Source organism: Serratia sp. YWN4 (assembly GCF_055790845.1).
The window spans coordinates 4,714,517-4,829,859 of record NZ_CM147696.1 but is presented as its reverse complement, the minus strand read 5'-3'; the positions used below and the strand labels follow the sequence as shown (position 1 = coordinate 4,829,859).

The 115,343-nt window shown below is 53.9% G+C and carries 101 protein-coding genes and 4 tRNA genes (1 of these 105 cut by a window edge); 53 read left to right on the top strand and 52 right to left on the bottom strand.

The window, feature by feature from the left end:
• Window positions 1–123: 123 nt before the first annotated feature.
• The 14 genes from ACX9GT_RS22270 to argF all read right to left on the bottom strand — a co-directional run bounded on the left by ACX9GT_RS22270 (window position 124) and on the right by argF (window position 14,838).
• Window positions 124–1,272 (bottom strand): fimbrial protein, encoded by a 1,149-nt coding sequence (locus tag ACX9GT_RS22270; protein ID WP_473188760.1) that lies wholly within the window; start codon window positions 1,270–1,272, stop codon window positions 124–126.
• Between the two features lie 25 nt (window positions 1,273–1,297).
• A complete protein-coding gene (locus ACX9GT_RS22265) occupies window positions 1,298–2,017 on the bottom strand; it encodes a fimbrial biogenesis chaperone (RefSeq protein ID WP_473188759.1) in 720 nt (239 codons plus the stop codon).
• Window positions 2,018–2,029: 12 nt separating this feature from the next.
• Window positions 2,030–4,510: a fimbria/pilus outer membrane usher protein gene (locus ACX9GT_RS22260; protein WP_473188758.1), complete on the bottom strand. Its 2,481-nt coding sequence runs from the start codon at window positions 4,508–4,510 to the stop codon at window positions 2,030–2,032.
• 71 nt (window positions 4,511–4,581) lie between these two features.
• Window positions 4,582–5,025: a fimbrial protein gene (locus ACX9GT_RS22255; protein WP_473188757.1), complete on the bottom strand. Its 444-nt coding sequence runs from the start codon at window positions 5,023–5,025 to the stop codon at window positions 4,582–4,584.
• A 152-nt stretch (window positions 5,026–5,177) separates the two neighbouring features.
• Entirely contained in the window at window positions 5,178–5,699 is a 522-nt protein-coding gene (locus ACX9GT_RS22250) for a fimbrial protein (protein ID WP_473188756.1), read from the bottom strand.
• A 587-nt stretch (window positions 5,700–6,286) separates the two neighbouring features.
• Window positions 6,287–6,673, bottom strand: coding sequence for a 2-iminobutanoate/2-iminopropanoate deaminase (gene ridA / locus ACX9GT_RS22245; RefSeq protein WP_473188755.1), 387 nt, complete (start codon window positions 6,671–6,673; stop codon window positions 6,287–6,289).
• A gap of 85 nt (window positions 6,674–6,758) precedes the next feature.
• The gene (gene pyrI / locus ACX9GT_RS22240; RefSeq protein WP_473188754.1) at window positions 6,759–7,223 is read right to left on the bottom strand and encodes an aspartate carbamoyltransferase regulatory subunit; all 465 of its coding nucleotides are present in this window, start codon (window positions 7,221–7,223) and stop codon (window positions 6,759–6,761) included.
• A 12-nt stretch (window positions 7,224–7,235) separates the two neighbouring features.
• Complete coding sequence (gene pyrB, locus ACX9GT_RS22235; protein ID WP_473188753.1) at window positions 7,236–8,171, bottom strand: aspartate carbamoyltransferase; 936 nt, start codon at window positions 8,169–8,171, stop codon at window positions 7,236–7,238.
• A gap of 428 nt (window positions 8,172–8,599) precedes the next feature.
• Window positions 8,600–9,322 carry an ABC transporter ATP-binding protein gene (locus ACX9GT_RS22230; RefSeq protein WP_473188752.1) on the bottom strand — a complete coding sequence of 241 codons (723 nt, stop codon included), beginning with the start codon at window positions 9,320–9,322 and terminating at the stop codon, window positions 8,600–8,602.
• Window positions 9,309–10,145 carry an ABC transporter ATP-binding protein gene (locus ACX9GT_RS22225; RefSeq protein WP_473188751.1) on the bottom strand — a complete coding sequence of 279 codons (837 nt, stop codon included), beginning with the start codon at window positions 10,143–10,145 and terminating at the stop codon, window positions 9,309–9,311. Before ACX9GT_RS22225 ends, ACX9GT_RS22230 begins: the two co-directional genes overlap by 14 nt.
• The gene (locus ACX9GT_RS22220) at window positions 10,138–10,947 is read right to left on the bottom strand and encodes an ABC transporter permease (protein WP_473191667.1); all 810 of its coding nucleotides are present in this window, start codon (window positions 10,945–10,947) and stop codon (window positions 10,138–10,140) included. The genes ACX9GT_RS22225 and ACX9GT_RS22220 overlap by 8 nt, the downstream gene beginning before the upstream one ends.
• Window positions 10,948–10,955: 8 nt before the next feature.
• A complete protein-coding gene (locus ACX9GT_RS22215; RefSeq protein ID WP_473188750.1) occupies window positions 10,956–12,011 on the bottom strand; it encodes an ABC transporter permease in 1,056 nt (351 codons plus the stop codon).
• 11 nt (window positions 12,012–12,022) lie between these two features.
• Window positions 12,023–13,591, bottom strand: a complete 1,569-nt coding sequence (locus ACX9GT_RS22210; protein WP_473188749.1) for an ABC transporter substrate-binding protein — start codon at window positions 13,589–13,591, stop codon at window positions 12,023–12,025.
• 227 nt (window positions 13,592–13,818) lie between these two features.
• Window positions 13,819–14,838 carry an ornithine carbamoyltransferase gene (gene argF, locus ACX9GT_RS22205; RefSeq protein ID WP_473188748.1) on the bottom strand — a complete coding sequence of 340 codons (1,020 nt, stop codon included), beginning with the start codon at window positions 14,836–14,838 and terminating at the stop codon, window positions 13,819–13,821.
• 162 nt (window positions 14,839–15,000) lie between these two features.
• On the opposite strand from argF, the gene rraB reads away from it, so the two are divergent.
• Complete coding sequence (gene rraB, locus ACX9GT_RS22200; protein WP_473188747.1) at window positions 15,001–15,429, top strand: ribonuclease E inhibitor RraB; 429 nt, start codon at window positions 15,001–15,003, stop codon at window positions 15,427–15,429.
• 47 nt (window positions 15,430–15,476) lie between these two features.
• On the top strand, window positions 15,477–16,238 hold the full coding sequence (gene miaE / locus ACX9GT_RS22195) for a tRNA isopentenyl-2-thiomethyl-A-37 hydroxylase MiaE (RefSeq protein WP_473188746.1): 762 nt from the start codon (window positions 15,477–15,479) through the stop codon (window positions 16,236–16,238).
• 69 nt (window positions 16,239–16,307) lie between these two features.
• Here the strand turns inward: miaE and ACX9GT_RS22190 are convergent, their stop codons facing one another.
• From ACX9GT_RS22190 to pepA, 5 genes are all read right to left on the bottom strand, one after another.
• The gene (locus tag ACX9GT_RS22190) at window positions 16,308–17,915 is read right to left on the bottom strand and encodes a GMC family oxidoreductase (protein WP_473188745.1); all 1,608 of its coding nucleotides are present in this window, start codon (window positions 17,913–17,915) and stop codon (window positions 16,308–16,310) included.
• 224 nt (window positions 17,916–18,139) lie between these two features.
• Window positions 18,140–18,643, bottom strand: coding sequence for a GNAT family N-acetyltransferase (locus tag ACX9GT_RS22185; protein ID WP_473188744.1), 504 nt, complete (start codon window positions 18,641–18,643; stop codon window positions 18,140–18,142).
• A gap of 183 nt (window positions 18,644–18,826) precedes the next feature.
• Window positions 18,827–21,703 (bottom strand): valine--tRNA ligase, encoded by a 2,877-nt coding sequence (locus ACX9GT_RS22180; RefSeq protein ID WP_473188743.1) that lies wholly within the window; start codon window positions 21,701–21,703, stop codon window positions 18,827–18,829.
• 13 nt (window positions 21,704–21,716) lie between these two features.
• Window positions 21,717–22,166 carry a DNA polymerase III subunit chi gene (locus ACX9GT_RS22175; RefSeq protein WP_473188742.1) on the bottom strand — a complete coding sequence of 150 codons (450 nt, stop codon included), beginning with the start codon at window positions 22,164–22,166 and terminating at the stop codon, window positions 21,717–21,719.
• A 202-nt stretch (window positions 22,167–22,368) separates the two neighbouring features.
• Window positions 22,369–23,880 carry a leucyl aminopeptidase gene (gene pepA / locus ACX9GT_RS22170; protein ID WP_473188741.1) on the bottom strand — a complete coding sequence of 504 codons (1,512 nt, stop codon included), beginning with the start codon at window positions 23,878–23,880 and terminating at the stop codon, window positions 22,369–22,371.
• Window positions 23,881–24,160: 280 nt separating this feature from the next.
• On the opposite strand from pepA, the gene lptF reads away from it, so the two are divergent.
• Together lptF and lptG are read left to right on the top strand one after the other, a co-directional pair.
• Window positions 24,161–25,255, top strand: coding sequence for an LPS export ABC transporter permease LptF (lptF, locus tag ACX9GT_RS22165; protein ID WP_473188740.1), 1,095 nt, complete (start codon window positions 24,161–24,163; stop codon window positions 25,253–25,255).
• Window positions 25,255–26,325 carry an LPS export ABC transporter permease LptG gene (lptG, locus tag ACX9GT_RS22160; protein ID WP_473188739.1) on the top strand — a complete coding sequence of 357 codons (1,071 nt, stop codon included), beginning with the start codon at window positions 25,255–25,257 and terminating at the stop codon, window positions 26,323–26,325. The genes lptF and lptG overlap by 1 nt, the downstream gene beginning before the upstream one ends.
• A gap of 65 nt (window positions 26,326–26,390) precedes the next feature.
• Here the strand turns inward: lptG and ACX9GT_RS22155 are convergent, their stop codons facing one another.
• Genes ACX9GT_RS22155 through ACX9GT_RS22145 form a run of 3 tightly spaced genes read right to left on the bottom strand, consistent with a single transcriptional unit; the run spans window position 26,391 to window position 29,532 of the window.
• Window positions 26,391–27,767: a GntP family permease gene (locus tag ACX9GT_RS22155; protein ID WP_473191666.1), complete on the bottom strand. Its 1,377-nt coding sequence runs from the start codon at window positions 27,765–27,767 to the stop codon at window positions 26,391–26,393.
• On the bottom strand, window positions 27,767–28,729 hold the full coding sequence (gene denD / locus ACX9GT_RS22150; RefSeq protein WP_473188738.1) for a D-erythronate dehydrogenase: 963 nt from the start codon (window positions 28,727–28,729) through the stop codon (window positions 27,767–27,769). Before denD ends, ACX9GT_RS22155 begins: the two co-directional genes overlap by 1 nt.
• A gap of 35 nt (window positions 28,730–28,764) precedes the next feature.
• Window positions 28,765–29,532, bottom strand: a complete 768-nt coding sequence (locus tag ACX9GT_RS22145; protein ID WP_473188737.1) for a DeoR/GlpR family DNA-binding transcription regulator — start codon at window positions 29,530–29,532, stop codon at window positions 28,765–28,767.
• Window positions 29,533–29,997: 465 nt separating this feature from the next.
• Here ACX9GT_RS22145 and ACX9GT_RS22140 point away from each other — a divergent pair.
• Window positions 29,998–30,082, top strand: a tRNA-Leu gene (locus ACX9GT_RS22140).
• An 803-nt stretch (window positions 30,083–30,885) separates the two neighbouring features.
• Here the strand turns inward: ACX9GT_RS22140 and ACX9GT_RS22135 are convergent.
• From ACX9GT_RS22135 to ACX9GT_RS22090, 10 genes are all read right to left on the bottom strand, one after another.
• On the bottom strand, window positions 30,886–31,794 hold the full coding sequence (locus ACX9GT_RS22135; RefSeq protein ID WP_473188736.1) for a LysR substrate-binding domain-containing protein: 909 nt from the start codon (window positions 31,792–31,794) through the stop codon (window positions 30,886–30,888).
• Between the two features lie 218 nt (window positions 31,795–32,012).
• Window positions 32,013–32,621 carry a LuxR C-terminal-related transcriptional regulator gene (locus ACX9GT_RS22130; protein WP_473188735.1) on the bottom strand — a complete coding sequence of 203 codons (609 nt, stop codon included), beginning with the start codon at window positions 32,619–32,621 and terminating at the stop codon, window positions 32,013–32,015.
• Window positions 32,622–33,388: 767 nt separating this feature from the next.
• Entirely contained in the window at window positions 33,389–34,312 is a 924-nt protein-coding gene (locus tag ACX9GT_RS22125) for a LysR substrate-binding domain-containing protein (protein ID WP_473188734.1), read from the bottom strand.
• Window positions 34,313–34,449: 137 nt separating this feature from the next.
• The gene (gene yjiA, locus ACX9GT_RS22120; RefSeq protein ID WP_473188733.1) at window positions 34,450–35,427 is read right to left on the bottom strand and encodes a GTPase; all 978 of its coding nucleotides are present in this window, start codon (window positions 35,425–35,427) and stop codon (window positions 34,450–34,452) included.
• Window positions 35,428–35,449: 22 nt separating this feature from the next.
• Window positions 35,450–35,653 carry a YbdD/YjiX family protein gene (locus tag ACX9GT_RS22115; RefSeq protein WP_473188732.1) on the bottom strand — a complete coding sequence of 68 codons (204 nt, stop codon included), beginning with the start codon at window positions 35,651–35,653 and terminating at the stop codon, window positions 35,450–35,452.
• A 191-nt stretch (window positions 35,654–35,844) separates the two neighbouring features.
• Window positions 35,845–37,998 carry a carbon starvation CstA family protein gene (locus ACX9GT_RS22110; RefSeq protein WP_473188731.1) on the bottom strand — a complete coding sequence of 718 codons (2,154 nt, stop codon included), beginning with the start codon at window positions 37,996–37,998 and terminating at the stop codon, window positions 35,845–35,847.
• A gap of 371 nt (window positions 37,999–38,369) precedes the next feature.
• Window positions 38,370–39,152, bottom strand: a complete 783-nt coding sequence (locus ACX9GT_RS22105; RefSeq protein ID WP_473188730.1) for a helix-turn-helix domain-containing protein — start codon at window positions 39,150–39,152, stop codon at window positions 38,370–38,372.
• A gap of 347 nt (window positions 39,153–39,499) precedes the next feature.
• Entirely contained in the window at window positions 39,500–42,520 is a 3,021-nt protein-coding gene (locus ACX9GT_RS22100; RefSeq protein ID WP_473188729.1) for an autotransporter outer membrane beta-barrel domain-containing protein, read from the bottom strand.
• Between the two features lie 123 nt (window positions 42,521–42,643).
• Window positions 42,644–43,645, bottom strand: coding sequence for a 7-bladed beta-propeller protein YncE (gene yncE / locus ACX9GT_RS22095; RefSeq protein ID WP_473191665.1), 1,002 nt, complete (start codon window positions 43,643–43,645; stop codon window positions 42,644–42,646).
• Between the two features lie 263 nt (window positions 43,646–43,908).
• On the bottom strand, window positions 43,909–44,796 hold the full coding sequence (locus ACX9GT_RS22090) for a LysR family transcriptional regulator (protein WP_473188728.1): 888 nt from the start codon (window positions 44,794–44,796) through the stop codon (window positions 43,909–43,911).
• A 168-nt stretch (window positions 44,797–44,964) separates the two neighbouring features.
• Here ACX9GT_RS22090 and ACX9GT_RS22085 point away from each other — a divergent pair, with 168 nt between their 5' ends.
• The 6 genes from ACX9GT_RS22085 to ACX9GT_RS22060 all read left to right on the top strand — a co-directional run bounded on the left by ACX9GT_RS22085 (window position 44,965) and on the right by ACX9GT_RS22060 (window position 50,869).
• A complete protein-coding gene (locus tag ACX9GT_RS22085) occupies window positions 44,965–45,663 on the top strand; it encodes a CoA transferase subunit A (protein ID WP_473188727.1) in 699 nt (232 codons plus the stop codon).
• A 10-nt stretch (window positions 45,664–45,673) separates the two neighbouring features.
• Entirely contained in the window at window positions 45,674–46,327 is a 654-nt protein-coding gene (locus tag ACX9GT_RS22080; protein WP_473188726.1) for a CoA transferase subunit B, read from the top strand.
• Window positions 46,328–46,341: 14 nt separating this feature from the next.
• Entirely contained in the window at window positions 46,342–47,523 is a 1,182-nt protein-coding gene (locus ACX9GT_RS22075; protein ID WP_473188725.1) for an acetyl-CoA C-acetyltransferase, read from the top strand.
• 39 nt (window positions 47,524–47,562) lie between these two features.
• Complete coding sequence (locus tag ACX9GT_RS22070; protein ID WP_473188724.1) at window positions 47,563–48,957, top strand: GntP family permease; 1,395 nt, start codon at window positions 47,563–47,565, stop codon at window positions 48,955–48,957.
• Between the two features lie 12 nt (window positions 48,958–48,969).
• Window positions 48,970–49,740 carry a 3-hydroxybutyrate dehydrogenase gene (locus ACX9GT_RS22065; protein ID WP_473188723.1) on the top strand — a complete coding sequence of 257 codons (771 nt, stop codon included), beginning with the start codon at window positions 48,970–48,972 and terminating at the stop codon, window positions 49,738–49,740.
• Window positions 49,741–49,948: 208 nt separating this feature from the next.
• On the top strand, window positions 49,949–50,869 hold the full coding sequence (locus ACX9GT_RS22060) for a L,D-transpeptidase family protein (protein WP_473188722.1): 921 nt from the start codon (window positions 49,949–49,951) through the stop codon (window positions 50,867–50,869).
• Window positions 50,870–50,934: 65 nt separating this feature from the next.
• Here the strand turns inward: ACX9GT_RS22060 and ACX9GT_RS22055 are convergent, their stop codons facing one another.
• Entirely contained in the window at window positions 50,935–51,651 is a 717-nt protein-coding gene (locus ACX9GT_RS22055; protein ID WP_473188721.1) for a GntR family transcriptional regulator, read from the bottom strand.
• A gap of 259 nt (window positions 51,652–51,910) precedes the next feature.
• On the opposite strand from ACX9GT_RS22055, the gene mngA reads away from it, so the two are divergent.
• Window positions 51,911–53,836: a PTS 2-O-a-mannosyl-D-glycerate transporter subunit IIABC gene (gene mngA / locus ACX9GT_RS22050; RefSeq protein ID WP_473188720.1), complete on the top strand. Its 1,926-nt coding sequence runs from the start codon at window positions 51,911–51,913 to the stop codon at window positions 53,834–53,836.
• A gap of 43 nt (window positions 53,837–53,879) precedes the next feature.
• Entirely contained in the window at window positions 53,880–56,516 is a 2,637-nt protein-coding gene (gene mngB / locus ACX9GT_RS22045) for a mannosylglycerate hydrolase (protein WP_473188719.1), read from the top strand.
• A gap of 74 nt (window positions 56,517–56,590) precedes the next feature.
• On the opposite strand, the gene ACX9GT_RS22040 is transcribed toward mngB, so the two are convergent.
• Window positions 56,591–57,181: a hypothetical protein gene (locus tag ACX9GT_RS22040; RefSeq protein ID WP_473188718.1), complete on the bottom strand. Its 591-nt coding sequence runs from the start codon at window positions 57,179–57,181 to the stop codon at window positions 56,591–56,593.
• Window positions 57,182–57,556: 375 nt separating this feature from the next.
• Window positions 57,557–58,582: a type IV toxin-antitoxin system AbiEi family antitoxin gene (locus ACX9GT_RS22035; protein WP_473188717.1), complete on the bottom strand. Its 1,026-nt coding sequence runs from the start codon at window positions 58,580–58,582 to the stop codon at window positions 57,557–57,559.
• Window positions 58,583–58,691: 109 nt separating this feature from the next.
• On the opposite strand from ACX9GT_RS22035, the gene ACX9GT_RS22030 reads away from it, so the two are divergent.
• Entirely contained in the window at window positions 58,692–59,423 is a 732-nt protein-coding gene (locus ACX9GT_RS22030; RefSeq protein ID WP_473188716.1) for a metallophosphoesterase, read from the top strand.
• A gap of 63 nt (window positions 59,424–59,486) precedes the next feature.
• On the opposite strand, the gene ACX9GT_RS22025 is transcribed toward ACX9GT_RS22030, so the two are convergent.
• The 4 genes from ACX9GT_RS22025 to ACX9GT_RS22010 form a co-directional block, all read right to left on the bottom strand.
• Window positions 59,487–60,599: a class II histone deacetylase gene (locus ACX9GT_RS22025; protein ID WP_473188715.1), complete on the bottom strand. Its 1,113-nt coding sequence runs from the start codon at window positions 60,597–60,599 to the stop codon at window positions 59,487–59,489.
• On the bottom strand, window positions 60,596–61,786 hold the full coding sequence (locus ACX9GT_RS22020) for an MFS transporter (protein WP_473191664.1): 1,191 nt from the start codon (window positions 61,784–61,786) through the stop codon (window positions 60,596–60,598). Before ACX9GT_RS22020 ends, ACX9GT_RS22025 begins: the two co-directional genes overlap by 4 nt.
• 110 nt (window positions 61,787–61,896) lie before the next feature.
• On the bottom strand, window positions 61,897–62,556 hold the full coding sequence (locus ACX9GT_RS22015; RefSeq protein ID WP_473188714.1) for a helix-turn-helix transcriptional regulator: 660 nt from the start codon (window positions 62,554–62,556) through the stop codon (window positions 61,897–61,899).
• Window positions 62,557–62,937: 381 nt separating this feature from the next.
• Entirely contained in the window at window positions 62,938–64,572 is a 1,635-nt protein-coding gene (locus tag ACX9GT_RS22010; protein WP_473188713.1) for a DUF4139 domain-containing protein, read from the bottom strand.
• 211 nt (window positions 64,573–64,783) lie between these two features.
• On the opposite strand from ACX9GT_RS22010, the gene ACX9GT_RS22005 reads away from it, so the two are divergent.
• From ACX9GT_RS22005 to ACX9GT_RS21990, 4 genes are read left to right on the top strand one after another with little or no spacing between them, the layout of a single operon-like run.
• Entirely contained in the window at window positions 64,784–66,277 is a 1,494-nt protein-coding gene (locus ACX9GT_RS22005; protein WP_473188712.1) for an APC family permease, read from the top strand.
• Window positions 66,252–66,839, top strand: a complete 588-nt coding sequence (locus ACX9GT_RS22000) for a DUF3156 family protein (RefSeq protein ID WP_473188711.1) — start codon at window positions 66,252–66,254, stop codon at window positions 66,837–66,839. The genes ACX9GT_RS22005 and ACX9GT_RS22000 overlap by 26 nt, the downstream gene beginning before the upstream one ends.
• The gene (locus ACX9GT_RS21995) at window positions 66,832–67,614 is read left to right on the top strand and encodes an SDR family NAD(P)-dependent oxidoreductase (RefSeq protein WP_473188710.1); all 783 of its coding nucleotides are present in this window, start codon (window positions 66,832–66,834) and stop codon (window positions 67,612–67,614) included. The genes ACX9GT_RS22000 and ACX9GT_RS21995 overlap by 8 nt, the downstream gene beginning before the upstream one ends.
• A 10-nt stretch (window positions 67,615–67,624) precedes the next feature.
• Window positions 67,625–68,416 carry a MoaF C-terminal domain-containing protein gene (locus ACX9GT_RS21990; RefSeq protein WP_473188709.1) on the top strand — a complete coding sequence of 264 codons (792 nt, stop codon included), beginning with the start codon at window positions 67,625–67,627 and terminating at the stop codon, window positions 68,414–68,416.
• Between the two features lie 43 nt (window positions 68,417–68,459).
• Here ACX9GT_RS21990 and hpaR read toward each other — a convergent pair whose 3' ends face one another.
• Entirely contained in the window at window positions 68,460–68,912 is a 453-nt protein-coding gene (hpaR, locus tag ACX9GT_RS21985) for a homoprotocatechuate degradation operon regulator HpaR (protein ID WP_473188708.1), read from the bottom strand.
• Between the two features lie 296 nt (window positions 68,913–69,208).
• Here hpaR and ACX9GT_RS21980 point away from each other — a divergent pair, with 296 nt between their 5' ends.
• From ACX9GT_RS21980 to hpaA, 9 genes are all read left to right on the top strand, one after another.
• Window positions 69,209–69,841: a fumarylacetoacetate hydrolase family protein gene (locus ACX9GT_RS21980; protein WP_473188707.1), complete on the top strand. Its 633-nt coding sequence runs from the start codon at window positions 69,209–69,211 to the stop codon at window positions 69,839–69,841.
• Window positions 69,838–70,602, top strand: coding sequence for a fumarylacetoacetate hydrolase family protein (locus tag ACX9GT_RS21975; RefSeq protein ID WP_473188706.1), 765 nt, complete (start codon window positions 69,838–69,840; stop codon window positions 70,600–70,602). The genes ACX9GT_RS21980 and ACX9GT_RS21975 overlap by 4 nt, the downstream gene beginning before the upstream one ends.
• Window positions 70,599–72,053, top strand: coding sequence for a 5-carboxymethyl-2-hydroxymuconate semialdehyde dehydrogenase (gene hpaE, locus ACX9GT_RS21970; protein WP_473188705.1), 1,455 nt, complete (start codon window positions 70,599–70,601; stop codon window positions 72,051–72,053). The genes ACX9GT_RS21975 and hpaE overlap by 4 nt, the downstream gene beginning before the upstream one ends.
• A gap of 135 nt (window positions 72,054–72,188) precedes the next feature.
• Window positions 72,189–73,046 carry a 3,4-dihydroxyphenylacetate 2,3-dioxygenase gene (hpaD, locus tag ACX9GT_RS21965; protein WP_473188704.1) on the top strand — a complete coding sequence of 286 codons (858 nt, stop codon included), beginning with the start codon at window positions 72,189–72,191 and terminating at the stop codon, window positions 73,044–73,046.
• 9 nt (window positions 73,047–73,055) lie between these two features.
• Window positions 73,056–73,442: a 5-carboxymethyl-2-hydroxymuconate Delta-isomerase gene (locus ACX9GT_RS21960; RefSeq protein WP_076942638.1), complete on the top strand. Its 387-nt coding sequence runs from the start codon at window positions 73,056–73,058 to the stop codon at window positions 73,440–73,442.
• A 19-nt stretch (window positions 73,443–73,461) separates the two neighbouring features.
• Window positions 73,462–74,265 (top strand): 2-oxo-hept-4-ene-1,7-dioate hydratase, encoded by an 804-nt coding sequence (gene hpaH / locus ACX9GT_RS21955; protein ID WP_473188703.1) that lies wholly within the window; start codon window positions 73,462–73,464, stop codon window positions 74,263–74,265.
• A 267-nt stretch (window positions 74,266–74,532) separates the two neighbouring features.
• Window positions 74,533–75,327: a 4-hydroxy-2-oxoheptanedioate aldolase gene (hpaI, locus tag ACX9GT_RS21950; protein ID WP_473188702.1), complete on the top strand. Its 795-nt coding sequence runs from the start codon at window positions 74,533–74,535 to the stop codon at window positions 75,325–75,327.
• An 11-nt stretch (window positions 75,328–75,338) separates the two neighbouring features.
• Complete coding sequence (gene hpaX / locus ACX9GT_RS21945; protein ID WP_473188701.1) at window positions 75,339–76,709, top strand: 4-hydroxyphenylacetate permease; 1,371 nt, start codon at window positions 75,339–75,341, stop codon at window positions 76,707–76,709.
• Between the two features lie 62 nt (window positions 76,710–76,771).
• Entirely contained in the window at window positions 76,772–77,659 is an 888-nt protein-coding gene (gene hpaA / locus ACX9GT_RS21940; protein ID WP_473188700.1) for a 4-hydroxyphenylacetate catabolism regulatory protein HpaA, read from the top strand.
• A gap of 41 nt (window positions 77,660–77,700) precedes the next feature.
• Here the strand turns inward: hpaA and ampH are convergent, their stop codons facing one another.
• Entirely contained in the window at window positions 77,701–78,840 is a 1,140-nt protein-coding gene (gene ampH, locus ACX9GT_RS21935) for a D-alanyl-D-alanine-carboxypeptidase/endopeptidase AmpH (RefSeq protein ID WP_473188699.1), read from the bottom strand.
• Window positions 78,841–79,080: 240 nt separating this feature from the next.
• Here ampH and ACX9GT_RS21930 point away from each other — a divergent pair, with 240 nt between their 5' ends.
• Complete coding sequence (locus ACX9GT_RS21930; protein WP_473188698.1) at window positions 79,081–79,365, top strand: DUF1435 domain-containing protein; 285 nt, start codon at window positions 79,081–79,083, stop codon at window positions 79,363–79,365.
• 78 nt (window positions 79,366–79,443) lie between these two features.
• Here ACX9GT_RS21930 and ACX9GT_RS21925 read toward each other — a convergent pair.
• From ACX9GT_RS21925 to ACX9GT_RS21910, 4 genes are all read right to left on the bottom strand, one after another.
• Window positions 79,444–79,530 (bottom strand) — tRNA-Leu (locus ACX9GT_RS21925).
• A gap of 43 nt (window positions 79,531–79,573) precedes the next feature.
• Window positions 79,574–79,660: transfer RNA gene (locus ACX9GT_RS21920), tRNA-Leu, on the bottom strand.
• A 33-nt stretch (window positions 79,661–79,693) separates the two neighbouring features.
• Window positions 79,694–79,780 (bottom strand) — tRNA-Leu (locus ACX9GT_RS21915).
• Between the two features lie 243 nt (window positions 79,781–80,023).
• A complete protein-coding gene (locus ACX9GT_RS21910; protein WP_473188697.1) occupies window positions 80,024–80,917 on the bottom strand; it encodes a LysR family transcriptional regulator in 894 nt (297 codons plus the stop codon).
• A gap of 120 nt (window positions 80,918–81,037) precedes the next feature.
• Here ACX9GT_RS21910 and ACX9GT_RS21905 point away from each other — a divergent pair, with 120 nt between their 5' ends.
• Entirely contained in the window at window positions 81,038–82,030 is a 993-nt protein-coding gene (locus tag ACX9GT_RS21905) for an aldo/keto reductase (RefSeq protein WP_473188696.1), read from the top strand.
• Between the two features lie 360 nt (window positions 82,031–82,390).
• Here ACX9GT_RS21905 and rsmC read toward each other — a convergent pair whose 3' ends face one another.
• Window positions 82,391–83,434 (bottom strand): 16S rRNA (guanine(1207)-N(2))-methyltransferase RsmC, encoded by a 1,044-nt coding sequence (rsmC, locus tag ACX9GT_RS21900; RefSeq protein ID WP_473188695.1) that lies wholly within the window; start codon window positions 83,432–83,434, stop codon window positions 82,391–82,393.
• 143 nt (window positions 83,435–83,577) lie between these two features.
• Between rsmC and ACX9GT_RS21895 the strand changes: the two genes are divergently transcribed.
• Together ACX9GT_RS21895 and rimI are read left to right on the top strand one after the other, a co-directional pair.
• Window positions 83,578–84,015: a DNA polymerase III subunit psi gene (locus ACX9GT_RS21895; RefSeq protein ID WP_459401196.1), complete on the top strand. Its 438-nt coding sequence runs from the start codon at window positions 83,578–83,580 to the stop codon at window positions 84,013–84,015.
• On the top strand, window positions 83,960–84,403 hold the full coding sequence (rimI, locus tag ACX9GT_RS21890; protein ID WP_473188694.1) for a ribosomal protein S18-alanine N-acetyltransferase: 444 nt from the start codon (window positions 83,960–83,962) through the stop codon (window positions 84,401–84,403). The genes ACX9GT_RS21895 and rimI overlap by 56 nt, the downstream gene beginning before the upstream one ends.
• A gap of 196 nt (window positions 84,404–84,599) precedes the next feature.
• On the opposite strand, the gene ACX9GT_RS21885 is transcribed toward rimI, so the two are convergent.
• Window positions 84,600–85,940, bottom strand: a complete 1,341-nt coding sequence (locus ACX9GT_RS21885; RefSeq protein ID WP_473188693.1) for a class-II fumarase/aspartase family protein — start codon at window positions 85,938–85,940, stop codon at window positions 84,600–84,602.
• Window positions 85,941–86,203: 263 nt separating this feature from the next.
• On the opposite strand from ACX9GT_RS21885, the gene dcuC reads away from it, so the two are divergent.
• On the top strand, window positions 86,204–87,688 hold the full coding sequence (dcuC, locus tag ACX9GT_RS21880; RefSeq protein WP_473188692.1) for a C4-dicarboxylate transporter DcuC: 1,485 nt from the start codon (window positions 86,204–86,206) through the stop codon (window positions 87,686–87,688).
• 64 nt (window positions 87,689–87,752) lie between these two features.
• On the opposite strand, the gene ACX9GT_RS21875 is transcribed toward dcuC, so the two are convergent.
• On the bottom strand, window positions 87,753–88,688 hold the full coding sequence (locus ACX9GT_RS21875; RefSeq protein WP_473188691.1) for a LysR family transcriptional regulator: 936 nt from the start codon (window positions 88,686–88,688) through the stop codon (window positions 87,753–87,755).
• A gap of 504 nt (window positions 88,689–89,192) precedes the next feature.
• Between ACX9GT_RS21875 and prfC the strand changes: the two genes are divergently transcribed.
• The 18 genes from prfC (at window position 89,193) to ACX9GT_RS21785 (ending at window position 107,046) form a co-directional block, all read left to right on the top strand.
• Window positions 89,193–90,782 carry a peptide chain release factor 3 gene (gene prfC, locus ACX9GT_RS21870; protein ID WP_473188690.1) on the top strand — a complete coding sequence of 530 codons (1,590 nt, stop codon included), beginning with the start codon at window positions 89,193–89,195 and terminating at the stop codon, window positions 90,780–90,782.
• 514 nt (window positions 90,783–91,296) lie between these two features.
• Complete coding sequence (osmY, locus tag ACX9GT_RS21865) at window positions 91,297–91,911, top strand: molecular chaperone OsmY (RefSeq protein ID WP_473188689.1); 615 nt, start codon at window positions 91,297–91,299, stop codon at window positions 91,909–91,911.
• Between the two features lie 66 nt (window positions 91,912–91,977).
• Window positions 91,978–92,139, top strand: a complete 162-nt coding sequence (locus ACX9GT_RS21860; RefSeq protein ID WP_473188688.1) for a DUF1328 domain-containing protein — start codon at window positions 91,978–91,980, stop codon at window positions 92,137–92,139.
• A 60-nt stretch (window positions 92,140–92,199) separates the two neighbouring features.
• Window positions 92,200–92,385, top strand: a complete 186-nt coding sequence (locus ACX9GT_RS21855) for a CsbD family protein (RefSeq protein WP_473188687.1) — start codon at window positions 92,200–92,202, stop codon at window positions 92,383–92,385.
• 89 nt (window positions 92,386–92,474) lie between these two features.
• The gene (locus tag ACX9GT_RS21850; protein WP_473188686.1) at window positions 92,475–93,266 is read left to right on the top strand and encodes a TatD family hydrolase; all 792 of its coding nucleotides are present in this window, start codon (window positions 92,475–92,477) and stop codon (window positions 93,264–93,266) included.
• Window positions 93,267–93,446: 180 nt separating this feature from the next.
• Complete coding sequence (locus tag ACX9GT_RS21845) at window positions 93,447–94,724, top strand: NupC/NupG family nucleoside CNT transporter (RefSeq protein WP_459401206.1); 1,278 nt, start codon at window positions 93,447–93,449, stop codon at window positions 94,722–94,724.
• A 473-nt stretch (window positions 94,725–95,197) separates the two neighbouring features.
• Window positions 95,198–95,977, top strand: coding sequence for a deoxyribose-phosphate aldolase (gene deoC / locus ACX9GT_RS21840; RefSeq protein WP_473188685.1), 780 nt, complete (start codon window positions 95,198–95,200; stop codon window positions 95,975–95,977).
• Window positions 95,978–96,024: 47 nt separating this feature from the next.
• Window positions 96,025–97,347, top strand: a complete 1,323-nt coding sequence (deoA, locus tag ACX9GT_RS21835) for a thymidine phosphorylase (RefSeq protein ID WP_473188684.1) — start codon at window positions 96,025–96,027, stop codon at window positions 97,345–97,347.
• Window positions 97,348–97,413: 66 nt separating this feature from the next.
• On the top strand, window positions 97,414–98,637 hold the full coding sequence (deoB, locus tag ACX9GT_RS21830; RefSeq protein WP_473188683.1) for a phosphopentomutase: 1,224 nt from the start codon (window positions 97,414–97,416) through the stop codon (window positions 98,635–98,637).
• Window positions 98,638–98,668: 31 nt separating this feature from the next.
• Window positions 98,669–99,400, top strand: a complete 732-nt coding sequence (gene deoD / locus ACX9GT_RS21825; RefSeq protein ID WP_473188682.1) for a purine-nucleoside phosphorylase — start codon at window positions 98,669–98,671, stop codon at window positions 99,398–99,400.
• A 138-nt stretch (window positions 99,401–99,538) separates the two neighbouring features.
• Window positions 99,539–100,882 carry a type II toxin-antitoxin system HipA family toxin YjjJ gene (gene yjjJ, locus ACX9GT_RS21820; protein WP_473188681.1) on the top strand — a complete coding sequence of 448 codons (1,344 nt, stop codon included), beginning with the start codon at window positions 99,539–99,541 and terminating at the stop codon, window positions 100,880–100,882.
• A gap of 414 nt (window positions 100,883–101,296) precedes the next feature.
• Window positions 101,297–102,424, top strand: coding sequence for a tail fiber domain-containing protein (locus ACX9GT_RS21815; RefSeq protein WP_473188680.1), 1,128 nt, complete (start codon window positions 101,297–101,299; stop codon window positions 102,422–102,424).
• Window positions 102,425–102,528: 104 nt separating this feature from the next.
• A complete protein-coding gene (locus ACX9GT_RS21810; RefSeq protein ID WP_473188679.1) occupies window positions 102,529–104,619 on the top strand; it encodes an S-type pyocin domain-containing protein in 2,091 nt (696 codons plus the stop codon).
• Between the two features lie 16 nt (window positions 104,620–104,635).
• Window positions 104,636–104,926, top strand: a complete 291-nt coding sequence (locus ACX9GT_RS21805; protein WP_473188678.1) for a hypothetical protein — start codon at window positions 104,636–104,638, stop codon at window positions 104,924–104,926.
• A 126-nt stretch (window positions 104,927–105,052) separates the two neighbouring features.
• On the top strand, window positions 105,053–105,763 hold the full coding sequence (locus tag ACX9GT_RS21800) for an S-type pyocin domain-containing protein (protein ID WP_473188677.1): 711 nt from the start codon (window positions 105,053–105,055) through the stop codon (window positions 105,761–105,763).
• A gap of 15 nt (window positions 105,764–105,778) precedes the next feature.
• Complete coding sequence (locus ACX9GT_RS21795; RefSeq protein WP_473188676.1) at window positions 105,779–106,054, top strand: hypothetical protein; 276 nt, start codon at window positions 105,779–105,781, stop codon at window positions 106,052–106,054.
• 126 nt (window positions 106,055–106,180) lie between these two features.
• Window positions 106,181–106,783 carry an S-type pyocin domain-containing protein gene (locus ACX9GT_RS21790; RefSeq protein WP_473188675.1) on the top strand — a complete coding sequence of 201 codons (603 nt, stop codon included), beginning with the start codon at window positions 106,181–106,183 and terminating at the stop codon, window positions 106,781–106,783.
• Window positions 106,780–107,046, top strand: a complete 267-nt coding sequence (locus tag ACX9GT_RS21785; protein ID WP_473188674.1) for a colicin immunity domain-containing protein — start codon at window positions 106,780–106,782, stop codon at window positions 107,044–107,046. Before ACX9GT_RS21790 ends, ACX9GT_RS21785 begins: the two co-directional genes overlap by 4 nt.
• Window positions 107,047–107,242: 196 nt before the next feature.
• Here ACX9GT_RS21785 and ACX9GT_RS21780 read toward each other — a convergent pair whose 3' ends face one another.
• Complete coding sequence (locus ACX9GT_RS21780; RefSeq protein WP_459401211.1) at window positions 107,243–107,911, bottom strand: YtjB family periplasmic protein; 669 nt, start codon at window positions 107,909–107,911, stop codon at window positions 107,243–107,245.
• 102 nt (window positions 107,912–108,013) lie between these two features.
• Between ACX9GT_RS21780 and serB the strand changes: the two genes are divergently transcribed.
• Genes serB through nadR form a run of 3 tightly spaced genes read left to right on the top strand, consistent with a single transcriptional unit; the run spans window position 108,014 to window position 111,704 of the window.
• Window positions 108,014–108,991 carry a phosphoserine phosphatase gene (gene serB / locus ACX9GT_RS21775; protein ID WP_459402713.1) on the top strand — a complete coding sequence of 326 codons (978 nt, stop codon included), beginning with the start codon at window positions 108,014–108,016 and terminating at the stop codon, window positions 108,989–108,991.
• Between the two features lie 2 nt (window positions 108,992–108,993).
• On the top strand, window positions 108,994–110,379 hold the full coding sequence (radA, locus tag ACX9GT_RS21770) for a DNA repair protein RadA (RefSeq protein ID WP_473188673.1): 1,386 nt from the start codon (window positions 108,994–108,996) through the stop codon (window positions 110,377–110,379).
• Window positions 110,380–110,438: 59 nt separating this feature from the next.
• Window positions 110,439–111,704 carry a multifunctional transcriptional regulator/nicotinamide-nucleotide adenylyltransferase/ribosylnicotinamide kinase NadR gene (nadR, locus tag ACX9GT_RS21765; RefSeq protein ID WP_473188672.1) on the top strand — a complete coding sequence of 422 codons (1,266 nt, stop codon included), beginning with the start codon at window positions 110,439–110,441 and terminating at the stop codon, window positions 111,702–111,704.
• Window positions 111,705–111,739: 35 nt separating this feature from the next.
• Here the strand turns inward: nadR and ACX9GT_RS21760 are convergent, their stop codons facing one another.
• The 3 genes from ACX9GT_RS21760 to ACX9GT_RS21750 all read right to left on the bottom strand — a co-directional run.
• Window positions 111,740–112,741: a zinc-binding alcohol dehydrogenase family protein gene (locus ACX9GT_RS21760; protein ID WP_473188671.1), complete on the bottom strand. Its 1,002-nt coding sequence runs from the start codon at window positions 112,739–112,741 to the stop codon at window positions 111,740–111,742.
• Between the two features lie 72 nt (window positions 112,742–112,813).
• The gene (gene ettA / locus ACX9GT_RS21755) at window positions 112,814–114,481 is read right to left on the bottom strand and encodes an energy-dependent translational throttle protein EttA (protein WP_473188670.1); all 1,668 of its coding nucleotides are present in this window, start codon (window positions 114,479–114,481) and stop codon (window positions 112,814–112,816) included.
• A gap of 194 nt (window positions 114,482–114,675) precedes the next feature.
• Window positions 114,676–115,343, bottom strand: partial view of a cation-transporting P-type ATPase gene (locus ACX9GT_RS21750; protein ID WP_473188669.1) — the 3' end only. It continues 2,062 nt past the right edge of the window; the window shows 668 of its 2,730 coding nt (coding positions 2,063–2,730); its start codon lies off the right edge, out of view — the gene reads right to left on this strand; it ends in the stop codon at window positions 114,676–114,678.

Below are 115,343 nucleotides of genomic sequence, written 5' to 3'. Positions count from 1 at the left end.
CGCTTTACTGCAACGCGAGTGATTGAGGATATATTCAGGTATTCTACGATCGTTAATGACGAATACCTGCCTTTATTATTGAGTTAGAGCGCCTTGATTATGTTCAAGCATACCGCCGAAACTTCAAGGGTAAGCGATGGTGAAAATAGCATCCGCTTTTACCTCGCCCGCTTTCAGCGCGGCATTGGTACGAATATATTTAGCCGTTAAATTCAGTGGAATTGAACTGCCGTCTGCCGATGAGGTGCCGACTAAGAACTGCCCGACGTTGCTGCCGCTGACACTGGTGTTCTGTGCGCCAAACTGCACTAAATTGCCGCCACTTCTTTCAATCACGATCCCTACGCCGGTGGCGGTACTTGCCGCCGCTAATCCCAACGTTGTAGAACGATTGGCTTTGTTATTGCTGTCGGTAAACGTGATATAGGGTTTGGCATCTTTCCCGCAGTTACCCAACGGGATTGAAAACGACTTGCTGCCACTCATATCGCCGCTGTTTTTGAGGGTGGAGCTGTCCACATCCGGTAAAGGCACAACGATATTGGTGCCGCCTAAATCGCAGGTCGGGTTTTTGGGCACAGGTAATGGAGGAATAACCGCGGCTCCCCCGCCTTCTGGCGCTAAGGCGCTTGTTCCTATAAATGCTTGATAGTTAATACAACGACTGGCACCTGCGGAGAGATTTTGGTCATCCCAGGCTTTTTGGTTACCAAAGGCTATGGAGACGCCCGCGGTGCCGAGGCTGTTGATCTGCCCTCCCGCGTAGGTTGCAGCATTAGTCACCACCAGTTCCTGTAGCCAGTAATCTGTGGCAGTAAGATTGTTGCCTGCGGTTGAGACCGTTCGTATGTTGAGTTTGTTGAAGATAGTGGTATTAGTAAACCCACCTGGCGAACTGCCGATATTAGACATACGGAAACCAACGCCTGGCAGGAGATTCGTCGCGCTACTCGTACTACTCACGGGCACGGTATTATAGGTACTGTTGTAGTTCCCTTGTTGATACCAGCTCCCGGTGATCAAGGTATCTGCCGTGTTACCGGTTTTGTTATATTTAAAGGTGGTGGTTAAAACGCGGTAAGCCAGTACGGTCCCGTTGGTTAACGTAGTAGGCAACGGTTGCACTACGTAAGGGCCAGCGCTCATGGTTCCTGCGGCGCAACTATTCGCAACGATAACTGCCATACCTGGCAGGCTATACGACGCTACGCATACAGCTCCCGCCATCAGGGCTATTTTCCGCAGGCTATGGATAAACCTATCCCTTTTCATGTCTCTTCTCCCTGGCAATCGCCATTTATGCCGGTTTTACTACGTGGCAATTACCTGCGTTACAGCTGAAATTCAGCACCGGTCGGCCACCGTAATCATTAACGTAAGTCAAGGTGGGCTGGCTGAAATGGTTCGATTTCAATTCACCGCTGGATTTAGGGGCGATCATCAATGGCTGAAAATTGTCATCAGCTTTGGTGCTATTTTTCTCTGCCAACCCAATAACGGTCAGGTAATAAGGGGTTGGGTTTTCAATCTGGTAACCTTGCGCCGTTTTTTGCAGTTTCACTTGTTCCTGCCAGATTTCACCTTTTTTAGGGGCAATCGCCTGCGGCCGGTAAAACAGTTTGATTTGTGTTTGCAACGCGATCTGCATCACGTTGCCTTTCTCGCTGCGAGGAGGAATTTCACGCAGGTTGAAATAGAACAGCGACTCACGATCCTGAGGCAGAGCCATGGCTTCCGGTGAGGCAGCGATGCGCACGGCACTTTTACCGCCGGGCTCCAGTCGTTGTACCGGCGGAGTGACGACCAGCGGCGTAGTGACTTTCTGATGCTGGGCATTCTCAATCCAGGCCTGAGCCAGATAAGGCAACTCTTTATTCTCATTACTGATATTCAGGCTGACCGACTTACTCTGCCCGTCATAAATCACCCGGGTGCGATCCAGGGCGATAGCCGCATTGGCTGCCTGGCTCCCCAGGAACAGCACGGTTAACAAGGCGATTTTCTGTGTGATTTTCATACTCTTACTTACCTATTTCATTGGGTGGCAGGGCAGTAGCAACTGCGACTGCGACGGTATTCTTTCTGGTATATTGACCTGGCACTGTTTGCTGCCATTCCAGGTGATATCCAGCGTCTCTCCAGCTGAAATACCACTCAGGTAAGCGAAACCATCATCACTGACGATCGCCAGTTCCTGGCCCTTACTGTTTGTCACACTGCTGCCGAAGGGCGGATAACTGCCATCAGCCTGGCGCAGTGTTGCGATGGCTTTGAAGCCTTTAACGACGCTAAAGTGACGATAACCGATGGCCCCTTCCGTCAAGGCCGACTCAACAACCGGCTGACGGGCTTCAACATCTTCAGCCAGTTGGTTGATATCGATCCGCGTGTCGGTGCGGTAATAGCTGGGGACATCGTTGAGCACCGCGATACCAAATGCATTGGAGCGGAGGCTGCGCCCTTCAATTGGCACTCCGGCTATGCCGTCGGTATTGACCATCAGGCGAGTGCCGCCATTCATATTGTTGCTATGCAGCGCAGCGCCTTTGGCCGTCAGCGTGGCTCCGCCTTTCAGCGCCAGGCCATACGAGGTGAAATTATCCTGGGCATAGCTGCTGTTCAGGCTGAGTTCAGCAATGCTGCTCCGCTGGTTATAAAAGCCGCTGAACTGACCTTTGGCACCGCCCTGTTGCTGGTTATTCAACCCCGCGCTCAGACGATAATTGCTGTCCTGACCGCTGTTGTTGATATAGCTGACGGTCTGGTTATAACCTCTCCGGTTATGTTGCCCGCTGTAAGTCATATTTTGTTGGCCCCCGAGTGGGATCGAAAAGCTCAGAAATATGCTGTCGTCATTCACGCCATTATTTTTGCTACGGCCAGCGGACAGGTTGGCTGCCACATCTTTCATATCAAACACATCAAAATAATGGTTGAGAGAGAGGCTGTAATTGTCTGTAGCCTGTTGATCCCAATACGTCTGATGGCTGTAAGAGAGATACAGGCTGAGCCGGGCATCAGAAAAGTTTTTATTGGCCGTAATGGTGTACATCTCTTTGTCATTGCCACGGTGATTGCCGTGGTAACGGGTATCGAGATATTGGTCCATCGTCATAAACTGGCGTTGCGAGAAGCGGTAACCCGCAAAGGCTATTTCACTGTCCAACTGGTCAAAGCGTTTGGCATAGTTAAGGCGGAACGATTTCCCCTGTAGTGACGCTTGTTGCGGCAAATGCGTCGCCCAGGATTGGGTAACATCGGCGGAAAGGGCTCCCAGTGCGAACAGATCGCGGCCAATCCCCATGGACAGCGAGTTGTAATCACCGGCAACAATACCGCCGCCGTACAGTGACCAACTGTTGCTCATGCCCCAGGAGAGTTCGCCGCTGGCAAACGATGGCCCTTCCAGGTTACGGCCAGAATTTGATGGCCGCCCGATGGCGGTTTTGTAACGTATTGCTCCTGGCCGGGTCAGGTAGGGAATGGTGGCGGTGTTGACCTGGAAGGTCTGCACGCTGCCATCCTGTTCTTCTACCCGAACATCCAGCAAACCGTTCACTGAACTGCTCAAATCCTGAATGCGAAACGGCCCGGAAGGCACCGTGGTCTGGTACAGCAACCGCCCTTGCTGGCTGACCGTGACTTTGGCATTGGTACGGGCAATACCACTGACCTCTGGTGCATAACCACGTAGATTGGGTGGCAACATACGCTCGTCACTGGCCAGACTCAGGCCGGTATAGCGGAAAGTGTTAAAAATATCCGAGGTGAAATAATTTTCCCCTAACGTTAACGTTGCCGCCAGCGAGCGTATAGCACGGAACAGATAGACCCGGTTCCAGTCAAAGTTGTGTTGGGATTGGCTATTGCTGCCGCCAATGTCGGTGTAATTACCTTGATAATCGCCGCGCAAGCGCCATGGGCCCAGGTTTGCTCCCGCCGTGCCGTTCAGGCTGGCACTGTTGATCGATGCGCCATGCTGGGGTCTGCTGGCCAAGCTGTTCAGGTTATAGTCCAGCAACAGACCGGGGATACCATCATCCCAGCGCGAGGGGGGCAACCAGTTTTGATCGCTGTATTCCAGCCACGCCTGAGGGATGGTGATATATAAGATACCGGCCCCGAGATCGGTCCTTGTGGTGATGCCATCAAGCGCTTTCAAGTCTGCACAGGTATTGTTATGCCAATAGCTGACTTTTTCCGCGATATTGGGTTTCATCCCAAACAAAGTCACCACATTTTCCGTCAGGCAAGGTTCGCTGCTGTCTGGCTTACCATCATGAGGAAGAAAAGTGACAGTCTGTTCAGGTAAACCATGCTGATTAATGTTGATGACCAAGGGGTATTGCCCTGGCATCACGTAACCAGAAGTGGCAAATCGTGATAAGTCGATATTCTGCTTATCTTCGATATCCAAGACATCGGTGTTGAATTCTATGGCATGCGTAGCGCCACTGAGTCCCATCAATGATGTCGCAAATGTAACGCAGAGTGTTTTGACACAATCCATTGTATGGCTCATATAAATGGCTCGATTAGCTCTTTCACGAACCGATAGTCAATATCCATTCATGAAGGTATTTATTGATACACCAGTGTGAAATGCACGGCTGTTTGAAATGTTCCAGGTTTGACCTGTCGCGATGTTTTAACTAAATGTAGTGAGTAATTTAGTTTTTTATTTTCTGCAGCCTGCTCATTGATCTTCATCATTGCGCCTGGAATAACCGCGCGACCCTGTTCATCGTGGATTTCGAACGCTAATCCTTGGCTCGCTTCACCCAGAATGAATAAGGTGTTATCTGGCTCGCTTGGCCCATCAAACTTCAGGCTGAACGTATGCTGTGCGCCCCCTTCTGATTGCGCGGTTGCTAAAATGCAGCTGACTAAATTAATGGTAAAGGGGTATATGATTGGGGTGTCAGCCTGTTCAATTTTTTCTTGAGTAATAACACCTAAATCTACGGTTTGCTCAGCATTATCAGAGGTGATGCTACAAGCCGGATTAACAATGACCCCATTCATATTCACCCGGCCATGTTGTTCCCGTACTGCTAACGTTGTAGAGGAAGATATCAGGCAGAATAGTAATAACAGAGGTCTCAACATACTTGTCTTTAACACCATTATTGTTTAGTGATAAAGCATACGGCCGAAACCGTATGCTTTGGCAACAATTACTGATAAGCCAGAGTAAAGTTGGCGATGCTGGTGAATGAACCCGGCTTCACGCTGTCTGGAGTTGCGCTTTTACCTTTCAGGTAAGCAGAGAACAGCAGAGTGTTGTTACCATCGCTCAGCAGGCGTGCAGTAGAAGCCTGGCCAAGCTTGATTGTAGTACCGCTACCGTCGGTGATCACGATACCTGCGCCTTGTGCATCACCAACGATGCCAAGCAGGTCACCATCTGCGGTGCCATTAAAGGTGATGGACACGTTCTTCAGCGTGGTGGCATCGCATTTTTCCAGATCGATAGTGAAGGTCTGCGGTGTAGAAGTACCCTGGTTAGCCAGCAGTGCAGCAGAGACTTGACCCAATGGAACAACCTGATCTGAACTTTGTGGAGTAATTGAACATGGCGCATCAATAATGGAACCGGTAAAGGTGACGGTACCTGAACCTTGATCGGCAGCATGTACAGCAAATGCTGAAGCTGAAATCAATGCGGCGGCCAGTACGTTCATTTTGAAATTAGACATAAATAATCCTTTATTTTCTTTAGGTTGAAACAATGTAAAATAATGCAACGATCCATGGTGATTAATGGCACATTGACATCATAATTCTTGGGTGTGAATTATCTCGTTGGAACTAGAGCTATCGTCAGAGTTAAAATCTATTTTAATTAGGATTCTTCCTTGTAATCTTTACTGCGTTGTTAATGGCAGTGTGTGGTGATTAACATTAAAATAAAATCTATATATACTCTTTTTAATATGCGGTGATTTCCGTTCGTTTAATTCAGGATTTGAAGATTACGTGGTTTTTAATTGGCAGTCAATGCGGTAACGCCTGCCAAACAGGCTGCTATTGATTGTTTTTATGGTGTTTTGTGCTTATGTAATGCCGAATAGATAAACTATATTATCTGTGTTGTTAGAATTATCCGAACTAAATGTTTGTTCTTGGGGTTTTAGATGGATTTAAATATTAAATTTATCTGTCGTTGATATAAAATGGAAAATATATTCACAGCGCATTGAGGGGAATGAAAACATCAAATGATGCAAGGCCTACAAAATAAAACGGCCAGCCAAGGCTAGCCGTATCAACTATCGCGCGGGGCTTAGCGACGAACGGCGATGGCTTCGATCTCGATTTTCACGTCTTTTGGCAAACGCGCCACTTCCACGCAGGAACGGGCCGGGAATGACGCCTGATGTTCGGTGAAGAAGGCTTCATAGGTAGCGTTAACGGTGGCGAAATCGTTCAGATCTTTCATGAAAACGGTGGTTTTAACGATATCGCCCACTTTCAGACCGGCAGCTTCAACGATCGCTTTGACGTTTTCCAGTGACTGGCGGGCCTGAGCGGCAACGTCATCGGCGACTGCACCGGTTTTCGGATCCACCGGGATCTGGCCGGAGGTGATGATCATACTGCCCAGGTCAACGCCCTGTACGTAAGGCCCAATGGCGGCTGGCGCGAGTTCAGTGCTGATATTACGTGACATTTTCTCTCCTGATCTTAGAGGGTTTCTTTTCAGAACCCCCATTATAGGGAGTGGCCGCCAGATTAACAGCGCCACTCCTGGGGAATCAATCCGCCTGCAACACGACCTGATGCTCGAACTCTTTCTCGCAGTAACGGCACTTCAGATACACTTCGCCTGCGCGGGACTTCACGCCGAAGCTGGACGCCACCGGCTCGCTGCGGCTGATACAGTTGCTGTTCGGGCAGGTCAGCACGCCGTCGATATGATCCGGCAGGCTGAGGTTCAGCTTCAACACCACCTCGTAATTGTCGATGCGGTTGACCGTGGCCTTTGGCGCATACATCGCCAACTGGTTGGCTTGCTGCTCGGTCAGGAAAGTATTCTCGATCTTGATCAGATCTTTGCGGCCCAATTCGCGCGAAGGCAGATTCAGCCCGATGGTGATGCGCTGATCGGTATCGGTCAGTTTGAACAGCGACAGCAGCTTAAAGCCGATACGCGCTGGAATGTGGTCGATCACCGTGCCGCATTTGATCGCTTCAACCTGGAGTTTGTTATCGTGAGTCATGACGGTTCCCCCTTAAAGAGCCAAATCTGCGTTTAATACCAGAGCCAACAGCGCCTGCCGGGCGAAAATACCGTTGCCCGCCTGCTGGAAATAGTGCGCGTACGGCGTTTTATCCACATCGGTGGTGATCTCATCAATTCTTGGCAGCGGGTGCAGCACTTTCATATTGTCGCGAGCGCCTTCCAAGTCTGTTGCCCGCAGCACAAACTGTGCCTTCACGTTGGCGTATTCGGAAGGATCAAGACGCTCTTTCTGCACGCGGGTCATGTACAGAATGTCCAGCTCCGGCACCACTTCCTCAATGCTGTTGTGGTGGCTGTAGGTGATGCCTTTTTCTTCCAGCATCTTCAGCAGGTAGCCCGGCATGGCCAGCGCCTCCGGGGCGATAAAGAAGAAGTGGTTGCCGTCGTATTTGGCCAACGCCTGGGCCAGCGAATGGACGGTGCGACCATATTTCAGATCGCCCACCATGGCGATGTTGATGTTGCTCAGGCGGCCCTGGGTTTCTTGAATGGTGAACAGATCCAGCAGGGTTTGGGTAGGGTGCTGGTTGGAGCCGTCACCGGCATTCAATACCGGGATACCGCCAGCGAATTCTGCCGCCAGGCGCGCAGCGCCTTCCTGTGGATGGCGCATCACAATGGCATCCACGTAGGTGCTGATCACCGAGATGGTATCGGCCAGCGTTTCGCCTTTCTTGCCGAGGGAAGTGTTGGTGCTGTCAGAAAAGCCGACCACCGACGCCCCCAGGCGCTGCATGGCGCTTTCAAACGACAGGCGGGTGCGCGTTGACGCTTCAAAGAAGCAACTGGCGATCACCTTGTGTTTCAGCAACTCCGGTTGCGGATTGGCTTTCAGGCTGGCGGCGGTGCGCAGCACCAGTTCCAGATCCTCGCGGCTGAGATCGTTAATAGAGATGATGTTTTTGCGATATAGCGGGTTGGCCATGTTCACTCTCCTCGACTCGTGCCCTTGGCGTGGGGCAGTTCTTAAAGCAAAAAAAAGCCCCTCAATGAGGGGCTTGAATAATGGGATCATGCAACAGGAGAAACAACGGCTGCTGGCTGCCGATGGGCAGTCGGTTTTGTCGATGGTCGCGAACAAAACAAGCGGCGTTTTTCATGCTTTCTCCTGGCAAATTGTCGCGCATTATACTCGCGCTTTTCGTCACTGCAAGCGCTAAAACACCACTTTTTGCCATTTCGCAAACGATTGGCTGCTGAGCGTAAACGCGAAGAATAGCTGCGGCAGAATCAGGAAGGGATCCTGCTTTGTAACGAAGTCGCCGAGGAGTGTGGACTTTTTTCGGATGAATATAGCAAAAATACTTGGAGTTGCAGGTAGGCAGGAACCCCAAGTAATAAGGAGATAAGCGTTTAATTCTGCACGCTATGATGCTTGCCCGCCTGCAAATCCCCCCGGTTGAAATGGCGCACAATATGGCCGTTTTCCATCAGCGCGGCGCGTTCAGACATATGGGCGATCACCTCGCCATCGTGGCTGACCAGCAGATAGGTCATGCCATGCTCGTGCTTCAGGTGATTGAGCAGGTTAAGGATCTCCGCCTGCACCGACATATCCAGCGCCGAAGTGGGTTCATCCAGCAGTAACAGCTTGGGCCGCAGCAGCAAGGCGCGGGCGATCGCCACCCGCTGGCGCTGGCCGCCGGAAAGCTGGTGCGGATAGCGTTCGGCCATCGCTGCGTTCAAACCGACCTGCTGTAAGGCCTCATTGATGCGCGCCGGGATGTGTTTCTCACCGTGGATTTTTAGCGGTTCCCCCAGAGTGCGGCCAATCTTGTGTTGTGGATGCAGCGAAGCGTAAGGATCCTGAAACACCATCTGTACCTCGCGGCGCAGCTGGCCGGTAAAGCGCTGCAATGGCTGAATGGCTTGGCCGAGCAGCCGCACTTCGCCACGCCATTCGCGTTGCAGCCCAGCCAGCACGCGCAGCACGGTGGATTTGCCGCAGCCGGAGGCACCAATCAGGCTGAAGGTTTCCCCGGCCTCGACGGCAAAACTCACCGATTCCACAGCGATTTTTTGGCCGTTACCCTGCGGGAAACTGACCTGTAGGTTTTCAATTTCAATCAGCGCCATGTTCGCTCCGGGTAAAATCGATGCGGCGATCCAGCACCGGCAATTCCGTGCCATAGGTGGCGGCGCTCGGGCGGCAGGCCCACAGCGTGCGGGTATAAGGGTGGGTGGCTAACGGCAAGTCGGCGGCGATGCCCTGATCCACCAGTTTGCCCTGATACATCACCAACACCCGATCGCAGCGCGCGGCCACCAGCGGCAGATCGTGGCTGATCAGCAGCAGGCCCATATTGCGCCGCTCGGTTTGCTCGACGATCAGATCGAGGATCTGATTACGCAGCCGGGCATCCAGCGCCGAGGTGGGTTCATCGGCAATCAGCAGTTGCGGATCGTTAACCAACGCAATCGCCAGCATGGCACGCTGGCCCATGCCGCCGGAAAGCTGGCCGGGATAGCTGTGGTAAATGTTCTCCGGCAAACCGACGGCGGCTAGGGAATTCAACACCCGCTCATGGCGATCGGCGCGGGTCAGAGAATGATGCAGCGTCAGGGATTCTTCGATCTGCTTGCCGATGCTGCGTACCGGGTTCAACGCATAGCGCGGATCTTGCAACACCATGGCGATTTTGGCACCGCGTATCTCGTTCCACTGGCGCGGTTTCAGCGTCAGCAGATCGGTTTGGCGATAGCGCAAGGTATCGGCGCTGACGATGCCCGGTTTACGCACCAGCCCCATCAGCGCCCGGGCGGTCATCGATTTGCCGGAGCCGGATTCCCCCACCAATGCCACCTTTTCGCGGCCAATCGTCAGAGAAAGGTTATCCACCACCTTGTGGCCGTTAAAGTTGATGCAGAGATTGCGTGCTACCAAGAGTGGCTCAGTCATGATGCGGGTCCAGTAAGTCGCGCAGGCCATCGCCCAGCAGGTTAAACGCCAGGCTGCTGATCAGGATCGCACAGCCGGGGATCGCGGCGATCCACCATTGATCGAAGATCACCTGCATCCCGTCGGCCACCATCGAGCCCCATTCGGCCATCGGTGGCCGCGCACCCAAACCGAGAAAACCCAGCCCGGCAGCAGCGAGAATAATTCCGGCCAGATCGAGCGCCAGCCGCACCACCGCCGAAGGCAGGCACATTGGCAGAATATGGCCCCACAGCAGGCGTGGCCCCTGAATGCCCATCATTTCGGCGGCGGCCAGATAGTCGCTTTTACGCAGCAACTGGATTTCGGCTCGCGCCTGACGCGCATAGGCTGGCCAGGTGGTGAGCGCCAGCGCCAATGCGCCGTTGACCAACCCTGGCCCGAGCATCGCTACAAAGGCGAAGGCCAGGATCAGCCGTGGCATCGACATCACCACGTCGGTAAAGCGCATCAATATGCGCTCCAGCCAGCCGCCGTAATAGCCGGAAAGCACGCCGATCAGCAGGCCGAGCGGCAGGGTAATCACCGTCACCAGCAGCACTAGCCCGAGCGTGGGCCGGGTGCCGTATATCAGGCGGGAAAGCACATCGCGGCCATAGCCATCGGTGCCGAGCCAGTGATCTGCGCCCGGTGGCAACAGGCGGTTGGCGGCGTTCTGCCAGTTAGGGTCAACCGGGGCCAGCCAAGGGGCGAACAGGGCGATCAGCACCAGCGCTAGCAGGATCAGCGCGCCGCTGGTGGCGGAAGGGGAACGTTTGAGCATGGCGATCGTCATCTTGGCCGCGTCCTTGGGTCGATCGCACGTACCAGCAGATCGGTAAAGGTGTTGATCAGCACAAAGCACAGGCCGATCAGCAGGGTGCCACCCATGATGGCAGTGGTATCACCGGCAAACAGCGCTGTGGTGAGGTAACGGCCGATGCCGGGCCAGGAGAACACCGTTTCGGTCAGCACCGCGCCTTCCAGCATGCTGGTGTAAGACAGAGCGATCACCGTCAGCAGCGTACCGCCGATATTCGGCAGCACGTGGCACAGCATGATGCGCATCTCGCTGGCACCTTTGGCGCGCGCCAGCGTGACGTATTCTTTGTTCAGTTCACTCAGGCAGGCCGAGCGCGTCAGGCGGGTGATGCTGGCCAACGAGTAATAAGCCAGCAGGCAGACCGGCAGCACCAGATGCGCCAGCGCATTGCGCACCGCGCCAACATCGCCAGAAAGCCAGGTGTCGATCAGCGCAAAGCCGGTTTTGCTCTCTACGCTGTATTGGTAGATATCGTCCAGCCGCCCCGGCCCGGCGCTCCACTGCAATTTGGCGTAGAACAGCAGCAACATCAGCAGCCCCAGCCAGAAGATCGGCACCGAGTTGCCGAGCAGGGTGATAAAACGCACGAAGATATCCAGCTTGCTACCGGCAAAACGGGCACAGAGCACGCCGAACAGCACGCCGAGCGTCGCGCCAATCATCAACGACAACGTGGCCAGTTCCAAGGTAGCCGGGAAGGCGTGCAGCAAATCCTGCAACACCGGTTGGCCGGTGGCGCTGGCGGTGCCGAGATCGCCGTGCGCCAGCCGCTCCAGATAGTGCCAGAACTGCACCGGCAGTGAGCGATCCAGCCCGAGCTGATGCTTTACCTGTTCATAAGTGGCGTCGCTGGCGTGATCGCCGACGATCTGCAACACCCGATCCACCGGCGACAGCGCCGAAAGCAGAAAGGTGATCAACAGCAGGCCGAACAGGGTCAGCGCCAGCGTAAGCAGGCTCTGGGCCAACCCCCAAATATGACGCCGGGAAAAGCTCCCCGGCGTGGTTTTTATTGCTACCGACATGACAATCCTGATTATTTGCTGACGCGATCGTAGTAAACCATATCCGCATTCAGGCCCTGTTGATAGCCCTTCACGTTATCGCGCAGCACCACCTGCGTTTTGGCCTGATCGATAAACACATAAGGCGAACTGCGTTGCAGCTCCTGCTGCATGGCGGTATACAGCGCGCTGCGCTTGGCTGGATCGGCTTCTGCCACCGCCGCCAGAGTTTCTTTCGTCAACTGAGGGATTTGCCAGCCATTAAACCAGGCCACCGTGCTGCTTTTACCGTCGTTATAGGCAAAGGCGCTGGCATTGGAGTGCGCATCGAAATAATCCGGGATCCACAGGCGGATCGCCGCCTGATGCTGCTTGGCACGCACGCGGGCATACACCTGGCTGCCCGCCGCGGGCAGCAGATCGAGCTTCACGCCGCCCTGGGCAAAGCTGGCCTGCAACGATTGGGCAATGGTGATAAACGGTGGTTTGTTTTCTACGTCCAGCGTCAGGCTGGCGTTAGCGATCCCGGCTTTTTGCAGGATCGCCTTGGCTTTGGCCGGATCGAAACTGAACGGGTTATCCTCTAGCGCGCCCGGCAAGCCGACCGGCAGGAAGCTTTGGTGCACGAAGTATTGCCCTTTCAGCAGATCTTTAGTGATGCCCTGATAATCCACCAGATAGCGTGCGGCCTCCCAGAACGCCGGGTTATTCAGCAGTGGATTAGCCTGATTACCGGCATTAAACACCAGGTAGTTTTGCTCGGCAGAGGGGATTTCCAGCACTTTTACGCCCTGCTGGTTTTTCAGCGCGGCGGTCTGATCCGGGCCCAACTCACGTGCCACGTCGGCATCGCCTTGCTGGATCAGCAGGCGGCGCGCACTTGGGTCTGGCACGTTTTTGATGATGATATTGCTGAGCAGCGGCTTATCGCCCGGCGAGGTGGGGTTGGCGTCCAGCACGATCGCCTGATGCGGCTGATAAACCCGCATCTTGAACGGGCCGCTACCGGCGGAATGCATTTTCAGCCAGGCATTGCCGAAGTCGTCGCCTTTCACGTTGGATTGCACCGCTTTGCTGTCGACGATCGACGCGATCGGCGTTGAGAGAATATTCAGTGCTACCGCCGGGCTGACGTCTGCCGTCCAGCTCAGTTGCACGGTATGATCGTCGATCTTCTTCAACTGCGTCGCGATATTGTCCGGCTGCCAGCCGAGCACGTTAAGGATAAACGCCGGTGATTTATTCATCTTCACCGCGCGCTGATAGGAGAAAATCACGTCGTCGGCGGTCAGCGGGTTACCAGAGGAGAACACCGCCTGCGGGCGTAGTTTAACCGTCAGGGTTTTGGCGGCGGCGTCATCCTGCCAGCTTTCTGCTAGCACCGGGATCACCTTGGCCGGGTTGTCGCGATCGGCCTGCACCAGCCGTTGATACAGGCTTGGCACGGTCTGGATGCTGGAAAGCTCGTTGGCTTCTGCCGGATCGAGGCTGACGATATCATCCAGCGACTGGACGACCACCAGCGTATTGGGCGGCGTGGCGGCGAATGCGGCTCCGGAAAGTGCGGCGAGAATAAACAACGGTAAGGCTTTGGCTTTCATAGACGTATCCCTTGATTGTACTGGTCAACCAGAACGGAGAAGAGGTTGTTATCGTTGATTTTTTTACGGCATTTCCGCCGCCGAGATGCCACGGTAGAACGTTCGTAAAAAGCAGGCAAAGGCCAATCGGTTATTTGATATGACGAAAAAGACTATATGACGCGTGGGGAGGGTTTACCAGATAAACCCCCTCTATTTGAAGGGGTTTTAGAGCGTGTTGCTCTGGGCTATAGCGCTTTGCTCAGCGTGGCGACCATCACCGCTTTAATGGTGTGCAGGCGGTTTTCTGCCTGATCGAACACCACGCTGTGTGCGGATTCGAATACCTCGTTGGTGACTTCCATACCGCCATGCAGGCCGTACTGCTCTGCCATCTGCTTGCCCAACGTCGTTTGATCGTCGTGGAACGCGGGCAGGCAGTGCAGGAATTTCACCTGCGGGTTGCCGGTCAGCTTGACCATCGCCATGTTCACTTGGTAAGGCTTCAACAGGGCGATACGTTCCTGCCACACCTCTTTCGGCTCGCCCATTGAGACCCAAACGTCGGTATACAAGAAGTCAGCGCCTTTCACTCCTTCGGCGATATCTTCCGTCAACGTGATTTTACCGCCGGTCTGCTGCGCCAGTGCCTGGCATTCTGCTACCAGTTCCGCGTGCGGCCAGCAGGCTTTTGGCGCCACCAGGCGCAGATCCATCCCCACCAACGCGGCAGCTTCCAGCAGGGTATTGCCCATATTGTTATGCGCGTCGCCAATGTAGGCGAACTTCACTTCGCTCAGCGGTTTGCTCGGCAAGTGTTCACGCACGGTGAGCAAGTCTGCCAGCAGTTGGGTGGGGTGGAATTCGTTGGTCAAACCGTTCCACACCGGCACCCCGGCATGGTTTGCCAGCGTTTCCACCAGGTGCTGACCAAAACCGCGATACTGAATACCGTCGTACATGCGGCCCAGCACGCGGGCGGTGTCTTTCATCGATTCTTTATGGCCGATCTGGCTGCCACTGGGGCCAAGATAGGTGACCTGCGCCCCCTGATCGAATGCGGCAACTTCGAAAGAGCATCGGGTACGGGTTGAGTCTTTTTCGAAGATGAGCGCGATGTTTTTGCCTTGCAGGTAGCGGGTTTCCTGGCCTTGCTTTTTGGCCTGTTTTAAATCGGCAGCCAGTTGCAGCAGAGACTGGATCTCGGCAGGGGTAAAATCCATTAACCTCAAAAAGTGACGACTATAAAAGGGGTTCATCTGTCTCATCTCCGTATATCCCTAACGTTTCAATTGAATTAAAATTCACTTTATATGTATGAATATTCAATTTCAACCCCGAGGGAGAAATCTTTCACGTTTATCATGGCAGCTGTGACATTGGTGTGTGAAAATAGAAGTATTGAAAGCCATTTTATTGAGGATAGAGGCATGGCAAACCGCGAATTGCTGGAAGAACAACGTGAAGAAACCCGCCTGATCATCGAAGAACTGCTGGATGACGGCAGCGATCCGGATGCGCTCTACACCATTGAGCACCATTTCTCTGCCGAAAAGTTTGAAGTGCTGGAGAAGGCCGCGGTTGAAGCCTTTAAGCTGGGCTACGAAGTGACCGATGCCGAAGAGCTGGAAGTGGAAGATGGTTCACTGGTGATGTGCTGTGACGTGATCAGCGAAGTGGCGCTGAATGCTGAACTGATCGACAGCCAGGTGGAGCAACTGGTGGCGCTGGCAGAAAAATGCGGCGTTAACTACGACGGTTGGGGCACTTACTATGAAGATCCGAACGGTGAAGACGGTGAGGATGACGACGAAGACGGCGAGTTTATCGATGAAGACGACGACGGTAAGCGCCACTAATTAATCCGAGGGCCGGATCCCCGGCCCTTGTTCTTGTATAAGCTCAAATGACATACCATTCTCTATTAACCCCAATTCTGAACTTCCTGCACTGTGAAACCCCAGATGGCTGGATTGACGCTGCGCGCCGCCCGGAAAACCTGCCGCTGTTGCTGACCGACCATATGGTTTGCGAACTGAAAGCCGCACAAACCGGTATGTGGCTGATCCGCCGCTATGTAGCGGACAAAGAGAGCGGTGATGCGTTACTGGCACTGCTGAAGCCTTACGAAGCCTTTGTGCACGAGGAGCAGGGCGTGCCGGAGGCGTTATTCCGCCAGAGCGCTTTCACCAAGAAGATCCTGCCAAAAAACGGTTCGGCCTACGGGCAGGATCTGGTGGATAAAATGGTGCTGCTGATTAAGGAAGAGCTGCATCACTTCTCGCAGGTGCTGGAGATCATGCAGACGCGGCAGATCCCGTATAAAAAGATCACCGCCAGCCGCTATGCCAAAGGCATGATCCGTGAAGTGCGCACTCACGATCCGGCTACCTTGATCGACAAGCTGATCTGCGGCGCTTATATTGAGGCCCGTTCCTGTGAACGCTTCGCCAAGCTGGCACCATTTCTGGACGATGAACTCAACCGGTTCTACGTTTCATTGCTGCGTTCCGAGGCGCGCCATTATCAGGATTACCTGACGCTGGCGCAGCAGATTGCCGAGGGTGATATCAGCGAGCGCGTGGCGCATTTTGGCCGCATTGAAGCCGAGTTGATCCAGTCGCCTGATAACGAGTTCCGCTTTCATAGCGGTGTGCCGGTGGGGTGATGTTTTCTCCAAATTAACCCTCTCCGGTAGGTAAGGAGAGGGAGCTGTCCATACTACAGATCTACGTTTTTACTCTGCGGTGCCCAAAATCAAATCCACCGCCCTTTCCGCCAGCATAATGGTCGGGGCGTTGGTGTTGCCGCTGGTGACCTGCGGCATCACCGAGCTGTCCACCACCCGCAGGCGTTCAAAGCCATGTACCCGCAGTTGCAGATCGGTCACCGAGTCTGCGCTGTGCTGGCCCATGCGGCAACTGCCTACCGGGTGATAGACCGTCTTGCAGAAGTTACGCACAAATTCTTCCATCTGCGCTTCGTCGTTGGTCCACTGTGGTTGCGGCATCAGCAAATCTTTAATCAGCGGTTTAAGGGCGGCGGTTTCTAAGAAACGCAGGCCAAATTTCACCGCACGTAGGCTGCCAGCCAGATCGTCCGGGTGACCGAGGTAGTTGGCCTGTAGTTTGACCGGGTCGCTTGGGTTGCGGCTGCGCAGTTGCACTTGGCCGCGGGCTTTGGGCTGTAGATAGCCGACTTTCAGCGTCATGCCGTGGATCGCGGGCAGCGGTTCACCGGGTACGTCGTCCCAACTGTCCAGCAGCGGCAGAAAGTGGATCTGCACGTCTGGCCGACCATCGCCGAGGCTGTCGGTGAAGGCGGCACCTTCGAGCACGTTAGAACTCAGCACGCCACTGCGAAACGCCATCCACTCGGCACCGTGGCGCAGTGCCTGCAAACCGCGATCGGCACCGAACAAACTGACAGGCTCGCGCATGCTGACGTTGATCGACATATGCAGATGATCGTGGAAGTTCTTGCCCACCGGCAGATCCGCCAAGGGCGTAATCCCCAACTGTTCCAGATGCGCACGCGGGCCGATGCCGGACAGCATCAGGATCTTCGGTGAGCCGACCGCGCCAGCGCTGAGGATCACTTCTTGACTCGCCCGCGCAGTGATTTCACTGCCGCCGTTCTGGCTGTAAATCACGCCGGTCGCTACGTTGTTTTCGAGAGTGACGCGGTGTACCAGCGCATTGAGCTTCACCACCAGCCGTGAGTTATCACGCACCGCTTTCAGGTAGGTGCGTGCGGTGCTGGCGCGCTCGCCCTTGTGGGTGGTGGTCTGGTAGAAACCGACGCCGTGCTGGCTTTCGCCGTTGAAGTCGTTGCGGTAGGGCAGATTTAGCTCCTGGCCTGCGCGGATAAACGCCATGCTGAGCGGGTGCCGATAGCGGTTTTCGCTGACCTGCAGCAACCCGTCACTGCCGTGATAGCCATCAGATAGGCTTTCGTTGGCCTCGGCACGTTTAAAATAGGGCAACACATCCTGATAACCCCAGCCGGTGCAGCCGAACTTTTTGGCCCAATCGTCGTAATCCTGTTGTTGGCCACGGATGTAGATCATGCCGTTCACCGAGCTGCTGCCACCCAGCACTTTGCCCTGGGCGATCTGCATACGGCGGTTGTTGGCATGGGGTTCTGGCTCGGTTTCATACGGCCAGCTTTTTTTGGCGATGATCTTGGCGACACCGGCGGGCATCTTGATAAACAGATTATTGTCGTCGCCACCGGCTTCCAGCAGCAGAACACGCGCCTGAGTACGGCGAATCAACTGCGCTGCCAGCACGCAGCCCGCTGAGCCTGCGCCGACAATGATGTAATCAAAAGTATTTTCCGACATGACTGCTTCCTGTGCGTGATGGCTGGTTATTGCAGAGTAGCGCAGCAGGAATGGTGGTCAATTTGTGATCGTTAATTTATTAACGAATATCACAATAATTTTACATTATCGATTTAAGAGAAAATTTATCTGTTTGAAATATAAAAACGCCGGATAGGTCATTAAATAATGTTGATGTTAATAATCTGTGGGAAGGGGCTTTGCAAGCGCCAAGCCCCTGGGGATTAAAGCGTTTTCAGCATGGTGACTTCGCAGTCGCCGTGGCCGGTACAGCCCATGGCGTGATTGATATGCTCGAAACCGAGATGCTCATACAGGCCGATCGCCTGTTGCAGAGTGGCGGTGGTTTCTAAATAACAGCGGCGGAACCCCTGTTGGCGGCCAAACTCTAGCGCCTGTAACGCCAAACGTTTTGCCAAGCCTTTGCCGCGTAATTCCGGCAGGAAATACATTTTCTGCAATTCGCAAACGTCGGCTTCGCCGCCTTGCAGTGGCGCAATGCCGCCGCCGCCAGCAATCTGACCGTCTAGCTCAACCACCCAGTAGGCGCTGCGTGGCTGGCTGTAGATCGGGTATAACGCGTCCAGATTGGGGTCGGAAACGGTGTAGCCTTTATCCGCCGTCAAGCCGTGCTCGGCGGAGACTGCGCGAATGACGTGAGCAATAGCGGCATTATCTTCAGCCGTTATTGGGCGCACCAGAAGACGCACTGGGGTTGCTGTGGTCATATTTATACTCGCCATTGAGAGAAACCCTGGAAGGTGACGGAATTTTGTTGTTATTACGAAATGCACCGTATTAATCATACTTTGTAATAACACCTAAGGCCGACCCTTGGCAATGGTGATAAAAAAACAGCGGGGAGAACACCCGCTGTTTTTAATCGGTTTGCTTGGCTATGCAGGCGGCAGTTACAGCGCGGCGATGGTCGCCTGCTGTTCTTGCAGCTTCACTTTGCTTTCCTGACAGGCGGCCAGGCGCTCGCGCTCTTTGGCGACGACCGCTTCCGGTGCACGGGCCACAAAGCCTTCATTAGACAGCTTGCCTCCGATAGCAGCGATTTCTGCGTCCAGTTTGCCCATCTCTTTCGTCAGGCGCGCGATCTCTGCGTCTTTATCGATAAAGCCTGCCATCGGGATCAGCAGTTCTGCACCTTCCACCAGTTTGGTGACCGATACCGGGCCTTTATCGCCAGCAGGCAGCAGGGTGATGGATTCCAATCGCGCCAGTTTTTCGATAAAGCTCTGGTTTTCCTGCACGCGGCGCTGAGCATCGCCGTTGGCGTTACGCAGCAACACTTCCAGCATTTTGCTTGGCGCGATGTTCATCTCGGCACGGATGTTACGCACCGCAGTGATCGCCTGCTTGATCCACTCCAGATCGTTCAACGCCTGTTGATCTTCCAGCGCGGCGTCGTAAGCCGGGAAGGGTTGCAGCATGATAGTGTCTGCGGTTTCGCCGGTCAGGGTTTTCACGCGCTGCCAGATGGTTTCGGTGATAAACGGAATGATCGGATGCGCCAGGCGCAGCAAGGCTTCCAGCACCGTGATCAGCGTATGGCGCGTGCCGCGCTGTTCCGCTTCGCTGCCGTTGCTGACCACCGGCTTGGCCAGTTCCAGATACCAGTCGCAGAACTGGTTCCAGGTGAATTCATACAGGATGCCGGCAGCGATGTCGAAGCGATAGGTATCCAGCGCTTCGCGGTAGGCTTTCACCGTGCGGTTGAATTCTGCCAGGATCCAGCGATCGGCCAGCGAAAGCTGCATCTCGCCGCCGTTGAAGCCACAGTCGTGCTCTTCGGTGTTCATCAGCACAAAGCGGCTGGCGTTCCACAGCTTGTTACAGAAGTTGCGGTAGCCTTCCAGGCGCTTCATGTCCCAGTTGATATCACGGCCGGTAGAAGCCAGCGCCGCCAGGGTGAAGCGCAGGGCGTCGGTGCCGTGCGGCTCAATGCCGTTCGGGAACTGTTTCTCGGTACGTTTGCGGATCTTCTCTGCCAACTGCGGCTGCATCATGTTGCCGGTGCGTTTTTCCAGCAGATCTTCCAGCGAGATGCCGTCCACCATATCCAGCGGGTCGATCACGTTGCCTTTCGACTTGGACATCTTCTGCCCTTCGTCGTCGCGGATCAGGCCGGTCATATACACAGTTTTGAACGGTACCTGCGGTTTGCCGCTTTCATCTTTGATGAAGTGCATGGTCAGCATGATCATGCGGGCAATCCAGAAGAAAATGATGTCGAAGCCGCTGACCATCACGCTGGTGGGGTGGAAGGTTTTCAGCGCTGCGGTCTGCTCTGGCCAACCCAGGGTGGAGAAGGTCCACAGGCCGGAGGAGAACCAGGTATCCAGCACGTCTTCATCCTGGTTAAGCGCGATGTCTGCACCCAGGTGGTTTTCGCTGCGCACTTCTTCTTCGGTACGGCCCACGTAAACGTTGCCATTAGCATCGTACCAGGCCGGGATACGGTGGCCCCACCACAGTTGGCGCGAGATACACCAGTCCTGAATGTCGCGCATCCAGCTGAAGTACATGTTTTCGTACTGCTTCGGTACGAACTGGATTTCGCCCTGTTCAACCGCTTCTACCGCCACTTTCGCCAGCGGCGCGGTGCGCACGTACCATTGGTCGGTGAGCATCGGTTCGATCACCACGCCGCCACGGTCGCCGTAAGGCACGGTCAGATCGTGTGGTTTGATTTCGTCCAGCAGGCCGAGTTGATCAAAGGCGGCCACCACGGCTTTACGCGCGGCAAAACGCTCCAGGCCACGGAACTCGGCCGGGATTTCGCTGCTGTAGGCCGTGCTGGCTTCGCCTAGGGTATCGAACACTTCCGCTTCCTGGCGGATATCGCCGTCGAAAGTCAGAATGTTGATCATCGGCAGGCCGTGGCGTTTACCCACTTCATAGTCGTTGAAATCGTGCGCCGGGGTGATCTTCACGCAGCCGGTGCCTTTTTCCATATCGGCATGTTCGTCACCCAGAATACGGATGCGGCGGTTCACCAATGGCAGAATGAGCTCTTTGCCAATCAGGTCTTTGTAACGCGGATCTTCCGGGTTGACCGCCACGCCGGTATCACCCAGCACGGTTTCCGGACGGGTGGTAGCCACCACCAGGTAATCTTTACCTTCGGCGGTGGTTGCGCCGTCGGCCAGCGGGTAACGCAGGTGCCACATGGAGCCTTTGGATTCACGGTTTTCCACTTCCAGATCGGAAATGGCGGTGCGCAGCTTCGGATCCCAGTTCACCAGGCGCTTGCCACGGTAGATCAGGTCTTCTTTATACAGGCGGACAAACACCTCTTTCACCGCGTTGGACAGACCATCGTCCATGGTGAAGCGTTCGCGCTCCCAATCCACCGAGTTGCCGAGGCGGCGCATCTGGCGGGTGATGGTACCGCCGGACTCAGCCTTCCACTGCCAGATCTTGTCGATAAAGGCATCGCGGCCATAATCGTGGCGGGTTTTGCCTTCTTCTGCGGCGATCTTACGCTCAACCACCATCTGCGTGGCGATCCCAGCATGGTCGGTACCGGCCTGCCACAGGGTGTTTTTACCCTGCATACGCTGGTAGCGGATCATGGTGTCCATGATGGTCTGCTGGAACGCGTGGCCCATATGCAGGCTGCCGGTGACGTTCGGCGGTGGGATCATGATGCAGAAACTTTCCTGGCTGGTATCGCCATTCGGTTTGAAATAACCCTGACTTTCCCAGTGGTCGTAAAGCTTCTGTTCGATCTGTGTTGGGTCGTAGGCGGTATCGAGATGACTGTTTGTCTTTTCCATTGTGCTTCGTTGTTCAGTAAGTTGGCGGCGTAGCCGTGGTCAAATGGAAGCCGACGCTGCGATAGGCTTTGTAACGTTCGCGCGCCAACTGTTTCAAGGTGTCTTCGTAAGGAACGAAGTCTACCACTTCATGGAAAGCAGTAGCAAAATCTGCAAACTGCGGCAGCAGGGCGATCAGCAGATCGCGTGGGGCATTGCCGCGTTTGCCGGGCCAGCACAGCTCGACCGGTGCGCCGTAGTTCGGCCCTTCACCCGCGAGGTTGTGCGGCACAAATTGGTGCGGCTCGCGCTGCCACAGCGCTTCGTCCAGCCGCTGGGCCTGCTCTTGGCTTTCACAGGCGATCAGCACCCGCTTGCCTGTGCGCCAACGTTCAGCAGCAACGGCGCAGGCCACCGCCTCGTGTGCGCTAAGTGCGCCAGCGGGGTCTGGGTGTTCAAGGAGGTAGAACGTTGCCTGTTTCATATACCCTTCATCTTTCAAGCCGCAGCTGTGTTGGCTGCCCTCCCTCACCCCAGTCACTGACTCGTGTAAGCGCCTGGGGATTCCTTCGGTTGCCGCCTTGCTGCAACTCGAAAGCTATTGGGTATAAGTCGGGTGCCTGTAAAAAATGTAAGGGCACAGCGTGCTGTGCCCTTGATGATTATACCTGAATTATGACGGGTATTTAATCGTCGCCGTTCAGACCTGCCCGATTGAGCAAAAACTGCGCCAGCAGCGCCACCGGTCGACCGGTCGCCCCTTTGGTTTTGCCGGAGCGCCAGGCGGTGCCAGCAATATCCAGGTGTGCCCAACTGTATTTGCGGGTAAAGCGCGACAGGAAGCACGCTGCGGTGATAGCCCCGCCAGGACGGCCACCAATGTTTGCCATATCGGCAAAGTTGGAATCCAGTTGTTCGTAGTACTCGTCTGCCAGCGGCAAGCGCCACGCACGGTCGCCGGATTGCTCGGAAGCGCCGATCAGTTCGTGTGCCAGCGGATTATGGTTCGACATTAAACCGGTGAGGTGGTGGCCGAGCGCGATCACGCAGGCACCGGTCAGGGTGGCGATATCAATCACCAGCTCCGGTTCGAAACGCTCCACATAGGTGAGGGTATCGCACAGCACCAGGCGGCCTTCGGCGTCGGTGTTCAGCACTTCAACCGTTTGGCCGGACATGGTGGTCAACACATCACCCGGACGATAAGCGCGGCCACCCGGCATGTTTTCACAACCCGCCAGCACGCCGATCACGTTCAGCGGCAGATTCAGTTCCGCCACCACACGCATCACGCCATACACCGTGGCGGCGCCACACATGTCGTACTTCATCTCGTCCATGCCGTCGGCCGGTTTGATCGAGATACCGCCGGAATCAAAGGTCAGCCCTTTGCCCACCAGCACGATCGGCTTAGCGTCGGGGTTGGGATTACCTTTATATTCCATCACGGACATCAATGATTCGTTTTGCGAACCGGCCCCAACCGCCAGATAGGCGTTCATCCCCAGCTCTTTCATCTGCTGTTCGCCGATGACGCGGGTGGTGATGTGGGTGCTGAACGCATCCGCCAACTGACGCGCCTGCGATGCCAGATACCCGGCGTTACAGATATTCGGTGGCATATTGCCGAGATCTTTGGCAGCTTTGATGCCGGAAGCGACAGCCAGACCGTGCTGGATGGCACGTTCGCCGCTGGTGAGTTCGCGGCGCGTTGGCACGTTGAACACCATTTTACGCAGCGGGCGGCGCGGCTCCACTTTGTTGCTTTTCAGTTGATCGAAGGTGTAGAGCGTTTCTTTGGCAGTTTCTACCGCCTGGCGCACCTTCCAGTAGGTGTTACGGCCTTTGACGTGCAGTTCGGTCAGGAAGCAGACGGCCTCCATGGAACCGGTGTCGTTAAGGGTATTGATGGTTTTCTGAATCACCTGTTTGTATTGGCGTTCATCGAGCTCGCGCTCTTTGCCACAGCCGATTAACAGGATGCGTTCGGAGAGAATGTTCGGCACATGGTGCAGCAGTAACGTCTGCCCGACTTTGCCTTCCAGTTCGCCACGGCGCAGCAATGCGCTGATATAACCATCACTGATTTTGTCGAGTTGTTCTGCGATAGGTGACAGGCGGCGCGGTTCGAAAACACCGACGACAATACAGGCGCTACGCTGTTTTTCCGGGCTACCGCTTTTTACACTGAACTCCATGCACTCTCCTGAATCTTAAAGACAACGGCGGTAGCTACGGCTAGAATGACCCACTTCGTAACGCGCTGCCGTCATTGAGTTAACTGAGTATGTTAACCTGAACTGCGTAAATGTTCTGTTTTGGCGACTATAGGGTTGTTCCTATAAGGCACCCAAACGGCTTGATGTTCTAATACTATTTTAGCTGTGAAGGTTGCCACATGATGACAAAAAATGGCGGATTAGCGATGAAACTAGCGATTTTCCTGCAAAAAGACAAGTTTTCACAGGCGTAATAAGCGTGATCATCATTAGATATCTGGTACGGGAAACGCTGAAGAGCCAAATTGCCATCCTGTTTATCCTGCTCCTGATCTTTTTCTGTCAGAACCTGGTCAGGGTGTTAGGCGATGCGGTTAACGGTAATATCCCGACAAACTTAGTATTATCCCTGCTTGCATTGGGTGTGCCGAAGATGGCGCAGCTGATCCTGCCTTTAAGCCTGTTTCTTGGCATCTTGATGACGCTTGGGCGGTTGTATACCGAAAGTGAAATCACCGTTATGCATGCGTGCGGCCTGGGTAAACGGACCCTGATTATTGCCGCTATGGTGTTGGCGCTCTTCACTTCGGCTCTGGCTGCGGTGAACGTGTTCTGGTTGGGGCCATGGGCCTCGAGCCATCAGGATGAAGTGATTGCGGAAGCCAAAGCCAACCCGAGCATTGCCGGGCTGGCAGAGGGCCAGTTCCGCCCGTCACAGGATGGCAATGCCGTGCTGTTTGTCGGTGACGTAAAAGGGAACGCCTTCAATGATGTGTTCCTGGCGCAGTTGCGCCCGAGCGGTAATCAGCGGCCTTCGGTGGTGGTGGCGGAGCACGGTGTGATTAACCAGAACCGTGATGGTTCGCAGGTGGTTACGTTGGACAAAGGCACCCGCTTTGAGGGCACCGCGCTGCTGCGTGATTTCCGTATTACGGATTTCAATGATTACAAAGCGGTGATCGGCCACCGCCCGGTGACGCTGGATAATACCCAGACTGAGCAGTTGTCGATGCGTATGCTGTGGGAGTCTGACGATCCGGATGCCACCGCCGAGTTTCACTGGCGCCTGACGCTGGTGGTTTCTGTGATACTGATGGCGCTGCTGGTGGTGCCATTGAGCGTGGTGAATCCGCGTCAGGGCCGCGTGTTGAGCATGCTGCCAGCCATCCTGCTGTATCTGATTTTTTTCCTGGTGCAGACATCGCTGCGTTCCAACGCCGGTAAAGGCAAGCTGGATCCGATGCTGTGGACCTGGCTGGTAAACGTGGCCTACCTGGTGATAGCGCTGGTACTCAACCTGTGGGATACCGTCCCGATGCGCAGACTGCGTGAACGCCTGAAAGGAGCGGCCTGATGTTTGGTGTATTAGACCGTTATATCGGTAAAACGATTTTCAACACCATCATGATGACGCTGTTCATGCTGGTATCGCTTTCCGGCATTATCAAGTTCGTTGAACAGTTGCGTAAAGTGGGCCAGGGTGACTACACGGCGCTGGGGGCGGGGGTATTTACTCTGCTCAGCGTACCGACCGATATTGAGCTCTTTTTCCCGATGGCGGCGTTGCTGGGGGCCTTGCTTGGCTTGGGGACGCTGGCTACGCGCAGCGAACTGGTGGTCATGCAGGCGGCCGGTTTTACCCGCTTGCAGATCGCCGGTTCGGTGATGAAAACGGCGATCCCGCTGGTATTGCTGACCATGGCGATTGGCGAGTGGGTCGCACCGCAGGGTGAACAGATGGCGCGTAACTACCGTGCGCAGCAGATGTACGGCGGTTCTCTGCTTTCCACCAAAAGCGGCTTATGGGCAAAAGACGGCAATGATTTCATCTATATCGAACGGGTATCTGGTGAGACTGAGCTGTCTGGGGTGAATATCTATCACTTTAACGATCAGCGCAGGCTGGAGAAAGTACGCTATGCCGCCAGCGCCAACTTCGAAGATGGCGAGTGGAAACTGTCGCAGGTGGATACGTCCGATCTGACCAACGCGAAACAGGTGACGGGCACCCAGACGCTGACCGGCGTATGGAAAACCAACCTGACGCCGGACAAGCTGGGCGTGGTGGCATTAGATCCTGAATCACTCTCTATCAGCGGGTTGCACAATTATGTGAAGTACCTGAAACAGAGCGGCCAGGAAGCCAACCGTTATCAGTTGAATATGTGGAGCAAAATTTTCTCGCCGCTCTCCGTGGCGGTGATGATGCTGATGGCGCTATCGTTTATCTTCGGCCCGCTACGTAGCGTCCCTATGGGGATCCGCGTTGTGACCGGTATCAGCTTCGGCTTCCTGTTCTACGTGCTGGATCAGATCTTCGGCCCGCTGAGCCTGGTTTACAGTATGCCGCCGGTATTGGGCGCGCTGTTGCCGAGCCTGCTGTTCCTGCTGCTTAGCATATATATGCTGCTGAAACGCAGATAGCGTTATCCATATCGTTTTAATAATGCCAGTCAGTTAACCCACTGACTGGCATTGTTTATCAGAAATTACAGCAGCCAATCCAGTAGCAGGATACCGCCCAGGCTGATCGCCCAGGCGATGGTGGTGGGCACCGACCAGACCATCATCTGTAGCTTAACGTCTTTGATCCCCATCATACGGTTCACCACCCAGAACATGCTGTCGTTAAAGTAGCTGAAGAACAGCGCGCCCATGGTTGCCGCCTGCGCGGCAGCGAGCATATTCACATCGGGCAACTGGCTGACGATAGGGGCAGAGATCGATGCAGCGGTAATCATGGCCACCGTACCAGAACCTTGTATCAGCCTGACCAGCGTCGCGATGAAAAACGGGATTAATACCGGCGTCAGCGGCAGGTTGGCGACGTGCTGGGCCAGTAAGGTGCCGGTACCACTTTCACGTAACACCGCCCCTAATGCGCCGCCTGCGCCAGTGACCAGCAGGATAATCCCCGCGGTCTGCAACCCTTCTTCCAGCCGTTCCAGCGTTTCGTGTTTATCGACTTTTGGCATCAAGGTGTAGACCGCCAGCAACACGCTGATCGCCAGAGCAATAATTGGCGAGCCAAGAAAGGCAAACGCCTGCCCCCAGAGGCTCTCGCCCAGCCAGACCATACCTTCGGCCTTTGCCAGCATATTGTTCACCGCGTTGATAAATATCAGCACGATGGGTGCCACGATCGGCAGCAGTGATAACGTCAGGCTAGGCAGTGCCTTCGCTTCTTTTTCAGCCAGATAACGCTGGTGGGCGGCGTGCAGATCCTCCGGTTCTTCATCCCGATTTTCCGGCTCAAAATCCGGGTAGCGGGTGCCAAGCCAGCGCGCATAGATAACCACACCGATCACGCAAGGAATGGCCAACACCAGGCCCGCCATCATCATGGCACCGATATCAACCCCGAAGATCGCTGCCACACCTAACGGGCCCGGTGTGGGGGGCACGGCGTGGTGAGTGAGGATCAGGCCGCCAGCCAAGGAAACCCCGAGCGTTAACAGATTGCGTTTGCCTTTTTTAGCCAGCGCTTTCACCAGCGGATAAAGAATGACGAAGGCCGAATCGACAAAAATCGGGATACTGACGATATAACCGGTGATCGCCAATGCCCATTCTTCACGCTTTTTGCCCAGCCATTTGATGAAGCTGTAGGCGATCTGTTCCGCTGCGCCAGAGACTTCCAGCACGCGGCCCATCATCACGCCCAAGCCGATCACAATCCCGATGCTGCCGAACCCTTTGGTGATGATATCGACCGTTTGTACTGCCGTCAGCCCGCCAGAAATACCGGCGATTGAGGCGGCGGCCAGCATGGCGATCAGGGCGTGAACCCGGGTGCGCAACACCAGAAAAACCAGCACGAACACGGCCACTGCCAGGCCGATGATAGGGGTATAAAGTGCCATAATCAGCTCCCCGCTTGCAGCATTTCATCGCGCATAAAGGCACGGATGATCTGCTGGAAGTCTTCATCGACAGAGAACCCTAACGCCAGCGCACGCCGAACGTCGAAGTTACCCGGCCAACTGGCCACGATCCGGTTGATGGCTTCATCCGGTGTAAAGCTGACCCGTTCACGAGCCTGCTCCCCGGCCACCACGCTCAAGGCGTGCAACATCTGTTGGACGGTGACGCTGATGCCGGGCAGGTTGACGGTGCGAGAAGCGCCGAACTGCGTGGCAGAAAGCCGAGCGGCATGAATAAAGTTACGCACTACGGTGCCGGGGCTGGATAACCACAAGGCCAGATCGGGGGAAACCGGGCAAACCGACGATTCGCCATGCAGTGGTTCACGAATAATACCGCTGGCGAACGACGAGGCGGCTTTATTCGGCTTGCCGGGGCGCACGCTGATGGTGGGCAAGCGCAATACCCGCCCATCGACAAATCCTTTGCGCGAGTAGTCGTTGATCAGTAGCTCACACAGGGCTTTTTGCGTGCCATAGGAGGACTGCGGCTGCACGGCGCAATCATCGGTGACGATTGACGGGAGTTTGCCGCCAAACACCGCGAGCGAACTGGTGAAGATAAATTTCATTGCCGGAGCATTATGCCGCGCGGCTTCTACTAGCTGGCGAGTGGCGTCGAAGTTGACCTGCATACCGAGATCGAAATCGCTTTCCGCATGGCTACTGACGATAGCGGCCAGATGGAACAGCACGCTGCAATCACGGTCAATCAGCTGGTTGGCGGCACCGGGCTGCGCCAGATCAAGCGCCAGGCAGCGCACGCGCGGATCGTCCACTGGCGTGTTGGGCTGTTGAATATCCGCCAGAATCAATTCACTGAAGGGCAGCGTATTCTCCTGCAATAATGCGCTGGCTAAACGCTGACCCAGAAAACCTGCTCCACCGGTAATGATGACCTTCATGGTTTTGTCCTTTCCCTTCAGGGAGGTTGTTGTTATCAGAGGTTGATGTTGTGCAGCCGCAAACCGCGCTCTTTAAGCTGTTGCAGTGCATCGGTTGGCAGTGCGGCATCGCAGACGATGTCGTCGAGCGCCGTTAGGGGGCAGACGCGGAACATGCCGTACTTGCCGTATTTACTGCTGTCGGAGACCAGCACCTTGCGCCGTGCGACGTCCAGCAGTGCCTGTTTCACCAGGACTTTCTCTTCGTGTGGTGTGGAAAGGCCATGCTCCAGATCCCAGGAACTGGTGCTGATAAAGGCGATATCGATATTCAGGGTGCGCAGCAGCATGGCAGCGCTGCTGCCTGCACAGGAAAAGTTGCGTTGATCGACGCGCCCACCGGTATGAAACAGATTGAGCTGCGGGCGATTCATCAGGTGCTGAATGATGGAAAAATCGTTGGTGACGATGGTCAGATTGAAGCGTTCCGCCAGATGGCGGGCGATCTCGAAGCTGGTGGTGCCTGCATCCAGATAAACTACCTGGCCATCTTCCACCATCGCTGCGGCATATTTGCCGATGGCCCGTTTCTGCCGGTGATGCAACTGGGCTTTTTCTTTATAGGCCAGTTCCTGGCGTAGCGCGTCGCTCAGGCGCACGCCACCGCTGACGCTGATCACTTTGCCTTCTTCTTCCAGTTGATGAATATCGCGCCGAACAGTCATGTGTGAAACGCTCATCAACTCGGCCAAAGCCACAATGGTGACCAACTGATATTCATGCACATGGCGATAGATAAAATCACGGCGTTCCGATGGGATCATGCTCTCTCCTCGGCAGCTGCGGGTGGCTGGCGATGTTGCCGCGCAATGGCTGTTATTTTTTGTTATGGAAGTTAATGTTTAATCATCTGATTTAACAATTAAACGATGGGTGTCACAGAAGACTCGAACTGTATTTTTAATAAAATATTTTATATTCAATTGGTTAATTTTTTTTCTGGCGGTTTTACAGGTAACAGGAGACTGTGATGAATAATGTGATGTGTAACAACAAGAAGTGATGTTGCCTAGGGGATTACCCACCTTCAGGACTTGATAGCGTACCTTCTGCTTGGCCGTCATCTATGAACGTAGCAATCAAAGTGGGGCTGATAAATAAGCAAAGTGCGCAGGGAAAATAGCCGAGTGACGTTTTTTTCAACATTCAACTCATTGAATGCTTGATAAGTGTTGCACGAGAGAAGCGGGAAGGTATAATGCCCACGTTTTCCGCATACTGCTTCCAGTGCCGAAGTGGCGAAATCGGTAGACGCAGTTGATTCAAAATCAACCGTTGAAAGACGTGCCGGTTCGAGTCCGGCCTTCGGCACCAACAGTATGTAAATAGACCTCAACTGAGGTCTTTTTTTATGCCTGAAATCCAGTATTTACCTACCTTTCCCGCTATATTAATTCTCTCAGTTGTTACCCGGATCTCGCGCACTTTGGGGCGCTCTAGCGGCTTACGCCGCTATGACCCCTTCGGCACGCTCTCCCTAATAACCGGCTTTGTCAGCAGTCTGTTAAATAGCCTTTTAATTTTTTTTGGTTATTATCTGGCCGTATAGAATGAAAAGCGAGCAGGCAGGTTTTAATGAGCGGTTTATTAAACGAAATGCATGACAACCGATTCATGTTGTTTATGCTGCCACTCAATCAAAAGATGTGATCTACCTACAGGATAGAGAGACAGACGCTATGCGAATTCGGACTCAAATAAATACGTCTTATATAAATCCAGTTGGCGTCAGTTCGGAGCTAGACCCTGAATGACTGGCGGAATGTGACTGGTTGCCAACGTATCATTCAACCATGAATTCAAACGGTGTGAATGTCATAATCGCCCGCCAGAATAATGGCGGCATCGGATCGCGGTCATTGCAGGAGGCATGTTTCCCCTTCAGAAGATGCACATGGGGACATGGTGGGCCAATTCAAAGTGCCTGATTCAGGGGGTGTTTTTTTGACGAAAAATAAATAGCCAGCAACGGAGGTAGGTCCGGGAAATTCAGTGCAACACTTTAGTTAATTTTATGTTATAAAAAATCACATAAATAAAATTATCTCTCCCAACACTAAATAGGCATAAGTGCAAATTTGTAAATAAACCTTTGGTGTCCATCGAGTTGATGATAGTTATTGATAATCATCATATTCATATCTTAATTTGTTGATAAATTTTCTCGCTATTTGAGTTAGAGGGAAGCGCTGAGAGTAAATAAAACTATAGTCAATATCGGGTAATGCCTCTTTTATCGAGATAGGGTGTAAATCTTTATTGAAATAGGGAACTTTGAGCATTTCTTTTGCACCCACGGTAAGATAATCTTCATTTAATACCATTTGCAATGCCGTGAGCATGGTATTGGAACGTACCACGGTTGTAGCTCTTTCGTAATCATCAAGGAAAAGTTTCGAGTTTAGCATGTCATAATAACCAATTTTTGATGAGGGTAGGCACCAGTTGGCATATTTCAAATCCTCCAGTGAGGTGGAGTTTGCTAGTGGATGTTTCTTGTTTGTAAAAATATGAACCGATGTCTTAAAAAATGGCTCTATAGTGATATCACTAAGTGTAATATCTGAAGATATAGCATCGATAATAAAATCCAACTCGCCTTCACGCAAGGCAGGAAGCAGTTCGGATACCTGCCCCTCGGTGATATAGATTTTTACATTAGGATAACGCTGCTGAAACCTCTGTATTGAGGATGACAGGATCGTGAAAGGTAATAATGAGGAACATCCTAACGTTACAGCACCTTGCGATGCTCCATTGATGATTTCGATCTCATTAACGGCTCGTTCCAGTTCTTTCATGATGAGCTGCGCACGTCTTTCGAAAATTCGTCCCATCTCTGTGAGAACAATGCCACGGCTGCCCCGAATAAATAATGGGCTGCCTAATGTTTTCTCGAGTTCTTTTATCGCTCTCGTAACACCTGGCTGAGTTTGCTTGAGTTCAATCGCTGCCGCACGAATGCTGCCACATTCGATTATCTTTAGAAAAATATTAATCTGGTGAATTTTGGGTAAGCGTGTCATGAGAAATCTATCCATTTCTATTACATTCCATCTGCAACATAGTAAAATTAATAAGAAATTTTTCTGATGTTTTTATCGGTGCGAATTAACTTGGTTTTAACTGGGCTTTCTGGAGTGCTTTACTCCATGCTGATTAAAGTGAGTTGCATAAAAACATGATGGAATACACTATATTGATTAAAATGTTATCTCATGTAACCAAATAATTAGCTTTGCTTTCAAAAGGGAATAAATAGCGGGTGAAGCGTCCGAATTCCCAACTTACTCATTGCCGAGCGCTTATAATGACTGATGGTTTTATAATTAAGAGAAAGCTCTTTTGCAACTTGCGAAATGCTTTTACCATGTAATAATTTTTTGAGTATCGTTAATTCACGTGCAGAGAGCACGCAAGTTACGTTGGTTACCGGTTTGTTTAATGCTCTCTCTGGCCTGCTCACTTTTGATAGCTCACTCTGTATTTTTTCAATAGGTACGTTAGTTTCCAGAATAGTACCGATGTTATCCAATCCTTTCAGATGGCGTTTTAATGCACCGATGCATTTATCATCTGTTAAGATGATGATTTTACTCTCAGGGTGATGCAAAGGAATACGGCGGCTCAGCACATCCAATAGCTCAACAGCATTGTAATAAAGACTGCTTAATGTCAGGATGATAATGTCCAGGCTGGTATTCATGATTAACATATCTTCAGCTTGCTCAAGGCTGCTGACGTTAACGATCATGTTAATTTTTGAATCAGTATAATGGGATTTTAATAACCCGATGATCCCAATTCGAGTAAATTCACAGGGACACTGAAGTAATATTTTTATACTTTCCATGTTTATTATTCCTTATATTCACGAGTATATTGAGCTGTGAAATGGTGGTTTTCCCCACTGGTAATAGGTTGCCTCTTTGACGTGTGTCTAACCAATTTTTATTATGTATATATTTTTAGAGCAATAATGAAATTTACTGTGTCTGAGAGCATCCCTGTTTTTTGTATGGAAAAAAAACCTACGGAGGGAAAAAATTTCCCCCTCTAGTGACGTAAATGCACTATAGGATTTATCTCGGGTAGTGGGAAGATGATATTTTGTTTAGTGTGATGCTAAAAAAGCATTTGTTAGTTAAATGCATTATTAAACAGAATGATAAAAAAATAATTTCAATTAAAATTACTGGGATTTACATGAAATCACTAAATTTGGTAAAAAAACGGCATTTTTACGTGTGCTGTAAGCCCCGGTAGCGGAGAAACGTATTTATGCCGGTATTTAACGCTCTACCACGGTACTTCACCGATTAATGGCACACTGTAATGCAGACTATTTACTGGAAATACTCAGTCAGATAGTCTCCAGGCCTGTCAATAGAATAAATTAGCGGTGTTCGATGAGGTCAGCATATTTCCTCACTATTCATAAGTGTTGCTGGTGGCGACTTGGGGGCTATCATAGTTCCACGATCAATGGTGGAGCGCGGCTGCAACTGATAGGCGCATGTTTCATCCCTACCTAAGCAGGGCTCAAATTAAAGCCTGTACTTTCAGGCACGTTGTCGTGTAGATGTTTAATCTCTGCCGCAATAATCCTGAGTGTGCAGGTCAGCTTATTTTCTGAATCACCTGTTTACTGCATTCCAGGCGAATTTCGCTGATCAAATGTTTGGCTAACGGTGTCAAAGACGCATCTTGACGATAGAGTAGGCTGTATTGACCATCGGGAAATTTTTCTTTCACTGGAATGGTGCAAAATTGCTTGCTCATAAAGTCAATATCGAGCATCGCCAGCGGAGCAATGACCAGGTAATCTGCCTCCAGCACTAATCGTTCACCTACAGTAAAGGAATCCCCCTTCAATACCATGTTCTCAGGCCCCTTTCCTGAAGGAAAAAGGAGCGCTTCAAGATGGCTGTAATACCCGGCGTCCGCTACGGGTAAATACCACTTGGCATTGCGTAATTCTGCGAGGGAAGTACAGTGCGCTAAAGGATGTCCTTTCCTGGCGACCACGGCAAATGGGCAGGTCATCAAGGGTTCTTCAACAAACTCACCCAGGGAGATCTCTTCGGAAATGATGCCGATAAAAAAGTCCAGTCTACCGACTCGCAGCGACGGTAATAGCTCAGATTGTTGCCCTTCAAAAAGAGAGATTTGGGCTTTGGGATAAGTTTTATTAATACGCTGTATAACACTAGGAATAATCCTCAGTGTTTTGAGATGAGAGCAGCCGAATGCAACGGTTCCATGCTGTGATTGATTCATTTGTTTTATTTCGTCTACAGCACGTTCTAACTCATATAGCACCAACTTCATCCGTTTTTCGAAGATCCTTCCGGCATCAGTCAGGACGATACCGCGGGTTCCTCTCACCATTAACGTTGCGCCGAGCGTTGCTTCGAGCTCCTGGAGAGTGCGGGTTATACCAGGCTGTGTCTGGTTCAGGGCTTTTGCGGCGGCCCGGATGCTGCCATGCAGAATAATGGCTTCGAAGACTCTTAGATGATTTATTTTGGGTAAGTATGGCATAAGGCACCTTCCGCATCGTTTAAGAAGAAAACAATGAAGCATCCATGCGCCCACACCCCGCTAAGAACGGGGGAATATGCCAAAAAGTATAGCAGGGAGTTGTTTGATCGGAAGATCGGCCTGTGGCGAAAAAGCCCTTAATTCATAAGCTCCCCTTCCAACGCTGCAAATGCGCCGCGAATCTCGTCCTCGGGCAAGTCGATTCCAATAAACACCAGCGTGCTCTGGCGCTGTTCGTCCGGTAACCACTCGCGATCCCAATCGGCGTTATACAAACGTTGTACGCCTTGGAACAACAAGCGGCGCGATTCGTCTTTAATCGACAAAATACCTTTATAGCGCAACAGATTATCGGCGAATTTCAACAGCAAGCCTTCCATCACCGCAGAGATCTGCATCAGTTCCAACGGTTGATCGTGATACATCACAATCGACCGGATATTATTCTGTGGCTGCGGGATACGCCGAAACAGCGGGGCCGGAGGAACCACGTTCAGGCGATCGTTAAGCACAAACCCCTCAATATCGAACAAGACAGCCAGATCGATCTCACCATGGGTGACGTTATAAATCGGTGCGCGGGCGTTCATTAACTGCAAACGCTGGATCAGTGCTTCGTTGTTGGGTGCCACATCGGTTTTGGTCAGCAAAATACGGTCGGCATAACCGACCTGTGCCTGCGAGAGGGTGAACTGGCTCAGTTGCTGATCGGCATGCACTGCATCCACCAGCGTGATGATGCCGTCCAGCAGAAAACGTTCGCAGATGACGTCGTGCGAGAAGAAAGTCTGGGTAATCGGGCCGGGATCGGCCATGCCGGTGCATTCGATGATCAGCCGATCAAACTCCAGTTGGCCTTGATCACGCGCATCCAGCAAGTCGAGTAGCGCATCCGCCAGTTCGTTGGATTTGCTGCAACAGATACAGCCGTTGCTGAGGGTGGTGATGCGGCTGGCGCGATCGCCAATCAGGGCGTTGTCGAACGGCACTTCACCGAATTCGTTTTCAATGACGGCAATCTTGTAACCGTGGTTTTCGTTCAGAATGTGGCGCAGCAGGGTGGTTTTGCCCGCACCCAAAAAGCCCGTCAGGATGGTGACTGCGATGGGTTTCATCTCTTGTCCTTATTGATGTTCACTAACAGCAGCGCATGCCACCTTTGCCATTGCCACCGTAGCGGGCTTCCTGGCGTTCACGGAAGAACTCTTTATAGGTCATCATCGGTTTGTCCGGATGGTTATCTTTCATGTGCTGGACATAGGTATCGTAGTCAGGCACGCCCACTAACATGCGTGCTGCCTGCCCGAGATATTTACCTGCCTGGCCAAGGTTGCCGAACATGGTTCTTCTCCAAAGAAAAATACCCTCTACCCTTCGTCTTTCAAACCACAGCGTTGTTGACTGCGTTCGTGAACCCCAGTCACTGACCTGAGTCAGCTCCTGGGGATTAACGATCTTGTCGCCTAGCTGTGGCTTGAAATCCATTGGGTATTAATTAGCTTTCATTATGCAGGGTATCTATTAAATCACCATCAGTGGTGCGACGAAACTTTGACGCCACCCTCAGGAACCGGCACGTATGGCGTTTCCTGATCGGTTCGTTGCGGGTTTTTGTACGCTGCCATGGCGGTTTTGATGCCAAAGAAGATGATGCTGTACACCACCAGCAGGAACAGGATGCTCAAACCGGCGTTGGTGTAGTTGTTCACCACGATATGATTCATGTTGGCAATCTGCTGTGCGGTCAGTTCGGTACCGCCGTCGGCGATTTTGCGTTTGTACTCCTTGGCCAGGAACAGAAAACCTTCCAGTTGCGGATTATCGCTGAACAGCTTCAGGCCAAGTGCGTAGGTGGTACAAATCAGCAGCCAAATGGCCGGAACCACGGTCACCCAGATGTACTTGGCGCGTTTCATCTTAATCAGCACCACGGTTGCCAATACCAGCGCCACCGCAGCCAGCATCTGGTTGGAGATACCAAACAGCGGCCACAGGCTTTTCACGCCGCCGAGTGGATCAACCACACCCTGATACAGCAGGTAGCCCCACAGGCCAACGCAGCCCGCAGTGCCCACCATACCGGCAACCAGCGAATCGGTTTTCTTCAGGAACGGTACAAAGTTGCCCAGCAGATCCTGCAACATAAAGCGGCCGGAACGGGTGCCCGCATCCAGAGCGGTCAGGATGAACAGCGCTTCAAACAGGATGCCGAAGTGGTACCAGAAGCCCATATTCGCGCCAGGAATGATCTGGTGGAATACGTGAGCAATCCCCACCGCTAAGGTGGGTGCGCCACCGGCACGGTTCAGCACCGAAGGTTCGCCGATGTCTTTGGCGGTTTGCAGGATCTGTTCCGGGCTGATCACAAAGCCCCAGGAACTGACGGTTGCCGCGGCATGGGCGGTCACGTCACGCAGAGAGGCCATGATCATGGGGGCATCTTCGGTTCCCAAGCGGTGCAGGTCTGGCATGGTGATGCCGAGCGCCGCCGGTGGGGTGTTCATGGCAAAGTACAGGCCAGGCTCGATGATCGAAGCCGCTACCAGCGCCATAATCGCGACGAAGGATTCCATCAGCATCGCGCCGTAACCGATAAAGCGCGCATCGGTTTCGTTGGCCAGCAGTTTGGGTGTAGTACCGGAAGCGATCAGCGCGTGGAAGCCAGAAACGGCACCGCAGGCGATGGTAATAAACAGGAACGGGAACAGGGTGCCTTTCCACACCGGGCCGGTGCCATCCACAAACTGCGTCACCGCTGGCATTTTCAGGTCTGGGTTGAGGATCACGATACCGATCGCCAGCCCGACGATAACGCCGATTTTCAGGAAGGTCGCCAGATAATCGCGCGGTGCCAGGATCAGCCACACTGGCAGCAGGGCGGAAATAAAGGCATAGCCGATCAGGGTATAGGTGATGGTGGTGTCTTTAAAGGTCAGCGCCGGGCCCCAGTAAGGGTCATGGGCGATCACGCCGCCAAACCAAATGGAGGCCACCAGCAGCACGATACCAATCACTGACACTTCACCCACACGGCCAGGGCGCAGGAAGCGCATATAGATGCCCATAAACAGGGCGATTGGCACGGTAGAGCAGACGGTAAACACGCCCCACGGGCTTTCTGCCAGGGCTTTCACCACGATCAGCGCCAATACCGCCAGGATGATGATCATAATCAGGAAGCAGCCAAACAGCGCAATGGTGCCGGGTATCGGGCCCATTTCCTTTTTGATGATCTCGCCCAAAGAGGCACCGTTACGGCGCGAGGAGATAAACAGCACCATAAAGTCCTGTACCGCTCCTGCTAACACCACGCCGCCTAGCAGCCACAGCGTGCCGGGCAGGTAGCCGACCTGTGCCGCCAGCACCGGGCCAACCAGCGGGCCAGCACCGGCGATCGCCGCAAAGTGGTGGCCGAACAGCACGTTCTTGTTGGTTGGCACATAGTTCAGGCCATCATTATTCACCACCGCCGGTGTAGCGCGAGTGGCGTCCAACTGCATCACCTTGGTGGCGATATAAAGGCTGTAGTAGCGATACGCCACCAGATACACCGCCACCGAAGCCACGATGATCCACAGCGCACTGATGCTTTCGCCACGGCGTAATGCCACCACGCCCAGGCAGGAAGCACCCAGTATTCCTAATAATATCCATGGGATATGTTTTAAAATTCCCTCGCGTTTCATTGAGGTGTCCTTATTCCTATCTGCAAAAAATGAGTGATCAATCTGGTTATTTGTTATTGCAGGCAAACAGCGCCTGTTGTCGGACATTGGTGTTGTAGCGTCTTCCCCGGTGTTAAGGGGCAGGTAGAGGAACAGCTCATCATCACTAGCCTGGGGAGGGGAATACATCTGATTTTCAGTCAGCGGTTTCATACGCTGACGAACGGTTGGAATTGCAGGATGAGTGGTTTCTATCAATGAGGCAGAGGTGTTAAGCCAGTGGCTAAAAGAGAGACGCAGCTCACAAAAACCGCGTCCTTGCTCGGTTATTCGACGTCAGGTGGAAACGCCAATTATCCAGATCGCCCATTGTGAGCGCTGTGTATGGCGTATTACAGGGTGGCTTTTACCTGGCCATGAAAATATTCGCCATGCTCGGTAGCAACTTGATGCGCGCGAGGTTTCTTGAACAACACGCCAAATACAGTCTGTAAAGCAGAACTTTCTCTCTGTGGGGACAAGGTATTCAGCGATGGAGATAATTTTTTATCCATCTTTCTTTTATTATCATTATCCGTTAACAGAGGGGTCAAGGAGCGAACATTGAGCTTGGCGAGTGCTGAGCGCTTATGACAGCTCACCGTTTTTTCGCTAATGCCGAGTTCCTTGGTTATCTGAAGGATTGATTGCTCGTTCAATATCCGGTGCAGCACGATCAACTCACGTGGTGTGAGCGTGGTCGAGGTCGGTTGAGAATACTGATACATGTCAGTAGACATTAAAGCTGCATTTTGCAACTGTTGCTGTAACTGCTTTATTGACATTGAAATATCTATAAATGCCCAGGCGTTTTTTATATTGCCAAGGTAGGGTTGCAACTTATTTATATAGGCAATATCGCCGATGAATAATATCCTGCTTCTTAGCGCTACTTTGTGCAAACGCTCACAAACCAGATTGATCAACGAAACGGAATTATCGTTATTATCGCTTAATACGATGATGACGATATCTCCAGACGTCAAATTACTGACATTGGATTCGAAACCTTCTTGGGTATTGCCGCTGTCAATAAAATTAACACTTTCAGCGAAGGAGGTATTGTTAATTAACGTTCCTAAGCCAATGCGCGTGAAGTGGCAAGCGCATTGCAGCACAATCTTTTTTTGATTCATGACTTAATCCTAAAACTTTGAGCAAATCTGAAATGGTTTTTTATCAGGCCAGAGGGGTAATAATAAAGTTTAACCCGTAGTGTTCTGTTTTAACGAGGTGATTGCAGAGGATAAAGAGTATTACGTTCAATGCTAGCTCCACCGATAGGGCGCACTATAAGAGTTATCTTGTGCCCTGGGGAGATGATATTTTGTTGGGCGTTATACGTATATTTATTATTTGAAAATAAATTGATAAAAAACAATTTGATAGAGTTAATTTTGCAAGGTTGGAGTGCTGGTCGGTAATAAGCCATCATATTTATAAGGGTAATAGCCCATACCGCCGGTATGGGCTGGTGAAATAATCAGAAACGCCAGGTAAAGCCCGCATTAACGCGGTTATCCTGGTGATTTTGTGAGAGCAAACCACCATAGCCCAGCGACAGGGCTGCATTCTTGCCAACGGCGACTTCTGTGCTGGCTTTCAGCACCGCGCCATCGCGGGATACCGGCACGCTGTTGACCACAAACGATGAGTTGCTGCCGCTGAACATCAACCCGGTAGCGCGATCCAACTCGCCATACTGGTGTTGCCAGCCCAACTCGCCACGCAGCGTAACGGCTTGCAGCCGGGTGTCAGCACGTAACCCCAGCGTTGAAACCGTTGCGTCAGTGTGCTGCTTATCTCCGCGTAGTGCAGCGGCACCACCACTTTCAGCAATACCGTTGTTCTGGAAATTGCTGTAAGCCAAGTTGGCAAAGGGCTCAAGGTTAACCTCCGCAACCTTGCTGCTGTAACCTACCTCGGCGAACAGTTGCTGGGTGCGGGCACTGTACTTGGCCGCAGCGTTGTCAGACTGCGCGCCATAGTTGATGGTGCGGGCGGTATCAATGCGGTGCCAGGTGTAGGTACTGCCAGCCCGCAATGCCAACTCACCAAGCTGCTTACTGCCGTATGCCCCCAGGTGATAGTTGTCGCTGTTGGCGTTAGAACCGTAGCCGCCATCTAGCGAAGTCCGGGTGTAGCCTGTCGCCATACCTAACTGCCAGTCTTCGGCATAGACAGAGTCCAGCCCCATCAGAACCCCGTAGGTTGATGCCTGATAGCCGGTGGCGTGAACGTTACCGGAGGCGTGGTCCCAGGCTCCTAGCAGTTGCGCCCAGGCACCGCCTTCGCTCACTTTAATCTCCGGCGAACTGGCCAGCCCTGCGGCCTGGCGTAACCGTCCGTTCAATGCTTCGCGCAGGTAACGGCTGTCATTCATCTGGGCTGAAGCGATATCGGCATGGATTTGCCCCGACAGTTGGCGAAACGCCTGCCGAGCTTCCCAAGGTGTGCTGCTGGTCAGAAGGCTTTCGTACACCGGGTTGCCCGCTCCCAGCGTCTCGGCGGCGTGGGCAACGGCGCGTTCGTTCTGCGTTTGTGCCACATCGGCAAAGGCGGTGGCGTTGCGGCCCACGTTCAGGATCGCCTGATTAGCTTGATAGTTCAGCGTGCTGCCAAGGAACAGATAATCCGGTTGCACGCTGTCAAACTGCCCGCTGATGCCTTGCTGTGCGGTCAGGATGGTGTATTGCTGGCCCAGCAGGCTGCGTACTTCGCTTTGGCTGAGCAGGTTGCCCCGGTTCTCCAGCGAAACATCAACTTCACCGCCGTTCAGCACCGCAACCCCGGCGCTCTGGATCAGATCGCTACGCCCGTCGGCGGCGACTTCGACGGCATAGTGCGCGCCAGGCTGGAAGGTGACGTTATTAGCCACTTGCAAGGTGCCGATCGAGTTACCCGGAGCGATCACTGCCCCAGACCGCGCGCTCAACGCGCCAACCGTGCCGGAGCCGCCGAGCAAAGCGCCATCATCGATCGTGACGGCAGAGTTACCATGATAACCATTGACGATCAGCGCGCCACCGGCGATCTCTGTTGCACCTGAAAAGCTGTTGTTGCCAGTGAGTTCGAGGATCCCCGAACCGTTTTTCACGAAATTGCCGTTACCGGCGATATCATTGTTCCAGGCGTCATAGGCGCTAAAGCCGCCTTGGCTGGCGTCCATAGTGACGGCAACGTTGCCGTTGAAGGCACCATATCCGTCGGCGGCGGCATAGAGATTGAGGCGTGCCCATCCCGAGCCGTTATCCAGCGCGTGGCCGGATTCGATTTCCGTGGTGGCGAGCACCTCGCGCCGCTGTTCGGCGCTCAGATAAGGGAAACGGCTGGCGATCAGCACTTCGGCCCCTTCCGGCACCACGGGGGCGAGATCGGTGGGGCCGATCGGATCCAGGCCGTAAGTCAGGCGATAGGTGTAATCGGCCTTGTTACGCGCCGCCTGCTGCAAACGTTCCGCTTGGTCTGCGGCGGAACAGGCTGCCAGCGTGGTGCCGCACCCTTGTTCCAGCAACGCGCGCAGATCCGTTTGCGCCGCTGCCATCAAGGCTTGAAAATCGTTAGTGGTGGTGATTGGCCCACCCAAGATCCCCGAGATGCTTTTCCCCAAATAATCCGGGTTATTGTTGAGGATTTGCGCCATGGCGTAGGTGGTCATAATGCGCGCACCGATAACGTCCAGCGCATAGTGAGCGCCCAGCGTGACGCGGCTGTTGCCGTATTCAGAGCCACGCAGGAGGAACTCCTGAAAACGTTCCGGTACCATTTCTGCAAACAGATAGGTGCTAGCAAAGCCGAAAGCGGTATGGCCGCTGGGAAAAGAGGCGTTTCCTTTGAGGGTTGGCAGGATGGATACCGCGCTGTCGGTCTGGGCACCAAAGAAATCGAGCGCGCTGAAGCTGTCGATCCTGTCTGGCGCAACCTGCACCGGGCGCGAATTACCGACCGTATTACGGTTTTCTACCGAAGGGCCATAGGCTAGATCGTAGACGTTATACACCCCACCCTCCGGCAGGCTGATGCCGGTGGCTTGCATCGCCGGGTTACCGTTGGGGCTGCCATTGGCGAAATAGTTTTTGGCAAAGCTCGAATCTATTTGGATCAGCGCATTCACCTGCGAGAACAGTGCCGCGAAGCTCGGGGAAAATGTGCTGGCCTTATAGGTTGCCGCGTTGATGCTGTTATTCGCAGCAAAAATTTCATACATCTTCGGCCCCAGCGCATTGGCTACCAGCAGGCCGTTGTCCATGGAGCCAATCAGTGCCGCTATCGTATTGTCTGCAATGGCTCTGGCGCGCTGGGCGGCAGAAGAGTTGTTGTTGATGGCGATTGAGGTGTTGAGGTTTTCGGTCAGGGCATTACGCCCCTCCACGCCGTTGTTAAGCTGGCTGAAGCCTGCGATCAGCTCTGTTGCCTTGATCGTGCGGCTATCCACTGAATAGGCGGGTGCGACAGAAACAATCACGGCAATAGCGATTGCAGAGAGCGCTGCATTTTTTAGCATTACTAATCTTCCCTAATAAACCTATGAATTATCGAGGCAATTTATTAGCAGCTTTTAATGACAGTTTTATGAACAGGCGCTGGGGCGGGGTAAGAGAAAGGGGCGCTGCTGCGCCCCAAGGGATTACTTCAGCGCAATACGGATCACGTCGTCTGGCTCTGTGGCTTCTTTATCGCGGCTGGAGGCCTGCTTCACGCTCACATACAGGGTTTGCCCATCCGGTGACAGCACCAGGCTGTTTGGGTGAACCGGGGTTTTGAGGGTTTTCAGCAGCTTGTAGCTTTTAGCGTCAATCACGCTCACCGTGCCTTCTTTGCGATGAGTGACATACACTTCATCACGCGCCGGATTGAACAGCACCGCCAGCGATTCCGGCAGGTCGATTTTCTGCAAGATATTGCCGCTGCGGGTATCCACCACCAACACCTGCGGCTGCTTGGAGTCGGTGATAAATGCGCGGTGCGTGGCGGGATCCAGGCTGATATTCAGAAAGAAATGCTCTTTCGACTCATCCAGCTTTTTGCGTGACAGAATCTTGTCAGTTTTGGTGTCGATAGTCACCAACTCACCTTCGGCATTGGTCACGTACAGACGGCTTGCTGCCGCATCCAATGCCAGACCGGTGCCAAATTTGCCGGTATCGGTGATGGTGGTGCGCAGGGTCAGATCTTTGCCATCCACCACCCATACCACGCTGGATTCACCTAGGCCGGTGATATACAGGGTATCGGTGGTGACATCGGCCACCAGTTCACGCGGGGCCAGCGGTTTTACCGTATCAGAACGTTGACGGGCGTCCAGCAGCAGGCGGCCTTTCACCTCGCCGGTTTTACTGTCGATGGCGGTTACCGAGTTATTAACGGTATTGCCAAAGTACAGCGTACCGGTTTGGTGATTGATGGCGGCGCCAAAGGGTTTCAGGTCGTTATGAATAACTTGCGTGATATCCAGCGTTTGCGGATCGAGGCGATAAACGATCCCCCCTTTGTCCAGCTTGCGGCTTTGTGAGGTAGCCAGATACAGCGCATTTTCGCTTTGGCTGTACACCATCTCGTAAGCCCCTTTGCCGATCGGTTTGCGCAGCAATTCCGGTTCCGCCTGCGCCCGCAGCGGGGTGGTAAACATCAGAGTGGTGAGCAGCAACAGAGGATAAACCGCGCGTCCGCTAAACCGGCGGCCCATTGTCATTACAGCATTCATACAAGCTCCATTTCGTCAAAGTACAGATCGCCGCAGGGCACAGGCTCAGCGGCCAAATTCAGGCTCAGCATTGAATCAAAGATGAATTTCGATCGGTCACGGCGTTGCATGCCGATCTGTTTATTTGGTAATGATAATCATTATTGATAAAGAAAGGGAGCGTTTTTAATCTTGCAGCGGGATACAGCCTAATATTCGCCTTGTTCAATGGTATCCGCCAGCGCCTGTGCGGCGGCGGAAAGCTGGTGCTGTGCCAGCCGGATCAACCCTACTCGTTTTTCGATCTGCGGGGCGATCAACGGCACGCACTGGGCTCCTAATTCCCCCATCTGTTTCACACACAGGGCAGGAACCGCGCTGACCCCCAGGCCGCTGGCCACCATACGGCCCACGGTTACCAGTTGATGGCTTTCAAATGCCACCTCCAGCTTTTTGCCACTGCGCAATAACTCTTGTTCCAGCAATAATCGCACCGCCGAAGGGCGTTGCAGGGCAATGAAATCCAGGGTCAGCAATTCCCGCCAGGTGACGTGGTCTTTGCTGGCCAACGCCGAACCCTTGGGCACGATGGCGACAAAACGATCGGTACACAACGGGGTGAAATGCAGGGTATCGCTGGGTTCGGGTTCAAAGGCGATGCCCATCTCCACGCGCCCTTCGCGGATCATCTCGAAAACCTGCTCGTTAATCACGTCGTGAACGGCCACGTTGATACCGGCATAGCGATCGCGGAACACCTTAAGCAGTGGCGGGAGCTGGTTGGCGGCGAAAGAGGGCATGGCAGCGATCGCCACCTTACCCCGTTGCAGGGTAAAACGCTGCCGCAGCGTTTCTTCGGCGTTATCCCAGTCGGCCAGCAGTTGCCGAGCGATGGGGAACAGCATCGCGCCTTCTGGAGTTAACGTCACGCGCCGGGTGGTACGCAACAGCAGTGGCCCGCCTAGCGTCTCTTCCAGCGCGCGAATTGCCAGGCTTAACGCCGGTTGCGAAAGATTCAGTTGTTCGCTCGCTTGGGCAAAGTTAAGAGTGTGAGCTACCGCTAAAAACGCACGTAACTGCTTGACGCTCATTTTCATTCTCACGCTCATTAACTCATTGTTAAACATTAGTTAACATTATATTAATAATAATTTCAAATCAATGGCGCATAAAAACAAAATTAACAAATCATTGTTGTGCGCTGATGATGCCTGCGCACGGGGAAAGCACACCGCTTTCGCCACACCATTTTCAGAGGCAAGCGTATGGCAGGGCTGGATAAACGCGTCAGTAGCTATCAGGAAGCGCTGGATGGCCTGACGGACAACATGACGGTGCTGGCAGGGGGTTTTGGCCTGTGCGGCATTGCAGAAAACCTGATCAACGAAATCCGCCGCCGTGGGGTAAGCGGGTTGACGGTGGTATCGAATAATAGCGGTGTCGATGGTTTTGGCCTCGGCTTGCTGTTGGAGAACCGGCAGATCCGCAAAATCATTGCTTCCTACGTGGGTGAGAACGCGTTGTTCGAACAGTTGGCGATCAACGGTGAGCTGGCGGTGGAACTGACGCCACAAGGCACGCTGGCGGAGAAGATCCGCGCAGGCGGCGCAGGGATCCCGGCGTTCTTCACCGCCACCGGCTACGGCACCCCGATCGCCGAGGGCAAAGAAGTGCGTGAATTCAATCAGCGCCCCTACATTCTTGAACAGGCGATCACCGGTGATTTCGCCATCATCAAAGGCTGGAAGGCCGATCACTTCGGCAACGTCATCTATCGCCACACGGCGCAGAACTTCAATCCGCTGATGGCCACCGCCGCACGCATTACGGTGGTGGAAGTGGAAGAGATCGTGGCCCCCGGCGAGCTGGATCCGGCCGCGATCCACACCCCCGGTATTTATGTCGATCGCCTGATTCAGGGCACTTTCGAAAAGCGCATAGAACAGCGCACCCTTCGTTCCTGAGGAGAACCACATGCTTACCCGTGAACAAATGGCGCAACGCGTGGCGCAGGAACTGCGTGATGGTGACTACGTCAACCTGGGGATCGGCATCCCGACGCTGGTGGCCAACTATGTCCCGCAGGGGATGGATGTGATGTTGCAGTCCGAGAACGGGCTGTTGGGGATGGGGGGATTCCCCACCGAGGCACAGTTGGATGCCGACATGATCAACGCGGGCAAACAGACCGTTACGGCGCGACCGGGGGCGGCCATTTTCGACTCGGCGCAGTCTTTCGCCATGATCCGCGGCGGCCATGTGGATCTCACCGTATTGGGGGCGTTTGAAGTGGACGTGGCGGGCAATATCGCCTCATGGATGATCCCCGGCAAGCTGGTGAAAGGCATGGGCGGCGCGATGGATCTGGTGGCGGGGGCCGAAAATATCATCGTGGTGATGACTCATGCGGCAAAAAACGGTGAATCCAAACTGCTGCCGCGCTGCACCTTACCGCTGACCGGGGCCAATTGCATTCGCCGTGTGCTGACCGATCTGGCCTATCTGGAAATTGAAAGCGGGGCTTTTGTGCTGCGTGAACGGGCACCGGGCGTCAGCGTGGCCGAGATCGTTGCCAAAACGGCCGGTGAACTGATCGTACCGGATCAGGTTCCCGAAATGCGCTTCTGAGACAGGAGGTTAACATGCAGAACGTGGTGATTGTAGCGGCGACCCGCACGCCGGTAGGCCGTTTTCAAGGGGCGCTAGCGCCGCTCTCGGCGGTGGATCTTGGCACGGCGGTGGTGAAGGCTTTGCTGGCCAGCAGCGGTGTGGCGGCAGAAAGCGTGGATGAAGTGATCCTCGGGCAAGTATTGACGGCGGGCTGCGGCCAGAACCCGGCACGGCAAACGGCGCTCAACGCCGGTCTGCCTTTCGGCGTACCGGCTTTCACTCTCAATAAAGTGTGTGGTTCAGGGCTGAAGGCGGTGCATCTGGCGGCTCAGGCGATCCGCTGCGGTGACGCGCAGATCGTAATTGCAGGCGGGCAGGAAAGCATGAGCCAGGCACCTTATCTGATGGCCGGTGCGCGAACCGGGCTGCGGTTGGGCCATGCCCAGATGGTAGACAGCGTGATCCACGATGGCCTGTGGGACGCGTTCAATGATTACCACATGGGCGTTACCGCCGAGAATCTGGCACAGCGCTATGACATCAGCCGTGCGGAACAGGATCGCTTTGCCGTGCAGTCGCAACAAAAAGCGCATGCCGCACAGCTGGCTGGGCGTTTTATACCGGAAATCACTCCGGTTCTGGTGCCGCGTGGCAAGCAGGAGCCCTTACTCATAGCGCAAGACGAGCAACCACGGGCAGACACCACCGAAGATCTGCTGGCCCGTTTGCGCCCGGCGTTCCATCCACAAGGCTCGGTCACCGCAGGTAATGCCTCATCGCTCAATGATGGTGCGGCGGCGGTGCTGCTGATGAGTGCGCAAAAGGCGGCCGAACTGCGGTTGCCGGTGCTGGCACGCATTACCGCTTATGCCTCTGCGGGGGTTGATCCGGCGATCATGGGGATCGGCCCGGTCGATGCCGCATGCCGCACATTAGCCAAAGCCGGTTGGGTACTGGATGAGGTCGATCTGATCGAAGCCAACGAGGCCTTTGCCGCGCAGGCGCTGGCCGTGGGTAAAGCATTGGCTTGGAACAGCGAACGGGTGAACGTCAACGGTGGGGCGATCGCGCTCGGTCACCCGATCGGCGCTTCCGGCTGCCGCATTCTGGTGACGTTATTGCATGAGATGCAGCGCCGCGAAGCCAAAAAAGGGCTGGCGATGCTGTGTATCGGCGGCGGGCAAGGGGTGGCACTGGCCGTGGAGCGTGCTTAAGCAATCTGTACTCGAAAATAATAATTAGATAAGGAGTCATTGATGAGCGTTTTAATAGCCCTGGCCGCACTGGCCGTTCTGATGCTGGCGGCCTATCGCGGCTACAGCGTGATCCTGTTTGCGCCGATCGCCGCACTGGGGGCGGTATTATTGACCGACCCTAGCGCGGTAGCCCCCACCTTTACCGGGCTGTTTATGGAGAAAATGGTCGGCTTCATCAAACTCTACTTTCCGGTATTCCTGCTGGGGGCGGTGTTTGGCAAGCTGATCGAACTCTCCGGTTTCTCCCGCTCCATTGTGGCGGCGGCGATTGGCATCCTGGGCCGTCGCCACGCCATTCCGGTGATCGTCCTGGTCTGTGCGTTGCTGACCTATGGCGGGGTTTCTCTGTTCGTGGTGGCGTTTGCGGTGTATCCGTTTGCGGCTGAACTGTTCCGCCAGAGCGGCATCCCGAAACGCCTGATCCCAGCAACGGTGGCGTTGGGGGCTTTTTCGTTCACTATGGACGCGCTACCCGGCACCCCGCAGATCCAGAACATCATTCCCACCAGCTTTTTTGGCACCACCGCCTGGGCAGCGCCCTGGCTTGGGCTGATTGGCTCGCTGTTTATTATCGTGGTCGGCCTGGCCTACCTTGAGCGGCAGCGCCATAAGGCGCAGCTGCGCGGTGAAGGTTATGGTACTGCGTTGCTGAATGAGCCGGAAACGCCAGAAGATATCAATCTGCCCAATCCGTGGATTGCCATTATGCCGCTGATCCTGGTGGGGTTGCTGAATCTTGGTTTCACCAGATGGATCCCGCAATGGTACGGCCCTAGCCATGAGCTGCTGCTGGCCGGTCTGGCCAAGCCGATCGTCGTCGAAGTGAGCAAACTCACGGCCATCTGGGCGGTGCAGGCGGCGTTGTTGAGTGGCATTGTGGTGGTACTGCTGTTTGGCTTTAGTAATATCCGTGGTCGTTTGGCCGAAGGCAGTAAAAACGCGGTAGGGGGCGCGATGCTGGCGGCGATGAATACCGCGTCGGAATACGGTTTTGGTGCGGTGATTGCGGCGCTGCCGGGGTTTTTGGTGTTATCCAAGGCGCTGGCGACCATCCCCAACCCGCTGCTGAACGAAGCCATCAGCGTTACGCTGTTGGCCGGTATTACCGGTTCGGCGTCCGGCGGCATGAGTATTGCGCTGGCGGCGATGTCGGATTCATTTATTGCTGCCGCCCATGCGGCGGATATTCCGTTAGAAGTCTTGCATCGCGTGGCCTCAATGGCCAGCGGCGGGATGGACACTCTGCCGCACAACGGGGCGGTTATCACCCTGTTGGCGATTACCGGTTTGAGTCACCGGCAGGCTTATGGCGGCATCTTTGCAATCACCCTGATCAAGAGCGCCGCGGTGCTGTTTGTCATCGGAGTGTTCTACCTGACCGGCATTGTATAAAGGAGAATTAACATGAAATTACAGGGCAAAACGGCACTGATCACCGGTTCAACCAGCGGTATTGGCCTTGGGCTGGCCTCTGCGCTGGCAGCGGCCGGGGCGCGGGTGATACTGAACGGTTTTGGTGATGTCGAACGGGCGAAAGATCACATCGCCAGCCTGGGTAAAGCGCCGGGCTATCACGCGGCGGATCTCAGCGATCCTCAACAGATCGGCGAGATGATGGACTATGTTAACCGTGAGTTTGGCGGGGCGGATATTCTGGTTAACAACGCCGGGATCCAGCACGTTGCCAAGGTGGAGGAGTTTTCTCCACAGAAATGGGATGCGATCCTCGCGATTAATCTTTCCTCGGTGTTCCATACCAGCCGCCTGGCCTTGCCCGGCATGCAGGCGCGGGGCTGGGGGCGCATTATCAATGTGGCATCGGTACATGGCCTGGTGGCATCCAAAGAGAAAGCGGCCTATGTGGCGGCCAAACACGGCGTGATTGGCTTGACCAAGACCATTGCGCTGGAAACTGCGCGCACCGCAATCACCTGTAATGCCATCTGCCCTGGCTGGGTGCTGACCCCCTTGGTGCAGCAGCAGATTGATCAACGCATTGCTGCCGGGATCGATCCACAACGGGCGCGGGATGATCTGCTGGCCGAAAAGCAGCCTTCGCAGGAGTTTGTCACCCCAGAGCAGTTGGGGGAACTGGCGCTGTTCCTGTGTAGCGAGGCGGCCATACAGGTGCGCGGTGCGGCGTGGAATATGGACGGTGGCTGGCTGGCACAGTGATTAATATCTGGCTCAGATTTGGCGTTTCTGGGCCGATATCTGCACAAAGTTTACCGTGCAGCACATCTGGCTACAAAAAAGTGTGATATTTGCTCCAGTAATGTTTCACTCTTGGGGGAAAGTGCACATATAATGCGCATCCGGTCACACTTGGCCGGATTTAACACATATTAATCATAGCCAGTGCGGCCACCACTCTAATACGAAGATGAAAATGAGCATTCGCGCGTTATTAACCCTGTTTACGGCACTGGCTGCGTTTAGCCAGGCTGCCCTCGCCGTTGTATACCCTTTACCCGCTAAAGAGAGTCGCTTAGTCGGGGAAAATATCCAGATTACCGTGCCAGCAGACAGCAAACTGCCATTGGAGAGCTTTGCGGCTCAGTACCAAATGGGCTTGAGCAACCTGCTGGAAGCCAACCCGGGCGTGGATCCGTTCCTGCCGTTACCGGGCAGCACGATGACTATTCCGCAGCAGTTGATCCTGCCGGATGCACCGCGTGAAGGCATCATCATCAACAGTGCTGAAATGCGTCTGTACTATTATCCGAAAGGCACCAAGACCGTAGTGGTGCTGCCGATCGGGATCGGCCAGTTGGGTAAAGACACCCCGCTGGACTGGATCACCAGCGTACAGCGCAAGAAAGATGGCCCAACCTGGACGCCAACCGCCAAAATGCGTGAAGAATATGCTGCTGACGGTGAAATCCTGCCAGCGGTCTATCCAGCAGGCCCGGACAACCCGATGGGGCTGTACGCGCTGTACGTCGGCCGCCTGTATGCCATTCACGGTACCAATGCCAACTTTGGTATCGGCCTGCGTGTCAGCCATGGTTGCGTGCGCCTGCGTGCTGACGATATCAAATACCTGTTCGACAGCGTGCCGGTTGGCACCCGCGTGCAGTTTATCAACGAGCCGGTGAAAGCCACCGTTGAGCCAGACGGTTCCCGTTACCTGGAAGTGCATAACCCGTTGTCTTCCAGCGAAGAAGAGCTGAAGTCCAAAGAGCCAGTGCCAATTCTGTTCTCTGAAGCCGTTGGCAAAGCGCTGATGGATCCAAGCGTTGATCAGAATGAAGTGAAATCAGCGGTTGATGCGCGTTTAGGGTTCCCTGTCCGCGTAGGCTGAAGGTTTTGATACATGAAAAGCGCCTGCGGGCGCTTTTTTTACGACACCTGGCATAGCATTTGGGATCAGCGCCCGCGTTTTGCCACCAGCGTGAACTTGTAGTCTTCGCTTTTAAAGAAATTACGGCTGAATTCAAACACCGTGCCATCGCTCAGAAAGCCGGTGGAGACTTTTTCCAGAATCGGCTTCTGTGCATCAATCCCCAGCGCGTTTACCGCATCTTCGGAAGGCATCACCGGAATGATCTCCTGCTCGCTGCGGTCGATCACCAGCTTTTTCACCTGTTCGATATAGTGATACTTGGATTTTTGCATCACCTCGTAGCTGAGATCGGGGAACAGCGCCAGCGGCATCCAGGTTTCTTCCAGCGTGACCGGCTTCTGTTTGATGTAACGCACCCGCTTAACGTAATACACCCTGTCGTCAGTGGTCAGACGCAGCGCTGCGGCGATCTCCGGGCTGGCTTTGGCCACCTGAAAGATCAGCACGTCGCTGTGGGTTTCCACATTGCGATCCGCCAGTTTTTCATAAAAGCTGGTCAATTGATAAATATCGTAATTAACCCGCTCTTCTTTCACATACCAGCCGCTGCCCTGAAGGCTTTCGATCACCCGTTCTTCGGTCAGCAACTTGAGTGCCTGACGCACCGTTACCCGGCTGACACCGTACTGTTCACGTAACAGGGCTTCTGTCGGCAGCGCATCCCCCGGTTTTAGTTCGCCGCTGGCAACCTGTTGGCGCAGAGTATCCGCGATCTGGCGATAAATAGGCTTCTTGCTCAAGATGTTGGCATCCCCGATGGTGTATGGCTTTCTGCCCGCATTCTAGCCTTGATACCTTAATAATAAAACCAATAACCCCTCCTTTCGTTGATTTACCGTTTTATTGTTTTAAAATTGAATTAATACAAATTAAATACAAAAATTGTGGTGATTTGAAATTGATCACAAAATGGTATGGTCTTGCTTGTTATCATCGCCGCCTGTCTGGTGATGGAGCCGCGTTGGCTCCGCAGCGAAAGCAGTTAAACCGAGGATAGCGATGAACCTGAGCAGCCTGACCCACCCCAGCCTGATCAACCTGCAAGCGGAATTTGCGGGGCGCGATCGGGCCATTCATCTGCTGGCCGACCAACTGGCCGAGCAAGGCAAATTGCACGACAAACAGGCTTTTTTGCAGGCGGTATTCACCCGCGAAGCGCAGGGCCCTACCGCGTTGGGTGAAGGGCTGGCGGTGCCGCATGGCAAAAGCGATGCGGTTAAAGAGGCGGCATTTGCCGTCGCTACGCTGAAAACCCCGATTGAGTGGGAAGGCATTGATGGCCCGGAAAGCGTCAACCTGATTTTCCTGCTGGCGATCCCGCAAGATCAGGCCGGTTCCACCCATATGCAATTACTCACCACGCTGACTACCGCGCTGGTGGATGACGATATTCGCGCCGCGGTATTGCAGGCCACCACGGCGGAACAACTGCTGGCCCTGTTGTCCCAAGGTGCGACGGAACCGGTACCGCCGCAGCAAGATGCCGCTCGGCCAACGATCGTGTGCGTGACCGCCTGCCCAGCGGGGATCGCCCATACCTATATGGCGGCGGAATATTTGGAGAAAGCGGGGCGCAAGCTCGGCATTAACGTTTATGTGGAAAAACAGGGGGCGAACGGCATCGAAGGCCGCTTGACGGCCGAGCAACTGAATCAGGCCAGCGCCTGCGTGTTTGCCGCAGAGGTGGCGATCAAAGAGGTTGAACGTTTCAACGGCATCCCGCGTATCGAAACGCCGGTGGCGGAGCCGATCAAACATGCTGAACGTATTCTCAATCAGGCGCTGGCAGCGGGCAAATCCGGCAGCGGCACTGAACGCATCAGGCAACAGGATGCACCAACGCAGAAACCGAGCGTGAAAACCGAGCTAAAGCAGGCGCTGCTGAGCGGGATCTCTTTTGCCGTGCCGTTGATTGTTGCGGGTGGCACGGTGTTGGCGGTGGCAGTGCTGTTGGCACAGATCCTTGGCCTGCAACATCTGTTCGATCAGGAGAACTCCTGGCTGTGGATGTACCGCAAATTGGGCGGTGGCATGCTCGGTACCCTGATGGTACCGGTGCTGGCCGCTTATACCGCCTATTCATTGGCAGACAAACCGGCATTGGCCCCCGGCTTTGCCGCCGGGCTGGCGGCAAACATGATTGGCTCCGGTTTCCTGGGCGGCGTAGTCGGCGGTTTGATCGCCGGTTATCTGATGCGTTGGGTAAAAAGCCATGTGCGCTTTAGCCCCAATTTCAACGGTTTCCTGACGTTTTACCTGTACCCGGTGATTGGCACCCTGGTGGCGGGCAGCCTGATGTTGTTTGTGATTGGCCAACCGGTGGCCTGGTTGAACAACGGCTTGACCAACTGGCTCAACGGCCTGTCCGGCACCAATGCGCTGGTGCTTGGGGCGATCCTCGGTTTTATGTGCTCGTTCGATCTCGGCGGCCCGGTAAACAAAGCGGCTTACGCCTTCTGTCTGGGCGCGATGGCCAACGGGGTATTCGGCCCGTATGCGATCTTCGGCGCGGTCAAAATGGTGTCGGCTTTCACGGTCACCGCTTCTACATTATTGGCACCGCGCCTGTTCCAGCAGTTTGAAATCGAAACCGGTAAATCCACCTGGCTGTTGGGTTTGGCAGGGATTACCGAAGGGGCGATCCCGATGGCAATTGAAGATCCGCTGCGGGTGATCGGCTCCTTCCTGGTGGGATCGGTGGTGACCGGCGCGCTGGTTGGCGGCATGGGCATTGGCCTGTCCACGCCGGGGGCGGGGATCTTCTCGCTGTTCCTGCTGCATGACAACGGCTTGGGTGGGCTGCTGTCGGCGGCGATCTGGCTGGGTGCGGCGCTGATTGGCACGGTGATTTCCACGCTGGTGCTGATCCTCTGGCGGCGTCAGGCGATGAAGCAGGGCAAATACATTGTTGTTCAAGCTGATTGATTTTTTGGCGCGGTGAAGGCCGCGCCCTATTTAGGAATTAAAGATGAAAGCAGTATCACGAGTTCATATTACGCCGCACATGCACTGGGATCGTGAGTGGTATTTTACCACCGAGGAGTCACGTATCCTGCTGATTAACAACATGGAAGAGATCCTGACCCGGTTGGAAACCGATCCTGAATATCGCTTCTATGTGCTGGATGGGCAAACGGCGGTGCTGGAAGATTATTTCGCCATCAAGCCAGAAAACAGCGAGCGGGTAAAAGCGCTGGTGCAGGCGGGCAAGCTGATTATCGGCCCGTGGTATACCCAGACCGATACCATGGTGGTTTCCGGTGAATCCATCGTGCGCAACCTGATGTACGGCATGCGCGATTGCTTAGCCTTCGGCGAGCCGATGAAGATCGGCTATCTGCCGGACTCTTTCAGCATGTCTTCGCAGTTACCGCATATCTTTAACGGCTTTGGCATCACGCGCGCCATGTTCTGGCGCGGCTGTTCCGAGCGCCACGGCACCGACAAAACCGAATTCCTGTGGCAGAGCAACGACGGCAGCGAAGTGGCGGCGCAGGTGCTGCCGCTGGGCTATGCCATCGGCAAATACCTGCCGGACGATGAAGCCGGGCTGCGCAAACGGCTGGACAGCTACTTTAAAGTGTTGGAAAACGCCTCGGTCACTCAGGACATCCTGTTGCCCAATGGCCACGACCAGATGCCGTTGCAGCAGAATATCTTCCCGGTGATGGCCAAGCTGCGCGAGATCTACCCGCAGCGCGAATTTGTCATGAGCCGTTTTGAAGAGGTGTTTGAGCGCATTGAAGCCAGCCGTGAACGCCTGGCGACGCTGAAAGGCGAATTCAACGACGGCAAGTACATGCGCGTACACCGCACCATCTCCTCTACCCGCATGGACATCAAGATCGCCCATGCGGAGATTGAGAACAAGATCGTCAATATTCTCGAACCGCTGGCGGCGATCGCCTGGTCGCTGGGCTTTGAGTATCACCACGGTCTGCTGGAGAAAATGTGGAAAGAGATCCTGAAAAACCACGCGCATGACAGCATCGGTTGCTGCTGTAGTGACAAGGTGCATCAGGAGATCATGACGCGCTTTATTCTGGCGGATGATATGGCCGAAAATCTGGTGCGTTTCTATATGCGCAAGATTGTCGACAACATGCCGGTGCAGCACGGCGATGCCGACAAACTCACCTTCTTCAACCTGCTGCCTTACGCGCGTGAAGAGGTGATTAACACCACGATCCGCATTCGCGCCCGGCAGTTCTCGCTGGTGGACGATCGGGGCCAGCCGGTGGAATATTTTATCCGCGCTGCGCGGGAGATCGATCCGGGATTGGTGGACCGCCAGATTGTCCATTACGGTAACTACGATCCGTTTATGGAATACGATATTCAGCTGCAACAGCCATTACCAGCGATGGGCTATTGCACCCTGCATATCCACGGTAATCAGGCCGGTGCCGTGCGCCAACCGGCGGTGCAGCCAACGGATCTGCTGGAAAACCGCTATTACCGCATCGGCCTGAATGCTAACGGCACGCTGGATATTGAAGATAAACAGACCGGCTGCCGTTATCAGCAGGTGCTGCAACTGGAGGACGGCTCGGACGATGGCGACGAATATGATTATTCCCCTTCTCGTCACGAATGGGTGATCGACTCAACGCAGAGCGCCGTGACCACCGCCATCCGCCACGAAGCCTGGCAGAGCAGCGCTACGCTGGCGCTGCGTATGGCGCTGCCAGCCAATCTGCAACAGCGCGCCGAACGCCAAACCGATGGTTATCTGGATGTGCAGTGCCAGATCACGCTGGCGCACGATAGCCGCCGTATCGACATTGAGCTGCAACTGGATAACCAGGCCGACGATCACCGCGTGCGGGTGCTGATCCCGACGCCGTTTGCCAGTGAAACCGTACTGGCGGATAACCAGTTTGGCTCCATTACCCGCCCGGTGGACGATCCGGCAATGGCGCACTGGCAGCAAGAAGGCTGGAAGGAAGCGCCGATCCCGGTGTGGCAACTGATGAACTTTGCTGCGTTGCACGATCACCGCCACGGATTAGCACTGTTTACCGAAGGGCTGCGCGAGTTTGAGATTATTGGTGAACGCCGCGATACCTTTGCGCTGACGCTGTTCCGTTCGGTTGGCGTGCTGGGTAAAGAAGAACTGCTGCTGCGGCCGGGCCGCCCTTCCGGCATCAAACTGCCGACGCCGGATTCGCAACTGCGTGGCAAACTGCGCTGCCGCTTCAGCCTGTTCAGCTTTGCCGGCGATCCGCATCAGGCGGGCGTGATGCAGCAGGCGCGGGCCTACGTCACCCCAGTGCGTTGCTACAACAAGATCCCGTTCGATGCAATGAAGCTGAATTTGGCGGCATTCCGCACCCCGCAGCGCTTCAGCCTGCTGTCGCTGGCAGAATCGGGCCCGGTGTTGAGCGTGCTGAAAAAGGCCGAAGATGCCGAAGCCCTGATTATCCGCGTTTATAACCCTTCAGAGCAGGTGGCGATCGGCGGGCAGCTCACGCTGGAACAACCGCCGCAGCAATGGCTGGAAACCGGCATGGATGAACAACCGCTGGCGCAGCAGAGCGCGGCGAGCGCGGATTTCGGCCAGCTTGCGCCGTGCCAGTCGAAGACTTTCCGGTTTATTGGTTAGGGTTGGTGTGATGACAAAATAATCTTATTCAAAGTCAACTGTGCGGGTTTGGTATGCCAGGCCCGCACAGTTCGTCACTTGGAATCGGCGATACCGGCCCAAAAATCCTCTACGAGTTGCTCGATTCTTGCTGCTGTGTCACCGGTATATTGGCTGGCAATATCATCAATGAGTTTTTCATCCTGCATAGTTTGCAGTTGGAGGATCGTAGTTGTAGCGATTTCGGAACGTAAAATATGTGCAATGTCATGGCCTAACAGGAAAGCTCCCATTCTTTCCGGATCACCTTGGTAGAAATCGATATCGATTGGTTCTTCATAGATTCGTTCATCTTCGATCTTACCGTATGTGCTGATAATCGTGTAAAGGTCGAGAGCATCTTTGGTCCCTGTATTCCTCCGATCTCGCCAGGCGAAGATTTTTAGCAAGGTTAAACCGGGTAAAGTACAAAAAGGGATGGGGCAACCCGAGCTAAGGCGGATGTTCACTGAGTTTGCAAATGCTTCTTGAAAACCATCGACTGACATAACAATGACGTGTTCTGGTGGCCAGGTGAGCTGATTATTTTCCACGATGTTGCCAAAAGGAATGATGTCAATTTCAGTCTGATGCCATGCTAATCGATGAGCATTACCGGTTGTTCTGATTGCACCTTTAGCAACCAAGGCTTCTTTTAGAGCGTTGAACTGCGACCAACTTTCGACAAAAACGGCGATATCAATATCACGCGTTCTGCGTAATGCTTGTCAGTTAAGGCTAACCAGTTCCCTCTCCCTCGGGGAGAGGGTTAGGGTGAGGGGAAGATCACTGAACTAAAGCCCCTCACCCCGGCCCTCTCCCACAGGGAGAGGGAGGCCACACCTTTAGCACCTGCTGCATAATTATGCAGCTTTGCGCTTAACTGACCGGCATTACGCGTTCTGCGGCCCATTTTGTGCCCATAGTCGTGATGTAACAACACTTCACGGGCGGTGGCACCGGCAATAAAGAACCCTACCGACAACTGCGAACAGACGGCGTGAATCTGTTCAAGCAGAGATTCAGTTTCCGAACAGAGTGCTATTTTTAATTCCAAGATAGCTGTCATTAATTATCCTTGCGGCTTCCAGGTTACGATCGTCCTGGCTGGTGATCAGTTCAGCAGCGCACAACATCGCTTTGGCTCGCGTATTTAACTGTAATCCCTCGCCCCAAAAGGCCTTGGTCAAGCGGATTTGGCCGTTGGGTGCCGGATAAAGCCCGAGTTCTTTCCTGCGTTGTAGCAAAGGTTGGTGGGTAAACAGGATCAGTATTTCTGGCTGCAAATACCCCTTGGTCAAGAGTGAGGCTCCGGCTTCGCCCCCCCAGTATTCTTGTGGTGATAAAGGGAGTTGATACCACTCTGCTGCTGGTTCGAGTGCAATACTTTTGAGTTTTGGCCGCAACACGTTGCCATATTCCCGCAACCAGATAGTCATCAACTGCTCAGGTTGTATCAAACGGCGGCCATGGTTTGATTTTCGATAATAACGTTGTGTTTCAAGAGAATCGAAGGCTTTGCTGACCATGCCTAGCGATATTCCCGCAAGGTTGGCTAGGGTGCGATAATTTTCGTTAATGGTACCGGGCTCACTGAGTAACACAAACAGCAGCTTTAGCGTCCCTTCACTGATTCTGTGTGGCCGGATATCATCGTTGTAGAGGGGATTCACCGCCTTTTTCCCTGCAATATACAGATACAGACCTTTAATACTGATCCTGGCGTTTCCTGCAGCATCGATAAAATGAATGCCGTTTTTTTCGCAGAAATCGGCCATTTTTGGGGTTAAAGGGGAGCAGATCAGTAGTGGTGGATGGGTTCGGCTGTTATGCCATTTTTCGAGCAACAGATAGAGATTTTCTTTGCGGCGCACCATTTTGACTTCGAAGTCAAAGATAAATTGCTCATGGTTGGGAAGGGTCAGGCAGGCTTGACCATCGCCGAACGAACTATCGCCATTCTGGTTTAGCTGGAAACCCAATTGAAAACCATTGGGAAGATTTTCCTGAATGGCGTTGAGCAGCGTTGTGTCTTCAGCTATTTGCATTTGTTCACACCTTTATTTTGTTCATGCGTCATGAACAAAACTATTTTATGAACAAATTGGTCGTGGCGCAAGCCAGAAACAGCGATGTTTAACAAGGATAAGCATCATAATGATAACCAGATTAGCGAGTAATCAAACAGGCCGCGATTTTGTCGTGGGTGATCTCCATGGTTGCTTGAAGGAGTTATTAATACTGTTACAGCACGTGAGCTTTGATGAACAGAAGGATCGCTTGATAGCCGTGGGAGATTTGATCGACCGGGGCAAATATAGCCTGGGGTGCCTGTCTCTGTTGAGGTACTCGTGGTTTTACGCAGTATTGGGAAATCATGAGCAGATGTTAATCGATTACATAACAACGGATAAGGCTCAGTGGCGAGAACAGGAAAGAAGGTGGCGTGCGGTTGGCGGAGGATGGTTTTTTGCTCTTAACGGTGATGATCAACAGCAGTGCTATGCCTCTGTAACAGGGCTACCGTTGGCGATACAGATTGCAACAAAGCAGCATGGTTATTGTGTTGTTCACGCTGAAATCCCACCAGAAATTAATCATATCCAAGAGTTTCTCAATGGGTTGCAGGCTCAAGATACGTCTATACGGTTGAGCTGTTTGTGGGGGCGAAGACGCCATAAGATGGGGCTCAGTGAACGGATAGCAGGCGCTGATTATGTACTGTGTGGACATACCCCAGGTGAGTCGAAGCGCATTCTTGGCAATATGCTGAACCTGGATTACGGTGCTTTTGACATGGCACATCGTGGGGGATTATGTCTGTTTGAGCTAGAACGCAATCGTTTTTATATTTTGCGTCATAAAGGGATTGAAGAAAAAAATCTGTAATTGCCTGATTCAGCCACTGCCGCTTGGTTTGTAGGGCGCGATACTCAACGCCCTGGCTCGTAGTTACAAACCAAACTCCCGCGCCAACCGATCGATATCAGCGCGCTGAAACTGGTTAAAGGCTTCCCTAGGCTGCTGTTGCTGAATAAACCCCAGCAGCGGATCCTGCACTTCGGTGCGGATCCCGCTCAATTCCTCCATCACCGCCAGCCCGCAGAACGGCACGTAGGCTTCGGCATAGCCTCCTTCATGCACCATCACCAGTTTGCCAGCGCACAATCGATCGGCGGCGTTTTGCACCAGCGCTGTCATGGCGCGGAAGCTGTCGCTGTGCAGTTGCATACGTGCCAGCGGATCAAGGGCGTTAGCGTCGTAACCGCAGGCGATGATAATCAGCTCCGGTTTGAAGCGCTCCAACGCCGGGATGACAATCTGCTGCATAGCGTATTGATAGCCGTCGTCACCGGCACCGGCCAGCAGCGGAATGTTGAGGTTATAACCGTAACCGGCAGCTTCTCCGCGATCCTGCTCACCGGCGTAGCCCGCCGGGAAACAGCCGTCCTGATGCAGTGAAATGGTCAACACATTAGCCCGTTGCCAGTAGATATGCTGCGTGCCGTTACCGTGGTGGACGTCCCAGTCGATCACCGCCACCTTGCCCAGCCCCAGCTTGGCCTGAGCGCGTTCGATGGCGATCGGGATATTGGCCAGAAAACAGAACCCCATCGATTGATCCGGCAGGCAGTGGTGGCCCGGCGGGCGCGACAGCGAATAAGCATTGTCCAACTCGCCTTTCAGCACCGCTTCGACGGCGGCGCAGGCCAACCCGGCAGAGAGCTTGGCGATCTCATAACTGCCCGGCCCCAATGGCGCTTCTTCCCCCAGCATACCGCCGCCGTTGTCGCTCAGTTGCTTGAAGCGTTGCAGGTAATGCGCCGGGTGGATACGCAGCAGATCCTCTTCTTCCGCCGGTTCTGCACTCAGCAGGCTGAGCTGGCGCGACAGGCCGGAAACGTCCATCAGGTTTTTCATCCGTCGCTTGGTTTCCGGCGATTCCGCATGGCCTGCGCCCGATGGCGGTTGCACCCAACCGCCCACCGGCAGCGTGGTGGCGTGCAGACCGGTGCTGTGCCAGAAGCAGCGTTCATCAAAGAAGAAACCGGTTTTTCTTTTCACCTTATAACTCCTGTTAAACGGCGCGGCGTGCGCGGTGAAGCCAGTGAGATCAGCAGCAAAGACAGCAGCGCGCAGGCGAGCGCACCGGCCAGCAAAGAGCCGATCCCACCAGAAGATTCGATCAGGTAACCCGCCAGCGTTGGGCCAATCGCCATCCCACCGCCGATCACCAGGTTAATGCTGTTCATCAGCTTGCCGTTGTCATCCAGCGTGGCGACGCGCGCCAGAATGAACGGCAGCACGAAGGTCCAGGTGAATTTGAACATCACTGCGGCCAGCGTGAAGCGGATGAGCAGCGGCTCGCGGCTCAGCAGCACAATGCTGGCGATCAGCAGGCCATAGCCGATCCACAACAGCGGTTTATGGCTGCGCCGTGCGCCAATCAGCGAAGCGCCTCCGGCACCGATAATGCCAAACAGCGTAGCGGCCGCCAGCACCTGCCCGCTGTGCACCAGCGAAAGACCTGCGGTGGCGGCGATGTTGCCGATAAACGTCCAGACCGCACTCAGGCTGATATAGAAGGTTAACACCGCCAACACGGCGTACAGTTTGCGGCTGAGCGGTGCCGGTGGGAGCTGGCTTGAAGCGCTGCTGGTTGGGCGAAAGCCACTGGGGAACGCGCGGATCAGCGGCAGGCAGCACAGCATGATCGCCGCCAGAACCAGGTACACCACCATCAGGCCGAAATGGGCGAACAGCGGCGGCAACGCCAGCAGGCCAAGCACCCCCAGCAACAGCTGGCCCAACACCCAGAAGGCGTACACCCGGCTGGGGTTGGCGGTGCCAGCAGCGCAGGTGATGCACAAAATCATCAGCGTGCCGCCTGCCAGCGAGGCGATAAAGCGCAGTATCAGCAACAGGTTGAAATCATTGACCATCGCCGAGGCCAGATTGCCCAGCAGAAACACCGCTGCCGCTAGCGCAGCGACTTGGCGCCAGTTAATGCGGCTGATCCACCACCAGGCCGGGAGGGTCGCCAGGCTCATGGCACCCAGTTCGGTAGAGAATAAGCGGCCGATCTGGCCGGGGCTGAGTTGCCATTGCAGCGCTAACTGCGCAGCGACGGCAGGTGCGGTCATTAATATCCCCGGTGCGATGGCCGCAAAGACAATAATTGCCGCTAGCAGTTTGGGCGGGCAGAGGAGCGCCGTATTAGGAGCAGATATTGAAAGTGAATTATTGGACATCATCACTATCCTCGGGTTTCATCCATAAATACCCGCCACGCCGTTTTTTGCGCATGCGGAAGCCACGCCAGGTTTGGCGGATCTTGTGTTGATATTTTTAGTAAAACGAATCAGCCGTGAGCGATAAAACCGCTGGAAACCAGCTCAGTGCGGTTAACCACCGCCGTTTTGGCAAAGATATTGCGCATATGCGTTTTCACCGTCGAGAGCGAGATCCCCAGCTTCAAGGCAATGCGTTTATTGCTCGCCCCTTCGCGCACCATATTGACGATCTCCTGCTCTTTGGCGGTGAGCTGCGGTGTCTCTGCGTCGGGCAGCAGATCGCGGGTGGCCAGTTCGATCAAGGGCATGATCGCCCGTAACCGGCTGCGTTCGGGCTCGGTGAACGGTGTATCGCGGATCAGCGAAACCCCGGCGATGATCCGCTTGCGCTGGCGAATAAAAATCTCTGTCATATCACGCATCTGGTTCGGCAACATAAAGTCGTGATAGTAGTGGCTGTTATTGGCGAACGCCGCCGGGCTCATACCCACCATGGTGGTTTCCTGCTGGTGGAAATTGGCGGGTTTATGCGGATCAAACTGCTGAAAGTGATTCAGATATTGCTGGTGGGTGTTATCGGAAATGCCGTGCAGGATATAGTGATCGGGCTGTAAATCCGGATCGACCAGATAGAATACCGCCGCAGAAACCGGGATCAGATGCGCAATGGTATTCAGACAGCTTGAGATAAAAGCGTCGTTACGCACGGGGGATGATGTGGTTGGCATGATTCATTTTCCTCCCTTCCTTGATCTGCTGCTTGTGCAATATATGTACGTTACCAGCATAGTTGTAGCAAATAATTAACACAATGAGAACATATTAACAACGTGAGCGTTATTGCAATAAAATACATTAATAACAACATCTCTGTGTAGGTTGGGTGGGTTTTTTACTGCGAGTTAACACCGATTTCGTTAATACATTAATAAAAATGATGTGGCGATTTCCCGCTGAATTTACAACGGTTTCTGCGGTTTTTACCTGTGCCGTATTTGGCGTAGCGGCGTGCTACAAATGGCACCGCGTGTGGGCTGGCCTCGTTCTTAAGAACGATAGCCAGGCCTGTTTGTGGTTTTCTGCGGGGGAAAGGGTGACTTAAATGCGCTCTACAGGCCGTTAACCCGTTGGTCTTTCGGGTATTTCACCGTATAGGATAATCCCAATTTACGGGCCTGATTCGGCGCCAGATCCAGCGCCCATTGCACTTCGCCGGTATCTTTATTGTAATTGGCGCCATCATACTTGAGGCTATCGATCGTGATGGAAGAATCACGGCTCATTGGCACCTGATCCAACACCACCAATTTAACCGGCTCTTTGCGGGTGTTTCTGACCTCCATGACGTAGGAATATTGCTGGCTGACGGAGTTACCAAAAAACTCGGATTTAGAAGTGAGTTGTTTGTCATTCTCGCGGTTAATAATAATTTTCTTATCCCGGCCTAAAGACAGATCCAGTGTCTCTTTGGCGTTGTTGATATTGATATAACCTTGCCCGACAAAAGAACCTTCAAAGAAAATGCTGGATTGACCCGGCAACAGATTGAGGTTTTCCCACTCTTTTAGCTGAACCTGTAAAAATGCATCCTGCTCTAATTTTGGCACCACCACATAACGGTAGTCGCCTTGCACATCGACATCTTTAATTAATACCGCATGGCTTTTGCCGTCGGCGGCAATATTGTAGGGCAGGGAAATGCTGAAACGGGTATTAACACCGCCGACATCGGTCACCACATAGTCCGACAGGGATTTACTGTTAACCTTTTGGGCTTGCCCCCCGGTAAGGGTATCGACAGATTCATCAGCCATCGGCGCGGGGGCCATGACGGGCATCGGCGCTTCTTGCACCACCATTTTGCTGCGCGAATAATCCTTATACAGATCGAGATACCAAGGGTTTAAGCGCGGTGCCTGCGCGCCTTCGCTGGGGTTACCGCTCGAAAGCGTCAGATTCACTTTATTCCAGTTAATGCCGCTGTTCTGGAAGACGTTGGCTTTATAGCTGAGCTTCACCGGGCGATTAATATTCTCTACTCGCACATCATAGGTTGGAACCCAGCCCGCATCCTGGATCACGTAGGATAATTTAATATCGCTGGTCACGGCTTTCGGGGTGTAAAACTTCACTACCACCTGATTCACCGCTTGGCCGGTTTTTTGCTGGGCTTCCTCAAGCTGGCTGTTCAACTTTTCGATATTTTTATCGATGGCGGCGATCTTTTCTTTAAGATCAATATCCGCCAGCAGCGCTTCGCTCATCCGCTTGCTGACCAGTTCAAGCATCTGGTTAATTTGTTCAACCGAAGCGCCTTCTTTCTCACCGCCCAGCGCTTTGTTGCTTTCCAACACCGAGAGCTGAGCCTGAATCACTTCCCGCTGCACGTTCAGCTTACTCTGCTCACGGCTTGCCGTTTCAATCTGCGCGGTCAGTTGCCCCACTTCTGGTGAGATATTCTCGGTCAGAAAGTCCCGTTTTACGCTGGAGGATTGAACTACCACCCCGTTATCGGCATCCAGCATCAGGCTTTGTTCATTCACTCCGCTGGCGATATTGGTAAATATCACTTCGCTTTCACCCGCCGGTAAGGTGACTTTCGCGCTATTGAATAACTCGGCTCCGCGAATAAATACCGTTACGTCATTGAGCTTAATGTCCTGTATCTGCGTTGCGGCATAGGCTGGGTAGGCTAAAACTAGCGAGGCGCACAGCAATGTGGTTTTAAATCCCTGCATCGTCATCGAGTTATCCTTAAATATGTTGTGGTAATAGGCCTACATTATTGATACCGACGCCGAGAAGCAAATACGCTGCGCTCGCGTGATATCACCCACAAGTTATCCCCTATCGTTCTTAAGGACGATAGTCAGTCTTTTCTTTTCCTTCTTATAGTGAGATTGCCGCTCCTTGCGGCCACAACACCGGGTCAAAAACTATAAAGAGGAAGTAACCATGAACCTGTCGTCACGGCTTCATGCCCAGCTTGAACGGGGCAAGGTCGGGTTCCCCACCACGTTAGCCAGTTCGGTTGGGGTGATAATGGCCAGCCCGGTGATCCTGACCGTGACCAGCGGTTTTGGCATCGGCGGTGATACCTTCGCGCTGGCGATGCTGATCGCCTTTATCATGATGCAAGCGCAGCTCACCACTTTTTCCGAAGCGGCGGCGATCATGCCGACCACCGGCTCGGTGTATGACTATATCTCCTGCGGCATGGGGCGGTTTTTTGCCATTACCGGCACCCTGTCGGCCTATCTGATCGTGCATATCTTTGCCGGTACGGCCGAAACCATTCTCTCCGGCATTATGGCGCTGGTGAACTTTGAGCATCTCAACACTCTGGTGGAAAGCCACAATGCGTCGTGGATGATCGGCATTGGTTTGGTGGTCATCTTCGGCCTACTGAATGCGCTGGGCATTGAGGCCTTCGGCAAGGCGGAAGTGGTGCTGACGTTCTGTATGTGGACCACGCTGATGATCTTCTCGATCGCCGGGCTGTTGTTGCCCCATGCGGTGCCGTTAGAGAGCTGGTTCGGCAGCACGCTCAACGTCGGCGATCCTCTGGCGGTATTCAGCCTGGTAGGTATGGCGATGTTTATGTTCGTCGGCTGCGAACTGGTGACGCCGATGGCACCGGAGATTAAACGCTCCCACCGCGTGATCCCGCGCGCCATGTCGTTGGGATTGTGCGGCGTGGCGACCTGTATGGCGCTGTACGGTGCGGCGCTCAGCCATCAGGTGGAAAACGTAGTGCTGGATGCGGCTAATAACGTGCATCTGCTGGATACGCCGATGGCTATTCCGGCGTTTGCTGGCCGGGTGATGGGTGATTTTGGCAAATACTGGCTCGGTATCGGGCTGCTGCTGGCCGGTGCCGCGACTATCAACACCCTGATGGCGGCGGTGCCACGCATTATGTACGGCATGGTGCTGGACGGCGCATTGCCGCGCATTTTTGCTTACCTGCATCCGCGGTTTAAAACCCCGGTGGTAGCGATTGCGGCGGCAGTGTTGATCCCTTGTGTGCATGCCATCGCCATTCAGGGCAATCTGGATCGCATCATTCCGATGGTGCTGGCCGCCGTCTGCGCCTGGGGCGTGGCCTATCTGCTGGTGACCTGCTCGGTGGTGATCCTGCGCATCCGTCGCCCGGATCTGCCGCGTGCCTATAAATCGCCGTGGTTCCCGCTGCCGCAGATCGTCTCCAGCATCGGTATTCTGCTGGCGATTTTCAATATTACCCCGCCGGGTATGAACCCGCGTGACGTCTATATCCCGTTCGGCATCATGATTGGCCTGACCGCCGCCTATGCGCTGTTCTGGACCCTGTGCGTGCAGAAGGTTAACCCGTTTAAACCGGTGCCGGTGGAAGAAGTGCTGGAACGCGCCTTTGCCAGGGCAGAAAACGAGGAGGTGGAATTTGATCGGCTTACTTCCCTCACTTAATCGCGTTTGGCGGCGCGATCCTCCGGGCTATCAGCCGGGGGCGGCACTGAACCGCTTGGTCAATAATCTGCAACCCTATGCCTGCGAGCGGCTGGCGGCCAACCAACTGCGGCTTGCACTGCCGCAGGGGCCGATGATTGATATCTGTGAGCAGGTGCAATCGCTGTTTCTGGCGCATATCGTCACCCACCGTTTTTGCGTGCAGGGCCGCACCCGCCTCGCCGAACCGCTGATGCTGAAGGTGATTACCGGCGGCTGGCTGCGGCGAAAGGGGGTGATTTATCGCACCAAAGCCAAACATGCGAGCGCCCAGCGGCTGCTGGCCATGCTGCATCAGTATCCACAAATCGCTGCCACCTTGGAGAAGCTCGATTTCCGCCGTGCCACGCTGACGGTGCAAGAGGGTAACTGGCAGTTGGAGATTGAGCATTTCGCCGCTTCCGAAGTGGTCAGCCGTTTGCCCGCCAGCCGTCGCTATTTGCGGCTGGAGGCCGAGCAGCGGCGTTTGCTGCTGAGCAGCTTCCTGATGATTAGCCAGTTGATGGAGAAGTGCGATGAGTAGAGTGGTGGTGATCACCGGCGGCGGCACCGGCATTGGTGCTGCCTGCGCGCGCTTGCTGGCACAGCAGGGCGATCGGGTGTTTATCGTTGGTCGCCGTCGCGAACCGCTGAATGCATTAGCGGATGAGATTGGCGCGCAGGCCGTGGTCGGCGATGCCGCCAGCGGTGAAAGCTGGCAGAAGGCGATGTTACCGGCGATTTTAGCGCAGGCCGGGCGTATTGATTGCCTGATTGGCTGCGCGGGTGGGATGGGATTAGGGCGAATTACCGACGTGAGCGACAGCCAGTGGCAGCAGGCGCTGGACAGCAACCTCAACAGCGCGTTTGCCAGCGCGCGGGCCTGCCTGCCGGAATTGGTGAGAAATGGTGGCAACCTGCTGTTTGTGGCGTCGATCGCTTCATTGGCCGCCGGGCCGGAGGTGTGCGGCTACGTTACCGCCAAACATGCGTTGATCGGCCTGATGCGCTCCATCGCTCGCGATTACGGTCCGCAGGGCGTGCGCGCCAACGCGGTGTGCCCCGGCTGGGTGACCACGCCGATGGCGGATGAAGAGATGCAACCACTGATGGCGGCGCATAATTTAACGCTGGAACAGGCTTACCAGCGGGTCTGCCGCGATGTGCCGCTGCGCCGCCCGGCCAGCGCCGAAGAGATCGCGCAGGTGTGCCGTTTTCTCTGTTCACCGCAGGCGTCGATTATTACCGGTGCCGCGCTGGTGGCCGATGGCGGTTCGACGATTGTCGATGTTCCCACTCTCGCTTTCACCTCTTTATAAGGAGCAACAGATGAGTTCAGAAGCGGTATTTATTCAGGTTGGCGCGTTGGCAGAAGGTTTTGCTCCGCATAGCCATACGCTGGAGCAGCAGGATTTGGCGGGTATGACGCTGGCGTTCCATTTTGCCGAAGGGGAAACAGTGAACGGCTATTTCAATGACGATCAAACCTTGCTGTGGCAGGATCGGCGCGTTGATTACCGCGCCACCAGCATTCGCCCAGAGATCCTGTTTATCGATTTTCTCGATCCGCAGCGCGCCAACGGCAGCATCACGCTGGTGTGCAATCGCCAGCAGGGCAACTTTACCGCAGTGTATGGTCAGTTGCCGGATGAGCCGCAGGTGCGGCTGGATGCTTTTAGCCGGGTCGAACAGGGTTTGCCGCTGACGGCGGTGAATGTGCAATTGCGTTTTGGCCGTCTGGATCACAGCGCGGCACCATTGCCGCAGTTGACCGATGAACTGATCGGTATGCGCAATCTGTACACCTACAGCCCGACAGAACGTTACGAGCATATCTATCTGAATGACAATTTCTACGCCTGGCAGTGCTTAGACGGCGTTGAGCAAGGGTTGGCGGACGTCGATCGCTGCCATTATGTGAAAGTGGCGGAACAGCTCTACCTGTTCGTCTGGCGCGAAAAGATTGTGCCGACGCTCGGCGTGGTGCTGATCGATCTGCAAGGGATGCGCACCGATGGCAAGATCCTCGGTTATCAGGGCAGTGATTTCAACGCCTTGAGTAACTTTGCCGTGGGAGCGCATGCGCAGATCCTGAATATCACTCAGCATCCGCTGGCCTGAGCCGAGAAATTGCACGTTGCAGCGCCGTTGGCTGCAACTCTCATTATTGCTCGCTGGAGTCCACCGCCACGTCGTCCGGCTGCTTATCACCCAACAGAGTCAACTCACCCAGCAACCCCATCAGTTGTTCCATTTTCTGCCGTGAAAACGCCGCTTCGATCTCCTGATACCCCTGTTCCACCTGATGACGTGCCAACTCATACAGCTCTTGGCCTTGCTGGGTCAGCGAGACATACAGCTTGCGCTGATCGTTAACCGGCTTGAGGCGGAAGATCAGTTTATCCCGTTCCATGCGCGACAGAATGCCGGTCAGGCTGGGGCGCAGGATGCAGGTTTCTGCGGCGAGTTCATGGAATTCAATCGAACGGCTGTTGGCCAAGACGCGAATGATACGCCACTGCTGTTCCGTCAGATTATGGCTTTTCAGGATCGGGCGGAAGAACCCCATGGCGGTTTCACGCGCCTGTAACAGGGCGATGGTGAGCGATTCATGCATGTGTATGGCCTTTGCTTTCAAAACGTTCTGTCTGTTGAAGGGGGGTTGTTAACAACTTAATAGTAGCCAACTTTGCGGCGACGAAGGAAGCAAAAGTACCCGCCGTGATGAAAAAAAGCACTAGAAAAGGTTAACGGATTGAATAATAGCAGCAATGTTTTTGTTTTGTGAATATTTCGTTATCGCGATCACAAATTAAATTAACCGCGTTGCGTAAAAGCTGAACAGCGTATAAAACTAATCATTAATATATTAACGAATAGTGATTGTGCTGTTTTGCCATTGAAGGAGTCTCTATGAAAGGCACCGTATTTTCCGTTGCACTGAATCACCGCAGCCAGCTTGATGCCTGGGATCAGGCGTTTCGCGCGGCCCCGTATCAAACCCCGCCGAAGACGCCGGTGTGGTTTATCAAACCTCGTAACACTCATCTGATCAACGGCGGCAGCATTCCCTTCCCGGCCGGTGAAACCGTGCACAGTGGTGCCACGCTGGCGGTAGTGATCGGCAGCATTGCCCGTAAGGTTCCAGCAGCGAAGGTGGCTGACTACATTGCCGGTTATGCACTGGCCAATGACGTCAGCCTGCCGGAAACCAGCTTTTACCGCCCGGCGATCAAAGCCAAATGCCGCGACGGTTTCTGCCCGCTCGGCGAAGTGGTGCCGTTAAGCAATGTGGATCAACTGGAGATCGTCACCGAAATCAACGGCGTAGAGCAGGATCGCTGGTCAATGGCCGATCTGGTGCGTTCGGTGCCGGAGCTGATCGCCGCCATCAGCGATTTCATTACCCTGCAACCGGGCGACGCGGTGTTGGTTGGCACGCCGCACCAGCGGGTGGAGATCAAACCGGGTGATGTCGTCACGGTGCGGGCCGCAGGCTTGCCAACTCTTAACAACCGCGTGATGCAGGTAGGAGAATCATCATGAAACATGCTCGTATCCGCCATCATGGCCAGATTGTGAACGTCACCGTTGATGGCCAGTTGCAGGTCACGCTGCCGGACGGCAGCAAGTTAGATGAATATGACGTCGAGTGGCTGCCGCCCGCGCAGGGCACGGTGTTTGCCCTCGGCCTGAATTACGCCGATCACGCCAGTGAGCTGGAGTTTAAAGCGCCGGAAGAACCGCTGGTGTTCCTGAAAGGGCCAAACACCCTGACCGGCCATCGCCAGGTATCGGTGCGCCCAGCGGGCGTCGACTATATGCATTACGAAGCCGAACTGGTGGCGGTGATCGGCAAAACCGCGCGCAACGTCAGCCGCGAACAGGCGATGGAATACGTGGCCGGTTACACCCTGTGTAACGACTACGCGATCCGCGATTACCTGGAAAACTACTACCGACCAAATCTGCGGGTGAAGAGCCGCGACACGCTGACGCCGATCGGCCCTTACATTGTCGATCGTGACGATGTTAACGATCCGCACAACCTGGCGCTCAGCACCTACGTCAACGGCGAACTGCGCCAGCGCGGCACCACTGCCGATATGATCTTCGACATCCCATTCCTGATCGCTTATCTGAGCGAATTTATGACGTTGCATCCGGGCGACATGATCGCCACCGGCACGCCGAAAGGCTTGGCCGATGTGCAGCCGGGCGACGAAGTGGTGGTGGAGATCGAAGGCATTGGCCGTTTGGTTAACCACATTATCAGTGAAAAAGATTACGAGGAGAGCCTGAGATGAAAACCATCAACCATTGGATCAACGGCAAGAACGTTGCCAGTAAAGAGTATTTCACCACCGTTAACCCGGCCAACGGTGAAGTGCTGGCGGAAGTGGCCTCTGGCGGCCAGCTAGAAATCGAGCAGGCGGTGGCCACCGCTAAAGAGGCTTTCCCGAAATGGGCCAATACGCCGATGAAAGAGCGTGCTCGCCTGATGCGCCGCCTGGGGGAACTGATCGACCAGAACGTGCCGCAGATTGCCGAGATGGAAACCGCCGATACCGGTTTGCCGATCCACCAGACCAGAAACGTGCTGATCCCGCGTGCCTCGCACAACTTTGAGTTCTTTGCCGAAATCTGCCAGCAGATGAACGGCCGCACCTACCCGGTGGACGACAAGATGCTCAACTATACGCTGATCCAGCCGGTGGGAGTGTGCGCGCTGGTGTCGCCGTGGAACGTGCCGTTTATGACCGCCACCTGGAAGACCGCGCCCTGCCTGGCGTTGGGTAACACCGCGGTGCTGAAAATGTCCGAACTGTCGCCGCTGACTGCCGATCGCCTGGGCGAACTGGCGCTGGAAGCCGGTATTCCGGCCGGGGTGCTGAACGTGGTGCAGGGCTACGGCGCTACCGCAGGGGATGCGCTGGTGCGCCATAAAGACGTGCGCGCGGTGTCGTTCACCGGCGGCACTTCCACCGGCCGCCGCATCATTGAAAGCGCCGGGCTGAAGAAGTTCTCGATGGAATTGGGCGGTAAATCGCCGGTGCTGATCTTTGAAGATGCCGATATTGAACGCGCATTGGACGCCGCGCTGTTCACCATCTTCTCGATCAACGGCGAACGCTGCACCGCCGGTTCGCGCATCTTTATTCAGGAAAGCATCTATCCGGAATTCGTCAAACGCTTTGCCGAGCGCGCCAACCGCCTGCGCGTGGGCGATCCGCAGGATCCGAATACCCAGGTAGGCGCGCTGATCAGCCCGCAGCACTGGGACAAAGTTTCCGGCTATATCCGCCTGGGCATCGAAGAGGGGGCCACCCTGCTGGCGGGCGGCCCGGATAAACCGGCGGGCTTGAGCCACGGCAACTTCCTGCGCCCGACGGTGCTGGCGGATGTCGACAACCGTATGCGTATCGCGCAGGAGGAGATCTTCGGGCCGGTGGCCTGCCTCCTGCCGTTCAAATCAGAAGAAGACGGCCTGCGCATGGCCAACGATGTGGAGTACGGCCTGGCGTCGTACATCTGGACGCAGGATGTGAGCAAGGTGCTGCGTCTGGCCCGCAATATTGAAGCGGGTATGGTTTTCGTCAACACCCAGAACGTTCGCGATCTGCGTCAGCCGTTTGGCGGGGTGAAAGCCTCCGGCACCGGCCGCGAAGGGGGCGAGTACAGCTTCGAAGTGTTTGCCGAAATGAAAAACGTCTGTATCTCCATGGGGGATCACCCGATCCCACGCTGGGGGGTGTAACAGACATTTCCCCCCACAGGCGGAACCGGATACCGATAAATGTGGGCCTGAACAGGCCCCAAGAACCCTACTTTTACGGTTCCGTGTGGGCTTTGACTATGAAAACCCGATAAGTTTTCAAGCGAGGATATAGATATGGGTAAGTTAGCATTAGCCGCAAAGATCACACACGTTCCTTCAATGTATCTGTCTGAGCTGCCGGGCAAGCACCACGGCTGCCGTCAGGCGGCCATCGATGGCCACAAAGAGATCGGCGCACGCTGCCGCGAGCTGGGCGTCGATACCATCATTGTGTTCGACACCCACTGGCTGGTGAACAGTGCCTATCACATCAACTGCACCGGGCATTTCAAAGGGGTTTATACCAGTAACGAATTGCCGCACTTTATCCGCGATATGACCTATGAGTACGACGGTAATCCGGAACTGGGCCACTTGATCGCTGATGAAGCCTGCAAGCTCGGGGTGCGCGCTAAGGCGCATGAGATCCCAAGCCTGGAGCTGGAGTACGGCACGCTGGTCCCGATGCGTTACATGAACAGCGATCGGCACTTCAAAGTGGTGTCCATTTCTGCCTTCTGCACCGTGCATGACTTTGCCGACAGCCGCCGCATGGGTGAAGCGATCAGAACCGCGATCGAGAAATACGACGGCACCGTGGCGGTGCTGGCCAGCGGCTCGCTGTCTCACCGCTTTATCGACGATCAGCGTGCCGAGCAAGGCATGCATAGCTACACCCGCCAGTTCGATCAGCAGATGGACGAACGCGTGGTGCAGTTGTGGAAAGCCGGGCGCTTCAGCGAGTTCTGCGAAATGCTGCCGGAATATGCCAACTACTGCTACGGCGAAGGCAACATGCACGACACCGTGATGCTGCTGGGTCTGCTGGGCTGGGATAAGTACGCAGGCGAGGTGGAGTTTGTCACCCCGCTGTTTGCCAGTTCCGGTACCGGGCAGGTGAATGCCGTATTCCCACTCCCTGCTGAAGCCTGAGGTGCCTGAATGCCCCATTTTTATGCTGAATGTACTGACAACATCCGCCGGGAGGCGGATTTGCCCGCGCTGTTTGCCAAGGTACACCACGCGCTGGCGGAAACCGGCATTTTCCCGCTGGCGGGCATCCGCAGCCGCGCCATCTGGCTGGATACCTGGCAGATGGCCGATGGCAAGCAGAACTATGCCTTTGTGCATATGACGTTGAAGATCGGTCACGGCCGCAGCCTGGAAAGCCGCCAACAGGTGGCGGAAATGCTGTTCATCCTGATCAAGGATCACTTCGCCGCGCTGATGGCCAAGCGTTATCTGGCGCTCTCTTTCACCTTGGAAGAGCTGGATCCGGTGCTGAATTACAAGCAAAACAACGTCCACGCGCTGTTTAGTAAAAACTGAATAAGAGGAAGGGCCATCCATGCTGGATAAAGACGTACTGAGCCGAGCCGTGCAGCGCCTGCATCAGGCGGAACAGAACCGGGAGCAGATCCGCGCGCTGTCGCTGGATCACCCGGAGATCACCATCGAAGATGCCTATGCCATCCAGCGCCAGTGGGTTGAGCTGAAGATTGCTGAAGGGCGCACCTTGAAAGGCCACAAGATCGGCCTGACGTCGCGCGCCATGCAGGTCAGCTCGCAGATCACCGAACCGGATTACGGCGCGCTGCTGGACGACATGTTCTTCAACGACGGCAGCGATATTCCTTTTGATCGCTTTATCGTGCCGCGCGTGGAGGTGGAATTGGCGTTCGTGCTGGCGAAACCGCTGCGCGGGCCGAACTGCACGCTGTTCGACGTGTACAACGCCACCGACTATGTGATCCCGGCGCTGGAGATCATCGATGCGCGCAGCCACAACGTCGATCCGCAAACCCAGCGGCCACGCAAGGTATTCGACACCATCTCTGATAACGCCGCCAATGCAGGCGTGGTGATGGGTGGGCGGCCGATCAAGCCGGATGCGCTGGATCTGCGCTGGATCAGCGCCTTGCTGTATCGCAACGGGGTGATTGAAGAGTCTGGCGTGGCGGCGGCGGTGCTGAATCATCCGGCCAATGGCGTGGCGTGGCTGGCTAATAAGCTGTTCCCGTATGACGTGGAACTGGAAGCCGGGCAGATCATCCTCGGTGGCTCCTTTACCCGACCGGTGCCCGCACGGCGCGGCGATACCTTCCATGCGGACTATGGCCCGATGGGCTGCATCAGCTGCCGGTTTGTCTGATCGATCCCCCTCACCCTGACCCTCTCCCCGAGGGAGAGGGGACGGATCGAGTTCGTTGAGGCCGTTGTGCAGAGGCTAATCAAGTGCAGCGATTGGGGACGGATCGGGTTCGTTGAGGCTGTTGTGCAGAGGCTAATCAAGTGCAGCGATTGGGGACGGATCGAGTTTGTTGATGCCGTTGTGCAGAGGCTAATCAAGAGCACTTATTGCTCCCTCTCCCTGAGGGAGAGGGCTGGGGTGAGGGGGAAATACCTAATGGAGAACACAATGCTAACTAACCAATTTAAACAGGCCTTGCAGGAAAAACGCCCGCAGATTGGCCTGTGGCTGGGGCTATGCAGCAGCTATAGCGCCGAACTGCTGGCCGGAGCCGGATTTGACTGGCTGTTGATCGACGCTGAACACGCGCCAAACAACGTGCAGACGGTGCTCGGCCAGTTGCAGGCAGTAGCGCCTTATCCCAGCCACCCGGTGGTGCGCCCGGCCTGGAATGATGCGGTGGTGATCAAACAACTGCTGGACGTTGGCGCGCAAACCTTGCTGATCCCGATGATCCAGAACGCCGAACAGGCGCAGGCCGCGGTGCGCGCTACCCGCTATCCGCCGCACGGTATTCGTGGCGTGGGCAGTGCGCTGGCACGCGCTTCACGCTGGAACCGGGTACCCAACTATCTGCAACAGGCCGACAGCCAGATGTGCGTGCTGGTGCAGATTGAAACCCGCGAAGCGGTGAACAATCTGGATGCCATCTTGCAGGTAGAAGGCGTGGATGGCGTGTTTATCGGCCCGGCGGATCTGAGTGCCGATATGGGGTTTGCGGGCAATCCGCAGCACCCGGAAGTGCAACGCACCATTGATGACGCCATTGCGCGTATCAGCGCCGCCGGTAAGGCACCGGGCATCCTGACGGCGCAGCTGGAACTGGCGCAGCATTATCTGGAATCCGGTGCGCTGTTTGTCGCCGTTGGGGTGGATACCACTCTGCTGGCGCGGGCGGCTGAATCCTTGGCAAGCCAATTCAAGCGGGGCAAACCGGCAGTGCAATCCCCGGGCGTCTACTAATCGGAGTCACTATGAGCAACGTCGATTCGCTCAAGCCGCTTAACCCGGCTGAGCAACATAAAGCGTTAACCGCCACCGAGCAGTCGGTGATTAAAAAGTTATTTCGGCGCCTGATTATTTTCTTATTTGTGTTGTTTGTTTTCTCGTTCCTTGACCGCATCAACATCGGGTTTGCCGGGCTGACCATGAAGCAAGACCTCGGTCTTAGCTCCACCATGTTTGGCCTGGCGGCAACGCTGTTTTACGTCACCTACGTGATCTTCGGTATCCCCAGTAACATCATGCTGAGCAGGGTGGGGGCACGGCGTTGGATCGCTACCATTATGGTGCTGTGGGGCATCGCTTCCACCTGCACCATGTTCGCCACCGGGCCGACCAGCCTGTATATCTTGCGGATGATCGTCGGGATCACCGAGGCGGGCTTCCTGCCGGGGATCCTGGTGTATCTCACCTACTGGTTCCCGGCGTTCTACCGCGCCCGGGCCAACGCGCTGTTTATGATTGCCATGCCGGTGACCATGGCGTTGGGTTCGTTAGTGTCCGGCTACATTCTGGCGCTGGACGGCATGATGAACCTGAAAGGTTGGCAGTGGCTGTTCCTGCTGGAAGGCATTCCCTCGGTGATCCTGGGCGTAGTGGTGTGGTTCTATCTCGACGATACGCCAGCCAAGGCCAACTGGCTGACCGACGAAGAGAAAAGCAGCCTGAAGGCGATGATGGAGGCGGATAAACTGCAACTGGTGCAGCCAGAAGGGCCGAGCAGCCATCGGGCTTTGCAGCAGCGCAGCCTGTGGCGTGAAGTGCTGACGCCGATTGTGCTGATGTATACGCTGGCCTATTTCTGCCTGACCAATACCCTGAGCGCCATCAATATCTGGACGCCGCAGATCTTGCAGAGCTTTAACCAGAGCAGCAGCAATATTGTGATCGGCATTCTGGCGGCGATCCCGCAGATCTGTACCATCGCCGGTATGATTTGGTGGAGTAAACGTTCGGATCGGTTGCAGGAGCGTAAATACCACACCGCACTGCCCTATCTGTTCGCCGCTGCGGGCTGGCTGCTGGCTTCGGCCACCAACCACAGCATGATCCAACTGTTGGGGATTGTGATGGCGTCGGTGGGATCCTTTACGGCGATGGCGATCTTCTGGACTACGCCGGATCAGTCAATTAGCTTTGAGGCGCGTGCGGTGGGGATCGCGGTGATCAACGCCACCGGGAATATCGGCTCGGCCGTCAGCCCGCTGCTGATCGGCTGGTTTAAGGATGTGACCGGCAGCTTCAACTCCGGGCTGTATTTTGTCTCGGCGCTGCTGATTATCGGTGCCGTGCTGGTATGGCGTATCCCGATGAAAGATTCACGGCCGCGTGCCACGCCTTAAAAACTCAAAACCAGGGGTTCAGCAGAGGTTGAACCCCGCTATTCTCATTTTCGGAGGACAGCGTGCAGAAAAATACCGGCTTTATCGTCAATATCGATATTTGCAAAGAGTATGACGCGCATTATGCCGCCGATGAAGTGCACTACGAAACCTTCGCGGGGCTGGCGGCATTTTTCGGCCGTGACATGCAGGTACACTGGCATGAAAGCTTCTTTCAGGTGCACTTTCTGGAAACCGGTAAGATAGAGCTACAGCTTGACGATCAGCACTATTCGGTGCAGGCACCGCTGTTCATCCTCACGCCCCCTTCGGTGCCGCACGCCTTTTTCACCGAACCGGACAGCGACGGGCACGTGCTGACGGTGCGCCAAGAGTTGGTCTGGCCGGTGCTGGAACGGTTGTACCCCGGTAGTAATCTGGCGTTGGAACTGGAGATGCCGGGGATTTGCCTCTCGTTGGCCGACGCGCCACAAGAATTGGCGGCGCTCAGCCATTATTGGGCGCTGATCCGCCGTGAGTTCAGCCAGAAGATGGCGGGGCGTGAGCAGACGTTGGCGCTGCTGGCGCAGGCGGTCTTGACGCTGCTGCTGCGCAATACCTCACTGGAAGATAAAGCCGCCAGCGGTATGCGCACTGAACTGAAGCTGTTTCAGCGTTTCAATAAGATGGTGGATGAGCGTTTTCGCGAACATCTGCCGGTGCCGGAATATGCGCAAACGCTCGGGGTGACGGAGTCGCGGCTCAATGACCTGTGCCGCCGTTTCGCCAACCGCTCACCCAAGCGGCTGATTTTCGATCGCATGCTGCGTGAGGCCAAACGTATGCTGCTGTTCAGCGCCTGTACGGTGCATGAAACCGCCTACAGCCTGGGGTTCAAAGATCCGGCCTATTTTGCCCGCTTCTTCAACCGGCTCGAAGGCTGTTCCCCATCGGTTTATCGCGCCCGCTAAAGTATTACGGGCGAACTTGTTCGCCCGATATTCTTGCGGAATCAGCCTTTGTTCGCTACCAGTTCGCCCACCAGTCGGTTGACCGGATCGCTCATATTGGTGAATTTGGTCAACTCTGAGCGGGTTACCACCACGAAGACACCGATATTTTTCTGCGGCACCATCGCCATATAGGTAATAAAGCCGCCACCGCCGCCGGTTTTCTGAATAATGCCCGGCAACCCATCTTTCGGGGCCATATACACCCAACCTAATCCCAGCGCATCCGCTTGGCCTGGAACATCCATCCCTGTCAGCGAGGCCAGATCCCTACGCTGGAAATACATGGTTTGCTCGCTCTGCGCCGTCAGTTTGCGCGAACCGACGGCGTTGGAGGCAAGAAACTGCTGCATCCAGCGCTGCATATCGCGCGGGGTAGAATAGACGCCACCGCTGCCGCCTGCGGCCGTGGTATCCCGGCAGGCGCTTGGCCCGGTGGCGGCAACCATTAAGCGTGAACACTGTTCGACGCTGGGCGTCAGCGTAGTATCCACCATCCCCAGCGGTACAGTAATTCTCTCACGCAGCAGGGCGTTGTAGGGCTTGCCTGCGGCGCGTGACAGGGCATCGGCCAGCAGATCGTACGCCAGGTTGGAGTAGGCGGCCCGCACGCCCGGCGGCACGGTGATGCTGGCGTGCGCCAGCCATTGCCAGCGTTGGGCTTTGGTTGGCCAGGTAAATACCGGCGTTTTTGGCGGCTTCTTGCCGGGCTGTTCACGCGGCAGGGAACTGGTGTGCGTGGCCAGATTCAACAGGGTAATCGGCTGACGTGCGTTGTAAGACGGCACATAAGCCCCTTTGGGAGCGTATTTGCGCAGCGGATCGGTGAGCTTGATCTTGCCTTCTTCTGCCATCTTGACCATCACCTCGCTGGTCATCAGCTTGGTGATGGAAGCAATGCGGATCAGGGAGTCTGGGCGTGGGCGCTGATCGTTACCCGGTTTGGTATCGCCAAAGCTGCGGTTAACCACCTGATTATTATCGATTACCACCAGCGCCATACCGGTCGCACCGCTATTGAAAAAGATATGTTCTGCATACTGATCGACAATCTGTGACGTCAGTTGAGTGGCGGCCTGGCTGACCAACGGCGCGGCACACAGGCCCAGCGCCAGCAATAAAGCGGAGAGTGAGGTCTTCAACGGTCGTTTTCCATTTTCAAAATGCTGAGGGAAAGGCAAAAGTCGCTGCTTAGTGTAATGCGCGATTGCCAGAATGGCATATGGAAAAAGGCCCGATGGCGCATTTTTACTATGACAGCAGGCTGCTGGCCCGTTGGATATTGTTATGGTCGCTGTTTTGCCCGATGGGCGAAAATGATGCGCAAGGAAAAAAAGTGTTATATGATATTGGTTATCATTATCATCTAAAGGATGGTTGCCATGATGGCCGCGATAATCACCGCATGTGGGTTATGGATCGTCAGTGGGGTTCTGGGCAAACGGCTGGCCAGCGCCTGGGGGGTATTGCTGCCTTGTACTCTGATGCCGTTAATCGCGCTGATCGATCTCAATATGATGCAACTGCGCACCCTGATCGTCGTCGCCATGCTGGTTACGCTGGTGATGCTGTTTAACAGCCACCTGCGCCATTATCTTTTGCTGCCTTCGTTTATGGCGTTGGCAGGCGGATTAGCCGCCATCAGCCTGCATTTCAGCTTTGGCTGAAACGACAAAACCACGCATGGGCGTGTTGGATTTTCAAAGGATTTAAGACGAGGGAAAAGCGGGAGAGAACTCATCAATTGGTGCGAAGAGAGGGACTTGAACCCTCACGTCCGTAAGGACACTAACACCTGAAGCTAGCGCGTCTACCAATTCCGCCACCTTCGCACAGTCGATGTTGTTGCTTTGTTTTCGATTTATATCACCAGCTTGGTGCGAAGAGAGGGACTTGAACCCTCACGTCCGTAAGAACACTAACACCTGAAGCTAGCGCGTCTACCAATTCCGCCACCTTCGCATTGATGCTGTGCAATATAAATCATGTGGTTATTGGTGCGAAGAGAGGGACTTGAACCCTCACGTCCGTAAGGACACTAACACCTGAAGCTAGCGCGTCTACCAATTCCGCCACCTTCGCTTACCAGAAACATTACCGGAGTAATGCTACCACGGAGGCGAATTCTAGAGATTTTGGCGGGTACGTCAATAGTTATTTCCTGGTTTAAGGGCGTTCGCTGGAAAAAACGCCTATCCCCTTCATCTTTCAAACTGCAGCGTTGTTGACTGCGTACGCTCACCCCAGTCACTTAGTTGTCTAAGCTCCTGGGGATTCGCGTACTTGTCGCCTAGCTGCAGATTGAAATCTATTGGGGATAGCGGATTAATATTTGTTGAACAGACCAATCAGCCAATCAATCAATACCCTGACGCGTGGCGCAAGGAAACGGCCAGGGGGATACATGATGTAGATCGGCATCGGCGGCGGCGGTGTTTCTGCTAGAACTTCGATCATTTCACCCGTCTTTAACCAGGAGGCCACCGAGTAGCGGGATCCCTGAATCAAGCCCATCCCGGCGCGGCAGGCGCTGGTATAGGCATCGGCACCGCTGACGCTCAATTTGCTGGGTAATTCGCGCAGTTCCAGCTTGCCGTTACGGCAGAATTCCAGCGGATAGTTACGGTTGTTGACCAGCGAGAAATAACCCACGGCCTGATGGTGTTGCAGATCGTCGATCGATTGCGGAGTACCGAAGGTATGCAGATAGGCGGGGGATGCGCAGGTTAGCTGCGGCATCTGGGCAATCAGCCGGGCAACCAGGGTGTCGTCTTCGGTTTCCCAGGCGCGCAGCACGCAGTCTACGCCTTCACGCAGCAGATCCACATGGCTGTCGTTGGCACCGAGCGCCAGCTCAATTTCCGGGTAACGCTGATAAAAATCCGCCAGCGCCGGGATGACGATCTCCCGCGCCAGCGAGTGCGGCATATCGATACGCACTTTGCCCGCCGGTTGCAGCTTGTGGTGATGGAATAACGTATCCGCCTCTTCCAGCGCATCCAGCAGTTGCAGGCAGCGCTGATAGTACAGCGTGCCCTCGGCGGTGATCTGTACCTGTCGCGTGGTGCGCAACAGCAGGCGGACACCGAGCCGCTGCTCCAGCCGTTGCAACGCATTACTGACCGTGGCGCGCGGCAGTTGCAGGCGTTCAGCCGCACGGCTGAAGCTGCCCAGCTCGACGATCCGGGTAAAGATACGCATGGCTTGAATCTGATCCATCTTGCCACCTGATGATTGTTAGCGATTTATGAATAGTGATGTGCAATCTTCATTATTTATCTTTACAGCGTAAACAACCAGACTGGGTTACAACATAGACCGCTCAATGAGGACAGCACAATGCAACAACGTCAATTAGGCTCTAACGGCCCCGTCGTCTCGGCTCTGGGTTTAGGCTGCATGGGAATGAGCGACTTTTACTCCACCGGCGGCGATGAGAAAGAGGCGATTGCCACGCTGCACCGGGCATTGGAACTGGGTGTTACGCTGCTGGATACTGCCGATATGTACGGCCCGCACACCAACGAACAATTGGTTGGCAAAGCGATTAAAGGCCAGCGCGATCGCGTATTTCTGGCGACCAAGTTCGGCATTGTGCGCGATCCGGCCGATCCCCACGCCCGCGGTGTGAGCAGCAAACCGGAATATATTCGCCGCTCGGTCGAAGGCAGCCTGCAACGTTTGGGGGTGGAAACCATCGATCTTTATTATCAGCACCGTGTCGATCCGCAGGTACCGATCGAAGAGGTGGTGGGCACCATGGCGGATCTGATTAAAGAGGGCAAGATCCGCTATATCGGTTTAAGCGAGGCTTCCGTTGCCACGCTGGAACGGGCGCACAAAGTACACCCGATTACCGCATTGCAGACCGAATATTCGCTGTGGACGCGGGATGCGGAGCAAGGCCAACTGGCGGCCTGTGAACGGTTGGGCATCGGTTTTGTGGCGTACAGCCCGCTGGGGCGCGGCTTTTTGACCGGGGCGATCCAACGCCCGGAAGATCTGGCCGAAGACGATTTCCGCCGTGGTAATCCGCGTTTCCAAGGGGAAAACTTCGCCCGTAACCTGGAACTGGTGGAAAAAGTCGGTGAATTGGCCCGCCAAAAGGGCGTTGCGCCTTCACAGTTGGCGCTGGCGTGGGTGATGGCGCAGGGAGAACATATCGTGCCAATCCCAGGCACCAAGCGCAGGCGCTATCTGGAAGAAAACGTGGCGGCGGCGGAGATTACGCTGAGTGAACAGGAACTGGCGGCGATCGAGGCAGTATTCCCGCAGGCAGGCGTAGCTGGCGCGCGTTATACGCAGGTAGGGATGGAGTTTATTAACGGCTAATATACCCGTCGTCAATCAAACGGCAGGGGTGTTGGCTGCCTTTGCTCACCCCAGTCACATAGTGGCCTATGCTCCTGGGAATTCGCTCAGTTGCCGCCTACCTGCATCTTGATTGAACTTGGGTATATCTAAAACGGGCGCTGAAGGGCGTAATGCCGGTCAGTTAAGCGCAAAGCTGCATAATTATGCAGCAGGTGCTAAAGGTGTGGCCTCCCTCTCCCTGTGGGAGAGGGCCGGGGTGAGGGGCTTTAGTTCAGTGATCTTCCCCTCACCCTAACCCTCTCCCCGAGGGAGAGGGAACTGGTTAGCCTTAACTGACAAGCATTACGCTGAAGGGCGCCCGTGAATTTCAATACCGAGTTACTTTTTCTTCTTCGGATCGCGTGGTTGGCGGCCAACGGTGGCTTTATACACCTTGAAACGGCCGTTCTGCGCCAGCACTTCGTGGCTGCCGAAAGTGGCATCCAGAATATCCGGGTATGGCAAGAAGGCGTTGGCAACGATACGCAGTTGCCCACCGATTGGCAGATGTTTCACTGCGCCACGGATCAGGGTTTCTGCGGCAGTCAGGCTGGTTGCCAGGCCGTCATGGAATGGCGGGTTGGAAATGATCATGTCAAAGCGGCCGGTAATGTCGGAATAGACGTTACTGACGATCACTTCACCTTCAATACCGTTAGCGGCCAGCGTTGCGTGGCTCGATTCCACCGCAGCGGCATTCACGTCGCTCAACGTCAGCTTCATTTTCGGTGACAGCTTGGAGAGCACCGACGCCATCACACCGGCACCGCAACCCACGTCCAGCACCTTGCCTTTCATGTGTTTTTCCAGCGTCGACAGCAGCAGCGAACTGCCCACGTCCAGGCCATCGCGGCTGAATACGCCCGGCAGGGTTTTCACTTCCAGATCGTGCAGTTGATAGCTTTCCCACCAGTCGGCCAGATCAAATTCAGTCTGTGCATCGATGCGGCCATGATACAAACCACAACGGCGTGCGCTGTCGATTTTGGCAAGCTGGGCATGGCCTTCCAGAGTTTGTTCCGCGCTGCGTACGCCGCTGCGGTTTTCACCAACCACAAAGATTTCTGCGCCTACCGGCAGCAAAGACAGCAGATTGCACAGTTGGAACTGCGCTTCCTGTTTGCTCTTTGGCCAGTAATAGACCAGCGTATCGCAGCTGGCAACGAAAGTGGGATCTACCGTCAGGCCGAATTGTGCATTTTCGCCCATCGTCCGGTTCAGTAACTGCCAGTGATGGTATTGCTGGGTGTGGACACGCACATCAGCGGCCTCGAATTGGGCCGGCAGGCTGTCCTGCAGGTCGCCTGCGAACAGGACGCGGCGTGCAACAAACTCATCACTGTGGCGCAGCATGACTTCACTGGCTGGGGTTAATGCAGACATCAGTTTTTGGCTCCTCAAGATTAAGCGGAGGATTATAGAGCTTTGTGGCGAGATGTTCGACGGGTTTGTTGGCGCAGGGTGTGTGGGTTTGTTAGCATAGCGCGGCACATGGCAGGCATAGTGCGCAACACATGGGAATCGGTATGGCATCAAAACGCGATTGGCTGTTACAACAACTGGGGATTACGCAGTGGACATTGCGCCGCCCTGGCGCGTTGCAGGGCGAGATCGCCGTCAGCCTGCCAGCGGAAGTGCGTTTGCTGGTGGTGGCACAGACATTGCCCGATCCGCAGGATCCCTTATTCTGCGACGTGTTGCGCAGCCTGGGGCTGCAACCGGCGCAAACCTATGGCCTGACGCCGGATCAGGTCGCGATGCTGCCGCAAGACACCGAATGTAACAGTTGGCGGTTGGGCATTGCGGAGCCGCTTGCGGTGGCCGGTGCGCAACTACATAGCCCGGCGCTGGCCGAGCTTTCTCAAGATGCGGGTGCCAAACGCGCACTCTGGCAGCAGATTTGTCACTATGAACAGCATTTCACCCCTGACGACGGCCGATCTGGCCACCGCCTTCAAGATTGAACACGCCAGCCATGCTTTTCCCTGGACGGAGGCAACATTCGCCAGCAATCAGGGCGAGCGCTACCTCAACCTGAGGCTGGAAGCCGCAGGGCAGATGGCGGGTTTTGCCATTACCCAGATCGTGCTGGATGAAGCCACGCTGTTTAACATTGCTATCCATCCAGATTGGCAGCGCCGGGGTTTTGGCCGCACGCTACTCACTGCGCTGATTGCACAGCTTGAAGCGCGTGGCGTGGTTACGCTGTGGCTGGAAGTGCGCGCTTCCAACCGTGGGGCGATCGCGTTATACGAAGATCTCGGGTTTAACGAAGTGACGGTGCGCCGTAATTATTACCCTGCTGCCCATGGCCGCGAAGATGCGATCGTGATGGCGCTGCCGCTGGGGTGAGTAATAGATTTACCGGGAACAGAGGTGAACGTTGCTTACAGCGGCTAAGGCCCACGGATGGGCCGAGTAATAAAGCCAATAAACATGTAACTTGAAATAGGGTGGGTATATATTTCCTATCTTACTGCTTAACTAAAAAATAGGGGTTGAGTAGCCTCCCTAACAGGTCTTGCTCTCCGCCAGATTGTTCTGGAAATTATTTTTTTAACTCATCATCTACGCATTCGGTTGACTCACCGAGGTAATGCACGGGATCTAGAATTTTATTAATATCCAGAGTGTCCGGAACATTAGCTTTCTTAAGTTCATTATGAATTGACTCAGCAAATGTGAGCTTCTCCTTGATCGAGTTCATAGCCGCTTCATACAGAATATGATGTGCTGCAGGACGGCCAATACATTCGGCTAATTGCATCATCACGGCTTCAGAAAGGATCAGGCCACCAGATAGCTCAAGATTTTTTTTCATATTGTCAGGGTAGACATTCAAACCGGTGATTAATTTGTTTAACCCTTCAACAATAGATACTGCAAAAATGGATACCTCGGGTAATGACACATCTAGAATATTACTTGCTGCCGCATCACCTTCGTTCATTCTTATCATCGAGAGATTACCCAGCATCATTCTTGAGCGCAGCAACTGTGATACGCCGACCAAATTTTGGGCATGCTGTGGGTTTCTCTTTTGTGACATAGTTGAGCTCCCGACTTTGCCGTGATGAAAACTCTCTTCAACCTCTGCAATCTCGGTACGTTGTAAGAAGATAACTTCTTGACTGATTTTTTCCACCGTAGCGGCCAATAAGCCAAAAACATTAATGTAGGCGGCGAGTGAGTCGCAGGAGGCCCTTACCGGAATCGACGATGATTTGAGGTTAAGTATCTCAGCAATCTTGTTCTGTACATTTCTGCCCTTTCCTCCCATGGCAGAGAAGGTCCCAACAGCCCCCCCCATGCTCACGACGAATGCATCCTCAGCAGCATGTATCAAACGCGATCTATGTCGACGGACTTCAGCACGCCAGCCAGCCACCTTAAAACCGAACGTAATCGGTAACGCATGTTGACCGTGAGTTCTGCCAGCCTGGGGGATATTTTTTGTCTCAGCAGCAAGCTTAGCCATAACGACGAGAACATTATCGAGATCTGAGATAATAATGTTATGTGCTTTTCTTAATTGTAACACCGCTCCCGTATCGAAAATATTCTGAGTCGTTGCGCCCCAATGTATATATGACGCGGCCTCAGTGCCGCAAACGGCTTCATATTGACGTAATACGGGTACAAAAGGATGCATGGTTTCTTTGATGCCCATGGAGATCTTATTTGTATCCAATAGCTTAACGTCAGCTTTCTCGGCAATTATGCTCGCAGCAAATCTCGGGATCATCCCCAATTCAGCTTGAGCTAACGCTAATGCCGCTTCTACGTCGAGCCAACTTTGTATTGTGTTCAAGTCAGACCAGATATCTTTCGCTTTCTGACTGAACCAATGTCCAGTAATGCATGAATCAAACATTCCTACACTAGCCATAATTCATCTGCCTCATGTTTATTTTTGGTTATGATAATATATATGTTGATTTATAATGTGATTTTGATCTCATAAATGGAATTATTTTATGTCATTGTTTTTATTGATTTAATTATTTTATATCAAAAAATTGAGAGCCATCACGATTTAGTTAATTCATTAATGTTTATACTATCATAACATAAAAGGCATATTCCTATAAGCATAAAGCGGTGATACTTGCTTTTGCGCACAATCATGATCAACTCTTGGTGAGGTATAAAATGACTGAGTCTACTGATATGAAAAATATCAAAAAATCCTTGTTTATATGGATAGTCAGCATCCCAATTATTTTAGCTTCTATGTATTTTGGTTTTGGTCAAAAAGCATTCATTCTTGCCGTGTCTTTTACTGTTATCGTATTGGTCGGTATGGGAATAATGCGTAAGATATATGCACAGGCGCTGGTATTGGTCGGTGGGTGTGTACTTTTACTGATTGCCGCCTTTCTTTTCCCTGAGAACGCTATAACTGGGGCCAGTTCCGGTTCAAAAGTCATTGATGTGTTTGTAGAAATAAAAAATGTCTTCAGTAAAAATATTGCCAGTTTAGGGCTTATCATTATGGTGATTGCCGGTTTTTCCCGCTATATGAATGATATAGGCGCATCAGGGAAACTGGTTGAAATCTGTGTAAAGCCTTTAGGAAGGTTAAAGTCAAGGTATATGCTGCTTGGCGGGTGTTATATCGTCATGCAACTTTTAGCATTATTTATATCAAGCCCATCAGGCCTCGCGCTTCTCATGATGTCGACGTTATATCCTATTCTACGCTCTATTGGGTGCAGTAAGGCATCTGTAGCCGCCGTTATTGCATCAGGAATTTGTATAGACTATGGACCATCCGCAACGGGCAGCATTTTGATTTCTGAAATAACCGGCTATGATCTGTTCAGTTTCTTTGTTGAAAAGCAAATCCCTATTGTATGGATACTCTTTATATTCATAGGTATTATGCACATGTTTGTGCAAGCCTATTGGGATAAAAAGGAAACCATACCAGCACAAGATGATAGTTTACTCATACATCAACAAACCTCTTCAGAGAAAGTGCCCTATTTGTTCGCTTTGCTGCCTATTATCCCGATGATACTTCTCTTTATATTTTCTAGTTTGGCTGAAGAGTGGTTACCAAAAGCAATGAGATTTAAAATGGATGTGGTGACAGCGATGTTTATTTCATTTTTTATCGCATTATTTTGTGATTTTATTCGGACGTTAAGTATAAAGAAAGCCGCTGATAAAATAGCGGGTCTTTTTGACCAAATGGGGCAGTCATTTATCATGATCGTTTCAATTTTACTCTGTGCGCAAGTTCTTGCTCAAGGAATGATAAAAATAGGCTTTATTGAGACATTGTTCAGTTTTATTCCTTCTGGAACTCATACCCATATTCTGGTTGTGCTCTCTTTCAGCATTTTGGTGTTTTTTAGTTCCGTGGTACTCGGTACGGGTTCAACCTTCAATGCGTTTGCACCATTAGCCGCAGAGGTTGCTAAAGGTGCGGGGATCTCTGCCTTCAAGGTTCTTATTCCAATGCATTTCTCTGGTAGCTTAGGGCGCAGTTTTTCTCCAATAGCCGGTGTAACCATTGCCGTTGCAGGGTTAGTAGGTTTGACTCCATTCGACATTATTAAGAGAAATGCTCTGCAACTGGGCTGCGCATATATCTTAATGTTAGTACTTTCTCATTTTTTGATTGCGTGATAGTCGAGCCTAAAAAGGCTTTGGTGTGACTATTTATTATCACACTAAAGCCTTAAGCTATGTATTACAGCGGGGCTGAGTATCTATCCGGTGTAGGTTGGTTTTGATGAATATATTCAAGATAGCGTTGTATGTGTGGGGGGTTTAAATTTGAAAGAGTAAAGAAAGCGGAATCAATGAATACTTCAGGAGTGAAGTCTTTAAAAATGATTTGAGGATCATTGATGGTTGAGACAGGAAACGATGGCATTAAACAGACACCTGTGTTAGCTCTTACAAAATCTAATGCGGAGTATGAATCAGAAACTTCAGCGATAACGTTATATGACACCCCAGACTTATCCAGTACGCGATCAAGCTTGGTTCTTGAAATGTTTCTTTTAGTGAAAACAATCATTCTTTTCTGATTGAGATCGTCTGGAGTAATAACATCTTTGCTCGCTAACTCATCTAGTCGATTCATAGCGCAGACTATTTTTGTTCTTCTTAACGGGAAAGCGCTAACATTGATACTGGCGGTATTAAGGGATGAGTCACCAAGAGCGATATCTGCGCGGCCTTCGTTTAAATTGCTTAATAATTTTGATGCTGTGACAATATCAATTTTTATGTTTATATCTGGGTTTTCTTTTATATATTGCGCGGTTAAAGGCATAAGAAAACAATACGCAATGGTAGGCGTGGAAATGATGTTCAGAGATTTTTTCTCTTCTTTATTCCACTCGAAATTTGTTAGCCTTTCAAAAGAGTCTGAGATTTTAACAATTTCTTCATATAACGATAATGCATCTGAATTTGGTATTAACTTACCTTTTTCCCTTTTAAAGAGAATGCACCCAGATCTTGACTCAATTAAGCTTAATGTTCTGCTTATTGCTGGTTGAGAAATACCCAACTGCTCTGCAGCTAAGGTCGCCGTTCTCACTTCGATGAGTGTTTTTATTATTTCTAAATCTCTCAATGTAGCCCAACCACCTGACCAAGAAGATTTTTTTACCATTTCTGTGACCCTATTTTTTACACAATGGGTAGAACTCAAGGTGACTTTTTTATGTTTTATACCCGTCATACTGCAAGTTGTATGTGCGTTGGTTTTATTACTCAGCCTTTCCAGGAGCGCTGCGAGCCGTGTTCAAGTCTGACTCCAGCGGATTTGTCACTCACCTGAGTTACTTATTCCAGGATTATGGGCCTCATTGTTGCGCCAGTGCAAGCGCTGTTCAAATGGGGCGAAAGTCGATTTTTCATTTTTCTGCCACTCGAATTATTTAGGGTACAGAAGAGCACAAAACCGTGCTTCGGCAACATTGGGCTGCACTTTCTGCCGATTTTCGTCTGAAGTGATGGCCAAATTATCTGCTTGCCAAAAAAACCATTGATTGTCACCGGTTGGCAAATCAGCGAAAATGGCCCACTGTTACCTTTTCATTACCGCTTTGCCTGGCACCGCTATTGACGCGTTTGCGATGATTGCAGGGCGGACCAACTGTAGAATCTGAAAAACATGTCTCCTAGTGAATTCGCCCGCGAAGTCTCGAAAAGAAGAACTTTCGCCATTATCTCGCATCCCGATGCCGGTAAAACCACCATTACCGAGAAGGTGCTGCTGTTCGGACAGGCCATCCAGACCGCCGGTACGGTAAAAGGCCGTGGCTCCAACCAACACGCCAAATCCGACTGGATGGAGATGGAGAAACAGCGTGGTATCTCGATCACCACCTCGGTGATGCAGTTCCCGTACCGCGAATGCTTAATCAACCTGCTGGATACCCCAGGGCACGAAGACTTCTCTGAAGATACCTATCGTACCCTGACCGCGGTGGACTGCTGCCTGATGGTGATCGACGCCGCAAAAGGCGTTGAAGATCGTACCCGTAAGCTGATGGAAGTCACCCGCCTGCGTGATACGCCGATCCTGACCTTTATGAACAAACTGGATCGTGATATCCGCGATCCGATGGAAGTGATGGATGAAGTCGAGCGCGAACTGAAAATCGCCTGCTCGCCGATCACCTGGCCGATTGGCTGCGGCAAGCTGTTCAAAGGGGTTTATCACCTTTATAAAGATGAAACCTACCTGTATCAGACCGGTAAAGGCCACACCATTCAGGAAGTGCGGATCGTCAAAGGGTTGAACAACCCGGATCTCGACGCTGCCGTGGGTGAAGACTTGGCTGCGCAACTGCGTGAAGAGCTGGAACTGGTGCAAGGAGCTTCTCACGAATTTGAGCAGGAAGCCTTCTTGGCCGGTGAACTGACCCCGGTGTTCTTCGGTACCGCTTTGGGTAACTTTGGCGTGGACCATATGCTGGATGGCTTGGTGGCCTGGGCGCCTGCGCCGATGCCGCGTAAAACCAATACCCGTGAAGTGGTCGCCGCAGAAGAGAAATTTACCGGCTTCGTGTTCAAGATCCAGGCGAATATGGATCCGAAACACCGTGACCGCGTGGCCTTTATGCGCGTGGTGTCTGGCCGCTATGAGAAGGGCATGAAGCTGCGTCAGGTTCGTACCGGCAAAGACGTGGTGATCTCCGATGCGCTGACCTTTATGGCGGGCGACCGTTCGCATGTGGAAGAAGCCTACCCGGGCGATATTATCGGTTTGCATAACCACGGCACTATTCAGATTGGCGATAGCTTCACGCAGGGTGAAGACATGAAGTTCACCGGTATTCCGAACTTTGCCCCTGAGCTGTTCCGCCGCATCCGCCTGCGCGATCCGCTGAAGCAGAAACAGATGCTGAAAGGGCTGGTGCAGCTCTCAGAAGAAGGGGCTGTACAGGTATTCCGTCCAATTTCCAACAACGATCTGATCGTCGGGGCCGTCGGTGTGCTGCAATTTGACGTGGTGGTTGCACGTTTGAAATCCGAATACAACGTGGAAGCGCTGTATGAGTCGGTGAACGTTTCCACTGCCCGTTGGGTGGAGTGCAGCGACGTGAAGAAATTCGAAGAGTTCAAGCGCAAGAACGAACTGAACCTGGCGCTGGACGGTGGTGATAATCTCTCCTATATCGCACCGACCATGGTGAACCTCAACCTGACGCAGGAACGTTACCCAGACGTGGTGTTCCGCAAAACCCGCGAACACTAATCTGCCGATGCGGCACCGCATTCTCGCGGTGCCCATGATTCCCCACCACTCATCTTGCTAATTATTAAATCTTATTTATTAATCTGTTTTTCTTCGTGGCTGATGCTTTATGGGTATCCTTCTGCAAATTTCACCTGATGAACTACATTTATTAGGGACTTCGGCATTTAATAAGCAAAAATAACTGCTATTCAATCACTATTTAGAGGGTTATTTTGCGCTGTTGTCGATCGGAGACAGTTCTATCTCAGTAATATCAATAAGATAGCAGCAGTGTCCTCGTAGGAAGACGCGACTGTCGCTAATAGGCAACAATTTCTTACCTAACTCTTGTACTTATATTTCTTTATTATTGATTTTTAATGGTTTTATTCTATTGGCATACAAATTGCTAAAGTCTTATCGTGAGTGTTCGATTGTATAGTAATCGTGAAGTATTCATTTGAGTTCGCCGTGATCACACGGTGCAGGAGTCCGCAGTTGATGGGGATTCACAACAAGAAGGAAGAGATCGATGAAAAATACCAAGTTTGCACATTCTTTGATGGCTATCGTTTTGGGTTCTGTTCTGGCGAGTGGCAGTGTGCTGGCGCAAGAGTCGCTGCTCAACAAAGCCGCCAGTGTGGCTGATAGCACGGGTGCCAAAATCGATAGCTCCATGAAAAAAGTCGATAGCTATATGGATGACAGTGCGACAACCGCGAAAGTGAAAAGCGCACTGGTTGACGATAAAGCGATCAAAAGCACCGATATCTCGGTGGTCACTGAGAAGGGCGTGGTAACGCTCAGTGGTTTTGTCAGCAGCCAGGCGCAAGCCGAACGGGCCGTTGCGGTTGCCGGTAAGGTTGAAGGGGTGAAATCCGTCAGCGACAAGCTGCACGTGAAAGATGAAGCCACCCAATCGGTGAAGGCTTATGCCGGTGATGCCGCAACCACCAGTGAACTGAAGGCCAAACTGCTGGCTGACGACATCGTACCTTCCCGTAATGTGAAAGTGGAAACCTCCGACGGTGTGGTACAGCTTTCCGGTACGGTGAAAACGCAGGCGCAATCCGAGCGTGCAGAGAGCATTGCCAAAGCCATTGATGGCGTAAAAAGCGTCAAGAACGATCTGGCAGTGAAATCCTAAATCCAGTTCTAATCACTGGGTCAACAAGGGGCGCAACCTATTGCGCCCCAGCGTAAGGAGAAGCTCATGTTTCGTTGGGGCATTATATTTTTAGTCATTGCGTTGATCGCGGCCGCGCTGGGCTTTGGTTCGCTGGCTGGCACCGCCGCCTGGGCGGCTAAAATGGTGTTTGTGGTGGGGATCATTCTGTTCCTGATCAGCCTGTTTACCGGCCGTCGGCGCCCTTAACTTTTCTCTCAAAGTGTCACAAAGTTTAATTCCTTTTCTCGTTGTCTGGAGAGTTCAGTCATGAATAGCGACATCATTGTCGGCCGCTGGAAACAGTGGAAAGGCCAAGTCTGGCAGGCGTGGGCAGAGTTTTCCGGTAGTGACTATGCCTGGTTGATCGGGAGTAATGACTGCCTCTCCGGCGTATTGCAAGAAGATTACGGAAGAGATCAGGAAGAGTTATCCTCAGAAAAACAGCCACATTGAGGAAACAGGGTTGGGATACCGGCAGCCCAACTGACCACGGCGAAAATCCTTCTGCCGGGTGATCCCTCTGCTGGTGATGGAGGCGCGCTGTGAATTACGTTTTTACCGATACCCACTGCCATTTTGATTTCCCGCCGTTTAGCGGCCACGAAGACGAAAGCCTGATGCGGGCAGCGCAAGCCGGTGTGCAGCGGATCATTGTGCCTGCGGTAACGGCGGATCGTTTCGCTCTGGTGCTGAAACTGGCGCACGATCATGCGCCGGTATTTGCCGCGCTGGGGTTGCATCCGTTGTATATCGCGCAGCATCAGGATGAACAGCTTGAGCAGTTGGCGGGTTTGCTCGCCAGTCAGCCAGCCAAGCTGGTGGCGGTGGGGGAGATAGGGCTGGATCTGTATATGGAAAACCCCCGGTTCGATCGCCAGCAGGCGTTGCTCAAGCAACAGCTGGCGTTGGCAACGCGCCACGATCTGCCGGTGATCCTGCATTCCCGCCGTAGTCACGATCCACTGGCGGCCGCCTTGCGCCGGGCCGATGTGCCGCGCCGTGGCGTGGTACACGGTTTTGCTGGCAGCCTGGCACAGGCACAGGTGTTTATCCGGCTGGGGTATTACATCGGCGTGGGTGGCACGATCAGTTACGAACGCGCGCAGAAAACCCGCAACGTGATGGCACAGTTACCGCTCGAATCATTGCTGCTGGAAACCGATGCGCCGGATATGCCGCTAGCGGGCTATCAGGGGCAAGCGAACCGCCCTGAACGGGCCGCCGATGTGTTTCAGGTGCTGTGTCAGTTGCGGCCCGAACCGCCCGATGAAATCGCCCATCATCTGCAACAAAACACCCTGTCTTTATTCGGCTTGACGCCGTACATCGCCTAAAATGTGACTTAAATCACGTTTTGTAATTTTCATTTGCACCTTGTTGTATTCATCTGTGACATATAATGAGGCGAATTTCTCCACGCTCAGTATAATTGCGCCCCGTTATTGACTCCTAAGCACCCCTGCGGGTTCACCGAACAGGGATGCATTACTTTTTCGCAACAGGGATATTCTCACATGCAACTCATCATGAGCCTGGTCGGTATGGTGGTACTGATCGCCATTGCTGTGCTGCTTTCCAGCAACCGACGCGCTATTAAACTGCGTACCGTGCTCGGGGCATTTATCATTCAGATCGCCATTGGCGCGCTGGTGCTGTACGTACCGCTGGGCCGCCGTATTCTTGGCGGCATGTCTGAAGGGGTGGCTAACGTCATCGCTTACGGCAATCAAGGCATCTCTTTCATCTTTGGCGGCCTGGTTTCCGACAAAATGTTCGAGGTGTTTGGCGGCGGCGGTTTTGTGTTCGCGCTGCGCGTACTGCCGGTGATCGTGTTTTTCTCCTCGCTGATCGCAGTGCTCTATTATCTGGGCATTATGCAACTGGTGATTAAAGTGCTTGGTGGCGGCTTGCAGAAACTGCTGGGCACCTCGCGCACCGAATCGCTGTCGGCAACCGCCAATATTTTCGTGGGGCAGACCGAAGCGCCCTTGGTGGTGCGGCCGTATATCGCTACCATGACGCAGTCTGAACTGTTTGCGGTGATGTGCGGTGGTTTGGCTTCGGTGGCTGGTTCGGTGCTGGCGGGCTATGCCCAGATGGGCGTGCCGCTGGAGTATCTGATCGCCGCATCCTTTATGGCTGCGCCGGGCGGATTGCTGTTCGCCAAGCTGATGGTGCCGGAAACCGAGAAAACCCACGACCAAGACGACGCGATGAAGCTGATCGCCGCAGAAGATCGCCCGGCCAACGTGATTGACGCGGCGGCTTCGGGTGCGGCTTCGGGGATGCAACTGGCAATGAACGTGGGCGCGATGCTGCTGGCGTTTATCGCCCTGATCGCCTTGCTGAACGGTATGCTGGGTGGCATTGGTGGCTGGTTCAACTTCCCGCAGCTGTCGCTGGAACTGATCTTGGGGTGGGTCTTCTCCCCGATCGCCTTCCTGATCGGCGTGCCGTGGAGTGAGGCGATGGTGGCCGGTTCGTTTATCGGCCAGAAGGTGATCGTCAATGAGTTCGTAGCCTATATGAACTTTGGTGCTTATCTGCGCCCGGACGACGTGGTTGCCGCCGACGGCTTGCAGGTGCTGTCACAGCACACCAAGGCAATTATCTCCTTTGCGTTGTGCGGCTTTGCCAACCTCTCTTCCGTGGCGATTCTGCTCGGTGGCTTGGGCAGCATGGCGCCGAACCGTCGGCACGATATCGCACGCTTTGGCCTGAAGGCCGTGGCTGCCGGTACGCTTTCTAACCTGATGAGTGCTACCATCGCCGGGTTCTTTTTGGCGCTGTAAGCTAAACTAGAAACATCCCCCAGCATGTTTTGCTGGGGGATACCGCATGATTTCCTGATACGGGCATTCTGTAGCGCGCCCGCCATTGATTACCCGTCCGTTTAACGAGTTTGTGAACAAAGTCGCGTTATTTTGTGATTTAAATCACATATAATCCCGGTTCGTTGCAGTGACATTTCATATTATGTGAATCGGAGCACGTACCAGCCAAGGCTATCGTGTTCCAATACCGAAGGGCTATATGCGGTGAGAAGGATCTCAGTTGCCGCCGTGAGGGAGTTGCTCACGGGCTATCTTCAAGGAACCAAGTCCGCTCGCCAACATCTGAGTGCTTATACTCTAAATAATTCGAGTTGCATGTAGGCGGCCAGTCCGAGAGTCGCCAGGAGCATAGGCCACTATGTGACTGGTGCGAACGGGCGCAGCCAACACCCAGGCAACTTGAAGTATGACGAGTAAAGTTGGAGAGTTTTATGACCGAACTAACCGCAGCAGCGCAACGCGCGCTGAACCTGATGGATTTAACCACGCTGAATGACGATGACACCGACGAGAAGGTGATTGCGCTGTGTCGTCAGGCCAACAGCCCGGCAGGCCATACTGCCGCCATCTGTATCTATCCGCGTTTTATCCCGATCGCGCGCAAAACGCTGCGTGAGCAAGGGACGCCGGACATCCGCATTGCGACCGTGACCAACTTCCCGCACGGCAATGATGACATCGATATCGCGCTGGCAGAAACTCGCGCGGCGATCGCCTACGGGGCTGACGAAGTGGACGTGGTGTTCCCTTATCGCGCCCTGATCGCTGGTAATGACAAAGTCGGTTTTGAGCTGGTGCAACAGTGCAAGCAGGCCTGTGCCGCCGCCAACGTCCTGCTGAAAGTGATTATCGAAACCGGTGAACTCAAGCAGGCGGCTCTGATCCGCCAAGCCTCCGAAATTGCCATTAACGCCGGGGCGGACTTTATCAAAACCTCCACCGGTAAAGTGCCGGTTAACGCCACGCTGGAAAGCGCTGAACTGATGATGACGGTGATCCGCGATCTGGGCGTCAGCAAAACCGTGGGCTTTAAGCCTGCCGGTGGCGTGCGCACGGCGGAAGAGGCGCAACACTATCTGCAACTTGCCGAGCGTATTCTAGGGGAAAGTTGGGCCGACGCGCGCCATTTCCGCTTCGGTGCCTCGAGCCTGTTGGCCAGCCTGCTGACGACGCTGGGGCATAGCGCCCAAGCCGCTGGCAACGGTTACTGATTGCGCGTTGGCGCGGTGAAATTAAATAGCTCAAGCAGGGGGATGCCTTGTTCCTGGCGCAAGAAATAATCCGTAAAAAACGTGACGGCCAGCCGTTGAGCGAAGCGGAAATCCGCTTCTTCATCAATGGGGTGCGTGACAATGTGGTTTCCGAAGGGCAGATCGCCGCGTTGGCGATGACCATTTACTTCCACGACATGAACATGGCGGAGCGCGTGGCGCTCACCATGGCGATGCGCGATTCCGGCACGGTGCTTGATTGGAAAAGCCTGGCGCTGAACGGCCCGATTGTCGATAAACATTCCACCGGCGGCGTGGGCGATGTGACTTCGCTGATGCTCGGCCCGATGGTGGCGGCCTGTGGTGGCTACGTGCCGATGATTTCCGGCCGTGGTTTAGGCCACACCGGCGGCACGTTGGATAAGCTGGAGGCCATTCCGGGCTTCAATATTTTCCCTGATGACAACGCATTCCGTAAAATTATCAAAGACGTCGGCGTGGCGATTATCGGCCAAACCAGTTCGCTGGCTCCGGCGGATAAGCGTTTTTACGCCACGCGAGACATTACCGCTACCGTCGACTCCATCCCGCTGATCACCGCCTCTATTCTGGCGAAGAAACTGGCGGAAGGGCTGGATGCGTTAGTGATGGATGTCAAAGTGGGTTCTGGTGCCTTTATGCCGACTCATCAGCTTTCGCAAGATCTGGCGCAGGCGATCGTCGGCGTAGCCAACGGTGCGGGGTGTAAAACCACCGCGTTGCTGACCGACATGAACCAGGTGCTGGCCTCCAGCGCAGGTAACGCGCTGGAAGTGCGTGAAGCGGTGCGCTTCCTGACCGGTGAATACCGCAACCCGCGCCTGTTGGAAGTCACCATGGCGCTGTGCGTGGAAATGCTGCTTTCCGGCGGCTTGGCAGCCGATGACGCAGATGCCCGCGCCAAACTGCAAACGGTATTGGACAACGGCAAAGCGGCGGAAGTGTTTGGCCGCATGGTGGCGGCACAACAGGGGCCGGTGGACTTTGTGGAGCGTTACGACAGCTACTTGCCAACGGCCACCTTGAGTAAACCCGTCTATGCCGAAAAGCCGGGCATCATCACCGCGATGGATACCCGCGCGCTGGGCATGGCGGTAGTGGCGTTGGGCGGTGGCCGCCGCCGCGCTACCGACAATATCGACTACAGCGTCGGCCTGGCGGAGATGGCGCGCTTGGGAGATGCCGTGGGTACGCAGCGCCCGCTGGCGCTGATCCACGCCAACGATGAAGAGAGTTGGCAACAGGCAGCAGATGCGGTGCGCAGTGCAATAGCGATGGGCGATAAAGCCCCGGCAACCACGCCGGTGGTATATCAGCGCATCACGCAATAACCGCGATTTTTAAAGAATCAGGAGCGGTAGCGGTTTTTTCGCTGCCGCCCACAGCAGGAGAACAGAATGAAACGCACCTATATTATGGTACTGGACTCATTCGGTATTGGCGCCAGCGCCGACGCCAAACGCTTTGGTGACGAAGGTTCCGATACCCTTGGCCATATCGCGGCAGCCTGTGCGCGTGGTGAAGCCAACGTAGGCCGCAGCGGCCCGCTGACGCTGCCAAACCTGAGCCGCCTGGGCTTGGGCAAAGCGGCGCAAGAATCTACCGGCAACTTCCCGGTAGGATTGGACCCAAACGCTGAGATCATCGGTGCTTACGGCTATGCCAGCGAGCTTTCTTCCGGTAAAGATACGCCGTCCGGCCACTGGGAGATCGCCGGTGTCCCGGTGCTGTTCGAGTGGGGCTATTTCAAGGATGAGCACAACAGCTTCCCACAGGAACTGCTGGACAAGCTGGTGGCGCGCGCCAACCTACCGGGCTATCTCGGCAACTGCCACTCTTCTGGCACGGTGATCCTCGATCAACTGGGCGAAGAGCACATGAAAACCGGCAAGCCGATCTTCTACACCTCGGCGGATTCGGTATTCCAGATCGCCTGTCACGAAGAAACCTTTGGTCTGGATCGCCTGTACGAACTGTGTGAAATCGCCCGCGAAGAGTTGACCGAAGGCGGCTACAACATCGGCCGCGTGATTGCGCGCCCGTTCCTCGGTGACAAGCCGGGTAACTTCCAGCGCACTGGTAACCGCCACGATCTGGCGGTGGAGCCCCCGGCCCCAACCGTGCTGAAGAAGCTGGTGGATGAAAAAGGCGGTGAAGTGGTTTCTATCGGCAAGATTGCCGATATCTATGCCAACGTCGGTATTACCCAGAAAGTGAAGGCCAACGGCATCGATGCGCTGTTCGATGCCACGCTGAGCGAAATGGAAAAAGCCGGTGATAACACCATCGTGTTCACCAACTTCGTTGATTTCGACTCATCTTACGGCCACCGCCGCGACGTGGCCGGTTATGCCGCTGCGCTGGAGTTGTTCGATCGCCGCTTGCCGGAACTGCTGGAGCGCGTTACGGGTGACGACATCATCATCTTTACCGCCGATCATGGTTGCGACCCGACTTGGGCGGGCACCGATCACACCCGCGAACACATCCCGGTGCTGGTATATGGCCCGAAAGTGAAGCCGGGTTCGCTGGGGCACCGTGAAACTTTCGCCGACATCGGCCAGACCGTCGCCAGCTATTTTGGCCTGTCGCCGATGGATTATGGCAAAACCCTATTTTAAGACTTTTTAATAAGAATTGAGGGAAGAGATTATGGCTACGCCACATATTAATGCTGAGATGGGTGATTTCGCTGACGTGGTGCTGATGCCGGGCGATCCGCTGCGGGCAAAATACATCGCTGAAACCTTCCTGGAAGGGGCGGTGGAAGTGAACAACGTGCGCGGCATGCTGGGTTTCACCGGCACCTACAAAGGCCGCAAAATCTCGGTGATGGGCCACGGCATGGGCATCCCGTCCTGTTCCATCTATGCGCGTGAACTGATCGCCGAATTCGGCGTGAAGAAAATCATTCGCGTCGGCTCCTGCGGTGCGGTGCGTGATGATATCAAACTGCGTGACGTGGTGATCGGTATGGGTGCTTGCACCGATTCCAAAGTGAACCGTATGCGTTTTAAAGATCACGACTATGCCGCGATTGCTGATTTCGACATGGTGCGTAACGCGGTGGATGCGGCGGCGGCGCAGGGCATCCCGGCGCGCGTGGGCAATATTTTCTCTGCCGAACTGTTCTATACGCCAGATCCAGATATGTTCCAGGTGATGAAGAAGTACGGCATTCTGGGTGTGGAAATGGAAGCGGCGGGCATCTACGGCGTGGCCGCAGAGCTGTACGAAGAGTTCGGTTGTAAAGCGCTGACCATTTGCACCGTGTCCGATCACATTCTGCGTCACGAAGCCACCACCGCCGCAGAGCGCCAGACCACCTTTAACGACATGATCGTGATCGCGCTGGAATCCGTGTTGCTGGGCGACAAAGCGTAAATACCTTGTGGGCGCAGGACGCTGCGCCCCTTCACTAATCTATTCATCTCTCCGCAAGCCTATCTTACTAATCCTTTACCTTTCCGCTAATTAGCGCTATTACTTTATTCACCCATCTATTCACTACTCTATTCAGCGATGAGCACTGTCGAACAAATCTTGCGTCATAGCCCGGCCACGGCCCAGGAGCTTACCGGCGCACTGGGCATCAGCCAGCCCACGCTATCGCGCCGGATCCGCGCTTTGGCGGGGGCGGTGCTGACCATCGGTAAAGGCCGGGCGACGCGCTATGCGCTAAGGCGTGATGTCAGCGGTGAGTCGCACTTCCCGCTGTACCGTATCGATGAATTGGGTAAGGCGCATGGGTTTGCCACGCTCTATCCCGTGTATCCAGCGGACAGTTGCGCAGTGCGCAATGAGCAAAGCGGTGAATGGCAACTGTATGAGGGCTTGCCTTGGTATCTGAACGATCTGCGTCCGATAGGTTTTCTTGGCCGTGCCTGGGGCAAAGCCGCTGCCCGGCAACTCCGGCTGCCGGAAGATGTCCTGCGATGGAATGAAGATCAGCGTTTGCAGGCGCTTTGCCACTATGGTGAGGATATGAGTGGCGATCTGTTGCCGGGGGCGGGCAGCTATCAACGCTGGCTGACGCGCGATGCTGAGAACCCGGTTCCGTTGGCGGACAAAGCCGCTCATTACGCTGCTCTTTCTGCACAGGCGTTGGCGGGAGAACTGATCGGATCTTCCGCCGGTGGTGAGCAACCCAAGTTTATCGTTTATGCCGAACTGGCAGGCGCACGTTGTGGTCATGTACTGGTGAAATTTAGCGCCGCGCCGGAGAATATCATTGCCCAACGCTGGAGTGATTTACTGATCGCCGAGTCATTAGCGTTGCAGGTGGTGGCGGAGGCCGGGTTGCCTGCTGCACCCGTCAACGTGCTGTTTGGTGAGAACCGGCAGTGCTTTTTGGAGCTTGAGCGTTTTGATCGCGTTGGTGAGTATGGCCGCGTCGCCATGGTTTCGCTGGAGGCTCTGGATGCCGAATTCAGCGGCAGCGGTGGCGCTAACTGGGTCGCGGCGGCTGAATGGCTATTACAGCAAGGGATCATCAATCCTCATACTTACCAGAAAATCGCCCTGTATTGGGCGTTTGGTCGGTTGATCGCCAACAGCGATATGCATCAGGGGAATCTGTCGTTTCTGCGCCCGCAGCAGCGGCCCGTGGAGCTGGCACCGCTGTATGACATGTTGCCAATGGCGTTTGCGCCCGCCAATAGCGGCAATATGCGGCAAGATGCGTTGGAGATCGGCTTGAGCAATGAAGTCAGCGGCGCAGTTTGGCGGCAAGCAGAGCTGATGGCGTTGGAGTTCTGGCAACGCACGGCGCAACACCCGCAGATCGGCAAGCCATTCCGCACCATCGCCACACAAATGCAAATGCAGATCCAAACGCTGAATGAACGCATTCAGCGTTTGGCTTAAAGCCTATCCTTTCACTTGCCATTTTAGCCCTGGGTAGTGCTCGGACAAAGGTTTTAGCTTTTGAACGCCCGTAAGGGCGAACGCAGTGAGTCATTCTAGCAACCTGCAATAGAAAACGACCTAACCTGCAATCCTCCATCTTTGACAGCCCACATTGTTTGCAAGTTTTGCGGCCTGAAGTTGTTTTTATTACCGTGGTATTTCTGATAACCCTGCAAATCTCTCTCCATTTTTGTATTAGCCACCACACAACAAACCTCAATCGATACTTTTCTCATACATGAATAAAATGCTGTTCATGCATACAGTTGTTGCTGTGTGTTTTACTGGTTTGACAGCAGAACAAGTGTGAACTCTGGGACTACGAACGCTGTTAACCGTCAGAAAATAGGCTGTAAAAAAAGGAAAATAACCATGGCTGAAGAAAAGAAAAATGCTCAAGTGCTGAACGGTATGAATGACGATATTACGGAGCTGAAATCACTGTCCACGTTGCGTAAGCGCGTCATCAGTGACGGTGAAGTTGTATCGAAAACACCAAACGGTTTTCGTCTGGCATACGGAAATACCGGCGTGATCCTGCGTAACGATGGGCAAGATTTTTATGCTCTGACCACACCAAGCGGTCAGGCACAGGACGGGCAGTGGAACGGCTTGCGGCCCTTCTCTTTCAATCTCTCCACCGGCAGGGTATCCCTGCGTAATGGCGTTGATATTGCAGGCGGGGCGATGGTATCCCATAACGACGGTATTGCTGCGGCGACTACCGGCCCAGCCTCTCTTATTAATGGTCAGACATATAACGTACCTGCCATCCATACGAATTTTACCAGTGGCAATGTGACCACCACGATGATGATGGGCTCCCGTATTATTCCAGGAAAAGAGGACACGGGGTTACTTTCCTACCGTGATTTATCGGGGCGTTGGAATGAAATTCAGGTAAAAGCAAACAGTGAACTGTCGGCAGGGCAGTTGGTTAAGCGTAATGCCAATGGATGGATTGTGGCAACAGGAAACCAGGTACTGGATAACAACACATTACGGATCACCAACGGGTTACAACTTCAGGGGGCCGGAAATCTGTCCGCCAGTTTCTCCCATATTGAACGAGTTGGGAATCACCACCTTGTGGCGCTTCAGGTCTCCAATGGTGGCGGAGAGGGTTGGTATGAATTCCGCAATAACGGTAATGCTTACACCAACGGCGCTTGGCTCAGCAGCTCCGATGCCCGTATGAAAACTGAAATTGTGAAGATCGATAGTGCGCTGGAGAAGCTGGGAAAAATCAACGGGTATACCTACCTGAAGCAGGGGGTACCAGAAGCCGGTGTTATCGCTCAGGAAATAGAAAACGTATTGCCTCAGTCCGTGACCACAACGGAGCTGAAACTGAATGACGGCAGTACTCTGAAGGATGCTCGGGGGATCAATATCAATGGCGTCGTGGCACTTCTGATTGAAGCGTTAAAGGAAGAGCGCGCAGCCAGGATTGAAGACCGACGTGAACTGGAATCTCGGTTAGCAGCGCTGGAAAGTTAGACTCCAATAAAAAGCGGGTAAACCCGATATTTTCTGATATCAGCCATGTTTTTATTGAATTTTTAAAACCAGGAAAACATGGCTCTGATTACAAGGATAAAGTAATGACGACACCTGTTGCTTATTATAAAAATGGTATGCCCTATGATTCAACAGGGCATGTTATTATAACTGTTACTAATGGGCCAACCCCTCCTACAGGGACGGTTCCTTCAGCACCACCAGCAAATGGTGGTCTGTATGTATCTGTACTGCCGTTCAGTGTAACACCGGTGCATTTACAAGGCAGATATAATGTAGAGTATATTCCTGGGCAAGGTCCTAAATATACTTATTACAGTGAATTAACTCAACTGCAAAAGATGTTTGATGACCAGATTGCAGCGGCAAAAAAACTTATCGTTGAACCTGTAACGCAGATTATTGGGCGAGCAATATCGTCTTTACAAGGAATGATTAATACACAAACAGGTGATGATAGCAGAGTATCAAGTGCTGGAAATCTCCTTGACGCAGCAATTAAAGGTTTACAAGATGCTAATAATGACCTTCAACTGTCTGAAAATCTTGTTACTCAAAAACACGATGCGGCTGAGAGAGCACTAAAAGAAGCAATACCTAAATTAGGCCTAACTAATGTTTCGCCAGCTGATTATGACCTTTTATTGACAAAGTATATGGACCAGGTGTCCCGTCGATATTGGGAAGAATACTCGGTAAAACCTCGAGTAGAAGAGTTTAATGCCAAACAGCGTTTACTCGCGTCATTAGATAATATCGCCATCATTATTAATGATGTTGTGTCAAAATCGAACACGCTAACGACAATAGTTAATCAAGTAAAAAGTGAAAGAGAAACTAAGGCAAAAGCCGAAGCAGAAGCCAGGGCAAAAGCTGAAGCAGAGGCCCGAGCGAAAGCCGAAGCAGAAACCAAGGCAAAAGCGGAAGCAGAAGCCCGAGCGAAACTCGCAGCACTGATGCTGGTAGCAGGTGTGAACCCCACGCCGATCTATACGTCGGAAATGGTTAAATCGGCTCAAGCTGCTTTGACTGCTGCGGGAAGGATGATACTGAATCGTGCCTCAGGGATGCTACAATTATCAACTATCGCTGAGGGTATTCTGACTACGACCAGTGAAGGTGCGGGCTCGATAGCCGGTGCGTTATGGCGAGGAGCCGTAGAGTTGAGCAGAATAGCCACGGTGAGCATGGTCGGATCAACAGTCGGTGCTCTTGTGGTAGGATTCTGGCCAACAAAAGTCGGTGAAGGTAGTGACAGGGTTCCTGGCCGTGACATTGGCATGTTTGCTGCTCAGGCTCAACTGTTTGCTGCTGGCAAAGTCAGCATTCAGCCTGAAATGACCTCGGTCAACTTACCTGTACGGGGTTTGCTGGTGACGGAGAATGGCCGCCAGTATGTCAGCCTGGTTAAAACGGGGGTAAACGGTGTCTCTGCGAACGTGCCGGTGTTGAGGGCGGTACGTGATGTGAAAACCGGGCTGGATAAAGTCACGCTGCCAACCGTGGCAGGGGAACCGATAACCACCATCCTGATTAACCCGGTTCCGGTTGGGCCAGCAGCGCCACCTCATACCGGCAACAGTTCACCGGTACCGGTCATACCCACGCATACCGGTACAACGATAAGACAGGTGGACAGTATCGTTACAACCCCTATCCCGGTTGATGATCTCAAAGAAATTCGGGACTTCATCTATTGGCAGCCTGACGCCACGGGAAGCGGTGTTGAGCCGATTTATGTGTTGCTGAGTCGTCCTTATGGGGAAACCAACGCCAAGGGCGAACATAGCGGGCGTGACTACAATACGGACAAAGCAGGCGGTCCGATCCAGAATCTGGATTGGAAAGGGGCTAAGATTGACCGTGCAGGTGTGGATAAGGTTAAATTGCATGCTGGGCGGTTTGGTGAATCACCCGAAAATAAGGTGATGATCGATCGTCTGGAAAAAATCCTGAAAGGTGAACTGCAGGCAACCGATACCGACAAGCGTTTTTATACTCATGAAATGAGGGAGCTAGAACGTTATAGGAATCTTGGAGTTAAAGACGGTGAAGTTCCAAAAAATGATGCTGAAGTATGGAATAATACTCATACGGCAACGTTAGAGGATTATAAGTTGTCTTCTGATGATAATCTCTTATATACGCCAGAGGCGCTTAATTCACAGAAATAAATATTGAGGTGTAAAAATGATTGATTTTGATTTGATGGTCAAAAATGAGGCAATGGGGGATGTTGTTTTATTTTTGGTTGGCCGCGGAGATGACGGTATAGCGTATCCATCTATGGATAGATTTTTTGGCAGACATAAAGCTGCTGAAAAATATGATGCATATAACATAAAGTTAATTGAAGAGACAAAGCGACTTGAGGATAGTGGCCAGATTTTTTCTGCTAGAACCTATGGGTCTGGATATAAAAAAGGCCCGAACTGGAAAGCACCAAAATTCGTAACCGAGAAAAAATACGGTATCGAATAACAGCTCACCGCTTTCTGGTAGGTGCATTTTGAGTAACGCCCAACAAACGAGTGTTTGTTGGGCGTTTTCGTGATTGCGGTTTAGATTGTATCCGCGAACGTACCAGTGCTGAGGGCGGTACGTGATGTGAAAACCGGGCTGGATAAAGTCACGCTGCCAACCGTGGCAGGGGAACCGATAACCACCATCCTGATTAACCCGGTTCCGGTTGGGCCAGCAGCGCCACCTCATACCGGCAACAGTTCACCGGTACCGGTCATACCCACGCATACCGGTACAACGATAAGACAGGTGGACAGTATCGTTACAACCCCTATCCCGGTTGATGATCTCAAAGAAATTCGGGATTTCATCCTTTGGCAGCCAGATGCCACGGGAAGCGGTGTTGAGCCGATTTATGTGTTGCTGAGTCGTCCTTATGGGGAAACCAACGCCAAGGGCGAACATAGCGGGCGTGACTACAATACGGACAAAGCAGGCGGTCCGATCCAGAATCTGGATTGGAAAGGGGCTAAGATTGACCGTGCAGGTGTGGATAAGGTTAAATTGCATACTGGCCGGTTTGGTGAATCACCCGAAAATAAGGTGATGATCGATCGTCTGGAAAAAATCCTGAAAGGTGAACTGCAGGCAACCGATACCGACAAGCGTTTTTATACTCATGAAATGAGGGAACTGGAGCGTTATAGGACAGTGGGTGTTCCTGATGGTGTATCACCTGATGACGATGGTGCTACGTGGAATAATACTCATACAGCGACGTTGGAAGACTACAAATTAAGTAGCGAACGCTCTCTGCTATACACGCCAGAAGCATTAAAAGCTGGTGAGGAATAAATTTAGAGGTGATATATGATTGATTTTAAACCTATGTTTGAAAATGAACAAATCCGGGACATAGTTTTATTTTTGTCAGGACGAAAAGAAAACGGTATATCTCATCCTCAGTTAGATGGATATTGCACTATGCATGGTAATAAACGCATATCAAACATTGAACTGATTGCATTAGTGAAAAGTATGCGAGAAAAAGGGGATATATCATCTAATGGGAAAGGTGGCTATAAAAAAGGCTCGAACTGGAAAGAGCCAAAATTTGTGACCGAGAAAAAATACGGTATCGAATAAAAGCTCACCGCTTTCTGGTAGGTGCATTTTGAGTAACGCCCAACAAACGAGTGTTTGTTGGGCGTTTTCGTGATTGCGGTTTAGATTGTATCCGCGAACGTACCAGTGCTGAGGGCGGTTCGTGATGTGAAAACCGGGCTGGATAAAATCACCTTGCCGACATTGGCAGGGGAACCGATAACCACCATCCTGATTAACCCGGTTCCGGTTGGGCCAGCAGCGCCACCCCATACTGGCAACAGTTCACCGGTACCGGTCATACCCACGCATACCGGCACAACGATAAGACAGGTGGACAGTATCGTTACAACCCCTATCCCGGTTGATGATCTCAAAGAAATTCGGGACTTCATCTATTGGCAGCCTGACGCCACGGGAAGTGGTGTTGAGCCGATTTATGTGTTGCTGAGTGAACCGCTTGACTCTGGGCGTTTTACTCGTAAACAATTGGATAAGAAGTTTAAGCATGCCATCGATTTTGGTATCAATGACACGAAGAAAAACCGTGAAACCTTGACTAAGTATCGTGATGCCATTGAAGCTCATTTGGCAGATACGGGAACCGTTGAGAGAGGCACATACCGACGGGAAAAAGGTTCTAAAGTGTATTTTAATACGAAGACAATGAATGTTGTGATTCTTAAAGCTGATGAGAAATTCTTATCAGGATGGAAAATAAACCCTGACGCGGATAATGGCAGAATCTATTTGGAGACAGGTGATTTATGAACAAGATGGCAATAATTGAATTAGCTAAGGCTTTTTTGAATTCAAAAGTAACGGCTCTTCAGTTTTCTGAAGATATATGCGCTGTAAGAAGAGATCTATACGGAGTTAAAGATCAGGAGAAAAATACTTTGAATTGCGGTGAGGAGTTATTCATGGTGGCCGAAATTTATAATCCTGATTCCGATCGTGCAGATTATGAGCTGGACGAGACTGGATTAAGAAAGGAAGTAAAAGCGACGCTAGAAAAGTTCAAGCTGCTTTAATCTCCCGCTTTTTCTGAAAAGTGCATTTTGAGCAACGCCCAACAAACGAAGGTTTGTTGGGCGTTTTTATAACGGTGTTTTTATCGACGCGATAATTGGACGTTTCTCTACTTAGTTTCAAATAATGTGGGTTGAAAACCGCTGTTGATTGCAGGTCGAGCGGTTTCTATATCAGGTATACAGACAGGCCCTTAGCTCAGTCCTTTTTCGCTTCTTCTGGTTCTTCGGGCTTGTCGTCGTCGCTTTCTGCCAGCGGTGTATTAGCCGTCAGCAGGTACGGTGACTGTTGCCAGCGGCTGCGGCGGCCTTGCAGTAACGTACGGGCTAAAATAATGCCGATGGCCAATGCCAGCAGGATCATCAGGCGCAGCAGGTTGGTGGTGTTATCCACCTGTTTGGATTCGGTGCCCAGCACGTGGGTATCGAGCGTGACGCGGATAAAACCGATGGGGCCATCTTTGCCCTGAATCGACTCGACAAGCTGATGGTTGAAATAGCTGCCCGCGCGCTTGCCGTCGAGCGATAGGCGATCGCGCACGCTGATCTGTTCACCGGAATGGGCCACCAGCGTGCCGTCTAACTGATAGACGCTGGCGTCGAGGATCCTGCTGTGGTCGGTGAGCTGTTGCAGAATGCTGTCAATGCGCTGGTTGTCGATATCACCGTCATCATCCAGCAGCGGAGCCAGGCTAAAAGCCACCTGTTTGGTTAACGTTTGTGCCAGTTGTTCCACCTGTTCCGATCGCGCCATTTGGTGGCTCAGGCTAAAATAAGAGGCACCTTGCATCAGCATTACGAGCAAAGTCAGGCAAATCAGGATAATAGCGGTGCGGTGCAGGCGGAATTTCAGTTTAGCTTTAGCCATGCGGCTTCCTTGGTCTTTTGGACGCTTTATGTTGCCAGAAGCAAGGGCGATAGGATAGCTTTACCCGTCGTCTTTCAAGCTGCAGTTTTTCAGGAGTCAATGATGTCGAATAGTCTGACCTATTGCGATCTCCCTGCCGAGATCTCTCAATGGCCGGGTCTTCCCCTTTCGCTGAGCGGTGACGAAGTCATGCCGCTGGATTATCGAGCGGGCCATACCGGTTGGCTATTATATGGCAGAAAACTGGATAAAGAGCGCATTACCCAGTTCCAGCGCAAGCTCGGGGCGGCGATGGTGATCGTCACCGCCTGGAATGTCGAGGATTATCAGGTGGTGCGTCTGGCGGGCACGCTGTCTGCGCGCGCCAAGCTGCTGGCCGCCGAGAACGGGCTAGATGTAGCACCGCTCGGCAAGATCCCGCATTTGCGTACGCCGGGCCTGCTGGTGATGGATATGGATTCCACGGCGATCCAGATTGAATGCATTGACGAAATCGCCAAACTGGCCGGGGTGGGCGAGCAGGTGGCCGAAGTCACCGAGCGTGCGATGCGCGGTGAGCTTGATTTTACCGCCAGCCTGCGGCAGCGCGTCGGTACGCTGAAAGGGGCCGATGCCAATATCCTGAAACAGGTGCGTGATGAACTGCCGCTGATGCCGGGGCTGACCAGCTTAGTGTGCAAATTGCAGGCGCTGGACTGGCATGTGGCTATCGCCTCCGGCGGTTTTACCTATTACGCCGAATACCTGCGCGACAAGCTGAAACTGGTGGCGGTCGCGGCCAACGAACTGGAAATCCGCGATGGTAAATTGACCGGCGAAGTGCTGGGGCCGGTGGTGGATGCACAATATAAAGCCGACGTGCTGGTGAAGCTGGCAGAGAAACTGGGCATTCCGCCGCAGCAGACCGTGGCGATCGGCGACGGTGCCAACGATCTGAAAATGATGCAGGTAGCGGGGCTGGGCATTGCCTACCACGCCAAGCCTAAAGTGTATGAAAAGGCACAGGTGTCGATTCGCCATGCCGATCTGCTGGGGGTACTCTGTGTGCTCACCGGCAGCCTGAAACATGAGGTGAGGTAACCGTGGCTAAAGCAGCAAAACGGGCGTTTGTCTGTAATGAATGCGGTGCCGATTATCCGCGCTGGCAGGGGCAGTGCAGCGCTTGCAATGCCTGGAACACCATTACAGAAGTGCGCCTGGCTGCGGTGTCTTCATCTTCTGCCCGCACTGAGCGCTTCAGCGGTTATGCGGGCGATGCGGGTGTTAGTCGGGTGCAGAAGCTGTCGGACATCAGCCTGGAAGAGTTGCCGCGTTTTTCCACCGGTTTCCTCGAGTTTGACCGCGTGCTGGGCGGCGGCGTGGTGCCGGGCAGTGCCATTCTGATCGGCGGTAACCCCGGCGCGGGGAAAAGTACGCTGCTGCTGCAAGTGCTGTGCAAGCTTTCTGAACAGATGAAAACCCTGTACGTCACCGGTGAGGAATCGCTGCAACAGGTGGCGATGCGCGCTCACCGCTTGGGCTTGCCGACCGGCGGCCTGAATATGCTGTCGGAAACCAGCATCGAACAAATTTGCCTGATCGCCGAGCAGGAACAGCCAAGGCTGATGGTGATTGACTCGATCCAGGTGATGCATATGGCGGATATCCAGTCTTCGCCCGGCAGCGTGGCGCAGGTGCGTGAAACCGCCGCTTACCTGACGCGCTTTGCCAAAACGCGCGGCGTGGCGATCGTGATGGTCGGCCATGTCACTAAAGACGGTTCTCTGGCCGGGCCGAAAGTGCTGGAACACTGTATCGACTGCTCGGTGCTGCTCGACGGCGATGCCGATTCCCGCTTCCGCACTTTGCGCAGCCATAAAAACCGCTTCGGCGCGGTGAATGAGCTGGGCGTATTTGCCATGACCGAACAGGGCCTGCGTGAAGTCAGCAACCCTTCTGCCATCTTCCTCAGCCGTGGCGATGAGGTCACCTCCGGCAGTTCGGTGATGGTGGTGTGGGAAGGCACGCGCCCGCTGCTGGTTGAGATTCAGGCGCTGGTGGATCACTCAATGATGGCCAACCCGCGCCGCGTAGCGGTGGGGTTGGAGCAGAACCGTTTAGCGATCCTGCTGGCAGTGTTGCACCGCCACGGCGGTTTGCAGATGTCCGATCAGGACGTATTCGTCAACGTGGTGGGCGGGGTGAAGGTCAGCGAAACCAGCGCCGATTTGGCGTTGTTGCTGGCGCTGGTGTCCAGTTTCCGCGATCGCCCGCTGCCTGACGATCTGGTGGTGTTTGGCGAAGTCGGGCTGGCGGGGGAAATCCGCCCGGTGCCAAGTGGCCAGGAGCGTATCTCCGAAGCAGCGAAACATGGCTTCAAGCGCGCCATTGTGCCGCATGCCAACGTACCGAAAAAGCCACCAGCCAATATGCAGGTGTTTGGCGTGAAGAAGTTGGCGGATGCCTTGACCATTCTGGATGAGCTTTAGCAGTGTCCAACAGCGGGCATAATATGCTATTTTGTTTAGCATATTAAACAGGAGGGGTTATGCGGCAATTTGATTACCTAAAAGCGGCGATTAAGCAAAAAGGCTGTACCTTACAACAGGTGGCCGATGCCAGCAGCATGACCAAGGGCTATCTCAGCCAACTGTTGAACGATAAAATCAAAAGCCCAAGTGCGCAGAAGCTGGAAGCCGTACACCGTTTTCTGGGGTTGGAGTTCCCGCGCCGCGAGAAAAAAGTCGGTGTAGTGTTTGGTAAATTTTACCCGCTGCACACCGGCCATATCTACCTGATCCAGCGTGCTTGCAGCCAGGTGGACGAGCTGCATGTGATCCTGTGCCATGACGAACCGCGCGATCGCGAACTGTTCGAGAACAGCTCGATGTCACAGCAACCGACGGTCAGCGATCGCCTGCGTTGGCTGCTGCAAACCTTCAAATACCAGAAAAACATCCATATCCACTCCTTCGACGAAAAGGGCATTGAACCTTATCCGCACGGTTGGGGGGTCTGGAGCAACGGGATGAAGAACTTCATGGAGCAGAAGGGCATCGTGCCGAGCTTTATCTATTCCAGCGAAGAGCAGGATGCGCCGCGCTACCGCGAACATCTGGATATCGAAACTATTCTGGTGGACCCGGAACGCTCCTTTATGAACATCAGCGGCCGCCAGATCCGCCAGGATCCGTTCCGCTATTGGGACTATATCCCGACCGAAGTAAAGCCGTTCTTTGTGCGTACCGTGGCGATTTTGGGCGGTGAATCCAGCGGCAAATCGACGCTGGTGAACAAGCTGGCGAATATCTTCAACACCACCAGCGCCTGGGAATATGGCCGTGACTACGTGTTCTCCCATCTGGGTGGCGACGAAATGGCGCTACAGTATTCCGATTACGACAAGATCGCGCTCGGGCAGGCGCAGTACGTGGATTTTGCGGTGAAATATGCCAACAAAGTGGCGTTTATCGACACCGATTTTGTTACCACTCAGGCGTTCTGCAAAAAATACGAAGGGCGCGAGCATCCGTTTGTGCAGGCGTTGATCGACGAGTACCGTTTCGATCTGGTGATCCTGCTGGAGAACAATACGCCGTGGGTAGCCGATGGTTTGCGTAGCTTAGGGAGTTCGGTCGATCGCAAAGCGTTTCAGCACCTGCTGGAAGAGATGCTGTACGCCAACAACATCGAGTATGTACACGTAGAATCCAGCGATTATGAAGAACGTTTCCTGCACTGCGTTAAGCTGGTTAAGCAACTGCTGGCGGCGGATGCCAGCCGATTGGTGGGGGTTTCACCTCTGTCGCGCTGAAGGATGAGGGCGCAGCGGTCTGCGCCCTGACGTTATCAGTAAACAATCACTAACTTACCCTGCATATGGCCTTCCAGCAGCTTGGCGTGTGCGGCGGCCAGCGTTTCCACCGTCAGACCATGCAGCGTTTCGCTCAGCGTGGTCGTCAATTTCCCAGCATCCAGCAGTTGCGCCATTTGCTTGAGGATTTCCCCCTGCTGGGCGATATCCGGCGTGGTGTACATGCTGCGGGTAAACATGAATTCCCAATGCAGCGCGGCGCTTTTCAGCTTAAGCGCGTTCTGATCCAGCGGTTGGGTGTTCTCTACGATGGTGCAGATATGGCCGAGCGGGGCGATCACATCGCTGATGGCTGGCCAGTGGCCGTCGGTATCATTCAGGCACAGGATATAATCGACGTGCTTAATGCCTTCTTTGGCCAGATTGGCCTTCAGATCGCGGTAATTCACCACCAATTCAGCACCGCGCTCGCGGCACCAGGCGGCAGATTCTGGGCGTGAAGCGGTAGCAATCACTTTCACCTTGCTGCGCTGCGCGGCCAGCGGGATCGCCAGTGAACCCACGCCACCGGCCCCACCGATGATCAGCAGAGTTTTACCCGCGGCGGCATCCTGCACTTTCAGATGTTCAAACAGTGCCTCCCAAGCGGTGAGCGCGGTCAGCGGCATGGCAGCGGCCTCGGCCCAGTTCAGCGTGCGCGGCTTGTGCGCAGTAATGCGTGAATCGATCAGTTGCTGAGTGCTGTTGCTGCCTGGGCGGGTGATATCCCCGGCGTACCACACTTCATCGCCCGGCTTGAAATCTTCCACGCTGCTGCCGACTGCCAGCACTACGCCGCTGGCATCCCAGCCGAGAATGCGTGGTTGCTGCAAGCCGTTCTTTTGTAGACTTGCATGGACCTTGGTATCCACCGGATTGACGGAAACGGCTTTCACTTCCACCAGCAGATCGTACTGGCCCGGCGTGGGCTGCTCTGGGGCGATCTCGATAAAGCGGGTAGGGTTTTGCGGATCGACGGCAATGGCCTTGATTGACATGGCGCTGCTCCTTTGAATAGGTATTTACTCTAAGGGATAAGAAAAAGCCCGCAGAATGCGGGCTGAATCGGATTACTTGGTGACTCTTTTGTACTTGATACGGCGGGGTTCCAGCGCTTCGGCACCCAGAGTGCGCTTCTTGTACTCTTCGTATTCGGTAAAGTTACCTTCGAAGAATTCAATTTTGCCTTCATCCTGATAATCCAGAATGTGGGTGGCAATACGGTCAAGGAACCAACGGTCGTGCGAGATCACCATCGCGCAGCCCGGGAATTCCAGCAGGGCGTTTTCCAGTGCGCGCAGGGTTTCGATATCCAGATCGTTGGTCGGTTCATCGAGCAGCAGCACGTTGCCGCCAACCTGTAGCAGCTTGGCCAAGTGCAGGCGGCCGCGTTCACCACCGGACAGTTCACCCACGCGTTTGCCCTGATCGACGCCCTTGAAGTTAAAGCGGCCGACGTAGGCACGGCTTGGCATTTCGGTGTTGCCGATGCGCATGATGTCCTGGCCGCCGGAGACTTCTTCCCACACGGTTTTGGAGTTATCCATGCTGTCGCGGAACTGATCGACAGAAGCCAGCTTGACGGTATCACCTAGCACAATGCTGCCGGAATCAGGCTGTTCCTGATTGGACATCATGCGGAACAGCGTGGATTTACCCGCGCCGTTCGGGCCGATAATGCCGACAATCGCGCCCTTCGGTACCGAGAAGGAGAGATCGTCGATCAGCAAACGGTCGCCGTAGGATTTGCGCAGGTTGCTGACTTCCACCACTTTATCGCCCAGGCGTGCGCCAGGTGGGATAAACAGTTCGTTGGTTTCGTTACGTTTCTGGTATTCGGTGCTGTTCAGCTCTTCAAAGCGCGCCAGACGGGCTTTACCCTTAGACTGACGGCCTTTGGCACCTTGGCGCACCCACTCCAGCTCTTTCTCGATCGACTTGCGGCGTGCGGCTTCGGAAGAGGCTTCCTGCGCTAAGCGAGCATCTTTCTGCTCCAGCCAGGAAGAGTAGTTGCCTTCCCACGGAATGCCTTCGCCACGGTCCAGCTCAAGGATCCAACCCGCCACGTTATCGAGGAAGTAACGGTCGTGGGTGATCGCCACCACGGTGCCTTCGAAGTCGTGCAGGAAGCGCTCCAGCCAGGCCACGGATTCTGCATCCAGGTGGTTGGTGGGTTCGTCCAGCAGCAGCATGTCCGGTTTTTCCAGCAGCAGGCGGCACAGCGCAACGCGGCGGCGTTCACCACCGGAAAGGTTGGCGATTTTGGCATCCCACTCCGGCAGGCGTAGCGCATCGGCGGCGCGTTCAAGCTGGGTGTTGAGGTTATGACCATCGTGAGCCTGAATGATCTCTTCCAGGCGGCCCTGCTCAGCGGCCAGCTTGTCGAAATCGGCACCTTCTTCAGCGTACAGTGCGTACACTTCATCAAGGCGTTTCAGAGCCCCCACCACTTCGGCCAATGCTTCTTCTACCGATTCGCGAACGGTGTGTTCCAGGTTGAGCTGCGGTTCCTGCGGCAGATAGCCAATCTTGATGCCCGGCTGTGGGCGCGCTTCCCCTTCGATATCGGTATCGATACCCGCCATAATGCGCAGCAGGGTGGATTTACCGGAGCCGTTGAGGCCCAGTACGCCAATTTTGGCCCCAGGGAAGAAACTCAGGGAGATGTTTTTCAGAATATGACGTTTCGGCGGAACCACTTTGCCGACGCGATGCATGGTATAGACGTATTGAGCCACGTTGCTGCGAGCCTCTCTATCAGTTTTTATAGGATGTCTGGCGGCACGAGTGTAGCCCGTTTCAACCACGGATCCCAGACCCCCACGATGATCGCTAAGTATACCCGTTAATGCGCGTGGCAGGGGAATTTGCCGCTGATAAAGAAAAACGCCCGGCAGGTTTGCCGGGCGCTGGGGATAAATTTATGCAGGGATTAGGCCGCTTTTTTGCAGTTCGCCCTGATGCGGACGATAACCCACTTCTCAACTTCCACAATCAGGAACAGGGCAATAGCAATCAGCAGCGTGATGCCCCAATAGAACAGCGGCAGCGGTGCGGTGCCAAACAGCGAGTTCATGAATGGCAGATAGATGATGGCCATCTGCAACAGCAGCAGCACGCCGCTCACCAGCCACAGGCCTTTGTTCATAAACACCTGACGGTTCAGCGGGAAGCGATCGGCGGTGCGGCAGTTGAACATATAAACCCACTGCGCGGTCACCAGCGTTTGCAGCAGCACGGTACGAATGAACTCGCTGCTGTAGCCGCGTGGTGCCATCCAGGCTTCCAGTATGAAGGCGCTGATGGCGATCAGAATACCGACAAAGGCAATACGCCAGATGGCGTGCAGATCCAGTACGTGGCTACCCGGTACGCGCGGTTTGCGGTGCATCAGCCCTTTTTCAGCCGGTTCATATGCCAGGCCGAACGACAGGGTGGTGGAGGTGGCCATGTTCATCCACAGGATCTGGATCGGGGTTAATGGCAGTATCGCACCGGCCAGAATGGCGATGATGATCAGCAAACCCTGCGCCAGGTTGGTGGGGAGCACAAACAGGATGGTTTTCTTCAGGTTGTCATACACTCGGCGGCCTTCTTTCA

Coding starts and splice junctions, on each gene's coding strand:
- ACX9GT_RS22270 (WP_473188760.1), bottom strand. CDS start 1,272: ATGAAAAGGGATAGGTTTATCCATAGCCTGCGGAAAATAGCCCTGATG.
- ACX9GT_RS22265 (WP_473188759.1), bottom strand. CDS start 2,017: ATGAAAATCACACAGAAAATCGCCTTGTTAACCGTGCTGTTCCTGGGG.
- ACX9GT_RS22260 (WP_473188758.1), bottom strand. CDS start 4,510: ATGGATTGTGTCAAAACACTCTGCGTTACATTTGCGACATCATTGATG.
- ACX9GT_RS22255 (WP_473188757.1), bottom strand. CDS start 5,025: ATGAATGGGGTCATTGTTAATCCGGCTTGTAGCATCACCTCTGATAAT.
- ACX9GT_RS22250 (WP_473188756.1), bottom strand. CDS start 5,699: ATGTCTAATTTCAAAATGAACGTACTGGCCGCCGCATTGATTTCAGCT.
- ridA (WP_473188755.1), bottom strand. CDS start 6,673: ATGTCACGTAATATCAGCACTGAACTCGCGCCAGCCGCCATTGGGCCT.
- pyrI (WP_473188754.1), bottom strand. CDS start 7,223: ATGACTCACGATAACAAACTCCAGGTTGAAGCGATCAAATGCGGCACG.
- pyrB (WP_473188753.1), bottom strand. CDS start 8,171: ATGGCCAACCCGCTATATCGCAAAAACATCATCTCTATTAACGATCTC.
- ACX9GT_RS22230 (WP_473188752.1), bottom strand. CDS start 9,322: ATGGCGCTGATTGAAATTGAAAACCTACAGGTCAGTTTCCCGCAGGGT.
- ACX9GT_RS22225 (WP_473188751.1), bottom strand. CDS start 10,145: ATGACTGAGCCACTCTTGGTAGCACGCAATCTCTGCATCAACTTTAAC.
- ACX9GT_RS22220 (WP_473191667.1), bottom strand. CDS start 10,947: ATGCTCAAACGTTCCCCTTCCGCCACCAGCGGCGCGCTGATCCTGCTA.
- ACX9GT_RS22215 (WP_473188750.1), bottom strand. CDS start 12,011: ATGTCGGTAGCAATAAAAACCACGCCGGGGAGCTTTTCCCGGCGTCAT.
- ACX9GT_RS22210 (WP_473188749.1), bottom strand. CDS start 13,591: ATGAAAGCCAAAGCCTTACCGTTGTTTATTCTCGCCGCACTTTCCGGA.
- argF (WP_473188748.1), bottom strand. CDS start 14,838: ATGAGACAGATGAACCCCTTTTATAGTCGTCACTTTTTGAGGTTAATG.
- rraB (WP_473188747.1), top strand. CDS start 15,001: ATGGCAAACCGCGAATTGCTGGAAGAACAACGTGAAGAAACCCGCCTG.
- miaE (WP_473188746.1), top strand. CDS start 15,477: ATGACATACCATTCTCTATTAACCCCAATTCTGAACTTCCTGCACTGT.
- ACX9GT_RS22190 (WP_473188745.1), bottom strand. CDS start 17,915: ATGTCGGAAAATACTTTTGATTACATCATTGTCGGCGCAGGCTCAGCG.
- ACX9GT_RS22185 (WP_473188744.1), bottom strand. CDS start 18,643: ATGACCACAGCAACCCCAGTGCGTCTTCTGGTGCGCCCAATAACGGCT.
- ACX9GT_RS22180 (WP_473188743.1), bottom strand. CDS start 21,703: ATGGAAAAGACAAACAGTCATCTCGATACCGCCTACGACCCAACACAG.
- ACX9GT_RS22175 (WP_473188742.1), bottom strand. CDS start 22,166: ATGAAACAGGCAACGTTCTACCTCCTTGAACACCCAGACCCCGCTGGC.
- pepA (WP_473188741.1), bottom strand. CDS start 23,880: ATGGAGTTCAGTGTAAAAAGCGGTAGCCCGGAAAAACAGCGTAGCGCC.
- lptG (WP_473188739.1), top strand. CDS start 25,255: ATGTTTGGTGTATTAGACCGTTATATCGGTAAAACGATTTTCAACACC.
- denD (WP_473188738.1), bottom strand. CDS start 28,729: ATGAAGGTCATCATTACCGGTGGAGCAGGTTTTCTGGGTCAGCGTTTA.
- ACX9GT_RS22145 (WP_473188737.1), bottom strand. CDS start 29,532: ATGATCCCATCGGAACGCCGTGATTTTATCTATCGCCATGTGCATGAA.
- ACX9GT_RS22135 (WP_473188736.1), bottom strand. CDS start 31,794: ATGACACGCTTACCCAAAATTCACCAGATTAATATTTTTCTAAAGATA.
- ACX9GT_RS22130 (WP_473188735.1), bottom strand. CDS start 32,621: ATGGAAAGTATAAAAATATTACTTCAGTGTCCCTGTGAATTTACTCGA.
- ACX9GT_RS22125 (WP_473188734.1), bottom strand. CDS start 34,312: ATGCCATACTTACCCAAAATAAATCATCTAAGAGTCTTCGAAGCCATT.
- yjiA (WP_473188733.1), bottom strand. CDS start 35,427: ATGAAACCCATCGCAGTCACCATCCTGACGGGCTTTTTGGGTGCGGGC.
- ACX9GT_RS22115 (WP_473188732.1), bottom strand. CDS start 35,653: ATGTTCGGCAACCTTGGCCAGGCAGGTAAATATCTCGGGCAGGCAGCA.
- ACX9GT_RS22110 (WP_473188731.1), bottom strand. CDS start 37,998: ATGAAACGCGAGGGAATTTTAAAACATATCCCATGGATATTATTAGGA.
- ACX9GT_RS22105 (WP_473188730.1), bottom strand. CDS start 39,152: ATGAATCAAAAAAAGATTGTGCTGCAATGCGCTTGCCACTTCACGCGC.
- ACX9GT_RS22100 (WP_473188729.1), bottom strand. CDS start 42,520: ATGCTAAAAAATGCAGCGCTCTCTGCAATCGCTATTGCCGTGATTGTT.
- yncE (WP_473191665.1), bottom strand. CDS start 43,645: ATGTTTACCACCCCGCTGCGGGCGCAGGCGGAACCGGAATTGCTGCGC.
- ACX9GT_RS22090 (WP_473188728.1), bottom strand. CDS start 44,796: ATGAAAATGAGCGTCAAGCAGTTACGTGCGTTTTTAGCGGTAGCTCAC.
- ACX9GT_RS22085 (WP_473188727.1), top strand. CDS start 44,965: ATGGCAGGGCTGGATAAACGCGTCAGTAGCTATCAGGAAGCGCTGGAT.
- ACX9GT_RS22080 (WP_473188726.1), top strand. CDS start 45,674: ATGCTTACCCGTGAACAAATGGCGCAACGCGTGGCGCAGGAACTGCGT.
- ACX9GT_RS22075 (WP_473188725.1), top strand. CDS start 46,342: ATGCAGAACGTGGTGATTGTAGCGGCGACCCGCACGCCGGTAGGCCGT.
- ACX9GT_RS22065 (WP_473188723.1), top strand. CDS start 48,970: ATGAAATTACAGGGCAAAACGGCACTGATCACCGGTTCAACCAGCGGT.
- ACX9GT_RS22060 (WP_473188722.1), top strand. CDS start 49,949: ATGAAAATGAGCATTCGCGCGTTATTAACCCTGTTTACGGCACTGGCT.
- mngA (WP_473188720.1), top strand. CDS start 51,911: ATGAACCTGAGCAGCCTGACCCACCCCAGCCTGATCAACCTGCAAGCG.
- mngB (WP_473188719.1), top strand. CDS start 53,880: ATGAAAGCAGTATCACGAGTTCATATTACGCCGCACATGCACTGGGAT.
- ACX9GT_RS22035 (WP_473188717.1), bottom strand. CDS start 58,582: ATGCAAATAGCTGAAGACACAACGCTGCTCAACGCCATTCAGGAAAAT.
- ACX9GT_RS22030 (WP_473188716.1), top strand. CDS start 58,692: ATGATAACCAGATTAGCGAGTAATCAAACAGGCCGCGATTTTGTCGTG.
- ACX9GT_RS22020 (WP_473191664.1), bottom strand. CDS start 61,786: ATGTCCAATAATTCACTTTCAATATCTGCTCCTAATACGGCGCTCCTC.
- ACX9GT_RS22015 (WP_473188714.1), bottom strand. CDS start 62,556: ATGCCAACCACATCATCCCCCGTGCGTAACGACGCTTTTATCTCAAGC.
- ACX9GT_RS22010 (WP_473188713.1), bottom strand. CDS start 64,572: ATGACGATGCAGGGATTTAAAACCACATTGCTGTGCGCCTCGCTAGTT.
- ACX9GT_RS22005 (WP_473188712.1), top strand. CDS start 64,784: ATGAACCTGTCGTCACGGCTTCATGCCCAGCTTGAACGGGGCAAGGTC.
- ACX9GT_RS21995 (WP_473188710.1), top strand. CDS start 66,832: ATGAGTAGAGTGGTGGTGATCACCGGCGGCGGCACCGGCATTGGTGCT.
- ACX9GT_RS21990 (WP_473188709.1), top strand. CDS start 67,625: ATGAGTTCAGAAGCGGTATTTATTCAGGTTGGCGCGTTGGCAGAAGGT.
- hpaR (WP_473188708.1), bottom strand. CDS start 68,912: ATGCATGAATCGCTCACCATCGCCCTGTTACAGGCGCGTGAAACCGCC.
- ACX9GT_RS21980 (WP_473188707.1), top strand. CDS start 69,209: ATGAAAGGCACCGTATTTTCCGTTGCACTGAATCACCGCAGCCAGCTT.
- ACX9GT_RS21975 (WP_473188706.1), top strand. CDS start 69,838: ATGAAACATGCTCGTATCCGCCATCATGGCCAGATTGTGAACGTCACC.
- hpaE (WP_473188705.1), top strand. CDS start 70,599: ATGAAAACCATCAACCATTGGATCAACGGCAAGAACGTTGCCAGTAAA.
- hpaD (WP_473188704.1), top strand. CDS start 72,189: ATGGGTAAGTTAGCATTAGCCGCAAAGATCACACACGTTCCTTCAATG.
- ACX9GT_RS21960 (WP_076942638.1), top strand. CDS start 73,056: ATGCCCCATTTTTATGCTGAATGTACTGACAACATCCGCCGGGAGGCG.
- hpaH (WP_473188703.1), top strand. CDS start 73,462: ATGCTGGATAAAGACGTACTGAGCCGAGCCGTGCAGCGCCTGCATCAG.
- hpaI (WP_473188702.1), top strand. CDS start 74,533: ATGCTAACTAACCAATTTAAACAGGCCTTGCAGGAAAAACGCCCGCAG.
- hpaX (WP_473188701.1), top strand. CDS start 75,339: ATGAGCAACGTCGATTCGCTCAAGCCGCTTAACCCGGCTGAGCAACAT.
- ACX9GT_RS21930 (WP_473188698.1), top strand. CDS start 79,081: ATGATGGCCGCGATAATCACCGCATGTGGGTTATGGATCGTCAGTGGG.
- ACX9GT_RS21910 (WP_473188697.1), bottom strand. CDS start 80,917: ATGGATCAGATTCAAGCCATGCGTATCTTTACCCGGATCGTCGAGCTG.
- ACX9GT_RS21905 (WP_473188696.1), top strand. CDS start 81,038: ATGCAACAACGTCAATTAGGCTCTAACGGCCCCGTCGTCTCGGCTCTG.
- rsmC (WP_473188695.1), bottom strand. CDS start 83,434: ATGTCTGCATTAACCCCAGCCAGTGAAGTCATGCTGCGCCACAGTGAT.
- ACX9GT_RS21895 (WP_459401196.1), top strand. CDS start 83,578: ATGGCATCAAAACGCGATTGGCTGTTACAACAACTGGGGATTACGCAG.
- rimI (WP_473188694.1), top strand. CDS start 83,960: ATGAACAGCATTTCACCCCTGACGACGGCCGATCTGGCCACCGCCTTC.
- ACX9GT_RS21885 (WP_473188693.1), bottom strand. CDS start 85,940: ATGGCTAGTGTAGGAATGTTTGATTCATGCATTACTGGACATTGGTTC.
- dcuC (WP_473188692.1), top strand. CDS start 86,204: ATGACTGAGTCTACTGATATGAAAAATATCAAAAAATCCTTGTTTATA.
- ACX9GT_RS21875 (WP_473188691.1), bottom strand. CDS start 88,688: ATGGTAAAAAAATCTTCTTGGTCAGGTGGTTGGGCTACATTGAGAGAT.
- prfC (WP_473188690.1), top strand. CDS start 89,193: ATGTCTCCTAGTGAATTCGCCCGCGAAGTCTCGAAAAGAAGAACTTTC.
- osmY (WP_473188689.1), top strand. CDS start 91,297: ATGAAAAATACCAAGTTTGCACATTCTTTGATGGCTATCGTTTTGGGT.
- ACX9GT_RS21860 (WP_473188688.1), top strand. CDS start 91,978: ATGTTTCGTTGGGGCATTATATTTTTAGTCATTGCGTTGATCGCGGCC.
- ACX9GT_RS21855 (WP_473188687.1), top strand. CDS start 92,200: ATGAATAGCGACATCATTGTCGGCCGCTGGAAACAGTGGAAAGGCCAA.
- ACX9GT_RS21845 (WP_459401206.1), top strand. CDS start 93,447: ATGCAACTCATCATGAGCCTGGTCGGTATGGTGGTACTGATCGCCATT.
- deoC (WP_473188685.1), top strand. CDS start 95,198: ATGACCGAACTAACCGCAGCAGCGCAACGCGCGCTGAACCTGATGGAT.
- deoB (WP_473188683.1), top strand. CDS start 97,414: ATGAAACGCACCTATATTATGGTACTGGACTCATTCGGTATTGGCGCC.
- deoD (WP_473188682.1), top strand. CDS start 98,669: ATGGCTACGCCACATATTAATGCTGAGATGGGTGATTTCGCTGACGTG.
- yjjJ (WP_473188681.1), top strand. CDS start 99,539: ATGAGCACTGTCGAACAAATCTTGCGTCATAGCCCGGCCACGGCCCAG.
- ACX9GT_RS21815 (WP_473188680.1), top strand. CDS start 101,297: ATGGCTGAAGAAAAGAAAAATGCTCAAGTGCTGAACGGTATGAATGAC.
- ACX9GT_RS21810 (WP_473188679.1), top strand. CDS start 102,529: ATGACGACACCTGTTGCTTATTATAAAAATGGTATGCCCTATGATTCA.
- ACX9GT_RS21805 (WP_473188678.1), top strand. CDS start 104,636: ATGATTGATTTTGATTTGATGGTCAAAAATGAGGCAATGGGGGATGTT.
- ACX9GT_RS21795 (WP_473188676.1), top strand. CDS start 105,779: ATGATTGATTTTAAACCTATGTTTGAAAATGAACAAATCCGGGACATA.
- ACX9GT_RS21785 (WP_473188674.1), top strand. CDS start 106,780: ATGAACAAGATGGCAATAATTGAATTAGCTAAGGCTTTTTTGAATTCA.
- ACX9GT_RS21780 (WP_459401211.1), bottom strand. CDS start 107,911: ATGGCTAAAGCTAAACTGAAATTCCGCCTGCACCGCACCGCTATTATC.
- serB (WP_459402713.1), top strand. CDS start 108,014: ATGTCGAATAGTCTGACCTATTGCGATCTCCCTGCCGAGATCTCTCAA.
- nadR (WP_473188672.1), top strand. CDS start 110,439: ATGCGGCAATTTGATTACCTAAAAGCGGCGATTAAGCAAAAAGGCTGT.
- ACX9GT_RS21760 (WP_473188671.1), bottom strand. CDS start 112,741: ATGTCAATCAAGGCCATTGCCGTCGATCCGCAAAACCCTACCCGCTTT.